Genomic DNA, 115,343 nt, shown 5'->3' on the forward strand with positions numbered 1-115,343 from the left:
TGGTACTGCCCTTACAGGTGGGAGAGTAGGTCGCTGCCGATCTTATTATAGGGATCCTTATCAAAGGGTCCCTTTTTTTATGCCCTTATTTTTTAAACATACCCTATCTCAACTCCATATCCCACTCACACTATATAAACCCGCTTATACTTCTTGTCAGGCTACTTAAAAGACTAGTGTAGTAAGCATAAATTATTTCGCTAGTTTGCGTTCACTACTAGTAATAGAAAAGTAGCATATGAATGCTCAGCTTATATTTTTGGCTCCAAATGTGTTGTTTGGGTTGTTTGCCATATTGATACCTGTCATAATTCACCTTTTTAATCTTAGGAGAACGAAGAGACAGTACTTTCCAAATGTTTCCTTTTTAAAGAAAGTGAAGGAGGAGAGTTCGGCTAAGAGAAAGCCGGTAGAGTTGCTGATATTGGTGTGTAGAATATTAGCTGTTTCACTATTAGTGCTTGCCTTTGCCAGGCCAACACTGAAGGATGGAGATGATGATTTGGCCCTTCAAGAGAGGGTTATACTATACTTAGATAATTCTTTGAGCCTGTCCGGTACGGATAGTGAATATGACTTTAACCGGCTGGTTAGGGAGGCATCGGATGTTATTTTGGCCTATCCGGATGGCACCTCCTTTCATCTCCTGGAAAATGGCTATGGAAACTCTCTGGGTCTAGAATATTCCAAGGAGTCTGTTTCTGAACAGCTGACTGAGTTGGAGCAGATTGAAGCCGATAGAACCTTGTCAGAAGTTGGGACACGAATTAGTGCAGCAGGGTTAAGAGGGGATATTTATCTCTTTTCTGATTTTCAGAATAAGTTTGATTTTGAAGCTATCCGTATGGACACAAGTAATAACTATTATATAGTGCCCATAATACCTGAAGAAGTCTCTAATGTATATATAGATACCGCTTATTTGGAGAACACCTTTCTTTCAGGTTCTTTTTCTAATTTGTTAAAACTTAAGGTTAGAAGAAACTACAGGGATGAGCAGGTAGTTAACCTGAAGCTAAATATTGATGGACAGCTTTTTGGGACTGCCGAAATAGATTTTGGTAATCAGTTAATTCAAGATCATGAGTTTCAGATTCCACAAGGAACGGCAGGTCTTGAGCGTGTTCTGGTAGAGATTGATGATTCAGGTCTACTCTTCGATAATTCTTTTTATCTATCGATTAATGCTCTAGATAAGATCAAAGTAATTGAGATTTTTGACTCATCTTCTCCTTCGTTTATACAGGCACTTTATAGCGAGAACGAAATGTTTGACTTTGTTAGAATGGACTCACGCTTTCTGGATAACGAAGTTTTATCTTCTGCTAACCTAATTGTTGTTAATCAGCTGACTGAATTTTCAAATCAGTTGGTGAACGCTCTAGAAAATCGATTGAATGAAGGGGGCAGCGTAATAGTTGTGCCTGATAGGAATACCAGGTCTAGTGATCTTTCACGCTTAGGAATACAAGTTGTTTCAGATATTGCCGAAAGAGTTGAACTGAATCAGCCGGATTTTGAGAACCCGATATTTGATGGAGTGTTCGAGGAGCCCGATGAGCGTATTGAGATGCCAGAAGCTTCTGTGTCATGGCGGTTACTTAATAGCGAGCTGGACTATCTAACGTTTAAGAACGGAAGAAGCTTTTTGGCCAAGGTGAGCCGAACGGGCAATTTGTTTTTCTATACTTCTCCTTTTAACGAAAGTTATACCTCTTATACTAACCATGCTCTTTTTGTACCGGTGATGTATAAGCTGGCACTTGGTAGCCAGGCCAGCCTGTCGAAGGTTTACTATTATTCCGACCAGGAGACCATCTTTTATCCAAACCAGGATGAGCTTATTGGCAAGGTGGTGACTTTTGAGGGGCAAGATGGTGCAATTACTCCTGACCAGAGGATGCTTGGTGGACAAATTATTTTTGAGATTCCGAAAGGTGTTGTTCGGTCGGGGCACTATTCGATTACGGTTGAAGGGGAATCTTATGGTACCATAGCCTTTAATGTGCCTAAATCGGAATCGAATATCTCTCCAATTGACAGACAAGTTTTGACTGAACTAAATCGTTACGACCATATAACGGTAATCGACCTCAATGAGGAGAACTCAGCCTCACGCTTTTTAGAGGCTGGAGTGGTGGGCAAGTCTTTATGGGCTCAACTCTTAATTGCCGCACTGTTTTTTCTTTTTGCAGAAATAATTTTAATCCGATATTTGTAGCATGGAGTTTCTAATCCGTTCCGCTCAAATAATCGACAAATCTTCTTCTTTTCACCTTCAGCATAAAGACCTTCTCATTAGCAATGGCATCATTAAAACAATTGCCGATAATATTGAGTATGAAGGCCAAATTATTGAAGCTGATGGTCTTTGTGTTTCTATTGGCTGGATGGACATGCGAGCGCACTATCAAGATCCGGGAAATGAACACAAAGAAGACCTGGAATCAGGAGCTGCGGTATCAGCTTCAGGAGGCTTTACTGACGTGCTTCTTTTGCCAAATACCTCACCTGTGATTAGCTCAAAAAATGCTGTTTCATATTATCATAAGTGGAATAAGAGTTCGGCTGTGCAACTGCACCCAATGGCCGCTCTTACATTGGGTTGTGAAGGCAAGGAATTGACTGAAATGATCGATTTGCACACTGCAGGAGCCCAAGCTTTTAGTGATGGGTTGCGTCCTGTATGGCATTCGGACATCATGCTCAAAGGCTTACAATATCTTCAGAAGTTTAACGGTTTGCTGATTAACAAAGCAGAAGATGAAATGCTTTCTTCCTTTGGACATATGAATGAAGGTAAAGTGAGCACATTGATGGGCCTTAAAGGTATACCTGTTCTTGCTGAAACGCTTATGATTCAAAGAGATTTGAATCTGTTGGAGTATACAGGGGGGAGACTACACATTAGTTTGGTTTCTTCGGGTGAAGGCCTGGAGTTGATTAGAGTGGCTAAGAAAAAAGGGTTGAACGTGACTTGTGATGTAGGGGTAAACTACCTGAAGTTTACGGATGAAGACTTGCAAGACTATGACACCTCTCTTAAAGTGAGCCCTCCATACAGGACAGAAACAGACCGTATGGCCTTGTTAGACGGAATATTGGATGGAACGGTAGACTGTTTGGTGTCTGACCACATTCCTCATGATGAGGAGAGTAAAAAACTGGAGTTTGACTTGGCCGATTTCGGATCGAGCAATCAACAAACCTTTTTTGGGGTTGTAAGTGAGGCTTTGGGAGATTCTTTATTTGACTCCATAGAACTCTTTACGTCAAAGCCTAGAAAGTTACTACAACTGAGAGTGCCCCAGATCAAAGAAGGGGAGAGTGCCTGTCTTACTCTTTTCAACAATGACGAATGGACAATGAATGACCATACAAATAAGTCAAAATCGGTTGCTTCACCTTTATTTGGCCAGACTATCAAAGGCAAAGTGCTCGGGATTATCAATAATGGTCAACTTGTTTTGAACGACATATGAAAGTAAGGCCCATTATTCCCAAGCTTGGTATTCGCTACGGTATTGCCGGAGGCTTGTTGGCGGTATTGTCTTTCGTAGTCTTCTATTACTTGGACCAACAGCCCTGGAGAAACCTTGTTTCGTTCTTATTGGATATAGTAATTGTTGGTTTTTTCTGTGTGCTTCCTATACGCGAGTTCAAGGTTCGTTACAATCGAGGAGAGCTTCGGTTTTATCATGGCATGTCCATTGGTTTTTTAAGTTATGTGTTTATAGGGATTATTTATTCCCTGTTTATTATGCTGTTTGTGTTGTGGATAGAGCCCGGCTACTTTGAACTTTACAAATCTGTGCAGTTGGAGGAGATTGAAGGAATGAAAGAACTAATAATGAGTCGTGTAAAGGAAAACCCGGAGCAGTTTTATCAACAACAATTAGATGGCATTAAGGAGATAACCAAAGGTTCGCTGATTTTCGATGCCTTCGTTAAAAAGGTGATCATTGGTTTATTTTTAACACCTATTTTTTCAATTGTACTTAGAACCCAACGGCCGAAATAATTCGCTAATCCGGTTTATCTGTCGCTCAAGTAAAAACCTATGCAGTTTTATCATTTGTAGGTAAACTTGAGATAAATAAGTATTTTTCTAGATATCAACCTTATAATCAAAAATTATGGAAGAGCAAATAACAACAGGTGCTGTTGGTCGTAAATACGGTCTCATATTTGGGCTAATTAGCGCTATGATTTTTATTGGTAGTGCGGCAGCCCGGTTAGATTTAGGCTTTGCCGGTATACCAATTAGCTGGGGTGTTGTAATTACAGCATTGGTATTGGCCTGTAAGAACTTTAAGGCCGAAAATGGAGGATTCATGTCTTTTGGGCAAGGATTTTCTGTTTCCATGTGGGTTACTTTTATTGGTGGAATTGTGAGATCCGTGCTTCAGTATGTATATGTAATGATCGACCCGGATTATATGGATTTCTTGAAAGAACAGAGAGCTAATCAGTCGTTTGGTCCAGCTCCTGATCCAAATCAACCGGTGCCCGATTGGGTTGAGTTCTTTAATACGGCTGAGTTTTTGGTAATAGCCAGCATAATTTCGGCTATCTTTGCAGGCCTAATCTTTGGGGCAATTGTTGCTGCAGTTACAAAGAATGAAGCCGAAGAATTCTAGCTTGATAGATATTTCGATAGTTATACCACTCTTTAATGAAGAGGAGTCAATTCCCGAATTGATTCAATGGATAAGCCGTGTGATGGACTCACATGGCTTTTCTTATGAGGTGATTTTGGTCGATGATGGTAGTCGTGATGGGTCGTGGAAGGTGATTGAAGAGTTGAAAGGTACATACCCTATCAAGGGCATTCGATTTAACCGAAACTATGGTAAATCGGCCGCCTTAAATACGGGGTTTAGATTTGTTTCGGGCGAGGTTGTAATTACCATGGATGCCGATTTGCAAGATAGTCCGGACGAGATTCCAGAACTTTATCGTATGATTAAGGATGGGAATCATTTGGTGTCGGGCTGGAAAAGGAAGCGTCATGACCCCATCAGCAAAACAGTGCCATCTAAGTTTTTCAACTGGGTTACTCGCATACTCTCAGGTATTCGTCTTCACGATTTTAACTGTGGGCTTAAGGCCTATGATTATCGATTGGTCAAAACACTGGAGATATACGGAGAAATGCACCGCTATATTCCGGTAATAGCCAAGCGTAATGGCTTTGAAAAGATAACCGAGAAAGAAGTAGTGCACAGAGCGCGTAAATATGGAAAGACCAAGTTTGGTTTGGAAAGGTTTATTTACGGGTTTCTCGATTTGCTCTCCATTTCATTTGTAAGCAAGTATAAGAAACGCCCAATGCATTTCTTTGGTACCCTTGGTACATTGTCTTTTCTAGCCGGTTTTTTCATGGTGCTATGGATTATATGGGAGAAGCTTAGGGCAATTTATATTATCCATACAACAGACTACAGAGATGTAGTTGAACAACCGTTGTTCTTTTTATCGCTGGCGGCCATTATAATTGGTGTACAGCTTTTTTTGGCCGGGTTTATTGGAGAAATGATGGTTATGAACAACCATCGTAAAAACGACTACATCATAGACCAAACCATAGGGGTTGAGTAATGCACTATTATTCTGTGATCGTTCCGGTATATAACCGTCCGGATGAGGTTAAAGAGCTTTTAGACTCGCTCGTTCAACAAACCTATAAGAACTTTGAAGTAATCCTTGTAGAAGACGGTTCAACTAAGACTTGTAAATCCGTGGCGGACTCTTTTTCGGATACGCTCAGGGTACGGTATTATTTTAAAGAGAACAGCGGGCAAGGCTTTAGTCGAAACTTTGGTTTTGATAAGGCTGTGGGCGATTACCTTATTGTTTTTGACTCTGACTGCATTGTGCCACCACACTATTTTGATGCGGTTAATCGCTTTTTAGAAAAACAGCCGGCAGATGCTTTTGGAGGACCGGATAAAACCCACACCTCGTTCAGTAGTTTACAGAAAGCAATTAGCTATTCCATGACCTCCGTTCTAACTACAGGAGGAATTCGAGGGAATAAGAAACATGTAGGAACATTTCATCCTCGCAGTTTCAACATGGGTATTTCCCGTAAGGTTTACGATACCACGGGTGGCTATAAAATAACCCGGATGGGCGAAGATATTGAGTTTAGTATAAGAATACTCCAGTCAGGCTTTAAGGCGTCACTTATTCCAGAGGCCTATGTATATCATAAAAGAAGAACAAGCCTAAGCCAATTTTACAAGCAGTTACATTTTTTTGGAAGAGCCAGAGTCAATGTAAACCGCTTTTGGCCCGGAGAAATGAAGTTAATTCACCTGTTGCCACTCTTTTTTGTGCTTATAATTTATGGATGGTTCTCCACGCTGTTCTACTCACAGAGCCTGTTTAAACTTGGGGCATTTGTTCTGATGTTTTACTATCTGGCCATATTCTTACATAGTGTTGTAAAGAACAAAAGTCTTAGAGTGGGGGTGCTTAGTATTGTTACCTCATTCATTCAGCTATATGCTTATGGAATGGGGATAGTTGCAGAAGTGATAAGGCCTAGAGGAAATCAGTTTTTTGCACAGAAATAAATAATCTCATTAGCTGGGAGCGCATAGCGCCTTACCATTTCATTTGGCAGTTCCATTACAAAACGATCTTCTTTTACCGTAAACCCTGCCTTTTGGAGGCGTTGGCCGTAGTCAAGGCCATAGAGTCTTACGTGGTCGGCCTGCCAATATACCTTTTCACGTTCTTTGGGGTCGGTAATGTTGGGATCTTCGAGCGTTGTAGAGCGGCTATAATCTTGTGGAGATTGAATGATGGCCCAGCCTCCCTTTTTTAATACACGATGAATCTCAGACATGGCCTTGATGTCATCTTCTACGTGTTCCATTACATGATTACAAAAAACCACATCGAAGGTATTGTCTTCAAAGGGAATATCATGAACGTCCATCTTTACATCGGCCAGTGGAGATTCCAGGTCGGCAGTGGTGTATTCCAGGTTCTCCATTGATTTAAAGCGATCTATAAAGCAAAGCTCCGGAGCTATATGAAGCAACTTATGAGGAGCGTTAAAAAAACTGGTTCTTTCTTTAAGATAGAGCCACATGAGTCTGTGCCGTTCCAGCGAAAGAGAGTCCGGGCACAAGGCATTGGGTCTTGGGTTTAGCCGGCCATAAGGAAGAAACTTTCGGTATTTTATTTCGCAAATAGGGCACTCCACATTATTGCCGCGCATAAAGAGACTCACAAATCGGAGAATATAATGGCTGAAGTATTGCAGATACCTGCGTGGTACAAACCTTAGGGTTAAACTTATGAGCTTCTTCATGGTCTAAGTTTCGTCAAAGATAGAAATCAATACTTTTTGGCCTAAGTCCATCCAAACATTGATGCTTCAAATAATGAGGCTTATTTACCGCTCCTATAAATGGGTAAATTTTTATTAAACCATTAAACCCTTTAAAACATCTAAAAATATGAGCCTTTGGCAATCTGTGGTGTTGAACAAATAAAAAAGGAGGCAGTTTACACCATAGCTTGTTAAAAGCTGTAAAAGGCGCACTTTCTAATTATTTTAGAGGTGCTAAAGTTTTTTAGGTGGATGAAAATCCAGCAAGAATAAACATAATTTCGCCAACATATTTTAAGTAGAGACAAAAGAGTCATGAAAAAGAAACTCACCATTTTCGCCTTAGTTGTAGTAACAGCCATTATTGTTGCTGCCACAGTGTTCAATCCCTCTTCGGCAGAAGAAGGTCCTGCGCTGTTCGCAACAGCAGAAAAAGGCTCCTTTACTGTAGAGGTTACGACAACCGGTGAATTATCCGCTGAAAGGTCGACCAAAATCATGGGACCAATAAATGCCAGAGAGTATGGTATTCGCCAAATTACAGTTCAGCGATTAGTAGAAGAAGGCACCCAGGTTCAAGAAGGCGACTTTGTGGCCCAATTAGACCCTAGTGAGCTATATGATAAAATCCAGCAAGAGAAAGAACAGCTGGATGCTCAAATTGCCGAGTTCGATAACGCCAAAATCGATACTGCACTAACTCTTAGAAGTGAGCGCGATAAACTTATTAATCTGGACTATCAGATTGAAGAGAAGCAATTGCAACTTGAGCAATCGCAGTATGAACCACCGGCCACCATCAAGAAATATGAGAATGAGTTAGAAAAGCTTAAGCGCGATAAAGACCGGGCGCTGGAAGAATATCAACTCAAAATTCAGCAGGCCAAAGCAAAGATGATTGAAGAGACGGCCGATTTGAGAAGACGTCAGTCGCGCTATGATAATATGCAAAAGGTATTGGAAGATTTCCGAATACTGGCTCCTCAGGCCGGAATGGTTATCTATACCAAAATGGGAAGCGAACGAATTGTTGAGGGCTCACAAATAAATGTTTGGAACCCAGAAGTAGCCGAGTTGCCCGACCTTTCCAGCATGATTTCTACAACATACATCAACGAGGTAGATATCAGAAAAGTAAAAGTGGGACAAGAAGTTCAAATTGGTTTGGACGCTTTTCCTGAAAAGAAATTAACCGGACGTGTAATCAGAGTTGCCCGAGTTGGACAACAAAATCCTAACTCTGACGCCAAGGTATTTGAAGTTGTGGTAAGGGTAAACGAAAGAGACAGCGACCTCAGACCAGCCATGACAACCAGCAATGTTATTATCACTCAGAAGCTCACAGATGTGGTATACGTACCATTGGAATGTCTTAATACCTACAATGACTCCATTAACTACGTGATCAAAAAGAATGGCACCTTGCAAGAAGTGCTAGTGGGGCTAACCAATAGCAACGAAGCTGTTATTGAGAAGGGTGTTGAGCCGGGCGAGGTATTATACCTAAGTCGTCCTGACAACATTGAGGGTAAAGAACCTAAGTTATTGCCTGAGTTGAATGGCAAGAGAAATCAGAAATACGAGACTACAGATCCTGAAAACTCTTTGGACGATGCCTCTAAATGGGTGTTGCCTAATGGAGAGCCAATGTCTCCCGAAATGATTCAACGATTGAAAGACCGGGGAATAACAGACCCATCTCAACTGCAAAACATGATGAGAGGTGGTCAGCGCCCTCAAGGCGGTTCTTCAGGTAGAGAAGGTGCCGCCCGATCAGGACAGCCTAACCGATAAGCCCCAAAACTCTAAATCGCATGAATAAAAAGAGTTTACTTTCCAATTTCTACATTGCCTTAGAAGCAGTGTTGGCCAATCAGGTGCGATCGCTTCTGACAGCGTTGGGTATCATTTTCGGGGTAGCAGCAGTTATTGCCATGCTAGCGATTGGAAATGGTGCGCAGAACGAAATCCTGGAGCAGATCGAATTGGTGGGAGTCAATAATATTATTGTACAACCCAACATAGAGCAGGTAGAACAAAAGTTGGGCGAGTCGGACGATGAAGACAAAAAGAAGTTTTCTCCCGGACTTAAATTACTCGATGTAGAGAGCATTGAAAATACCATTCCCGGTGTTAAGAAACTCAGCCCTGAGATTCTTTTAGAGACTTATATTATTAAAAACGGGATCAGAAGAAGCTCTAAGTTGGTAGGTGTTGAACCTGCTTATTTTGAGGTGGCCAATTTTGAGTTGCTCGATGGCGAAATGTTCAACGAGAAACAGCTTAGGCTCGGAATGCCTGTTTGCATTATTGGAAAAGGCATTGCTTCCAAGTTTTTTCCTCGCGAAAACCCCATCGGACAGCAAATCAAAGTGGGGAACCAATGGTTAAAAGTGATTGGTGTACTCAAGGAGCGTTTTATTTCTGAAAAGGCCATTAACAACCTCGGAATTCGAGATTATAACATGGATGTTTATACACCTATTCAAACGGTGCTCATTCGTTACATCAACCGCGACTTGGTAACCGGCTCCGGTTTAAAGAAAAGCTTTGGATCAAGCATTCAAATTTTTGGCGGCTTCCGAGGTATGATTTCTATTTCAGGTGGGGGAAACGATTCGTCTAATGACAAACCAAAGAATTATCATCAGATTGACCGTTTGGTAGTGCAGGTAGAAGAGTCTGCTAAACTCAACCCTACAGCCGATGTTCTGGCGCGTATGTTAGAGCGTAGGCACTATGGTGTGGTAGACTTTGAAATCACTATTCCGGAATTACTACTTAAGCAACAACAGCGAACTCAAAATATATTCAATATTGTATTGGCGGCTATTGCAGCTATATCATTGCTAGTTGGTGGTATCGGTATTATGAATATTATGTTAGCTTCTGTAATGGAACGTATAAAAGAGATTGGGCTAAGGCTTGCCATTGGTGCAAAGTCTTCAGACATTGTTATGCAGTTCTTGTTCGAAGCCGTTATGATTTCTATTACTGGTGGTATTGTTGGCGTTATTCTCGGAATAGGTTTGGCCTATGCTGTATCTAATTTGGCCGATTTCCCTACCGCTATAAGTTTTACTTCAATTGTGATTTCATTCGGTGTAGCAGCAACAGTTGGTCTAATCTTCGGAATTACTCCTGCGCGCAGAGCTGCAAGTCAAGATCCTATTACTTCGTTAAGACACGAATAACCACATTAACACTATGAAAAAGGTCATTTATTTACTTCTATCATTTTTTTGCCTGACGGGAATAGCATTATCTCAAGAGGTAAAAGTACTAACCCTTGAGGAAACGATTCGTTTGGCAAGGGAAAACTCAAGAAATGCCAAACAAGCAGAGACATCTAGAACTTTAGGGTACTGGAGTTATCAGGTTTATAAGTCTCAGCTTAGGCCACAGCTGCTACTTACAGGAAACTTGCCCAACTATGTAAATAGAGCCACACCTATTGTTCAAGAGGATGGTTCGGTGCAATACAGAACGGTTAACCAGAATACTTCCGATCTGTCGTTGGGTTTACAGCAGGTATTACCCTGGACCAATACCACGGTCTCGTTCGAAACCAATTTAGCTAGGTTTGATAATTATGCACTATTGGGCCCCAATGACCCGAAAACACTGTATCAAGGTGACCCAGTGGGCCTGACCATCAGACAACCGCTCTTTAATGTAAACCCATTCAAGTGGGACAGGTTGACTCAGCCTTTAGAGTACGAACAATCCAAGAAAAGCTATGTGCAGGACATGGAAGAGACTTCGAGAATTGCTGCACAATTCTTTTTTAGATTGCTGGTTGAGCAGAAAAACCTGGAAATTGCCATTCAGAATGAGCAATCGAACGACACTATTTATAGAATTGAACAAGGTAGATATAACATTGGTACATCTACGGAAGACCAACTGCTTCAAACAGAATTGAACCTGTTGACTGCTCAGGCTGAAGCTCAGCAGGCAAGGCTGGATGTTCAATCTTTTTCCTTGGAGTTAAGAAACTTTATAGGATTAAGAGATGATGTAAGACTAGAGCTGGTTCCTCCCTCAGATGTTCCGGAGTTTAGCATCGATTATGAAGAGGCACTGCAATATGCCAAAGACAATAGGGCTGAATGGATTGAGTTTCAATTGCAAAGACTGGAGGCCGAGCGGCAGGTGGCCGATGCCAGAGCCAGACGCTTTTCAGCCGATTTAATAGCGCAGTTTGGTTATAACAGTGCCCAGGTAAATTCATTGAGTGGTGTTTATGATGGTGCCAATGTGGCTACCGGTTCAAGGGTTTCTTTAACGTTCTCGCTGCCTATTTTAGATGGAGGTAGAAATAAGGCTAGAATGAATCAGGCTCGAGCCAGACAGGCAAATACTGAGTTTACCGTAGAGCAAAATGAGATTAACTTTGAGCAGGAGATTGCCAACGCGGTAAGAAACTTTGACCAAATTAGAAGTCAAATCGATATTGCAGAAAAAAGGCAAGAAATAGCTCTTAAAGGATTTGAAATTACTAATGGTCGTTACTTGGCCGGTAAAGTAGGCATTCTGGAACTCAACAATGCTCGTGAAACTAAAGACGCTGCCGTAAGAAATTACATTAGTGCCCTTCAGCAATATTGGGTAGCCTATTATGAATTGAGATCACTTACCCTATATGATTTCAGAAACAGGGAGATACTCTATAACCCACTTTTGGAGTATGATCCTAAAACGGATTCTGTGATTGAAATATCAAGAGACTAAAAAAATCGTGTACTAGGTTTTTGAACCCCGGAGCAATTGCTCCGGGGTTTCTTATTTTAAAGGCCCGTGTAGTTAAATGGGCTTATAGACAGGAGCTCTTGCTTAACTGCCTCATTAACCTCCAGCGTTCCTATAAACTCTTTGATTGTTACTTCAGTAATCTTAGAGTTAGTTCGTGTAAGGCCTTTCAGTGCCTCGTATGGTTTGGGGTAGCCCTCTCTTCTAAGAATGGTCTGAATGGCCTCAGCTACAACGGCCCAATTTTCTTCTAAATCGGCATCAATAGCAGCCTGATTCAGTTCTAGTTTATTAATTCCTTTTACCAGCGATTTAAGCCCTATGAGCATATGTCCTAAAGGCACACCAATATTCCTTAGTACCGTTGAGTCCGTCAGGTCTCTTTGCAGTCTTGATATAGGCAACTTGGCCGAAAGATGCTCGAACAAGGCATTGGCAATACCAAAATTACCTTCCGCATTCTCAAAGTCAATCGGGTTTACCTTATGAGGCATGGCCGAAGACCCCACCTCCCCTGCTTTTATTTTCTGCTTAAAGTAGTTCATTGAAACGTATTGCCACACATCCCTCGAAAAGTCTATCAGGATTGTGTTGATTCGCTTCAGGGCATCAAAGAGTGCAGCCAGGTGGTCGTAATGTTCAATTTGAGTGGTGGGATGGCTTCTTTGCAACCCCAGGTATTCCTTCACAAAATGGTCGCCAAATGCAATCCAGTCAGTTTGCGGATAAGCCACATGGTGTGCATTGAAGTTGCCTGTAGCCCCGCCAAACTTAGCTGCAAAAGGAATATCTCCCAAATACACCAGCTGCTCATCTACTCGAGTGGAGAATACCGCCATTTCTTTGCCCAAGCGTGTGGGTGATGCCGGCTGCCCATGAGTTTTGGCCAACATGGATACATGCTTCCATTGGTCGGCCATTTGTTTAATAAGCTCGTTTACCTCCACAATGGCTGGTTCAAGTACTTCATGTAGCCCTCTTTTCAAAGAAAGTGGAATGGAGGTGTTGTTAATGTCTTGAGAGGTAAGTCCAAAGTGAATGAACTCTTTCACATCGTTCAGCCCTAATTTGTCGAACTCTTCTTTCAGAAAGTACTCAACCGCTTTTACGTCATGGTTGGTCGTTTTCTCAATTTCTTTTATTCTACCCGCATCCTCCAAACTAAACGATCGGTAAATATCTCTGAGGTTTTCAAAAACAGACTCATCTACTGAACTTAGCTGAGGAAGAGGTATTTCGCAGAGCGCAATAAAGTACTCAACTTCAACCTCCACTCTGTATTTAATGAGCGCATACTCCGAATAATAGTTGGCAAACTCGCTGGTCACTCTTCGGTATCTACCGTCAACTGGTGCTATGGCCGTTAGGCTACTTAATTCCATGAAAGACTATGGTTTTTTTAGGAAAGCGCAAAGATACGAAATCCCATCACTGAGGCCTCAAAATTGAAGGGCAATGTCATCGATTTGCTTCATTTCTAGTTTATTAGTCAGTACTTTTGCCCAGAAAATTAAACCCTTACGCTTACTTTGGGTTTTTTAGTAAACTAAGCATCCTATAAGCGGAAATAAATTAACGATATGGCATTTGGCTTATTTAAGAAGACAAAAGAGAAAGTAGAAAAGCAAGACACCGGTATTATACAGTTAACGGTAAAAGAAGTGGTTAGAGAAACCAAAGAGGCTGTCTCTATTCACTTTGAGCATCCGGCTGGCGGACCTATTGAATATAAAGCAGGACAGTTCTTTACCATTATTGTAGAGGTAGATGGTAAGGAAGAGCGAAGGGCATATTCGGTTTGTTCGTCTCCATTTGTAGATGAATATCCCGCAGTGGCGGTAAAAAGGGTAGAAGGGGGTAAGGTATCGAATTATCTCAATGAGAAAGTCAAAGCGGGAGATACCCTTAAAGTGATGAAGCCACTAGGTAATTTCACCACAGATTTTTCTTCCACCAACCAGCGTAATATCGTACTCATAGGCGGTGGTAGTGGAATTACTCCGCTCATGTCTTTGGCTAAGTCTACTCTCAGCCAGGAGCCAGCTTCAAGGGTTACACTACTTTATGCCAATAGGGATGAAGAGAACATAATCTTTAAGAAAGAAATTGAAGAGCTGGCCAAAGAAGATCAGTTTGAGGTTGTACATGTACTTGAAAATAATGGTTCAGGCTATGGACAACATGAAGGTTACCTGAGTGAGCCTATCATAGAGCAGGTAAAAAATGAACTCAAAGATGAGAGTGCAGAGTACTTTATTTGCGGGCCAACACCCATGATGGATATAGCCGTATCGGCACTGAGCAACCTTGGGGTTCCGCAAGATTTGATAAGGAAAGAAAGTTTTACATCCGATAGTAAAAGTGAAGCCACAGAAAGCTCTTCCGATGAAGTAATAGCCAGAGAGGTAACCATTATTTACGATGGAGAGGAGTATAAGTACACTGTTCAGCCCAACGAAACAATTCTAGAAAAAGGGCTAGATGAAGATATAGATCTGCCATTTTCTTGTCAAAGTGGACTTTGTACTGCCTGTAGAGGAAAGTGTCTGTCTGGTAAAGTGAAGATGGATGAGGACGAAGGGCTTTCTCAGGCCGAGTTGGACGAAGGCTACGTGCTGCCATGTGTGAGTCATCCGCTTACAGACGGTGTAGTCATTGAAATTGGGTAGAAGTATGCTATAACTTGCCCATGAGCTTCTGTTAGAAAAAACCGATTGGAGTAGTACATTTCTTTGCTTCAATCGGTTTTTTTTGTCCTCCGGCCGGCCAAGTGGAAAACCTTAGTCGTTGCCTTTCTGTTCAATATTCAGTAACTCTGAATATGGATACGGTATTAACTCCCCCTACGCCTCAAACTCTAGCGAAACAATTTAAGGAGGTTCGCGACTTAAGCTTAGAAATTTGCGAACCATTGCAGCCGGAAGATTTTGTGGTTCAGCCTGTAGTCGATGTAAGTCCGCCTAAGTGGCATCTGGCTCATACTACCTGGTTTTTCGAGGTGTTTCTACTCAATAAGTTCCTGCCTGGCTATAAACTATTCAATAAAGACTACCCATTCCTTTTCAATAGCTATTATGAAAACGAGGGAGAGCGTTGGATTAGGTCTGAGCGAGGAGCACTATCGAGACCTGCTGTCAACGAAATTAAAGCCTACAGAGCCTATGTGGACGAGCACATGGAAAAGCTTCTTCAGGAACCACTTACGCCAGAACAAACACATATTTTTGAAATAGGGCTTAACCACGAACAACAGCATCAGGAACTTCTGGTGTATGACATTAAGCACATATTGGGCATAAATCCGCTATTTCCTGTATACAAGGAAAAAGTAAAGCCCCGCTATCAGCCTAATTTGAGTAGCAAATGGCTCACCGTGGAGGAAGGGGTTTATAAAATGGGTTATGCAGGCCAGCAGTTCCATTTCGACAACGAAGAGGGCGAGCATCAGGTCTTTCTTCATGCCTATGAAATACAAGACAGGCTCATAACCAACGGAGAGTTTATGGAATTCATAAATGCGGGGGCTTATCAGGACTTCAATCTTTGGCTCATGGAGGGGCACGAATGGGTGAAAAAGGAAAATATACGTGCGCCCTTTTACTGGATGAAGGAAGGCAAGGAGTGGTATCACTTTACTCTTTCTGGCAAAGAGCGGGTAAACCCTGAAGAACCCGTTACTCACATAAGTTTCTATGAAGCTGATGCATTTGCCAAGTGGAAAGGCATGCGATTGCCAACTGAGCAGGAGTGGGAAGTGGCTTGCAGAATGTATTCCCCCCAAATTCCGGAAGAGGCCAACCTTATGGATTGCCGCAACTTTAGAACTATGCCTCGAAAAGGGAATAATCCTCAATTTTATGGAGATGTCTGGGAATGGACCAATTCGTCATATTTGCCTTATCCATACTACAAAAAGGTAGAAGGAGCCCTGGGAGAGTATAATGGCAAGTTTATGGTCAATCAAATGGTGTTGAGAGGAGGTTCTTTTGCCACTATGAAGAACCACATTAGGCCATCATACCGAAACTTCTTTCACCCCAATTTACGTTGGCACTTCACAGGCTTTAGACTAGCACAACACATATAAAATGACACAAACCACCGAAGCACTACAAGGCTTTGCCAAAGATATTGTAACAGGCCTCCGACAGACACCCAAAAGGTTGCCCTCCAAGTATTTTTACAATGCGGAGGGAGATAGGCTTTTTCAGGAAATAATGAAACTGGATGAGTACTACTTAACTCGGTCGGAAGAGCAGATCATCGATACATTCAAAGACGAAATTCTAAAAGAATTTTTGGGTGAAGATGAGAGCTTTAGATTGGTTGAATTAGGGGCAGGCGATGGTTCTAAAACCAAAATACTGCTCGAGTACTTTTCTAACCAACAAGTAAGTTTTATTTATAGCCCCATCGACATCTCAGCCAATGTGCTGGTGCAATTGAAGGAATCTGTCAACCGCGAACTGCCCAAAGTGAATGTACAGCCTATAGAGGGCGATTATTTCGAAGCTCTGGCTGCGCTCAAGGAGAATCATCTGCAAAAAGAGGTGGTTATGTTTTTAGGGTCCACCATAGGCAATTTCAGTCGGTCGGCCGGAGAAGTATTTCTTAGCAAGTTGTCAGAGAACATGTCTTCCGGTGATTTACTCTTTATAGGGTTTGACCTCATGAAGGACCCCAGGAAAATACTCTCTGCCTATGACGACAGCCAGGGAGTAACCCGAGACTTTAACCTTAATCTGCTGCAGCGCATTAATGATGAGCTTGGAGCCGACTTCGACCTCTCTAAATTTGTGCATTACCCAACGTACGATCCTATAACAGGAGAGACCAAAAGCTTTTTGGTGAGTACAGAGGAGCAGGAAGTAAGGCTAGCCGATGTAGATATGGTTTTCCGCTTTAAGGCCTGGGAGCCAATTCACACCGAAATTTCTCAGAAATATTCGTGCGAAATGATTAGTGCTACGGCCAAAGCCACGGGCTTCAAGGTGGTGAGGCACTTCAATCATGCTGAAGGCCTTTTTGTAGATAGTTTGTGGGAAAAAGTATAGCCTTACAACGGTTTAAACTGCTCAAAGGCATTGAGGCAATTGTGGCAGTAGTGTATAGAGCGGCACAGTGTTGGGCCAAAAGGTGTTTTCATTTCGGTATTATCACTTCCACAGTTCGGACACTTAGCGTGTTCAATAATATCTATATCTACAATCAGGTTGTGCTTAGGGGGAGGAGCTAAACCAAACTCGGCCAGTGCTTTTCTACCCTTTTCACTGATCATATTGGAGTTCCACTGTGTGTCGAAAGAAACACGAACCTCATAGTTGGCAATGCCATTTTCTTGCAGTACCTGTTCAACATCCTGTTGCATAACATCCATGGCAGGGCAGCCGGCAAAAGTTGGGGTCATGTTCACCGTTACTTTGCCATCATTGCCTATGTCAATGCCCGTAATTACTCCAAGGTCATTCAGCGAAAGCACCGGGATTTCCGGATCTTTCACTGAATCGAGCCATTGTTTTATTTGTTCTGCTGAAATTTCTTTCTCCATGCCCATGCGTTTCATTCGTTCCTCTACACTTTTCCCCTCCAATCAATGGTCGGTTTTACCAGTCGGCTGTCGGATCAACTTTAAATACTTCCGACATTTCATCAAGCAGCGGCTGCAGGTGTTTTGTGTGAACCCCTTTTCGTCCGCCATAAACAGGCGCTATAGTAGACCAGTCAGGTAGTATCAGTTTGGTGTCAGAAATGATTTTTTCTACCTCCGCTTTCCAGGCTTCCATCAATACCTCTTCTCCCCCAAACAATCCCTCATCGATGATCTCCTTTTCATATGGCGATTTTTCAAACATGCCCAGTGCATAGGGTAGGGCTACATCCAACGACTGCTGCAGACGCTCAATACTTTCTGGTGTGGCCGAACCCAATTGCTTAATCCATATTTTGGCATGCATAGAATGATACTTTGCCTCACCTTTTACCTTTTTAGCCAGGTTGGCCAGATCAGTATAAGATGAATTGGCCAGCATCTGATATTTGAGCAGCTCGGCAGTATCGAAAAGAAAATGCCTGATGAGGCTGAAGTCGTACTCTCCGTTTGGTAGTTCGCAGAGCTGCGCATTATGAAACTGATCGGCATTGCGCATAAAAGCAACCGTATCCGGATCGTTTTCTCCCAGCGTATGCAGTATTTTATAGAGTTGCCAGCTCTGGCCAACTTTGTCTTGGGCCATAGAAGAAAAAGCAATGTCTTCTTCCAAAAGAGGTCCCATGCCTGTCCATTCCGAGTTTCGGTGCCCTAGAATTAACAGGTCATCGGCCATTTTATAGATCAACTCTTTAAGTGCTTCCGTATTCATTAGGCTTGTTCTTCTTTAAATGCTTTAATTTTATCCGATGCTTTGTAGTCAATGGCGTCCCTGTATTTTTTCTCCTTCAGGGTGTCCCATATATCCCTGTCTTCCTCGTCAGAAACATAGATGTCTTCCGATTTTACTATCCACACATTCATAATGGCCTTGTCTCGCGGAAAACTCTCTTTGGCGGCCAGTATTGCATCGTCATAATCTTTGGCAAGCACATTTCCTTCATATTTGTGTTGCTTGCCTCGCTTTGTGAGGTGAAACACCTCGAAAGATTCGCTGGTGCTACCCGAATATTTTCCTGAAAATGAATCGTAGATATCGATATCGTTTTCTGAATAAGGGCTCACTTTTATGTTTTCCGTTTTTACAACACACAACGAGTTGCAGAACATGCCTCTACGACTATACTGCTCTTTGGCAAAGAGAAAAGCCATTTCTTCATTGGGGGCATGTACAATACCCACATGTTCGAAAGGCTTGCCTTCTTTTACCTGCACAAAGGCCTCATAAGTTTCAAACTGGTCCAAGGCCTCTTTACTGGGCATTGGCGTGTCGAATTCATTGGGTAAGCCTAAACGGTTTACTCTGGGGTCTAATGATTGAAGCATGGTTTAAGCTAGTGGTGTTACATATTTTGCTTTGGGGGCCAGCAAAGCTTCTCGCACCCATTTACCGCGCTCTTCCGCTATTCTTCTTACCGCCAGCCGCTCTTTGTTGCAAGGGCCATCGCCATTGATCACACGTTTAAACTCGTCCCAATCAGGTTCGGTGTATTCCCATAGGCCGGTTTCGGTATTTTTACGCAGTTTATCATCCGGAATAGTTAATCCCAGTTCCCAAATTTTGGGCACATACATGTCTAAAAACTGCTGTCGGCATTCATCGTTCGAGGCCATTTTCACTTTCCACTTCATTAAGATTTCGGAGTGAACGGAAATCTTATCAGAAGGGCCAAAGAAGTGCATCATGGGAGCCCACCATCTGTTTACCGCAGCTTGCATCATTTCTCGCTGCTTTTTGGTGCCGGTAGCCAAGTGTATCACACAGTGGTGACCGTATTTTAGGTGGAATGATTCTTCTGCGCAGATACGCTCCAATGCGCGGCAGTAAGGACCATAACTTCCTTTGGAGTTTGCCAGTTGGTTCACAATAGCTCCTGCATCAACCAGCCAGCTGATGAAGCAAGAGTCGGCCCATGTAAAAGCCGGGTAATTGAATATGTTAGAGTATTTAGACTTACCTGAAATAAGGTCGTCTATCATTTGCTCTCTAGGCTTGCCAAGGGTTTCTGCCGCAGCATAAAGCAATTGGGCATGGCCCACCTCGTCCTGAACCTTGGCCATAAGGGCCAGCTTCCTTTTAAAGCCGGGAGCTCTGGTTATCCAGGTGCCTTCCGGCAAAGCACCAATAATTTCCGAATGAGCGTGTTGTTCAATCATTCGAATAAGCTGTTTTCTGTAGAGCTGAGGCATCCAGTCAGTCGGTTCAATTTTCTCACCTCTGTCTATTCGTGCTTCAAACTCTGCCAATTTTTTTGGATCTTCATCAGCCAGGGCAGTAGCCTTCATGGCCTCAAAAACGTTTCCACCTCCGTACATAGTTTTATTTCTTTAATCCGTTCAATATCAGGTTTGCGAGTTGTTTGCCAATTTCTTCCGGGCGCAAACTACCGGTAGGTTTGTACCAGTTGTACGTCCAGTTGAGCGATGAAAGTATGGTAAGCATCATAAACTTTTCATCTACCTTCTCAAACTCCCCATTTTCTATACCATTTCTTATAATGGTTTTAAAGCGGCCCTCGTAGTCTTCTCTCATCATCAGAAACTCAGAGAGGTGCGGCTCGCTCAAATGCCTCCATTCATGGAAGAATACAGCCGAGGCATCGGTGTCTTTCGTAATTACTTTTACATGGGCAATGGCCGCTTTTTCCATTTTTGCCGAAAAGCTGCCTTGCTCTTTTTCCACTTCCTTCCAGGCCGCAAAAAACTGGTCGGCCATGCGAAAACATATCTTTTGAAGAATTTCTTCTTTAGATTTGATGTGTGAATAAAGGCTGGCGGCCTCAATGCCCAGCACTTGAGCCAGGTCGCGCATAGAAGTGGCAGCATAACCTTTCTCCCTAAAAAGCTTGGTTGCTTTCTCTTCTATTTGTTGCTTGCGTGATTTCTTAACCAGTATTTCCATTCACTCAAAGATATACATACTAACGTTCGTTAGCAAATAATTGTTGAGAGCTAATTTCTTGATTTTATGAATTTAAGCGACCCTGAATTTGATAAGCAAGCCTACTTTAAACGGCTGGAATCACTGATTTACCTGCTTTTGATGTTGCCCTTGCTGGCCTTTGGGTGGGTTTTTCTAGAAAAGAACAAGGCAGGGGATTTGCGTTCGGTGTTTTTCGATAACCCCGATCTCATGTTTCATGGGGTAATGGGGATTGGTGTAGGGTACATTATTATGCGTACAACAGCGACATGGAACAGGGATATGCGCAAGGCTACGGAGCCATTTAAGGAGTTGGATGTAAAACTGAAGATGTTGCGCAAGCCGATATTGTATCGGAATGTGCTATGGGCTTTTGGTGCAGCCATAGGTGCTTATGGTCTTTATGAAAAAGGAGATATGGTTTACGCAATGGTATTTACCGTGTTTCTTGTTCTTATGACTGCCAACCGCCCAACAGGACGTTATTTTGCTAAGTTACTTAAGCTAAAGGGAGAAGAACGCCAGTGGATGGAGAGGTAGGAGCTGAATAAAAAACGGTCTCAAAAGTAGCTCAGTGGCCTAAAAGCCTGGCTCTCTTAAGACCGTTTTGTGCAGGGTCAGCCAAAGTTTTGGTTTGGCTGTCTGATTTTAGAAGGTAATGCCTATAGTGACGGGGTTTAACTGGGGCCCTTTGCCTTCTTCAAAAAGCTCGTTGAAGTCGTAGGTCATAAACATATCGAAGCCGTTAATTCCGATTTGAGCTCTTAGACCATAGCGGAAGTCGTTTACAAAGAACCCGCCTTTCTCTTTGTCTTTCTGACGTCCGTCATCGTTGCGGTAAATGTATTTGGCTTTGTTATTTAGTCGCAAGCCCACGTAGGGGCCAACTCCAAAACGGAAGCCTCTGCGTTCGCTAAACGCTACTCGTACGTCATCTTCCATAAACCTTCTAACTATTCTTTTGCCATGGCCAAGATCTATCATGGGAATGGCCTGAAAAGTGAGGTAGGTTACCTTGAGTTTGCTTTTAAGTGCACTGTTAATATTGTTGGCCTCAGTGAAATTGAGTTGCCCACCGTTAGGGTCGAGTCGCGTAGAAGCGTTCTCAAATTTGAAGTTGTACCAGCTAAATCCACCACCCCATTCAATAAAGAGGGGGCTGGAAATGTAGGAGGTGTGATTCCAGGTGAGCCCAGTATATATGGAACTGATGGGTTTGAGTTGATAAAGATCTGAAGAAGAGGGGAAATCTCCGTCAGAAAGATAATTGTTCAAACCAATGTCAAAATTCAGTCCGCGCAGTGTGCCATGATCATGTTGTTCGAAATACTCTATGGTAGAGGCATTGCTTCCTCTCCAGTCTCTGTAGTCCCACTCCCAGCGATCTTCCACTTCCAGTTCAAGTCCAAGAAAGCCAATGCGGAGGTAGAAATCATCGTCAGATATGTAGAGCTTGTTCTTTTCTGCCCGAGGAATACTTACTACCGTGTCGAGTCGTTCAAAGTCGCCATATTTTGCCCATCGTACCTGGGCATGTGCCTGAGAAGCTGACATGACCAGTGCCAGTCCAAGCAGTATGGGTAGTATTACTTTTTTCATGTTGTTTAACTTTTGAGTTGTTTAAAAGATTATACCAAAGGTTACCGGAGTTAAGCGCGGGGCGGTTTTGTCTTCATCGAAGAACTCCGTGAGATCGTAGTTGAAGAACAAGTCCATAAAGTCCCACCCTATCTGGCCTCTGAATCCATACTTGAATGGATTGATATGGAAGCTGTCAGACATTTTGTCTTTCTGCTTGTCGCCAGAGGCGTCATCGTACTTCATTTTTGTGTTGCTGCTAATGCGGTAGCCTCCATAAACCCCAAAGCCTACTCTGAAATCTCGGTATCGGCCAAAGGAAATGGTTGGTACAAAGTGCACATTCAGGTAGCCTACATTGATTTTACTTTTGCGGCCGGTGATGTCATTTCTTTCTGAAAACACTACGGCATCATCTACCTTGTCTACACTCACACGGGTGTTCTCGAAGGCGTAGTCGAGAAAACTGGCTCCAATTCCCCAGTCGAGATAGAGCGGACCGAGTAGGTGCGAAATGTTGTCGAAGTTGAGTCCTACATACCATGAGTTAATGGGTAGAAGGCTGTAGAGCTTATCGCTGTTGGGTAGGTCGCCATCTTCTAACCAGTTGTTGAGTCCCAGGTACACATTAAAGAAGTTTTCCGTGCCCCTGCGTGGATAATACTTGTCTACATCGAAGGGGCTTCTTCTCAGGCTGTTTGCTATGGAATGCGTGTTCACCTGACCCGGACTCTCTACTTTCAGGGTGTTTGTTGGTTCAAAATCGGTAAGGTTAGTGGAGGGAGAAAGTCCCTTTTTCCATACATTGGAGGTAACTGTCAGTCGATCGGAAAGATCGGTTTGTGCCTGGAGTGCCGGGCTCACCAAGGCCGTGATCAGCACAACTAGTGCTGCCATTCGTAAGGTAGTTTTCATCTGATATTTATTTTGAGTTGTTGACTATTGTTTCAATGGAGGGTGTTCGTCAATGTCTTCGTCTTCGCCTTCTGTTTTGAGGCCGTACTTGAGTTCATTGGAAACAAACTCGTTTTTGGATTTTCTTATTTCCGAAATGGCCTTCTTGCCATTGTTTACGCTGCGGGCTACGCTAACAATACTGTTTAAAAACCCGGGCTTTTTCTTGCTTTCGTTTTCAACAGCTTCCATTTCGGCAGGGCTAATGATTAGTTGCTCTAATAGAGCGTCTTCGTTTATGCTTAGGCTTCTTGCCCTACGGTTGCTAACAAAAAGCACCGGAGTTTGTAGTGTGGTAGGGCTTATGGGTTCTATAGAGAGTTCTGCCAGGTTTACATCGGCAAGGTTTACAGGCAGGGTTGCCTGAGTCTCGGCCAGGGCTGTTTGGTCGAGTTGTTTAGCATTTACCAATGTGGGTATTTTAACCGGAGGATTCGTTGCATCCGGCAGCTTATCTCTCTTGGCCAGGGTTTGTGGCTGTGTAGCCTGAGTTTTTGGTGGCATGTTATTGGCCGGGCCCGTTTGTTCTGTAGCTTGTTGAGCTAGCTCCTGGCCGGAAGGTTCTTTGCCGGTGTTGGTTAGGGCCAGCCAACCCATTGCGGCCAAAAGCATGGTGGAGGCTGCAATGCTCATCCAAAAGTATACTCCTCTCTTCTTTTTTTGAGGAAGCTGGTTTTCTAGTTTGGCCCAGATGTCTGCCGGAGGTGGCATTTTGTGCGATGCCAGTCCTTTAAGGAATAGTTCATCAATTGGGTTACCCTTCATGGCTCAATAATTTATCATTCAAATAATGCTCTGCTTCGACCAAAAGCTTTTGTAAATGGGCTCTTGCTCTACTCAACTGCGACTTCGAAGTGTTTTCACTTATGCCCAGTTGTTCGGCAATTTCCTTGTGCGAAAAGCCTTCGATGGCGTAGAGGTTGAAAACCGTTTTGTAGCCGGTAGGCAATCGGTTGATCATTTTCATTAGATCTTCCACTTCCAGGTGATCCTGGAGTTGATTGTAGTCTGGCTCGCGTTCGGCATTTTCAATCTCTACCTGCATGTACAGGCTCTTGTTTTTTCGAATATATGTTAGTGATTCGTTGACCATTATTCTTCGAATCCAGCCTTCAAAGCTTCCTTCACTCTTGAACTGGTCGATTTTACTGAACACTTTCATAAATCCGCATACCAAAACATCTTCAGCAGCTTCTTCTTCGCTGATGTACCGTCTGCACACAGAGAACATCAGGCCAGCGTACTTTTCGTACAACTCGCGCTGAGCTTTTCTGTCGCCTTTACGGCAAGCTTCTAAAAGCCTCTCTTCAGTTTTTGACCTTTTGATTTGAAGCATGTTTTGGTTGACTACACAAGGTAGATGTATGAATGATAAATTACGTTGCATCTCGTTTGCGAAAAAAAAATCGTTCGTTTAACGTGATGCTCTGTAAAGGTAATAAAGGTTCTCTTTATCAGTGAGTTATGTTCTGTTGTTTCTTTTGTTGTTTCTGTTCTTTTGAGAAATTGATTGGTTAGTATTGACTTACAATAGCCGAGTTGGCTTTGTCTTGAATGTCTAGTCGGGGGGAGCCCTTGTAGCGAATAGAAGAAAAACCTCCTGCTTCAACGGTAAGGTATTCTGTAACGGTTAGTCTGGCTCGTGCTTCACCATTGGTGCTTATGTCGCACTCTTCTATACGGCCGTCATAGGCATATAAGCGTGCGTTGTCCGACACCGCAATATTAGCTCGCTGAATTTTTGCCTGTGAGTCTACTCGTGCCTCGTCTTTAAGAATTAAGGAGAGGGTATTTAGCTCACCGGAAAGATTGAGTCGTGCTTGTTGGCTGAGCACAATGGCTAAATCTTCAAAATTTTGAAGTCCCAGATTCACATTAGCTTCTCCTGACAATGTCAGGTTGTTTATTTCCGGAGTCTGAATGATGAGTCGGGTAGTGCCCCAGTTTGAGGTGGTTCGGACTTCGCTCACCTCCAGACGGCTGCCATTGACACGAAGGGCTAACTGGTCGAAGTGCGCCTCGTTGCCTTCTATCCTTACTCCGTGTGTATTGCTATACTCCAGTGAAAGGGCAATACTGCTGGAAATGCTAATGTCTGAAAAAGAGCTAAGGTCGAAGTTTTTGGTGTCGTTGTAGCCTGCTCTTGAATTGACCTCTGTATTGTCTTCATTGCAGGTAACACACTGCAATGTGCCGTCTTCATCGAATATCCAGGTATTGCGGTATATCTCCCACCAGTTATAACGGAAGCTGAAATAGTGTAGGAGCTTGCTCATGCCCTGGTCTACTTTGAACGGCTGATTGGTTGGTATGTAGAGGGTAAGGTCAATGTCTTGAAACCTGAACTGGGCATTTTCGGGCAGACTCAGTTGGCTATCGAAGACTATGCGACCGTCTGTCAGAGAGTAATTGTAATTGATCTGTTCCGCATTTCTGTCGGCCTCTTCAGTATTTCTTCCGCGAGCGGTTGCTCTTTTTTCCAAACGCCAGGTATTGTCTCTGCTGGCGCGCAGGTCTAAATCAGTAAACTCTCCCTCCCAGGAATTATTTCGGTATTCTCGGTTACGCCTTCTTTCCATTCGTTCTACGGTTTTCAGGCTAAGGGTTATGGTGTCGCCTTTGACTTCCAGCACTTCGGTACTGTCGGCATAGCCTTCTTCTCTGAAGTCTTTTACAATCGTAGATACGGTAGCAAAAGCGGCTATTACGGAGATCATCCAGATACCTAATATGCTCCAGCCTACCGAGCTGCTCATTACCTTGCGTTTGGCAATAATGGTAATGCCGGCAATGAATACATAGAGGAATGGGATGAACACTGCTGCAAAAGTGAAGAGTATTCCGGCTTCTGAAACAGTATTGTTGAATAGATAAAAAGGAATGTCTGAGTCGGGCCAAAGGAACCAGTCGCCCTCGTGCAGGCCTAGTAATACTCCTGTTACCACGAGTATGGAAAACATTATGGCCAAACCGGTAAAAGAAATTATAGCACCTATGAAGATGCGGAAGGCTGCGGCAATAAAGAGCAGAAGTGGGGCCAATGCACTTCCTAATGCGCGAAATATTCGGCCGATGAGTCGGAAAGGGAAAAGGATTACCTTGGTAAACAGGCCCTCTCCTTTCGGGTTTAGATCTTCTTCCTTGTTTTTCTTTATGTTGTTGTCAATGTTGGAGAGAGTTACTTTTTCTCCCTTCATTTGCATTTTGTCTGTAAGCGATTTAGCCTGTGGAGCAATGATCCACAGGACTATGTAAGCTAACAGGCCGGTGCCGAAACCAAAGAACAGGACTATAAATATTATCCGGAATATGATGGTGTCGGTTTTGAAATAGTTGGCCAAACCGGCTGCCACACCTCCTAACACCCGATCGTCAGGGTCTCGATAAAACTTTTTGATGGAGTCATCATCTTTAAGTTCTGTACTACCGGGAATCACTATCCACATAATGATGTAAACTATGAGGCCAAAGCCTGCAAAGAAACTCAGCACAAAGGCGATGCGAATCCACAGGGGATCTATGTTAAAGTATTTGGCTACTCCGGATGATACTCCACCTACAATCTGATCGTTTAAGTCGCGATATAGCTTGCGGGCTTTATAGGTGTTTTCGTAAGTATAGCCGGTGGTTTTCTTTGGGTCTTCCGAGTTGTTGTCAGAGCTTCCGGCAGAAAAATCTGCTTCTTCTTCCATGGCCTCAAAATCAGAGACTTTTCCCATGGTGCTAATGAGTTGGTCAATGTCATCATTAGAGATAACCTGTTTGCCTTCTTCATCGAGTTTTTCCAGAAAGATTTCTGCAATCCGACTCTCTATGTCGGCAATAATCTCTTCGCTACCATCGTAGCTGCTAAAGTACTTGTTGATAGAATCGAGATAGTCTTTGAGTTTTTTATAGCCATCTTCTTCTATGTGGAATATGATACCACTAATATTTATACTGATATTCTTCTTCATGACCATTACTTAGATGTTTTTGTGATGATTTGTGTGGTTGAACCGACCAGTTCTTGCCAGGTATTGACAAGTTGATTCAAGAAATCCTGGCCTTTTGGAGTGATGGTGTAGTACTTTCGGGGTGGTCCCGAGTTAGATTCAACCCACTTGTACTCTACCAAACCTGCTTTGCGCAGGCGAGTGAGCAAGGGGTAGAGGGTGCCTTCAACTACCATTATTTTTGCTGAGGTAAGCTCCTCTAGCATGTCGGAGGCGTAGACTTCTCCCCTCGAGATTATGTGCAGAATGCAGAATTCGAGAATTCCCTTCCGCATTTGCACTTGTGTATTTTCCAAATTCATCTATTCAAGTTTTAGACCTCATGCAAATATACGAAAGAAGGTACTATGTGTTGCATAGTACTATATAAAAAATATTACCTTGTGGTGAAGGGGTAGCTAAAAATGGCTTTTTTAACCGGTGTCGGTGGTTTTTGGGTAATAAAAAATCTTTATTGCAGTTGAATGTTAAAAATGACGCAAATCCAGTAGGTATATTTAATTTTGGATTGTAGTAGTTACAAATGCGCGTGAAACAGTTAGCTGTTTTCTTACTGAAAGGGGTGCTTCTCATCCCTATATTTTTGTCCTCTCCTAAGGTCCTTGCTCAGAGTTCTCCAAAATACAGCAATGAGTTTTTGTCTATTGGGGTGGGGGCCAGGGCTTTGGCCATGTCTAATGCCATGACTTCTGTTTCGGACGATGTAACCGCGGTGTACTGGAACCCTGCTGCTCTAACAGATATTGAATATCGTTATCAGTTTTCTTTTCAGCATGCAGCCTATTTTGCAGGAGTGGCCAACTACGACTACCTGGGTGCAGCTATGGCCATTGATACCGACAGCCATATGGGTATGGCTATAATACGCCTTGGGATTGATGATATTCCTGATACCCGCTTGTTATTTGATGATCAGGGAAGAATTGATTACAGTCGAATTAATTTCTTTTCTGCAGCCGATCTGGCTTTTGTTTTTTCTTATGCCAGAGGGGTAAGCTTTATTTCCGGGGAAAACTTTGTGGAAGGCGGAGGACTCACGTTTGGTATTAATGCCAAGATTGTTCGAAGGAGAATCGGAGATTTTGCCACAGCCTGGGGTTTTGGTCTTGATGCATCGGCTAAATACAGGGTAGACGACTGGAACTTTGGTTTAATGCTGCGCGATATTTCTACTACATTCAATACCTGGACAATCAATAAAGAGGCCTTACGGCCGGTGTTCAACCAAACCAATAATGATATCCCAGGTAATTCAACAGAAATTACACTCCCTAAGGCGATTGTTGGAGCATCACGCTCGTTTAGAATCAACGACAAGATAGATGTGTTAACCTCTGCCGATATGGTTTTTACTTTTGATGGCCGCAGAAACGTGTTGGTCAAGTCTAGGTTGGCCTCTATTGACCCGCAGGTAGGGGCAGAGTTCGACTATGAGAACAAGTTCTTTTTGCGCATGGGTATTGGCAATTTTCAGCGTGTCAAAGATTTTAGCAGGGGAGACCAGCCCAGCGAGTCTACCTTTTGGTCTTTTCAGCCCAATATGGGTATAGGAGTGGTGTTGGAGGAATTTACTATAGATTACGCGTTAACGGATATTGGTAATGTAGCAGAGTCTCCATATTCTCATGTGTTTTCCATATTGTATTCGTTAGAAAAGCTGCCGGGGAGCTACTCAAGAAATAAGCGAAGAATAAGAAAGAAGGAGGGTAAGAGTGAAAAATAGTTGTTTGCTTCTTTTAATTCTGTTCTATGGCCCTTTGGCTTTTGGTCAGCAATTGGGCAATGAGTGGATTAACTATAGCCAGGAGTATTACAAAATAAAGACGGGTAAAGACGATGTTCACCGCATTACCTATGAGAAACTTGTGACTGCCGGGTTTGATCCTGCCGGTATAAGTCCAGACAATATTCAGTTGTATCATAGAGGGCAAGAGGTGGCCATACGTACCGTGGGAATGGAGGATGCTTCTTTTGATCCCGGAGATTATGTGGAGTTTTGGGGAAGAAGAAATGATGGTACTCAGGACACCGAGTTGTACTATAGGGCGCAAGATCAAATTCATACATTTTATAATCTTTTCTCTGATACCACGGCTTTCTTTTTAACCGTTGGAGAAAATGCAGGTAAGCGCATGACTGTACGGAATGTTTCGCCCACCGGATTGCCAGCCGTAACTTATCACAGAGAAGATGACTTGCAGGTTAGAACTGATGTTTTTGGCTTTGGTCAATACTACCCCATTGGCAACCCGGCCGGAGAAGTAAAACGTTCGCTCTACGATCGTGGCCAAATGTTTATGAGTAACGTAATCACTAAATCGAGTGCTACGGTAAGCAAGGGAACCAACTTCAGAGACTTTATATTTCAGGGTATTTCTGGTCAAATCCCAAGTATTTCAAAACTTGAGCTCACCTTTCAGCTCATAGGGTTCAATAACATTGCTTTACACCGAGCCAATGTTTATGTGGGGCCTGACAGAGACAATCTGCGCCCATTGGTACAAGACATCACACTCTCATTTAACAATTTTGGCACACGAACACTTCAAATCAACTGGGACGATATAAGTGCAGAGGGGCAACTTGTTTTCAGAGTTGAAGTAGTGGGGTATGATGAATACCCGGTAGATCAAATGTCGGTTGGTTATCTTAGAATCCGATATCCCAGAGAGCTTAATGCCTTTGGTTCTGATAAGTACTTGTTCATACCACCAGCTAATCAGGAGCGAGTGCTTACTGTAGCCAATCCTCCTGCCAATGCGGTCCTTTTCGATGTGACAGACTACCGAAATCCTGTGGTAATACAAGGTCAGGCAAGTGGTAGTTTTACGGCCGGGTTGCCCGCCACAACAGCCGAGCAAAAGCTGTACTTAAAAAATATGCAGCAGAGCATAGAACCCAAGGTAGAGAAAGTGAATTTCCACTACAACGACCTTTCGGCTTACAATTACCTGATGATTTCGCACCCCTACCTAAGTCAGCCGGTGGAAGGGGCTTATGATGATCCTGTACAGGCCTATGTAGACTACAGAAGTTCTGTGGAGGGAGGCAGTTGGCAGGTGCTGAATGCCAACGTGACGGAATTGTATGATGAGTTTGGCTATGGAGAATATACCCCATTAGCCATTAGGCGATTTGTGCGAAGTGCCTACCTGCAAGGTAATCCTCAATACCTCTTTCTAATTGGTAAATCAAGAAGGGTAGATATTCGAACCCAACGCTTGCCCGACCCTCTGATTATTTCTTCCCGGGAACTTGTGCCTACCATGGGCGCGCCCGGTTCGGACATCATGTATGTAGAGGCTTTGGATGGAAGAGCGCACTATCCAGCTTTTCCTGTGGGTAGACTCTCTGTAACTACACCACAAGGGGTGGCCAATTACCTGGACAAGGTAAAAGAAAAAGAGGCTGCTTTGAAAGATTCTCCATGGACCAAGAATTTTCTTCAGTTGAGTGGTGGGCTTACTACAGATGAGCTTTTTCGGTTCCGTGAGTTCATTGACGGTTTTAAGAATATTGTTTCACAAGATTACCTGGGTGCAGCGGTAACCAACATTTCTAAAACCAATAACAATGCGGTTCAGAACATCAACATTTCAGAAGAGATTAATAAAGGCACCGGCTTTGTGACTTTCTTTGGGCACTCCTCTACAACCTATACCGATATTGATGTGGGGTATGTAACTGACCCGGCCTACGGTTATAACAATCAGGGGCGTTATCCGGTCATGTTTGTCAATGGCTGCAGGGGTGGTGAAATATTTTACTATAACTCTTTTGGCGAAAACTGGATGGCCGCAAAAGACAAGGGGGCAATCAACTTTTTGGCTCATAGCGATGTGGGTATTCCCAATGTACTTAGAGAATATACAGAGCAGTACTACAGAATTATGTCTGATACTCTCTGGATGACCCGTTCCATTGGGCACATTCAACAAGAAGCCATCATTCGGCAATTGAATACATTTTCGCCCGATGAGATAGACTTTGCTGTAGTAGAGCAAACGGTATTGCAGGGAGACCCGGCCATTCCGGTGTTTGGTCACGATAAGGTAGATTACATCGTTCGTTCTGAAGATATTTTCCGGGAGTCTATCAATGGCTTACCAGTTACGGCTTCCACACCATTTTTTAACCTTGGCGTGGTGGTGAACAACGCGGGGCGAACCACCGATAAGCCGGTAAAAGTTTTTGTAAGGAGAACATTGCTCGATGGTACAGTAATAGAACTTCCAGAAATAGAAGTGCCCCCTGTGAGAAACAGAGATACTATATATTATGAGATTAGTAACCAGGGACTCGATGCTTTTGGAGAAAACAAATTTGAAGTACACCTCGACAGGAATAATGAAGTAGACGAAGGAAGTGAATTCAACAATATAGCCGAGACCTCTATTTTTTTAGGTGCTTCAGGCACGTTTAATACAGCACCCACCCACTTTGCAACTCTTTCGCAGTCCACCGTTAACCTGGTGGCTCAGTCGGCCAACCTGAAAGCCAACGATGAGAGTTTTGTAATTCAGATTGACACCACCATTAATTTTAACAGCCCGTGGAGAAAAACCAATACGCTCAGCGGAAAAGGATTGGTTAATTGGGAGGTAGAACTTCTGCCCTTTACCGTAAACGATACCATTCAGTATTATTGGAGGTCTATCTTTGAAGACGAACTTCTGGATAACCCTCAGCCCTGGGCCATCTCTTCCTTTACCAATATTGAAAATGGGGTAGAAGGTTGGGCTCAGACAGAATTCGATCAGTTTAGAGACCTTGGTCTAAGTTCTATTGCCAAAGAACCTAACACCAAAACCTGGATTTTTGAAGGCAACGAAACCACCATCAACGTGGTTACCTATGGCGAAAACCACCCTTTAGGGGGGCAGCCGCTTAAGATGACCATTGAGGTAGACGGGCGCTCTCTGTTCGGAGAAGGAGCCAATAGAAGCTGCCTGCCCGAATCGCTCAATGCCATAGCCTTCGACAAAGACAGTGGACGGCCCTATGTGATTCTAAAAACTCCCGGGGCAGAATTTGAAGATCAGGATCCACTCAACTGTGGTACTACACCGCAAGTAATTAACCGCTTTGCCGATGAAGACCTCAGAAACCAGATTGATAATAGTGCCTTAATTAGCCAGTATATGGACGGAGTGGGCAATGGAGATTTTGTGCTGATGTTTTCTATAGGCGAATTGCTTTATGAAAACTGGGCCGATATTACCCGCAGTTCGCTCGGCCGAATTGGAGTAGCTCCAACACAGCTTTCTAATTATACGAATGGAGAGCCCATTATAATCTATGGTAGAAAAGGGGCGCAGCAAGGTACGGCTACTTTAATTGAGGGAGTATCGTCCGGAGCTCAGCCAGACGATACCCGCACCGAGATTTCTTTTCAGACCTCCATTTTTGCCAGCACAGACTCAGGGAGTGTGTTTTCTCCTCTCATAGGTCCTGTGAGCTCCTGGGGCAGGCTCACCAAGCGAATAGATGAAGAGCCTTCTGAAGACGATGTGATTTTTGAAGTGAGAGGGCGTCAGAGTAACGGCACAGAAGTAGTCTTGGCTACCCTCAACGATATTGATGAGTTAGATATGAGCGCCATTGATGCAGAGCAATACCCCTTTGTTCGGTTGTTTGTGAGTGCCAGAGACCGCGTGTCGGCAACTCCCCCTCAATTTAAAAATTGGTTTGTTTCCTATCAGGGAGTTCCTGAAGGGGTACTTACCCTCCAAAACGATAAAAACGAGCGAATAGAGCTACAAGATGGGGAGCCCTTTGAGGCAGCTTTTCGTTTTAGCAATATTTCGTCTTACGACTTTAAAGGAGCACTGAATGTACGGTATAAGCTCACCAATCAAACCACAGGAGAAGAGTCTTTCGCCACCTCTCAAATTGCTGCAGTAGCAGCCGGTCAGTCGGTAGACTTTACGGTGCCTATAGAAACTCAGGGTAAATTGGGGTTGAATGATTTTGAAATATTCGTGAACCCGGGCGATGAAATTGAACAGTATTACAGCAACAACGTCATTCGTTTAGAGGACTTTATCAATGTGAAGCGCGATGAGGTAAATCCGGCTATGGATGTGACCTTCGATGGTATCTACATCGTAGATGGCGACATAGTGTCTCCTAAGCCTATGGTCGAAATAGAGTTACGCGATAACAATCCGTACCTTTTTAAGACCGATACAACAGGAGTTGAGATTTTTCTTGGTCAGATTTGCGAAGGTTGCGCGTTGAGGCGGATTAACTTTTCCGATCCCGAAGTTACCTATGTGCCGGCAGCCGAAGGTCAGAATTTTAAAGTACAGTTTCAGCCAGAGACCCTGCCCGATGGTGAATACATGTTGCAGGTCAACGCCTCCGATGCCTCTGGTAATTATGCCGGAGTAGGCCCCTACGAAATTACCTTCGAAGTGGTGAGCGAGTCTACTATCACTCATTTTTATCCATACCCCAATCCTTTCTCCACCAGCACACGTTTTGTGTTTACACTCACGGGAAGTGAGATACCCGATCAGATTAAAATTCAGATTTTTACTGTATCGGGCAAACTGGTGCGTGAGATTACGCAAGATGAAATTGGACCAATCCGTATTGGAAACAACATTACTGAGTATGCCTGGGATGGGCGCGATGAATTTGGCGATATTCTGGCCAATGGCACCTACATTTATCGGGTGCAGGTAAAGGCCAACGGGCAGGATCTTGGCCACCGGGGTACAGGTAAAGACAAGGCCTTCAACAAAGACTTTGGTAAAGTTGTGATTATTAGGTAGCAATCAATTTGTGACATTCCTAATCTACTGCTATCTCCGAGGAGGAAGCATTCAAATGAAATAATGCCAGTGTGCAAATAGGGTAGAGCGATCCTTCGCCAAGCTCAGGATATAAAAGAAAAAGCCCCGACAGAGTCGAGGCTTTTGTACCCTGTACCGGAGAATTGTCGAACCAGTTTATTGAAGATATAGAACTGTTTTACAGGCTCTGGTTACTGAAGAAAGCCTCTTAGTAGCACCACCCTCCCGGATACTCAAAAAGCCTGGCCATAAGCCGGGCTTTTTGTTTGGTAACAATCGCACGAGGGTGCGATTGCATCCTTATTGTCTGATCCGGACTTTCGATAATTGTATTTACGCTAGAGTGATTGGAGGACATACTTCAAAACCAGTCGGATTTTGCGTCCACTGTTTTCTCTTTACTCTTTCTTGGTTATTAATCTTAAATAATTCTGTAATTCTGTAATTGCTAAGGTAAACTGTTAAACCTCAGTTGGTTATATATTACAGTTTCAATATTTATTAATCTCATTATTACAGAATAAGTGTAATAAGTAATCTAGCTAGGTTGGGCTTCTGGCTTATTACAAACTGGTTGAAAGGGCTTTTTGAATGAGTAGAGAGTGTTTTCTCTACTGACTGTTAGGGAGTTATCTGCTCATTACACTATTACAGAAAAATTGTGTATTTCAGAGGTTTCCTGAATGAGTTGAGATTGGTACAATACCGGATAAAAATGCTTGAAATTTACTTCTTCGAGTACTGGAAAATGTACTATATTAAGATGTGGATTGGCAGATAAGTTACGACAAAGAGGTAGAAATCAAACTACTTCCTCACCTAAAAAAATTCATTCCGAAATTCTACAAACAATCGGAACCTATAAAGGTGGACTTTAACACCAGCTTAGGGACTGCTTTTCATAGTGTGCTCAGGAAGAAGTTCAATTACAAAAAGGACCGTGAACGATACACTTCGTCACTGAGGTTTCTACTAAACCAGGATCTGAGTAAACTTTCACTGGAGCATCAGTTTCTGGTTCAATTCAATGTTGAGTATGATAGAATATTCAAAGAGAATCTATATAGTTGGGTGCTCGGCCAATCTTATCTATGTACGAGCGACTCGCAGGCGGTAAGGAACTTTCTGAACTACTACAACATCACCGAAGATGACTTGAAATTTGAATCTGCCAGAACAATGTATCTCAGATATAAAACAGATTACTTCAAAAAAAATAGGTCAGTTCTGTAACAATTTAGGGTCAGTTTTGTACCAACCTCTTTTTTGGTGTTGTTTTGATCAAAAACCCACGTCCTAGATAGGCTCTGAAATGCTTTCTTACTTTGGGTATGAGTTACCTTAGTGAAATAGCCAGACTTACCTCTCAGAACATAGGTGGTGTTAATCCATCATTGAAACTTGTTAGATCTAATGATGTAGCTGTATATCCATCTATTATTGATGGAAAGGTTACCGATGAAATAGCGCTTAAACCTGGTGTTGGTTGGGTAGAGTGGTTCTGCACTTCCCAAACTGCAGGAATAAGGTCTAGACATGTCGATGGATCAGAAGGAAATGCCAGGGCTCTCGACCTTGGCTTTGTGATTAGTAAGGATACCGCTGTGAAAGCTAATCAATTAGAACGAGCTTCTGATGACTCCTTTATAGTGCTGTTTAGGGATGCTAATGGACAGTTAAAAGTATTCGGCACAAAGGAAAAGCCTGTTAGATTTAAGTTTGATCTAGCCACAGGTAATAACATTAGGGCGCTAAATGGCTTCTCTTGCTCCTTTTATTATAGTGGCCCCGACAATAGTGCTTTCTACTTGGCTGAAGATCCTGAGGTATTAGATCCGGATGTTCCTGCTCCGGTAATTATTCAATGGAATGACGGGGTAACTATTCAGACCATTGCTGTAGCCTCTCCAGGGGACGTGGTAAGAATTAACAGTGACTTCGATTATACTTCGTTCGACATTAACCCTGTGATAAATCCATGAGCACTGTAGCGGGACTAAGAGTTTTGATTGAAGCGCTGGAAAGCGGGAGGGTAACTAAAGCTCAATTACTGACTATTCTATACTATTTAGCTAACCTTATTGAGCAGAATGATATTTCATCGGTGATCAATGAATACGATGAAGCAGGAACTTACGATACTCCGGGTGCCGGGAATGGAAATCCGGCCTATGCCCTGCTGAATAACAGGCTTTGGAAATCTAAGGTCGATGCTAATACCGGCAATACTCCACCCACAGATACTGAGATTACTGAGAACGACTATTGGATAGAGGTATCTAAAGGAACGAGCAATCTTTTCCAGGAATGGCAACCAGGCGTATATGGTGAGGGATTGATTATTGTATTCTATAATGATGTGTTCTACAAACTCACGGTTGCAGAGCGCCCTTTTGAGAGTACTAATATTGAAACAGAGTACAACTCTGATCCAGAGCTTTCGAGTTGGAAAAAATTAGCAGGTGATGGTGTTGTAACCGGTGAGGAGTTTACCACTGCTTATAAAGCAATGCTAGATCTCATTACCATAACTCAAGAGGTTGACCTGGATCAGGTGGAGGTAGACGTTAATACCAATGCTACAGATATAGGATTGCTGGAAGCTAGGGCAGATAATATTGAAAATGAGTTACCTGGTAAAAAACCACTAGCCGATGAAGCTGCCAATTTAGACTTTGCTGCTGGTACCGCTTACAACTTTTCAGATAAACAGACAGCTTACTTTGATGCCGCGCCTATTGGCAATCTAACACCCGTATTTTCAGGGGTTGGGAATCTAAGGTCGGCTATTGGAGAAATATCTTTTTCTGGACTATTAACAACCAACTGTGAGATAACACTAAGTTCTTCTTGGTTTGCCGGCACGTTGCCAGATGAGGTAACATTCGAAAGCAATGTGCTCACTTTTACTGCACCTACCAGTACCTCTCTGTACGTGTGGTATATAATGAAAAAGGGCAGCGAGTATAAGTTCAACATTCAAAAGTTTAAAGACTGATGAGCCAGCAGGGGTTAATAGGAAGTAGTGTGGTGACAGGCCAAGTGAAGTATTTGAATGGCTTTTTAGGTGTAGAGCGGGCTTGGCACATTGGCTTTGTACGAAGATTCAAAGATTATGTAGGTATAGTGGCCACCCTTAGAAGGTACTCAGACGGCGCTACTCATAATCTTTATTATGACAACGGTGATTTTGTTAATTGGGCCAATACAGATTTATTGAATTTTGTCAACGGTCAAACGGTTGAGATATTGTTCTACAACCAAGTGCCAGAAGCAAATAGTGCATTCGACCAGGCCACTTCTGCCGCTGGTGAACGGCCAATTATATATACATCTAGTGCCTTTAATACAGCAACCGGCTATCCAGATTTTAAAGCATGGAAATTTAATGGCACCACCCAGTATCTGTTCGGGAACACGTTTAATTGGACGACATCTCAAGAGCCATTATACCAAATAGTTGCAGGTGAGCATATTAGTGGTACATACGCCCAGTCATTTGCTCATACCTCTGTATCAGCTTCTTGGCAAGCAGCTATATTAGGAGGGGCGAGTATTGGTGGCTCATTGCGTACGGGTACAGCAACAACAACTGTCACGACCCCCTTTACAGGCTCTAATCCTTCTATAATAGGATATCAAGAAAGATCCTCGTCACGTACATTTTCAATTAATGGAAATGAGGTACTGACAGAAAACACTTCTAATCCATTAAATGGCACAAACACATCTTCCGGTATATATTTCGGGAGATTGCGAGGTCGTGACTTGATTATGTGGGGTGGTAAGATGTTTGAGTCTCTTGGTTTTTTTTCAATCAAAGATACGCTAGTAAACTATGAAGGTGTTGAAATACCAGAAAGGTTGGCGATTGAGCGAGTGATGAACAAAACATATCAATTTTAAGTCCATGAAAAAACTATCAGACAACCAAATTAACATGCTTTTTGAAAGTCGAGAGCTTACAAAAATGGTTAAGGCGGCACTTGTTAAAATGCGACAAGATGTTAGGCATCGCTATAGCAAGGCATTTTATCTTATTCCCAAAATAGAAGGTAAGCCAGATGCTCAGCATGTAGATTACCCTGACCTACTAGCCTTGAGAAAAGAAAGAGATACTACCCTTCCTTTCTGTGATCACTATTACAAAGAGATCGAAAAGGACATAGCCAAGCATGAGCTTGCGATGAGCTTTGCTCAGTTTGAATATGAAGATGAGATTGAAGGGAAAACCAATTCTACCGAACTCCTGAATTTTGTATTGCAGGCAACATACCAGGGAGAGGGCATGGCTGAGCCGGAGAATATTTTTGCCCGCATTTTGAGGCAGGCATACTATGAATTCCAGATTAAAGAAATAAGTCTGCAACCAATAGCTGAAGCCCAACCCCAACCCCCTGAATAACAGCCCTATTCCCCACGTCCTAATTATGCCCATTACGATGCTCTAGTTTAGATATCGTAATGTTTGAACGATTACTTTCTATACGCCACTGGTACCTATCAGAAGCCTTTCTGGATAGAGTTGTACCTATCGTTATCAAGCGACTTGAGAACGGAAAAGATCTTAGCGTTGTAGAACAACCTCACACTTTTAATGTCCTTTCTGGCGGTGTTTATTCCGAATTTTCAAAGAAATATGGAATGCAAATTCTCTTCAATGAGAAGGGAGAAATGGCCGCGCACATTCCGTTGTGGGGCACCATGTTCAAGCATTCTGGAATGTGCAACATTGGTACGGCTGAACTAGCCAGCCAGATTCAAACTGCCAACCAGAATAAGGAGGTATTCAAGTCTATAGTAATAGATATTGATACACCGGGAGGAGCTGCTAATTCTGTGGAAGTACTCGATAGAGCCATCAGAACGAGTGGATTACCAGTTACCGGTTGGGTAGACACCATGGCTTGTAGTGCCGGCCAGTGGACAGCTTCATCTATTGCCGCCTCTGGAGGCAAGGTGATTGTTGACAGCCTGGTGAATAGCGAAATGGGAAGTATTGGCGCACTAATGCTTTACCAGAACATTGCTGCCAAACTGGAGAAGGAAGGTATTAAGGCAGAAATTATCCGTGCTCCTCAGTCGGTAGATAAAGCCAGGTTCAACAGTCTGGAAGAACTTACCAAAGAACAAAGGAATGAATTGCTTTCGGAGCTTAAAGACTTAACCGATTCATTCATTTCTGAAGTAAGCGGAAACTATGGAGGTACACTGAAAGAAGACACACCAAAGCTATGGACCGGTGGCACTTTTAACGGTGCCGAATGTCTGGAGATTGGGCTGGCCCACGAACAGGGAGATCTATCTCACGCCTTCAATCTTTCCATAGACATGGCCAACACACGCAAAAAGAAGACTATCAATTTTAATTCAAATATGAGTTTGTTTAAAAGGCTCGGCCTCTCTTTATCGTTGGCACAAAAGCTGACAGCCGAGGAACTAGAAAACGTAGGTAAAGCTGAAGAGAGGCTGGCCAACGCGGAATCTGAGAACACAAGACTCTCAGAAGAAAACGGTAATCTGACTACTCAGGTAGCAGATTTGACAGCACAGTTGGAAACTGCCAACAGCACTATTAGCACACACGTGGCAACCATAGCCGAGCGTGATGCAAGAATTGAGGAGCTTGAAGAGAAGCCTGCAGCAACTACTACTATAGTAGTGGCCGATGGTGACCCAGAAGCTGTAGCAAAGAACCAGGCTATCATTGATGCCCTACCACACAACATAGCTGCAGATGCTAACCCAATGTTTAACGGATCATCTAAACCAGAAGAAAAATAATGACCATTACCGACATTTTAGCAGAGTTCGGAGCCTATTATATTAATCAGGGTCAGAACATGGCGAGGCTCTACACATTGCTTCACGCAAAGAGCGCTACCGATGCTTTGTTGGCTACAACGCCAACTGATGACACTGTATGGAGAGCCGCAAAGGCATCTATTGGCAGTGTAATGCAACCTTTTCAGAAAGGTTGGACACCAAAGGGAGATCCTACAATGGAACCCCTGGCTATATCTCAATATAGAATGAAGGTTGATTGTGAACAATATCCCGATGAGCTGAAGGTTAGCTGGCTTGGTTTCCTTGCCGATGGTAACCTGGATAGAAAGACATGGCCTTTCATTCGCTGGTTCGTAGAGGTGCTTTTGTTACCTAAAGCGAAAGAAGAGTATGAGCTTGAGGCTGTTTGGGGAGGTAAGAGAAAAGAGCCTACTGCCGGAACTGCTGGGGAGGCTTATCAGGTGATGGATGGTCTTCATATTGCCAGAAACAGAGCTGTGCTCGATGGTAAAACCGACCCTATTTCTCTTGGTGCCTGGGATACAGACGACAAAGTTCTTGTTCAGCAGTTCGAAGAATTTGTTGATGGAATTCCTCACAAGTACAAAGGCGCTCAAATGCTCATTGGAGTGAATGAGACTATTCAAACAAGGTACTTGAGAGGTAAGCGCGCTTTGTATGGTAAAGACACTGATTTCGCAGGGTCAAATCTTAAAATAGATTATAGCAACCTGACCATCGTTGGCTTGCCATCTATGAAAGATTCTCCGGCAATCTGGGCAACTCCAATGGGTAATGCCAGAAAGCTCATGAAGGAAACTGCCAACATGAGCCAGATTAGAATAGAGAGTGTAGACCGTTTGGTGAAATTGTTCACTGATTGGTTCTCAGGTGTAGGTTTTGTTTTGGGTGAATACATTTTTACAAATGACCTTGACCTTGGTAAGCCGGTGATTGATTCTATTTCTCCTTTGGCTGCAGTTACAGCTGGAGGTACTGCCATTACCATTGAAGGGCGTGAGTTTACTGGAACCACCGCTGTAACACTTGGTGGTACTGCTTGTACTTCTGTAGTAGTAGTGAATGACAGAAAGATAACTTGCGTGACTCCTGCTAAGTCTGCAGGCGATTATACCATTAACATCGTTAACGGGTTCGGAAACACTACCAGCGTGGATGAAATCACTGTTTCATAAGTAAATCTGACTGAAAATGGATAGACCTAAAAAAGGAGCTTCTGCAAAGGAGCTCCAAAAATACATAGACCACGTTGAGGCGGAGAATCTCCGTTTGAAAAATGGTGGCGCCAACCAGGAGAAAATGAACCTGGGCAAGGTAATTACGGTGCAGGAAACTGACGAAAAAGGGAATATTCTCTTTGAAGTAGACTACCAGTTCACCCGGCCTAATTTTATCTGGCCTAAATTTGGTAAAGTAACGGCCGCCCAAGTTGTTGCGGATCAGGCAAGGTACGCAACATACATTCAGCGAATGATCCAATCTAAAAGTGATCTGATCACTGAAGTGGCGAGACGCAAGGTTGAAGAACAATCTGACGATGTTGATTATAGCATCTATGAAGGTGTTACTATTCCTAAGATGAAGGAAGCTTTGGATAAGGCCGGAGTTGAATACGATGGTACCCAGCGCGAGCGAATGGATTACCTTCCGCTTTACCATCAGGTAATTGAGAGCCAAAAAGAAGGAGGTGAATAATGGGAGCGTTTAACGACATTCTCGCTACTACAGGGCCTAATATGGGTGGTTTAAGTGACCACCTGTATATAGTGCCTATTGCAGATATTGATGTAACTGCTCTGGCGGCTCTTGATGATCCTACTGATGAAAAAACAGTTGCGCAAGCTATTCCATTGCTTACTGACAAGAAGTGGTTTAAATGGTATTTCACCAAAGGGCTGGATGCGAAGCTCTCTTATCCGTTGGTTGGTGAAAGAGACGGAAGAAGTCGAGATGTGATGGTTGATATGAAGCAACCTAGAATGATAGCCGCTAATGAGCGTGTATACGACATTGTGATGAACGTGCCTGTAGCTATAGCGGTGAAGGATGCTGAAGGTAGTATGAGGCTTTGCGGAATCAACCGTAGAGAAGATGGTACCCTGGCAGTTGATTTCCCTATGTATATGGAAACTGACGATGCCAATACTGGCGGTAACGCCACTGAGAAGAAAGGGCATACCATTCAGTTTAAAGGTGAGTGCCCTCACACGCCATTGTTCCACACTGCAGCACTAGACGTAACCGGAGCAGCCTAATGGAAAAGAAGCAATTGAAACTGGCTCCGGATCTGGCAGGTAAGTTCAAGATTGTTGGCAACCCTGTTGGGCAACGCTTTGAACACCCACGCTTTGGTAGAATTGATTTTGAGAAGCTCACCCTACAGCAAGCGGAAGCGCTGGCAAAGAGCAAACACTTCCCTTACCTGGAGAAGGTAGAGAGCACGGCTCCAGCCATCACTAAGAAAAGTTAGTAGTCTGATTATAGTTGAGGTTAATTGAGTAAATGCCCCGGCAGATTGTCGGGGTTTTTTCGTAACCATCGACCCCTCCGGATAGAACCACCCCTAGTCGCTCCTTTGAAATGAGGGGTGTTAACCACGTCTTAATTACTGCCAGATGATAGAAGTAGATTGAAACTCAATAGTAAACCAAGCTGAATTTTACAGTGAAGCTTCAATGTTTATGAGAAAACTATTTACCCTTTTGTCGTTGTTTTTGGTAGCCATTACAGCGACACCACAAGAACCGGTGGTAATCGATGATGTGGGCTATGATTATGTAGTCGATATTGGTTCAGGCTCTGTAGAGCATGCTGTCTATGTGATGGCTCCAGCAGTTGATTTTGAGTTTGTAGACATGGACAACCGAGTAGGTTCTGCCTTTGGTGGAAGCGAAAATGAATGGTTGGCGGTAGATTCTAGGCTGAAGATTGATTTGCATTGTAATAGTCCGGGAGGAGTAGAAGGTCCGGTACCCATCAACTTACAAACCTTTATTAATCGATCGGACATTAGCAGAGACAGATCTCACAGAGAACAGATATTTAGTGAACAGACGAAGGGAGATTATTCTCCGGACCATCTACCAGACTTAAAGGTTCCCTGGCAAAGCACTTCATATTCACTTAAAAGTTAATCGATTAAAAGCTCTCATACTGAGGGCTTTTTGTTTAAAGTGGATGTATGAAAAACTGGAGAGTTAGATTTTTGAATTGGCTGGCAAAGCTGTTGAAGGTTGATTTAACAGCTTATAATCCAAAAGATTTACTTCAGATCAATAATGCTGTTTACAGAGTAGAAACACTAGAGACGGATCCGTTGTTGGTAGACGAAAGGATTCGACAATCTTGGATACAGTATATGGCTGAAACAGGTAAAAGAGATCCGTTTATCGATTACTACAAAACGCAATATCTGAAATATGCTGCCCATGATATTGGAGAAAAAATTGTGAAACATAATGCTTATCAACTTTTTGGCTACCAGGAACCAAACCAAAGGGGTGAGACAATAAAAGCAAGGTTTAGAATGGTATTGCCTGTTAACTAATTTCCCAATCACCCAATTCCCTAGAAATCCCCACATCCTAATTATGGCGATCGCCATGGGATAATTTCGGTACATGCTAAGAATTCAGGTAAAGCATGTAGCCAAAGAGAAGAAGGAGGAGAAGATAAGGGTGGTAGTACCCCTCCGGTCTGCGACCACCTCCCCTAGATTAGGGGAGGAAAGTTCGAAGATATCTCCAGCTCCTGTACAAGCTTCACGTCATTCCCGCGAAGGCGGGAATCTCCCAACTGAGAGCACTCCAGATCAGGTGAATGCTGCTTCCCTAATTCAGCACTTTGAGAATAAGCAGGCTGACCTGAAGAAGCAAAGGTCCATTCTTAGCAGCTCAATCTTTGAGATGGTTTTCGGCCATCAGGAAGCACCAACCATAGACATCGGATCGGTGCTCAAGCAATTCGACAATACTTATGATGAAGACACTCAGGAGGTGTTCGAATATGAGATCATGTTTCTGGCCATGAACCAAAGCAGTGGCAATGCTTATGTGCGGGAAATGAGAGCTCGAAAGAATGTGAAGAGCCCCAAACGCCAAATGGTTGAAAAGAACAAGCGAGGCAAGCAGATGTATAACCTGAAATACCAGGGAACGATGCTACTCCACGATTGCCATTCAAAGGGAACAAGGTCAGTTAAAACCAGAATGATCTTCGCATTCCGCAAGCCAGGGGAAAAGCTGTGGTGTAGAGTGGCGGATAGATCAGGCGGATGGAACGGTAAGCCTGGTATGCTGAAGCAAGTGTACAAACAAGAGCAGCTCAATGATCTGTACCATAGAATTGATGCCTTTCAGCCAGAAATTCAGGGGGTGTTCAATAAGATCAGAAGCTTGGAGAATACTGGTAAGCTTCCGGAACAGAGAAGGGTTGGCACCGCAAGAGAACTCGATAGTCTGAAACTGGAGAAGAAAAGGCTCAATGATAAGATATGCAAAACCAAAAAGAAGCTACGACCCAGCGCCAAGCCCCCTAAGGCTGACAAGGTGATTCAATGGCAACTGGAACTGGCAGAAGCGGAAGCTAGACGAATAGAGATTGATGAGAAGATTAAAGAACTGATGCCATGAGTGAGTTAATGAGAAAGGCTGATCGTAGGGAGGATACCAACTTCGATAAGATATGGCGCTGGTATTATGAACCAGCAGAAATTGAATTGAATGGTGAACAAGAGAAGCTTCGACTTCGCTGGGATCATATATGGAAGTTGATGGGGAATTTTATTTCACCTACTCAGATCATAAAGAAGCAGGTGAAGGAATATCCGGACATCACCGAACGAACGGCATGGATGGATTTGAGAAATGCAAAAGCGCTGTTCGGAGATCCTACAAATCAAAACCGAATGGCTGAACGCCTTCGACTGAATGAATGGATAATCAAAGGGCTAGAGACTGCCTTCCTCGGTGGTGATCTGAAATCCTATGCCAGGTTAATTGACCAATACAGAAGAAACAATCTCCTGGATAAAGATGATTCAGACAGTCTAGCAGATCTGCTCAAGTATTTTCAGCCACATACCTTTGTGTTGTCAGATAAAGATCCTGAGGAACTTAAGAAGGAGGCGGACGAATTAATGAACGATGTGCCGGCAGTTGATGCGGACTTTACTTTGGTAAGTGACGATGAATCTGAAGCCGGTTAAAAAGAATTTCTATCTCAACCCCATAGCGAGAATGTACCTGGCAGCACTGCAGCTGGTAAAGGTGCTTATCGCAGGCAGGGGCTTTGGTAAATCATTCGTGAATGGTATTTCCATTCTCACCAAGGTTTGGCAGATGCCAAAGTCTAAAGGGCTTTTTCTTGGTGCTACTTATACCCAGATTTTTACTAACACACTACTACCGATAAAATCGGCATGGGCTTTCTTCGGGTATATTGAAGGAATTCATTACGTGGTGGGTATTCGCCCTCCAAAGCATTTTGATTCACCTTTCATGAAGCCTGGGAACTATCAGAATGTAATCACCTGGTGGAACGGAACCACTGTCGTTCTAGCCTCAATGGATAGACCCGCACTTAATAGAGGTGGAAATAATGATTGGGTAATTTCCGATGAGGCACTACTCATTAAAAAGGATGAGTATGACAGAAACATTGCTCCTTCTGTTCGTGGATCTCATACGAGTCTAAAAGGAAAGCCAGGGCACTTGTCTGAGGAGTTCACTAGCTCGATGCCGTTCGGATCCTTCGGTCAATGGCTGTTCGACAAAAAGACAGCTGCCAATAATCCGGAGAATGATACTTTCTACATCGAGGGAACCAGCTGGCATAATCGTAAGATTCTTGGTGATGAAGTGCTGAAGAAATGGCACCGAGAAATGAATCCGATGATCTACCTCATAGAGGTGATGAACTACCGGATCAGACAGTTTGGAGATGTTTTCTACCCGGCCCTGAAGGAAAAGCATTGGTACACTGATTCAGATAACTTCGATTATGTTGATACACTCGGAGCCAACCTCAATGAGTTCACACGCGACTGCAGATGGGATAAGGATTACAGCCGTAATATGCCGCTAACCATCAGTCATGACTGGGGTAAGTTCAATTGCATCACTATTGATCAGGACCACACCGATGAAATCCGCTTCATCAATGCCATGCATGTGCATGTAGAAGACTCAAAAATCATAGATGACCTGGCCAATGACTTCTGCGACTACTACCATTACCACCACGAGAATCACAAGTATGTCTATCAGTTTGGCGATAAGTCCGGGAACAATGCAGAGGGTAACGCCAAGCTGAACAACTTCGAGCAGTTCGCAACTGTTCTCCGGAAGCGTGGCTGGACAGTCACCAGAATGAAGACTGGAGATGTTAATCACCTGGACCGGCACACGTTCATCAGTAAGCTTCACAGAGAAGAAGATCCACGGCTTCCAAAGCTTAGGTACAATGCGCTCCAGTGTAAAGATCTCAGAATATCTCTAGAGTCTGCTCGTATGAAAGACACTCAAAAAGACAAGAGCAGTGAGAAACCAAAGTCGGGCGTTAAGCCAGAACACGCCACTCACTACTCAGATGCCCACGACTATAGGCTATGGCACGGTGTCCATGACAGGATTGAGGAGCCAGACTATACTGGGCACGTAGATTTCGGCTAAAATCCCACTGAAATATAAATTTCTGTTTCAAACTGATACAGAGTCATTCGGCTGGCTCATTTTGCTTTTAGACCTGCAGTTTCTCACGCCCGTCCCCCGTGCGCTATATCGGATTGGCGATCGCTTGGATTGAATATCTCTTGAAATATGAATGAGGCCTGCCCACGTCCTAATTAAGCTCTTGGTACTCGAATAGATTTGGTATCAAATGAGCGAGCTTAAGAAGATCGGAGAAGGTATTCACTACTCAGCTGCCAGCCAGTCGGTGCTAGAGGTAACCAGGACAAAGGTTGAACCGGATGCTATCAATAACTATGGCGGTGGTTCTAATGAGTGGGCTAATTGGGGTGCAGATAATGACTACCCGCAACAACTGGTTGACTTAGTAACCAAGGACCCTACCTCTATGGGTAACATGGAGTTTAAGATCAAAGCTCATTATGGTGGTGGCCCAATGCTTTATAAGGCAGTGCCTGATGGAAAGAACATGGTCATCGAGCCATTGCTTAGAGAGCAGTATACTGAGATCGATGACTTCTTTTGGGAGATTGATGTTGAGAACTTAATGCAGGGCACCATCACTGATTTTGAATGGTGGGGGCGCTGCCATGTTGAGTACATTCCTAATAAGGGAAGGAACGACATTGTCTCAATAGCCAGGCAGAAAACACTAGATATCCGTAAGGCTAAGCTTAACCCTAAGACTGGGCAATTGCCCGGTTACTATCTATCTGGTAATTGGCCACAACCAAAGTCACATGAGCGCGTGCTCATCCCTGCTTTTGATAGAAGGAACCCTTTCCAATATCAAAAGGCTATTTATGAGCACACTGTACCATCAGTAGATAAACTCTACTATACTACCCCTAGCTGGCATAGCAAAACGTCATGGCTAGAAGTAGCCATCAGAATTCCGAAGTGGATTCTGAGCAATATGGAAAATGCGGTAAACATTAAGTACCACATTGAAATTCCAGATAAGTACTTCAAAGATCTATACCCTAGAACTCGCTACAAAACAGATGAAGAGATGTATGCTGCCAGAGAAGCAGCTGAAGAAGAATTAAAGGGTAAAATAATCGATGCCCTCTCAGGTGTCGAGAATGTTTCAAAAACCTTCTTCACCAAATTTGCTACAGACGAAAATGGCAATGTTTTACCAGGCTGGAAAATCAATGTCATTGATAATAAACTCAATGACGAAGCCTGGTTAAAAGCTGACCAAATAGCCGCCTCCAGAGTAACCACTGCAGATGGTGTGCCTCCTTCATTGACTGGTTTGGTGATAGCAAACACAGCCTCAGGATCTGCATCAGATGTGCGCGAGCAATTCAACTACTATATGCAGTTGAAATCTGTGATTCCGCGCCAAACCACTTTAGAATGGTTCTACTTTATTAAGCGATTCAAAAAATGGCCGAAAGATATCCATCTAGGTCATAAGCAGATCATTCTCCAGACGCTCGATCAGAATAAATCCGGTACAACTTCTTCCGGAGATCCTACACCCACAACCGACAAAAAGCCTTAGACATGCTCTTTAAAACAACTGACGAAATCAAGGATTATATCTCTATCGATGTCAACACGGCTTTAGACTCTCTTTCACCATTCATCCGGGAGGCAGAAATATTGTTCATTCTGCCTTTGCTGGGTGATGCCATGTACACCACGCTCGATGAAGATTATAACGACTCGGAAAACCCTCTTTCCACAGAGGATAATGCCGCTCTGATGCCTTACGTTCAGAGGTGCTTGGCCTATTATGCCGGGTTCCTCAGCATCGATGAACTGGGTGTGAATATGGGCGATGCCGGTATTATGCAAACCCGTGCCGACAACTCAGAGCCTGCTCCCAAATGGAAAGTCGATAATCTCAAAGCCAACCGAATCAACCAAGCGGACATTCATGCTGAAAAGCTTCTGTCCTACCTGGAAAAAACTGCATCGGTAAGCGTTCTTAATGATTGGTACTCCAGCACCGCCAACACTATTGCTGAGGGACGAATTCTTAGAACTGCAGAACAAGCTTCTCAGTATATCGACATCAACAACAGCAGAAGGTTCTTCCTTCGCATGAAATCGCGAATCAAGGAGGTTGAAGAAAGCTTCATTATGCAGCTTATTGGCGAAGATCAGTACAGTGAGCTAGTCACTCAGATTAAGGCTGATTCACTCAAAAACGATGCTGAAAACAAAGCCCTGGTTAAGAAACTAGAGCCAATTGTGGCGAAAATGGCATTGTACGAAACTCTACCCTTCATCCGGGTGCAGATCACCGATCAGGGCATCACCATTATTACCACCAACGATAGCACCATCACCAAAATGGCGGCTTCAGATTCTCAGGTAGATAAACTGAGATGGCAATTGAAGCAATCTCCACTTTCAGGCTTTCAGGCTGATATTGATAAGCTCAAAAAGTTCATTGAAGACAATATCGATGACTACCCACTTATCGAGGCATCAACGGCCTATACATCCAAGCCAGATCCGGGACCAAACAGACCACCGGTGATAGATCCAACAAAAAAACATGTGAGCGTATGATTAGCCGGATTCTCAGTCGATTATTAGAACAGGTTGGCTTCGATAGTCTCACAGATCTATTGTACAGTGTTTTTGGAGTCAAACTCAAGCTTTATGGAATCTATTTGTATGGAATGACAGCCTCAGCTGTTGTTCTGGGGCTTGAAGAAATCACCGAAACATACATCTACGATCCGCCTCTTGGCATTCTCATTCTAGTGATTCTGACTTTCGGAGACATGGTGCTAGGTGTGAGCTTCGCTATTGAAAGCAAGAATGGAATTGAACCAAAGAAACTATCGAGGGCAATGATCAGGCTTCTCGTTCAGTGCTTTTTCATCAGCATGGGCTTTCAAATGACAAAGGCATTCCCTGAGTTCATTTACATCTACATGGTAACCATGCTCTTGTTAGTGTTCATCCTCACAGTTTTCATTTCAGGTTTTAAAAATGCCCGTGCGCTCAACCTGATCACTGCTGATCAATACGCTGTATTCGAGTCTGTTTTCAATCTCAAAAAGCTTATCGAAAAATTTAAAAGCAAGAACAATGAAAGTAATCATTGACAATGGTCACGGCATCAACACGTCTGGCAAAAGAAGCCCCGTCAGGAAAGATGGTTCTCAACTCTTCGAATATGAGTTCAATAGAAGTATTGCCGCAATGGTAATGATGGAATTGCAAAAGCAATGTATTCCATTTGTTCAGTTGGTGCCTGAAATTGAAGACATCTCTCTCCAGGAGCGATGTAATAGGGCAAACCAAATTCACAAATCAGACCCTGGCTCCTTTCTAGTTTCAATCCATGCCAATGCTGGAGGCGGTACAGGTTGGGAGGTTTTTACATATACAGGGCAATCTGAGAGCGATGTAATAGCTAACATTTTTGGAAATGAAGCCATCAAAGCTTTCCCTGAATTTAGAATGAGGTTCGATTACTCAGATGGTGACCTAGACAAAGAATCTCAATTCTACATTCTGAAACACACAGCCTGCCCTGCTATTCTCACCGAGAATTTCTTCATGGATACTGCAAAGGATCTCGATTTTATCTGTTCTTACGCAGGTAGAAGTCGAATTGCAGCGATGCATGTACGGGCTATCAAGACTTATTTAAAATCAAAGAATCAGCTATGAAAGCCAAAATCAACTTTATAATCATTGTGGTATTACTGGCAGTCTCAATTGTTTTTGGTAGAGCTACTTATCATTTAGGTAACCGGCTAGAAAGCCAAACCTCCATCATCTCCGAGAAAAATGCACAGATCGATTCCATCCAGCTCAAGAATGGAACACTGGCTTATGAGAAGCTCACTGCCGTTGCCGATCGCAAATCACTAGAAGAAGGCTACAGCTTTCTAAAGGACAGCCTCAAGCAGATGGGAGTCAAAATCAAAACCCTTCAAAACGCTGTTTTCCTAGCCAGACAAACTAGCAACTCAGGATCTGGCCAGATCGATACCGTTCGAATAGTCCAAACACTTCCAGAATCTGTAGATACCGTACTGATCAGCCGCCAACTCAACATCAATGAGCGCTTTTTCTCTTTTAGAGCTGACCTGTTCCCAGATGATTCATTCGACTATCGATATACCTTCACCGACAGCCTGAGTATTCTAAACACCGCCACCAGGAGAAACTGGTTTGCCCCAATGGAATATAAAGTGAGGGTAGTTAGCGCCAACCATAGAACCAATCTTACCGGTGCTACTTCGCTAACTGTTAGAGAAAAGGGTACTCGTTGGTCACTCGGGGCTTTTGGAGGTTACGGCTGGAACGGCCAGAAATTCACCTCTATAGTAGGTATAGGCATTACACGCGAAATCATTGCATTTTGACAAAGAAACAACTCATATACCGGGTATCAAAAAGCACCGGAATCACTTACAAAGACACGGAGCTCGTTATTGAGGCATTCCTGCAGGAACTGCTAGACCAATGGCGTGCCCGTGTCAGAGTTGCTATTCGAGGCTTCGGCACCTTCACCTGGAAGAAACAAGCCGCCAAAAAAGGCCGTGATATCAACAAGGGAAAAACCATCAACATTCCCGCGAGAATGAAACCAGTTTTCAAACCATCCAAACAGCTATTTTAATGAATATCGAAAAAGTCAATGTCGGTGAAGAAGTGTTCTATGCTGGTTCATTCTTCGAGGTTGCCGAAATCAAAGATTTTCCGCATGGTAAAATGATTGGTATTTACGATGAACCTGGTACCGGTCATATTGACTATCTGAATCCAGGAAGTGTAAGTGAAGTTGTTCCCTGTCATAACTGCCAGAATGGATGTACTACCTGTAATGGGTTTGGGAAACTAGTTCACTGATCAACTGATTCCCTAATTCCCAATTCCCCGCGCTTCGCGCTACCCACGTCCTATTTTCTCCCTCTCTATCAGTACATATTTGAACCATGTACACAATGGAAAATCTCTTCCACACCTCCTGGCAGGCACTCACACCAAAGCAGTGCTATCGCATTGTATTCGGTGCCAGAATGTACAAAGGCATCTATGCGCCCGGTCGCTTGCCAATGGATGCTGAAATGAAGGTCGCTTCCGATTATCTCTTAGATGTACTCCGTACTGCAGCACTTCCGGGTAAGTGGAAAATGATCTATACCCAAACCAGTGAAGAGCAGAAGATAGATCTATTTCACGATCTGCCACTGCTCAAGCCGGAAAACGCCTTCAGGCAATTCCCGGTAAAGGCAATCAAGTCTCTCCGGAGAAACCTGCATCTGGTAGCGCCAGACGAATCGATGGCCAATAGCACATTCGGGCAATTCAAGTTTGCGGATAATGAGTTCACGCGCCTGGCATACTTCCAACAAACAGGTGATGCCTACAAAGTCAATGAACAGCTCAACCGTTTAGTGGCCACACTCTATTTACCTAGTGGTGAGAATTTCGACAAAAGTATGGTAAGCGAATATGCCGATTTGGTTGAACAAATTGTCTTCATATGGCAAAAGGCCCTGATCTTGGAAGCCTATGCCAACACGCGAGAATTCGTGATCGGCCGTTGCCCAACCTTCTGGCCGAAACCAGAACATAAGGAAGGTGAAGCATCTCCTGCCGTTCCCACCGGGCCAATCTGGCACGAGCTCCATTACGACCTTGCCGAAAGCGAAGCATTCAAAGGCTTCGATACTGTCGAAAACGCCAACATGTACAACGTATTCGATTACCTAGAAAACCTCGCAAAACGTAAACCCAATGCCAATGCTTAAGAATCAATTTTTAAAGATGATTTGCTTTTTTAAAGGTCATGTACCTAAGGCAATATTGGTAGAGACAGACATTGCTATTTATACCAGGGGTTGTTCTCGATGCAAGGCTGGAATGGGGGTGCCTCATATTAAGAACATTCCGCCACCTCCTGGTTCTAGCGCTGAAGAAACCATCAGTTGGGAAATGTATAAGCAAAGAAAGATAGATGCCCTGCGAGCCCAATCAACCAATTCACTATGATAAGCTTCACCAACGAAACCACATACCGAGATTATTGGCAAACCGTTGCCGAAAGTATTGAGGCTATTACCTCCTTCAGATATGGCGACCAGGAGCAAAAGAACTTCGCAGCCAGAACAGCAATGGGCACCGGTATCATTCTCTGGGTAGATCCGCTACCGGTGATTTCCGGAGAAGGCGAAATGGATGGCTTATGCGGTAGGGCTGTAGTAAACTTTGCGGTAATGCAGGTTTCAGGCAAAAACGATACGCATCTCGAAAAGGAGTCTAAGCGAGCTGCCTGCAGCGGCTTGGTAATGGATGTGTTCAAAAAGCTTAAGGCCGATTTTCTTTCTGGCACCACTTACGGAAATCAACCAGATTTCAGTAAGCTAAAATTCGGTTCGGCCGATGACGAAATCATAGGTAGCACTCCTTTCGTTGGTAGTGCTGCAGAAATCCCTTTCATCTTACCCCTAGAATTATAAGCTATGGCCATCACACTTGTTAGCGGCAATCTCAATACCCTCGGAAACAACGGAAATTTCGAAACCGATCCATCAACCTGGGGGTTTACGCCATTCGATGGAAACGTTACCCGTTCCCTTACAGTGGCAAAAAAGAACCTCTACAGCTGCAAATTCGAGTGCCTTTCAGAAACTTTTTTTCCTCAGTTCTTTATTGCTCAGGGAAGAGCCACTGTTTCTGTGGGTAAAAAATACATTATCAAAGCATGGGTTTATGTGCCTACCGGAAACAAGCTGGCCGCATCAGATTCAGATGCGTTTATCATCTCCTCGCAGGCATTGGCCGGATCTACAACATATACAGTAATAAACTCAACCGCTAAAACACAAACGAATGCACTCAATACCTGGGCTGAGGTAACTCTCCAGGTGCAGATCACAGGTGGTTCCACTACATTCTACCCATACCTTACGCTCGACTTGGAAGATGAGGACCCAGTAAACCAAACAGGGTTATGTTATGTAGATAAGTTCGAAATCTTTGAGTATGAAGACGATGTGGAAGTCTGCACCGTGGCCATCAATGCAGGTGCCTCGGTCATCACTCATGAAACTGTAGAAGATGCCAATGACGGAACCATCACCGTTTCCGCTTCTGTGGCCTCCGGCACTTTGGAGTATTCAATCACATCAGGTAGCTCCTGGCAGCCTTCCAACTACTTCAGTGGCCTGGCGCCTGGTACCTATATTATTCTGGTTCGAGAAGCTGCTAAAACCGAGTGTACAGCCAACACTGCATTCACGATTCAGGAGGCAGCCGCGGCATTCACCGTTTCCGCATCGGCATCTAACGAAACAGTATTGGGCAATAACGATGGATCCATCACCATTACCCCTTCCGGTGGTACCGGGCCTTACCAATATTCTATTAATGGAGGCAGCAGCTTTCAGTCGGGTAATACTTTCACCGGTTTGGCTCCCGGCAATTACGCAATTGTGGTCACTGATTCCACGCCCAACACGGCCTATTCCAATGCACTCATTCTAGCCGGTAGTTCAGAAATAGCAGGTATAGCTTTCAGCAAAAATCCTATTCCTTTTAGTATTCCTAAAGGAGCCAATTTTGCTGAAGACAATTATAGACTGTATGCCGATGTATTGGTAGAAGATATTCCCGGTACCGGAACTTTCAACAAGAAACTGGCCATGGCACTTGAGCCAGAAAGCAATGGTATTGCCACTTTCTATTTGCAGGAAGCTTTCGCAGGCTTGTTCACAGCAACACCTCCGGCCAAAAATGCTACAACCATCAAAGAGGCCACCGGCAGGGCATTGCTCTATAAGGTAGGTAAGGGCGAATTGTTCGATGACCATACCACCCCACAGAACTATACACTGAGCAATATTTACCGTGCTGTTTTGGGTGGAATAAGCAAACGCCAATACCCTATCCTCAATTACCTGAATAGCTACCTTCCGGAACAAAAGAAATTTCTCAGCTGGAAACCGACTGAAAGGCTCATTGATGCCGCTCAGGAAGATTATCTCACCTTCTTCAACTATAGTGCTACTATCACCCAGATCAAGCTATTTGCTCAGGCATGGTATACCGATGGTACCGAAGGCGCTGAATTCGACACTGGTCTTTCCATTGCCACTACATACGGCAAACATTATGAAGTACCTGCAGGCGCTGCCTTCAACAATGTTGCCTTGGAAGAACCATCTAAAACATTGCTCAAGTATCAATTGTGGCTGGAAAACAACTCCGGTACCGAAGTCAGTGAGCGTATCACTTTCAACCTATCAAAATTCAGAAAGGAGAATACCAGGTATTTCATGTACCTCAATAGCCTTGGAGCCTTTGAAGTGGTAGCCCTTAGCGGTCTGGCTACTGAAGAAACTCAATTTGAGAAAGATACTATGCAAACCTATTTGGGGCATTCATATACCGGTCCCGAGTTGGAGAGCTTCAGAGGCTCTTTCCAGAACTCATGGAAAATGAGTACCGGCTATTATGAAGGTCCTCAGGGTTATGCTTATATCAAATCTTTGACAGATCTATTGCTAAGCACCAAGGTCTACGACATCACAGACGGAGCCAGGTTGCCACGCTTAGTGCTACCCGGCAGCGTACAAATGAAACAAGATAAAGACACTCGCTACTTCCTTCGCTTCACTTGTGCCGAACCGTTCATAGAACAAAACTTTACGCCAAATATTTAATTATGAAAACAGAAATATCGCTTGTTTGTAATAAGTGTAGAAACGCATCTTCTGCAGAGTTAGGAATCAATGAAATACCAGAAGGAGCTGCTCGATTAGTGACAAACTTTTGTCCTAGATGTTCTGAAGGTGACTTCGGTGAAGAATGGTTTGAAGATTCTAATGGTAATGAGATATCTTTTTCAGAAACATCTGTAAAGGCTTAGAGCCCAATACTCTCTACTCAATACTAAAAAATGATAGGCATCAAACTAACCACCGGCTTCCTCAAACTCTACCCATCAACTTCCATAGAGCTGATCAGGAATAATCCGCTTATGGCAGAAGACGGAAAGATCCCAGGCACCTACACCATCACCATCAAAGTACCTAACGATGCCGATGGCTACAATGCCCGTCTGTTGGGCGCTGTCAATATGGTAGAGAATTATGAGGCTGTCATCAACTCAGAGCAGGAAGCTACCCTCATGTTCAAAGGCGTGCCCATCGAGCGCGGACTCATCATCATCAAGCCTGGAGACGAGGACACCAACTTCAATATAGATTTCGTAGGAGGTCTCAGGGCAATCAGCCGCGACATCAAGGATAAGAAAATCAGCGAAATGAGTTGGTCCGATGTAGCTCTTCATGCTATTGGTTTCGGTACCGGTTCCTCTGCAGAGGTGGCCACTACTGAACTCATGCAAACCGCCCAGACTGCTGCGGTATCCGCTGTCAATGCTGCCAGGGCTGCAGGGCACTTCTACCTACATCGATATGAAAATAGGGGTTTTACCGAAGAGCCCGATTTCGAAGGTTTTGTGAACCATGTTAACCCAACGGGTCAGGGAGTTTTGCAGAATGGTTTTTTCATCAGCAAGCAGTTTAAATTCATCACCGGAGTAACCGAGAGCGCCAATGGTGGTTTGGAACTTCTTAGCTCCGGGCATATATCAATTACGGTCAATTCTACCACATACAGCTCCACAACTGCCAATACCAGCCTAATGGAGAAATATAAAGAGTTGGCCACTATAGTCAATGCTGCTGAATTGGCTACCGGCATAAAACTCACAGCCGTGGTAGATCGCGCCAACTACTATATAGACGGTGGTGGCAACCTGGCACAGAATGGAGAAAATGGCCATCTACTCATAGAGGTAAAGAATGGGATAGATGAAGATGTAGATCTTTCAGCGTTTACCACGGCAGAGTCAGACTCCAATTGGCAAGAGGTAGAAAACTCAGAAGTAACCAGGTATTCAAATCCATATCATTATTGCCCGAGCTTCAGGTTTAGCCAGGTGTTTAGCAAAATTGAGGAAGACTATAACGTAAAATTCACCGGTGCCATTTTTGACAATGCCGACCTGATCACCGCGGCCTTCCATACCAACACCTCTATGATGGTGCCGGTAAAAATTGGTGATAGCCCGGTTGATGGCGAATTCTACGCCTTCCGACAAACCTTCAATACCGGTGATTACCTGCCCAACTGGACTATCGGCCAGTGGATCCGAGAGGTAGCGCTCCTTTTCTGCTGTGGTGTTATCTACGATCAGTATTCCCGTGTAATCAAATTCACCTACCTGAGCGATGTCATCGAGAATACCAACTACTACGATGCAAAAGCTCAGGGCATCAAGTTTGCGAAGGGTGTGCCAGATCTCAGCGCCTATAGCGGCATCACCTTCAAATACAAAGGCACCAAAACCACCGTTCAAAATCAATGGACAACCAACATCATTACCATTGGCACTGGAGAAAAGGAATACCTCATTTCCTTTCAGGTGCTTAGCCCATACTTCAGCACCGATGAAGATGTGAAAGAAGAACCCGTAATCTTCTTCGATAGAGGTATCAATGGCAGTGGACAGTTCTTTGGGTGGCAAGAAACAGCCAGTTTTAATTATAATCTAGAAATAGGAGCATGGGGTGGAAATGGCATTTACGAGAAATTCCATAAAGCTTGGTTCCGCTTTCTCACTACCAGAAAAACCCTACCCGTAACCGCTCTGATGGAGCTCCGGCACATCAACCAACTCAACTTTACAGAAAAGCAGATGTACGATCGGGTGAAGTACCTGGTAGCCTCTGCCAAAATCCGCCTCACCATGCGCGGCATAGACCGCACAGATCTCACTCTTTACAGCACCCTGTAAGAGTAATCGTCATTCAGAGGGGGCACGACCTAAGAACCCCCAAAGTCTGCCATCTTATTCATCAAGTTCTCAGAAATCAGTAGTTTTGAGTATATTCAATCATGCAACAGCCAGAAACCCCTAGAACTTATGAATTTTTACTATTCATTCTTTTCACATGTTCATTCGCAATGGCTTTATCTCTTGCATTTGATCAGAGTTGGTACTACGGATTCATTTGGGCTGGCCTCATTTTACCAGGATTAATAACCAATGCCAGAAAGGTGCTTCCATTCTGTTTTTACACAATGACCAAAGTCATGATCAATTTCCTTGGCACAAACGCCTGATTTCCTAATTCCCCAATCACCTAATTCCCAGCGCTTCGCGCTACCCACGTCCTATTTTACCCTCCCGTTTCCACCCAATTTCATAGCATGGAAGCGGTTATTATACCCGAAATTCAGAATGAGCTCAATGCTTTGGCTCAACGCTATGCAGGTCAGTTTCAGCGAAAGGTCAAAGAAGTATTAGGGCAGAATAAATTCAAAGGCTCAGGAGAACTGCAGCAATCAGTTAAGGTGCGTGTTGTGCCGGCCACGCCTCAAACGGCTCCCAGAATAGAGGTAGACTATGCAGAACACGGTGAGCTCATTGGTAAGAGAAAACTGATCTACACCAAATTTGCCAATGTAGACGCCATGCTCAGGTTTGTTCAATCTGGAAAATTCAGGATGAAGTCCGTTCCTGGTTATGCGCCCGGAGTAGTACCGGCCATCAACGAAGAATCTAAACAAAGGAGAATAGCCTTTGCCATGGCCAAGAGCAGGTTCGGAGAACACCGCAACAAAGCCAAGCGATGGAAAAAGGAATCTCTTCCTGAACTGCTCAGGGAAATGAATAGAGAATTAGCAACCGTTTGGGCTAATAAAGCTGCTGAATTAGTCGCGCAAACGCTCACCACTAAACCATATAGTAATGGCTAAGGCAAATATTGAGATTGTTCTCTCTAATGGAGAAAAGGCTGGTAATTCAATCAACAAACTCAGACAGCAGGCTAATGCTCTTACCAAAGAGATCAATAAGTGGGATGTAGGAACCAAGGAGTTTGAGAAAGCTCAGGCAGATCTTCAAAAGGTTGCACCAAAACTCAAGGCGCTTAGGCAAGAGGCATATGGGTTAAGTCAGGCTAATCAATCAGTAGTATCAACATTCTCCCAATACATTCCCTTTGGTGGTTCCCTCCGGAGCATGGCGGCCGGAGCTCGTACCGGTGTAGTAGCCTTTAAGTCACTCAGAGCAGCTATTGCCGCTACTGGTATTGGTCTCTTAGTATTGGCTATTGCCAGTGTGGTTTCCTGGTTCAAGCGAACCGAACAAGGCGCGCAAACCCTTCGGGTGATCATGGCGGGGCTTGGTCAGTTTGTAGACTCATTTATGGATATTATCACCGGTTTGGGCGAAGCAATCTTCAAGGCCTTCAGCAATCCTAAAGAGGCGGTTATTGGTTTGTGGGAAATCATCAAAAGTCAGGTCATCAATAGGGTTACCGGTATTATCGATACCTTCAGATTTTTGGGTAAAACCATCGAGTCTGCCTTTAACCTCGATTGGGAAGGAGTAAAGAAAAACGCTGCTGCAGCAGGCGAAAGCATTGCTCAATCCATTACCGGGGTAGACGATGTGGGTAATAAGCTGGTAGCTACTTTCAACAAAGCCAAAGATGCCATTAGCGGCACCTTCTCAGAACTCAAAAACGATGCTCAGGCCGCAATGGCTCTGGCACGGGATGAGAATAACCTCCGGGTAAGGAATCGTGAATTTTTGGTAGAACAGGCTAAATACGAAGCTGAAATAGCCAAGTTGAGAGAATACGCCACAGACGTAACTCGTACCGATCAGGAAAGGCAACAGGCTTTGGCTGAATCTGCCAGGCTACTCAATGAACTTTCAGATAAAAAGATAGCCCTCAAGGCTGAAGAGCTCAGAATACTCCAAGAGCAACAAGCCATTTCCATTACCGATGAAGAAGGCTATGAAAAAGAAGCTCAATTGCAGGCAGAGCTTATTCGCTTGCAGGAGGAACGTGCCGCCACCATGAGGCGAATCACCTCTCAGGAATCTGCCCTTAGAGATAAGATAAACCGCGAGACTGAAGCCGAAGCCAAAAAGACTGCAGAAACCGAGCTCAAAATTGTCCAGGAGCTGGAAGATCTCAAGATTGAGGCCATGCAGGAAGGCGAAGAAAAAGCTATTGCCGAAAAGGAACTCCAGTTCCAGCGTAAAATCGAAAACCTCATTGGCACCGAAGAGCAGATCAAGGAACAGGAAAAACTACTGCTCGAAATCAAAGAGCAGGAGCTGCAGGAGATTCGAGATAAGTATGCAGGTGAACGTAAGAAGAAGGAAGATGAGGAAAGAGACGCCCGGTTAAAAAAGGAGCAGGAAGATGCTGAAAAGCGCAAGAAAATTCAGGAGATATACAATACTGCGCTTGAAGATATCGAAAATGCTAAGCGGGAAACCTTCCAAACCACCACAGCAGTTCTGGCCGATCTGCTTGAACAAGACGCCAAGAATGTAGAGATAGCCAAAGGCATTCGTAAAGCAGCTGCTTTAGTAGATATTGCCCTCAATCTGCAGAATCAAATTTCAAACATAAATCTTACGGCAACTCAAATTGCGGCTACGATCCCCCCCCCTTTCGGAGTAGCTATTTCAAAGGCTTACTCAATTGCCTCTAAGACAGCAGCCATTGCCGGAGCAATCAGCCAGGCCAATGAGGTGCGAAAAATGGAAGATGGTGGTTTACTCGTTGGTCCCCGCCATTATAATAGAGGTATTCCGGCCACCATCACATCAACCGGTGAACCAATAGAGCTGGAAGGTGGCGAATACGTTCTCAGAAGAACGGCAGTGCAAGCCTTAGGCACTCCATACCTCGATTTCCTGAACAGCCGTAAATACGAAGCCGGTGGGCCAATCAATCCTTTTAGTAGGTCATCGGTAACCACTACTGCAGCACCAACTCAGGGAGCCTCCAGTTCCTCCGGAGCAGATAGCCAAACAGCCGCTGCAGCAGACAACTCCATGGCCATGCTTCAGGAATTCCGCGCCTTCCGCCAGGAGGTAAGCACCTGGCAGCGCAATCTCAAGGTCAACAATAACCTGCAGGAGGTAAAGGGCGGACTTACCCAACTCAATAATCTTCAAGATCAGAGTGAGGTCTGACTCCTCCTGCTTCGCCACAATGCCTTTGCCGGTAGGCAGGCTTGCCCTCCTTTACGGGAGGTGTCCCGATAAATCGGGACGGAGGGGTACTGCCCCTGTTTGGTACGATTTTAGCACGTACTAAACCATAACCAATCAGTTAACTATCTTTAGATTCAAACATTTTAAACCTAAAGAACAGTTAACATGAAAAAGATTTTCAACCTTGTTTTGGTGGCCATGGTAATTGGCTGCATGTTTTTAGCCTGTGATGACTCAACCGACACTGATGCATTTATCGATATTCAGTCTATTACTGCAGATACCACTTCAGTTCAACTCAAAGATCTTCGTAATGATGGAGGTGAGCGGAAAGATTCTACCATTTGGGATTAAGCTTCAAGGTTTTACAGAAAGACAATTAAGGTGTGGCTATTGTGGCTTACACCTTTTTTTGTTTAATTACATCGCCCAATTCTACAATAAACCATCAGACGCATGAAAAAACTTCTCACCATTGTAGCCATTTCTCTTTTAATATTAAGCTGTTCAAAAACTTCTGAGAAAGACCTGGCCATAGATTTAAGGGTAAAGGAAATAGTTAAAGTCAGTGCCCGGCTAGATGCTGCCGGAAAATACGATTCTGCCCTAATTAATACAGTAGATGCTATTGCCCTGCTCAAAACCATGGATGCTCCCGACAACAGGAGAATCTATCGGTACTATCGCAATCAGGCTAAAATGGCGGAGATGATTAAAAAGCCACGGTTGGCTGTAATATGTGCCGACAGTGCTTTGGTATACCTAAACAAAACCAGAAAGAGCGAGATAGATGATTGGGAGTTGGAAGAGTTTGGTTTGTTAAAGTTCAAAGCAATGTATTTGAGGTTGGCCGGAGAGTACCAGAAAAGCACAGATATTACTCTGGAGCTTCTCAAAAAGGCAGAGAATGAAGAAAAGTTTGCCCAGTATAGAATTCAGTTGGTCAACCAATTAGGGCTGGCTTATTACGAATTGGGAGATCAGGATAAAGCCCAAACTTATTTTCTGGATTTACTGAAAAACCCTACCATACCAAACTTAGACATGGCCTTTTATTATAAAAACCTAGCTAGGTCATACGCAAGGCAGGGCAATGAGATTTCAGCCAGAGATATGCTCAACCACGCTATGGCCACCATGCCGAAAGATGAGAAAAATGCAATCTACTATTTCGATCTTCTGAATGAAGCTACCGCTATGTATGTGGCGTGGGAACTACCAGCTGAAGCATTGAGGGTGGCGAATGAAGCACTAGAGCATTATCAGCTCATTGAATCTTCCCCTCAGCTCTATTCACTATACCGGCACAAGGCCAATGCACATTTTGCATTAGGTCAACTTCAGGCCGGCAATGAGAGTAATCGTATTTTCGATAGTCTTGAGCAGCAGCATAAATTTAAAAGTGCCCTGGTAGATGAGAAGTTTGAACTCTCTATGCTGATGGCCAAAACCGAAAACTATAAGCTTCAGAAACAGATGACTAGCGTGGTAACAACCCGTAACTTCTGGTTTAAATGGGGTCTTATAGCCATAGTAGTTGTGCTCAGTGCCCTCCTGATTAGAGAAGTGGTGAGTAACTTCCGCGCATCTCAAATTCAACAGAAAGCCAGAATGTAAAATGAAAAAGCTATTATTAATACTATTGACATTGCCATTCACAGCGTTTGCGCAGGAGAGAATATCTAGAGATAAGCCTCAGGTGAGTTTCGAAAATATCGGAGAATTAAAGGAGGCCACTGGATGGATGCTTAATCCAGAAGGAGATTGGGTATCTCTGCAAAACACAATTCCTGTTTACCTATCAGGGGAATACAAGAGTTTACTCACTTACGAGCAATACGGTTTAGGCACTGATAATTTCATTAGCTACGAGCTGAGAGAAGGTTCTTTTGGAAATCAAGAATTCTATGTGCTATTGAAAAAATTTAGAAGTGGCTATTACAACTACCCTACAATAAAAGAAGAATGGAGATCTAATGAGAGTATTTATGCCTATGTCTTTGCTAAGTCTGAATTGAATAAAATCTCCACTGTTAAATTCGATCAGATAAACATGGTTGAGATTAATCTACTCGATATGGTTGAGCTCAGATATGTTAGTAGAGATGAAAACCCTATTGAGTTGATCGAATCTAAGATGGACATACCAGGTAATTCAAAGCTCATGGATAAGTTTAGCCTTGTGCTACATTTTGCACCATACCCTGACAAAGGTATTATTCAGTTTCAGATATATGCCAAATATGGGAAGTCAGGGAGTATTGTAAGTGGAATAGTCAGTGAGCACAAACCTGGAAACGCAAAAATCTATTTGAAAGAGAAGCTCTTTGAGCATTGCTACTACGAAACTGACTATGCTAATTTTCTGAATTTCCTTCCTTTGAACAAGCGTGATTAGAGAGTCCTCACCCTTACCAAGGGGAGGAGTGGCGAAGCCGGGGATCATTTCCCTTTAATCAACTCCTTCATGGTATCCAACCAACCGCGCTGGTTAATCTCCTGAATATCCATTAGGGCCTGTTCAGTTTCTGCCAGGCGCTCTAGCAAAAGTTCAATCTGCTCATCCTTATCTAGTGTGCTGGTTCGGCTCTTTATCTTTATTAACTCAGCTTTCTTCCAGGCTTTGGATTGATATACTGTTTCCGGATCCTGAATATTTCTTTCAGCCACTTTCAGCATTTCACCCTCTCCGGAAACAACCCAGTCCCAATTGATATGTGGGAATTTTTTTCGCAACTGTATTAGCTCAAGGTTATCGAGTTTGGGACCTCCTTCCTTCAAAACACTTCTAACGCGCTCATGCTTAACCTGCATGATGTGCATTAAATCCTTCTTGTACTTAAGTTCTCCGGATTCTTGAAGGTGTTCTACAGCTTCTTTAAATCGCTGATTCTCGGTCATTGACGGTGATTATTGTAAAAAGTGTAAAAATATTTCCCAATCATGGTTGATTTGTGGGAAATATTTTCCCACATTTGATACATCAATACAACAATACAATGATACAAAAAAGAGGCCAAAAGAGAGTAGTGTTAGAAAATGGCACTGAAATAAAAATTTGGGATACCGGCTTTTACATTCTGGGGCCAATGAACCTACCACCTTTTGAGGTGATGGTTGAAAACTTTATCAAGCACTTAGAGGCTTGCGATGCAGCAAAGGAGGGCTCAGACCATGCCGTGTAATTCGCTCAGTATATGCTTCTCAATCAACGGATATGCAGGGTCATTGTTAAATGCTGCCCAAAAGCCAAGTGGTTCGCTTGCATGCTTCTTATTGGTTATTGAAAGCATTAGCCGGCTGTGGGTGAGGTCTTCATTTACGATAGTCTTAAACAAACATATAACCTCACTATCCAGCACTGTGCAGAAAGCAAAAGGTTGGTTTGTTGTATGCCTCTCCAGGTATTGTGCCACGGTAAGGTTCTCCAATTGGGGCATTGGTGGCCAGTTGGCCATTTCTTCAAACACCTCCATTTCATCGAGGTACAATCGGGTGTGTCTAAACGCCTTCATCAGCAGAATCAGAAAATACAATAATACAATAATACAATGAGTGAAAACAGCAAAAGAAAACTCGGGGCGCCTCTGATGCTCCGCCCCTTTGAGGACCAGCGGGAGCGCTTCGAAGAATTTGCCACCAAAGAAAACAAGCGGCTGGTAAACGAGGGCAACAAGCCCAAAACCGATAGCGACCATGCCCGCTTCATCTTTGAGCAAGGCCTGGAACAATTAGGCTATGAACTTTCCTCCCCTTACCAAGGGGAGGTGGCGCAGCCGGTGGGGTCAGAAAGCGAGGTGTCCAATGGGTGATCAGTCTACTACTGTAGATGCCTTCTTAAAGTCAGGAGATCTTAAAGAAGCATTTAACAACTACCTGGAGAAAATGGGATTGGCCAAAGGCCAGTTAGACTCCATTCAATACAGAGAGTTGAAGAGAGCTTTTTACGGTGGCGTTTCATCGCTATTGCTAATCACTCTAAACCTTCCTGAAGGTGATGAAGAGTCTTTCAAGGTGATCGATAGTATTGAGACACAATGCCAAATCTTTTGGGAAAGCGAGGTGTCCAATGGCTAAGAAGATCCTGATCAAGCTAACGGGCACCAATCTGGAGCTACACAAAGAAGGGTTTCGTATTGGTGAAACCATTGAGGTATCCAGTATCGATGCCCAGGGGAAAGCCTGGACTGGTAGAGATGGCCACGATGTGGTCATTTATCCCGATGACTATGTACGAGTTTAGATAATTGACCATTGACCAATGACTAATGACCAATTACCCAATTCACCAATTCCCTAAAACCAGATGGCCATTCACAAAGCAGCTCTCTTCGAAACTCGCTCCAAAATGCCATCGGAGTGGCTCAAAGCCAACCCATGGCCGGCAGACCCGGAGAACATACTTGGGCTAAAGAAATACAAAGAGTTAGCCGACAAAAAGGAGGCCATGCTCAAAGCCAGAAATGCCGCAGGGCTACTCTGGATAATTAACCACCCATGGCCACAGCTACCGGGTGCGGCAGACGAAAACAGGTTCTACAAAAAACTACCGGCTTCGCTGGAAAAATATGCAGACAACTATGGAAGACAACAATCAAAAGAAACTATCTGAAGGCCTACAGCCAATTACTCAAAGTGTTCTCAACGAGCATGTAGGAGGTCATTTGAAAGCCTTCGTTTCTGTGAGCACTAATAATAATCTGATTGTAAGTGCTGGTTTGGCAGAATACTCAGGTTTAAAAAGTGGTGATAACGTGTTTATACAAACAGGAGATGGAATGTTGGTAATCAGCACGAAGAGAGAAACTTCAGATCAGGTGCCATTCAGACTTACCAATGTAAATGGAGATACAAGTGCCATACAGTTCAAGTCACTCCTATTGAAGAGGCACCTGGATAAGCTCAACAACATCGAGACTAAAAAGACCTACCGGTTCAATCTGAATAATTACTCCAGCCCTGTGGAGTGGCCTCTCATTCTAAAGTTAGAAGATTCAACTCATAAAGATTGACCAATGACTAAGTCCAAACCTATCAACGAAACTCACGAGCTGCTCAACATCATTCGCAGCATTAAGGGAGACATAACGCAGGGCAATGCTTCCAAAGGCCTATGGCCAACGGTGCTCAACCTGGAGGTAAATCTTAAGAACAAGGTTTTCAGCCCTAGAGATGTAAGGTATGTGGCCATTGCCAACCGTGCAGACAAGCTGCAGAGGCTTCTTCCAAAGTCGGTCGATGATTATACGCCAAAGCATCACCGCATTGTAGACATCATAACCCTTGTAAGCAACCCCATTCATGCCTAGTACCATAACACTATACGGCCCACCCAATGCAGCATTGGTGGCCAAATACAAGCGGTGGGGCTACACCCATGTAGAATTCAAACCCCGTCCGGAACATGACACCGGCCTTGGCCCATGTGGCAAGTTTCAATGCAGTTGCGAGTCTTCTTGCGAGGCTCAGGAAAAGAGTAAAATAGGAAATCGGTGATCAGTAAACACTGATAACTGATAACGAATAACAGATAACTAACCCCAAAATCATGTCAGACAAATTCACAACAGAAATTTTGGCCGAAGTAAAGATGATACAGCAGATGATCATCATCGGCCACTATACCCCCGGACCGTCATTGCGAGCGAACGAAGTGGAGCGCGGCAATCTCCCGGATGAAACTCCCCAGGTAGAGGAGCAACCGGCAAAAACACCGGCAAACCTCTACCTTCACCTAGCCATCTTCTGGCTCACTGGCTCACTCCCCTTAGAGTTGATAGAATGGTTGGGTGCCCTAAGAACAGAACGACAGCGCCTCACCCAACAACAATGGCAGCGCATTGCCCTGGCCTTTATTGCCCTGGAGATAGACCAGCGCAAGCACGAACCAGGAATGGGAATACTACTCATTCAGGCAGAGAGAAAAAGGCAGATTGTAAGAGGCTACACCACTGCCAGAGATCTATCGCTCTACCGTTTTAGAGATGACCTTTTACGCTTTGCCATCTACCGCCTCACAGACAACAAGCAGTTCTATCCATGGCAGCACAACCTAATGATTAACGAAAAACAAGGTCACGATCTGACCGAGCGCATCATCCAGTCCGGAGCCATTCTCCTGGCCCACGACACCATGAAACTCGCAGCCGGCCAACACAGTACCACGGCCTGTCATTCCCGAGAAGGCGGGATTCTCCAAGAACAAACTGAGGGGTCTACAGAAAAGGAGGTCTCATGCTAACCCCAATTACCGAACTCATGAAAACCCCTGAGCCCGTAGTAATGCCCCGTTTCCGGGTAGACTGGGTAAACCCTCATGCCAAGCTCTTGCAAGAAAACACGGGGCATGAAATACTAAGAGCCTGGGATAAGCCAATGGCCAGAAGTCTGTTTAACCAGATTTACCCAAGGCTGCTGGCTACAACCATCACAGAAATAGAAAGCGAGGTATTGAAATGAAAATTGGAACAAAATCAATCCTTATAGGTGCGCACTGCTTTTTTATACACCCTTGGTTTGTTGCCTATTCGTGGTATAAACTGTATGGTTTCCCTTTTGATCCACGTTTATGGCTGGCCTTCTTCGTTCATGACCTGGGTTACATTGGCAAGCCTAATATGGATGGTGAGGAAGGGGAGCTACACCCTTATTGGGGAGCTAACCTCATGGGTTTTCTGTTCGGCTTTAAATGGTTTGAGTTTACCCTTTATCACTCCCGATTTCTGGCGAAAAAGAATGGCGCTAGCTTCTCCAAACTTTGTGTAGCAGATAAACTCGCCATCGTATACACGCCCTCTTGGCTATACCTTCCAATGGTTAGAATGACTGGTGAAATTCATGAATATATGAAAGATTCCGAAAGAAATTCTAACGGAACTATTGAGGTTCAGTCTTCTCAAAAACTATGGTTCAAAATGGTAAAGGAATATGTCTGGAGGTGGGTTCAAGAGCATAAAGATCTTAGGGAAGACAGTTGGACACCAACTCAGCGTGAAGCAGTTAATCAAAACGGAGTATGGAAATGAATCTACTATCCGACACCAACAGCATCTACAGCAATGGCATCAATGCCACAGCTGAAGAAGTACAGCAAGCACTGCAGCAGGAAAAAGTTACCCTCAACCGACCTGAGGTGATAAGCAAACTCAACTTCCTGGCAGAGATGAAGGGTCTGGAATTACCCCTGAACAGACCCAAAACCATTAGACAATACGCCATCACGAAGATCCGTGAACGCGCCTACGATAATACAGCTCGGCAGACGGCCGTGGCTACCATTTAATATCTATTTAATAAATCAGGCCTCTTCCAGCCTCGACCGCTGGAAGGGGAACAAAGCAGCCCTCATACGGAGCGTTGCGCCAGGTGTTAGGAGCCGGGCACCCTGTCAACAGACAGGCTTTTTCATACAATAGTTTTTATCAATTCCCCGGACTCAGCGCGAAAAGATCCGGGGATGTTTTCTCACATCAACATTAAATAGTTCAGATATGAAACTTAAAACGTATTCCCCTCAAAACTTACCTGTAGTTATCACAGGTCAACCGTTAATCAGAATCAATGTAAAGTCTGGTTTAATCTCATTTAGTAAAATGGCTGTAAAGGAATTGGGCATTAGCAGCAGTCATGGGCTTCAATTTCATCAAGATGAAGATAGACCTCAAGACTGGTATGTAAGTATATCAGCTTATAGTGAACCAGATTGCTTTAGCATTCGGGTGAAGGATCACAGCCTATCATTTAACTGTCGTGCATTAGTTCAGCAAATTCAAGACAGCATTCCAAATACTAAAGGGATGAAATCATTCAGAATGAATTTATCTACAACTCCCATGGATGTAGACGGTATGACTCTATACTCAATAATTACTAAAAGTGCTGCAGCCTAAATAATGAACCACTCCACCAAACTCTGGAAGCTAGGCATTATGAAGCAGCGATTTACGGAGCTGCAGGAGGGGCTGCTTGGCCGGCCCTATGATAAGCGTCTGCAAAAAAAAATACACCAAATACGCAAGCAGATGATCAGGTTTATTAAAGCGCATCGGCTAGATCACTCCAGCGTGAGCTCATGCCTCAGTAGGGAGGAAAAGAAGAGCCTTGCGCTCAGTAGAAATAGAGATAGAAATCAGAAAACAGTAAATCAGTAATTATGGCATTATGTTTTGAATCAGTAAAAGTTGCTTACACTGTCTTTAATCAGGTTAAGAATAAGCACATACCAAATTTGTTAATACCCGCCTTTCCAGAGGATACTGCCGATTGGAGTCAAGAAGAAAAATCGAATCCTAGGAGGAATATGGTATGCGGCTATGACCAAAAGTACGACAACGGTTGGGAAAGCCTTTTCTTCTATGTAGAAGACCCAACGGAGGAACTGAAAGCAGACTTTCAGGAATGGGCAAAAGCAGTGCCTAATACTAGTATTTCAAGGTTAGACAAAGAGTCAGGTTACTGGAGGTTCGGTTGGTTTTAAAGAATAATAGCAATGAAATCAAAAACCCACCGACTTATAGATTCCCGGTGGATGGTGTTCCAAACCATCTACGCCACCAGACCAGCATTTGAAGTAGCGCTAACAGAGTACCTATTAGAGAAATGCAATGAGGATAATGAATTGAGCTTTCCGAAAATTGTATTCTTAGCCAAAGAGTTTGCCAGAAACTACAAGGGCATAAAATGTAAAATGATGCTCAAGGTTAAGCCAGCAGCCAACATCATTGGTAAGCCGGAAATCAAGCCTTATAAGCTAGAGATTAATGTGGTTCGCAGCACTGGCCGATTCCCCTTTCTCACATTCCACTTGTCTGGTGTCGATTACATAGGCAACCCATGTTCAGATAAAGAAGGTCATCAGACAGAAACAATACTACTCCATCTGGTAGAGACAGATAGTGAAACAGCAATTATAAAAACCCCAACACAACAACAGCTCCAATCACAGATTGACACTTTTAATCGGGCTTATAAAGTAGGGGAGAAGGTTGAGGTTTATAACTGTAATTCTCCGGAAACATTCCTAGATGAAATCAAGAGTGAGGCTACAATAATGGGAGGTCATACAGCCATCACCTGGTTAAAGGAAAAAGGTTGGTGGGATCTATCATTCGTAAAAGGGCCAGCACCGCCATTCTAACACACCTCCAAGTCCTAATAATCAAATTTCACAATCACAAAATTGAAAACTATGGAAAAGATATCTGTCAATGTCGAATTCCTTTTCGAATTAATAAGCAAAATCCATTGGGTTAATAGTGTGCCTGAATGTTTGCCTGATAAAATTAGAGGATCTGAGCAGTGGATTTGGGTTGATAAAAATGGCAACGTATTCGAACGTGGAGCCGATTTCGAGGCTGCTGTAAAAGCCGATTCATACCCTTGTAAGGTATATAGGGTCGTTCCAGTTTCCGATGCCTATACATAGTCTCAGTACTTAGCACTCAATACTCAATACCATTTACCCAAACCCCCAAATTCCCCAAATGCCATACTTCGAACACGATGAGATACTAAAACGGACCAATGGTGGTCTCGATATTATCATTCACCTCTGCCCTGCTGCTGCCAAATGCGTTGGCAACAACCGCCACTTTAAATTGAGAGAAGATGAGAATACCCCGAGCACCAGTATAAAGCAAATGCCAGATGGCAACTGGATTGCTACCGACTGGGGTGGTTCGGGCAAAAGTGCTGATTCGGAAAAACGAAACGCCATCCAGCTCTGGCAACACGTGAAAGGAGTAGACTACAAAACTGCCCTGGAGCAGATTGCCATTCAGTGGGGCATAATGCCGGAGGAGCAACTCAAACAAGTTCGCAAACCGGATTTCAATTCTAGAGATGCAAAACCAGATGAAAAAGAAGGTACCTATACTTTCGATTTTTACAAGCTGGAAGAGATGCCTAAAGAGTGGCTTTCAGTATTGGGGCCTTATGCCAAAATAGAGAAAATGGCCTATTACCATTGGCATGCAGTAAAGAGCTATTCCATGGTAAAGAACGGAAAGGTAATGACCTGGAACAGCCGCGAGAATTATCCTATCCTGGTTATTCATGAAGAAGGCTTTAAGAAGATCTACCAACCACTGGCATTCGAGAAAAAAGACCGTTTCCGTTATGCCGTAGATAGTGAGAAGGACACCAACTTCATTCACGGTCTGGCTCAGGCAAAGAAATGGTACCTAGATAACAATAAGTGGGAGGCTCCTGACTATAAAGAAACTGAAGAAGATGCTGAAAGCAAGGAAGACAGAAAGGAAACCAAAATTCCTGAGCTCATCATCTGTAGTGGTGACCGTGATGCACTGAACGTTGCCGGCATGGGCTACTTTGTGGTTTGGAAGAACTCAGAGAGTGCCAAGATCACCGGCAAGCAGATGATGGACATGCAGAAGTATGCCGAGAAGATCTACAACCTGCCAGACATAGATAACACCGGTATTATCCAGGGCCATAAGCTGGCCATGATCTACATGGATATTCACACCATTTGGTTGCCGGCAGAACTGAGAAATGCCAAAGACTGGAGGGGCAACCCGCGTAAAGATCTGCTAGACTTCTGCGAGTGGAAGCGAGACAGAGCAAGCAGTGAGTTTAAGCAGTTGCTTCGCATAAGCTACCCAATGAAGTTTTGGGATAGCTACGTGAACAAGAATGGAAAGATCACTTATGAGGTACGTGACACCTATATGTTCAACTTCCTTTCCAGGAATGGATATTACATCTACAGAAAGGAGGGAGTAAAGGAAGACTTCATTTTCATTCATGTTGATGGAAATATAGTGGCAGAAGTGAATGCTATAGACGTAAAGAAGTTCGTAATCCGCTTTCTGTTCGAAAGGAGAGAAGACATCAAGCTTCGCGATTTCTTCCTGAGAACACCAAGGCTCAACCCTTCAGCCCTTACAGATCTGCACGAGACTGAGTTAGACTTTCGCAGCTACTTTAAAGATGGCCGCATCTACTTCTTCAGTAATGGCGCTTTTATGGTGTCGGCCGATGGTATTGAGAAACTGAAACCAGGTACCATAGATAAGTATGTATGGGAAGAAAAGGTGTTGAAGAATGGACTGAAGAAAGGCTTCCAGATTGAAAAGCCATTCTTCAAAGTCACCCACTTTTTAGATGAAGATGGTAAGCAGGTAATTGAAGATTTGGAGATACTGAATGATGATTGCGAGTTCTTCCGCTACCTCATTCAGACATCGAGAGTACACTGGCAAGCGGAACTGGAAGATCGGTTAGATAACCTTCCACCCAAAGAGAGAAGGGCATACCTGGAGAAATACAAATTCAGCATAGAAGGGCCTAATCTGGAAGCTGAAGAGATCCGCGAGCAGAAGCTGCAGCTGCTCAATAAAATGTATGTGATAGGCTACGTAATGCACCGCAACAGAAAGCGTAGCCGCCCATGGGTGCCACTGGCCATGGACTACCGCCTGAGCGATGCCAATAAATCTTTCGGTGGATCCGGAAAGTCTATGATCTTCGAAACGGGCCTTTTTGCCATGAGCCGAATGGTGAAGATAAACGGTAAGGACAAAAAGCTCTGGACTCAAGAGCACCTATTTACCGAGGTAACCAAAGACACCGACTTTATCCTGTTCGATGATTTGGATGAATACTTCGATTTTCGAATGTTGTTCACTTATACGTCAGGATCGTTTTCTGTTAACCCAAAGTTCGGCAAACGCTTCACTATGAGTAATGATGAAGCCCCATTGATTGTAGGCACTACAAACTATGGATTAAGAGATACCACCCCCTCCATTCGCAGGCGCTTGTTCCCTATGCTTTTTAGTGATTACTATCACCTGGCAGGCGATGGCTACAGAGAACACCGGGAAATCAATGCAGAATTTGGCCATGATATTCTCGATGAAGACACCACTCCTGAAGAGTGGAACCGCTTCTACAATTTTATGATGCAGTGCCTGCAGTTGTATCTGCAGTTGCCTAAACCGGTGTATCCGCCAATGAGCCAGATGGAGCTTAGGAACCTTCGTAGCAAAATGGGCGACACTTTCTTCTATTGGGCTGAGGTCTTCTTTAGCCCTGCAGGTGATAACCTGAACAAAGAATTGGTGAAAGCTGAAGTGATGGAAGAATACCAGAAGGAAGTAGGAGGTAAATTCAAACTCAGCTCTCAAGGCTTTAAAGATAAGCTAGAGGCTTATTGTATGTATTCAAACCTCACCTACAACCCTCTCCCAACAGATGAGAGGAACAACAGAATCATTCGCTTGCACAACGGCAAAACCACGGAAATGATTTTCGTGGCCACAGAAGACTGGATGGCCAATGAAGACAAGCGTCAGGCAGATCAGGAAATAGATAACAACTTAAAACAGATATCAGATGAGTTCTAAACCGGCAACAATCGAAGATCTCTGCAAAGAGAACTATCCCATCTTCCTGAAGCACCCTCAGGAGTACCTACTCATTAAGATCACTGAGATGACAATTTTCACCGTACGCGTGGTGCTGCTCGATGAGGGCTACTCATTCGAACACAAGCGAAAGAAGAAGACCTATAAGTGTGAGAATGACTTTGGAGAAGCCCTGGATAAACTGGTTGGCTTTAACCTCATCACGGAATATGACTACATGGTGGCTTTGCGCGACTACTTCCACAAAGAGCACGAAGCAAGAGAACGGTTCCGTCCGGTATATGAACAGTTTTTAACCCAATACAGAATGAATAACTAAACAATTAGGAGCATGGATATCAAAGAAATAGACAAGCAGTTTTTTAAGCATATACGGCCTAAAAAAGGTGCACCAAAAAACCTGCTAGACTTGGATCTGAACGATGTAACAGTTGCCTTCCTAGAAGCCAGCTGTATTTATGATTTCAATAAATGGAATGACTGTGAGTATTATGAGGCCATGAATGAAGAGGAGAAAGATGGAATAGGTATTAATCACATCTATGTTGCTTTTAATGATGAAAAGCAAGCCGAAATCTTCGTTGTTACTGATTTGAATTTTTGGTTCAATGTTGAGAATAAGGAAGTTTATTTTCAGTTCGATAAACCAGAGGGTGAATACGAAGGTGAAAGACTTTCTCCTTATATAGGAGTTGAACTCCCTGATACTGTAAGAGAGCTATGCGCTCTTTACTGCAAGTTCAAATTTCATCTCTTATCAATAATTGTGGCAAAGCGAAGGGAAATAGAGAGTTGGATTGATGAAATGCATAACCCTAAGCCAATAGTTTTTGATCCTGATGAACTGGTTGAGTGTACTAGTTGTGGATTTGTTCACAAAGGAGCAGATAGGATTAAGAACAATAAAGAGGGTGTTCCAAACACCTTTTGTCCCAGATGTGGACACGACTGCTTTTATCCGGAAGACCGTGAAGACCTACCCTTTTAGCCATGGAAATTCTATCAATCATCTGGTCACTGGTTAAGGTGTTATGCTTTGGGTATGTGGCATTCATCTATTTAAGAAAGATATTTCTACCTAAAGAGCGCAGATACAAGCGCCATGCTTGGCGTGTACGGGTAAATGGTCTGGTAAATTTCGTACAGCGCAATCTCAGACGCCTCAACCCCAATTATGACCCAAGAATGGAAGACTTTTTTAGAAAGCTGGAGAAGCGAAAGTCTACCAATGACTAATTCACCAATTAACTATTGACCAATTGACCCCCGAAGAGGCACAGAAGATATTGAACAGTAACTCCTCCGGTAGATCTTATACCAGAGAAGAAGCTGCTGCATGCCTCTTAAGGCTTCAACGGTTGGCCAAAGCCAGAATTAACGAGCGTCCGCCTGCTATAATGAAGGTTAATCGTTAATTTGTACAACACTCAATTCAACATCATGGAAAATACTAACCAGGTAATCATCTATGCCCGCGTGAGCTCCGATGATCAGAATAAAAATTTCTCAATTCCGGATCAGATAGATTTCATGAAAGAGGCAGTTGCCAGAAGAAACGAAGTGCTGGCCGGTGAATATATAGATGATGGCTATAGTGCTAAGAGCTTCGACCGCCCAGACTGGAGGCAGCTGAAGAGAGATATATCCCGGTTAAATGTGAGCAAAGTTTATGTGCTCAAATGGGACCGTTTCGCCCGGCATGTAGAATTTGCTCTCACTGAGATTCGCATTCTAAAGGGCAAGGGAATTGAAGTGAATGCTATTCTCGAACCCATCGATTTCAATATTCCCCAATCGAAATATCAGCTCAATACTTATCTCACTTCCGGAGAGGTGGAGCGTGAGCAGATTGCCCTTCGTACTTCCATGGGTATTAACAGATCCCTGAGAGAAGGTTACTGGCCAAACATGGCCCCTATTGGTTATGACAATCACAAGATCAACGGGCGCGGTAGCCTTATTCCTAATAGTGATGCCAAGATTATCCGCTACATATTCGAAGAGTTCTCCAGACAGGTGCTCACACAGGCGGAGCTCAGAATTCAGGTAAGAAGGGTGTATGGTAAAGACATTAAGGAAAGCACTATGAGCGATCTACTCCGGAGAATTGTATATGCCGGAAGGGTGCATGTGCCGGCTTTTGCTGGAAGGCCAGAGCTGATCAGGGAGGCCATTCACGAACCTATTATTTCTTTCGAGCTATTCGAGAAGGTGCAGCGCATCCTCAAAGGAGGCAATAAGGCTAACAGAATGCCTAAAGTATCTCAGGAGCAACTCCCGCTGAGGGGCTATCTTGAGTGCCCCAGCTGTGGATCCAAACTTACTGGATCGGCCAGCAAAAGCAGAAACGGATCCTACCACCATTACTACCACTGCAGAAAGCCCTGCAAGACCAGATTCAATGTTGGTCAGGTGCATGAATCATTCTACTCATTTCTTAGTGATATCCGTCCACCGGAAGAAGAGCTGAGGTTGTACGAGCTCGTTCTGCAGGAAGAACTCAACGATCATAAGAAGCATATCAGATCGGCCATGGCCACTGCAGAGAGAAAACTAACCAAGCTGGAGGAGCAAATCAGCCAGGCACAACGAAGGGTTTTCCTGAATGAATTGCCGGTGAGCATTTTCGAGGCTGAAAAGGCCCGGATAGATGTGGAGATTGCCAACCTGAAAGAGTCTATTACCGCCAACAAGCGCCAAAGCACACTGAACCAGGAATGGATTGCAGGCAGCGTTGAAGCGCTGGCCAATCTACCTAAATGGTTCCGTGATGGTGACCTCGATCTCCAACGTGAGATACTTGGTTCGACATTCCCCGAAAAGCTGATTTATGACGGAAAAGAATGTCGAACCACAAAACTCAACGGGCTAATATCCTTCCTACGCAATGAAAACGAAGATTTTGGCTGGTCAGAGACAAAAAAAGAGCCTTCTCAGAAAGAAGGCTCCGTGGCAGTACCTAGGGCCGGAGTCGAACCGGCACGCCCGAAGGCATTGGTGTTTGAGACCAACGCGTCTACCAATTCCGCCACCTAGGCATCTATGAAATTGGGTGTGCAAAAATGAGTAAAGATTTTTTATTAAACAACCTTGAGGTTGAGGAAAATTGATGAATCTGTCATTCCGGAATTTTTCGTCTCAAATTCAAAAAGAGAAGAAAAATATCCGGAATCTCTTTTTAAAATATCGCTCATGAGATACCGGATAAAATAGCCCCTGCTTGAATGTATGGACTATTTTTTCCGGTCTGACGTTCTTATTTCACCTCAATCACTTTTTTGGAAGAGAATGCCACTGGTTTATCGGCAAACTTACTTTTGGTGGCTTTCCAAACTTCTGCAAACAAAGCGGAGTGTCTGTAGCGATTGAGGTGTTCTTCAGATTCCCAGTAACTGTAAGTAACAAAAATGTGAGGAGTGTTAAAGTCTTGAAGCAGTTCCAGGTGTTTGCATCCTTCGAAGTGGCGAATCTTCTCTTTGGTGGCATGAAACAAATCCAGAAAAGCCTCAACTTCTTCCGGTCTAAAGGTCATTCGAACAACTCGTATCAGCATCGGAGGTAAAAGTTATAGACCAAAGTTCGATTCTTTTTGCGAACACACAAACAGGAGTGGCAGGCATTAATCTTCGAACTGAATGGTAACGGGGCTATCATATTCCAGCCCCAATAATTGACTGCCATTGCCCTGGTTAATGCCCAGCATCATTTTTTCACCGTCAGTAAAGACTACGAACACATCGCCAGGGTCAACTTCATTTATGCTTTTTTGAACCGTATGGGCTTGTTCGCGACCAAAATAAATGACATACTTTCTTTCCCGGCTAAGTATGTCAAAGTCTACTTTTTCTATGTTGGTGATTAGGTTACCGTAGCGGTCTACATGAATCACATGGCCGGAAATTTCTTTCTTAGTAGCCCTTGATTTTCGTTTCACATACTGTTTGAACGACTCGGTTACTTCTCCCAGACTCTCAGGAGAAGCGCCTTTGGCCAGTTTGCCCACCAGTGCCGGTACTTCCCGATAGGCATTTTTCTTTATGCTGAGTTTTATGGCATGGCCGGGAATTCTTTCCGAAATAAGGCTGAGAATACCACTATCAGGCACCACAAAAAAGTGCTTCTCTACTTCGGCCAGCAGGTAGTCTTGTGAAGAGGCTGCTGAGGCTTCGCCTCCAATCAGGTGGATGGTTCCTTCGGGAAAATCCTGAAAAACAGAGCCAACTGTATGCGCCAAATGAGCCAAATCGAATGGTCTGATTTGATGCGAAATATCAATGATGTGAGCTTCCGGATGTTCGGCTAATATTCGGGCCTTGCATTGCGCCACATAATGGTCACTCAGTCCAAAATCTGATGTGAAAGTGATAAGGGTCATAAGTGACTTTGGCGTTTATTCTATAATTTAGTGAAAGCAAAATTATTGAAAATTTAAGCATAGACAATCATTCATAAGCGTCTGAAAATTTGGTAGAAAAACTCATTACACTCGATAATATTACTATGGTCGACTTCCTTGGTGTAGGGAATGAAAACATCAAAGAAGTGGCCTCGGCTTTTCCCAAGAGTAAAATTGTTTCTCGTGGCAATGAATTGCTCATTAAGGGTAGTGCTTCTGAGATTATTCAGATCAATGATATTGTTCAGTCGTTGGTTAAGCATTACCATAAATACGGCAAAATAACCCACGAGAGTGTACAGTCTTACGTGCGCAGAGAGGTTCATCACCTCGATAAAGAAGGGCAAGACGATATTTTGGTGTACGGCAATCGGGGCAATGTTATTAAACCCAAAACCCGCAATCAGAAAGCCCTTGTAGAGGCTGTTAATAAAAACGATTTGGTTTTTGCCATTGGTCCGGCCGGCTCGGGCAAAACCTTTATTTCTGTAGCCATGGCTGTGAGAGCACTCAAAAATAAAGAGGTACAGAAAATAATCATTACCCGGCCCGCTGTGGAGGCCGGTGAAAACTTAGGGTTCTTACCCGGAGACCTCAAAGAGAAGATCGATCCGTATTTGAGGCCAATTTATGATGCGCTTGGCGACATGATTCCGGCCGAAAAGCTGAAGTTCTATCAGGAGAATAATATTATAGAAATAGCCCCTTTGGCCTATATGCGTGGCCGTACATTGAACAATGCTTTTGTTTTACTCGATGAAGCTCAGAACACTACATCCATGCAAATGAAAATGTTTCTGACGCGCATGGGCCCCAACTCCAAGGTTATTGTAACTGGCGATAAGTCGCAGGTAGACTTACCCAGGCATCAACATTCGGGCCTGGCAGAAGCAGTAAGGCTTTTGAGTAACGTAAAGGGCATTGTTACCGTAGAGTTGGATACTAAAGACGTGGTACGCCACAAATTGGTGAAGGAAATTATTAATGCCTACGACAAACCAAACAACAGCAGTGATAAGAGTAAAGAAAATAGAGAGTCAACAGGAGCTTGATCAGGCCTTCGATATTAGAAGAGAGGTGTTTATTGTAGGTCAGAATTGTCCTGAAAAAGACGAATTCGATGAGTTTGATGAGAATGCCACGCACTTCATTGCTTTTGTGAAGGGTGAGCCGGCAGGAACATGCCGCTACCGGGAAACCAACAAGGGTTTGAAGCTGGAGCGTTTTGCTGTGCTGGAAGCCTACAGAGGGCAAGGGGTTGGAAAACGCCTGGTACAAACGGTGTTGGGTTATATTGAAAAAGAAAACCTTGCTCCGGGTACATTGCTTTATTTACACGCTCAGGTAGATGCTATGGGCCTGTATTCTCGTTTTGGTTTCGAAAAAGTAGGTGAGCGCTTTTTTGAAGTAGGTATAGAGCACTTTGAGATGCAAAAGACCATTGAAGGCTAAAGCGATTAACCTTTACTAAGCAACCATTCAATGGCTAGCTCATATGCTTAGGCCATTGCACTTAAAAGAGTGTAAATTGGCTTGGTTGTTATAACCCATCAATTCCTTAAACTTTTTTGCAACAGGTAAATTCAATAACTTCATAGGGTTATCGGTCGGCTATTGTCTTTGATCTAAGCATAATCCGAGATAACAACCATCACTTGCTTAGGGTGAACACATAATAAACACCACCATGAAGTTTCAGCGATTTCCATTTGTTCGCTTTGCGTTTTTCTTTGCCTTGGGTGTGGTGTGCCGCCACTACCTGGGAGAGTCAGTTTTACTTCCGGTAGCGATTCTTCCTTTACTTTTGGTGGTCTATATATGGTTGCTATGGCAGTCTTCTCATAGCAATCGGCATGTTTTGGCCATTCTGAGTTTCTTATTGCTCTTTAATCTGGGAGGTTACCGTTTGAGTATGTTTTTAATGGCCCCGGAAGAATTTCCTCACCAAACAGAAGGATACATTGGTCAGCTTATTCAGGAGCCCCAGGTAAAAGACAATACTGTGAGGGTAGTTATTGAACTTTCAGAGCTAAAAACAGATGTGGGGTGGAGATCTGCCAAGGGTAGGGGTAGGGTGAATGCTTATTTTTCGAAAGAAGCAGGCCAGGCTTTATCCTATGGAGATGTGGTTTGGATAGAGGGTAAGCCAGCTCATACCACGGCTCCGGCCAATCCGGGTGAGTTCGACTATCGTAATTACCTGGCCTATCAGAATATTCATTACCAGCAGTTTGTGGGGCATAATTTCAGCCTGCTAAGGTCTGGAACTCCCAATTGGTTTGTGGCCAAATCATTGTTCGTTAGAGATTTCTGTGTGGGGCAGGTTGGTAAATACATAGCCAATCCCAAATCCAGAGCCGTAGTTTTGGCACTAGTGCTTGGTGTAAAAGATGAACTGGATAATGAGCTTATTGCTTCTTTTTCGGCTACGGGAGCTATGCATGTGCTGGCCGTTTCCGGTTTGCACGTGGGCATAATCTATCTTATTTTCTTTGGGCTTGTAAAACAAGTTCGTCTCAATAGGAAAAAGTACAGATGGTGGATGGCTATTGCCAGCCTAATGGTGCTTTGGAGCTATGCCCTTTTAACCGGGCTTTCTCCCTCAGTACTTCGGGCAGTTACCATGTTCTCTTTTGTGGCTCTGGGCAAAGCCCTTTTCAGAGGAGGAAATATTTACAATACCCTGTCGCTGTCGGCATTGGTTCTGCTTCTTTACAATCCCTATCTCATTATGAGTGTTGGGTTTCAATTGTCTTTTCTGGCCGTTTTTGGAATAGTTTATTTACATCCCAAACTATATGGATTGTGGCAGCCCCGACATTGGCTGGCCGATAAGGTATGGTCAATAACTTGCGTGTCGGTTGCCGCTCAGCTGGCTACCGGGCCACTAAGTATGTTGTATTTCCATCAGTTTCCGACTTACTTTTTAGTTTCCAACCTGTTTATTATTCCGGCCGCAACGCTTATTCTGGTTGGTGGATTGGGCTTGTTAGCACTCTCATTCTGGTCGGCTGTGGCTACATTGTTGGGGGTAATGCTAAACGGCACAGTGGTAGCGGTAAATTGGCTGGTGACACAGGTGAGTCACTTTCCGGGGAGCACCATTGATGGCGTTTACCTTTCCATATTAGATGCCTGGTTGCTCTATGCCGTGCTTATTGGTGTGATTCTTTTTTGGGAGCTTCACAGAAAGAGCTATCTGCAATTTGCCCTGGCCATGGCTCTGGCTTTTGTTTTAAGTCAGACCTATCACTTTGCTCCATATCAGCGCTCTTATGAGTTTTCGGTAATCGATGCCTCTCGGCAGTCTGTCATGGATTTTAGGCACGGGTTTCAGTCTAAAGCTCTGGCCGATGAGGTTTTTTTGGCCGATCCGGAAAGTCAGCAGTTCAGCCTACATGGTAAGCGACTCATTTCAGGAGCTAAACAAGGAGTAGCAGACGATGAGTTAACACTCGCCAGTGCTTCGTTTCCGGGAGGAAGCCTTACGGTTTTTGAGGGGAAGACCATTCTTTGGTTAAACGAGTTAGTAGACATTCATTGGTGGAGCAAAGTTCAAATACCCGTAGACTACCTTGTGCTTTCGGGCAATGCCATAAGCCGGACGGAACAACTGGAGCATTTTAGTCATGTCCAATACATTGTGTTAGATAAATCGAACAGCCGATGGGTGAGCCGTTACCTGACTCTTGCGGCAAAGGAAATGGGTATTCCTGTGCATCAAGTCGCTACCAATGGTTATTTTAGCAGTCTATGGAAAAGATGAATTTTGTAGAATATACGGTCAAAGACAGAGTGGCGACCATTATGCTCAACAGGCCCGATAAACGCAATGCCCTCAATGAGCAAGTGGTGAGCGAGCTAAAGCAGGCATTCCAGAAGGCAGCAACTGATAGTGATGCCAAGGTGGTGGTGCTGGCGGCTCGAGGAGCAGCTTTCTGTGCCGGAGCAGATTTGGCCTATTTACAGCAATTACAGAAAAATACCTTTGAAGAAAACCTGGCCGATTCTAATCATTTAAAAGAGCTTTTTTACCAAATATATACGCACCCGAAAGTGGTAATTGCCAAAATTCAAGGACACGCTATTGCCGGAGGTTGCGGTTTAGCCACGGTGTGCGACTTTTCTTTTGCAGTAGAGCAAGCGCAGTTTGGTTATACCGAGGTGCGGATTGGGTTTATTCCGGCCATTGTTAAAGTCTTTCTTTTGAGAAAGCTTGGGGAAGGTAAAGCCAAAGAACTGCTGCTCTCCGGAGACCTGATCAGCGCTCAGGATGCCAGAGAAATGGGCCTAATCAATTGGGTGGTCAAAGAAGATGAGCTCGATAGTTCTGTAGCTGAATTTGCGAGAAAGCTGGTGCGTAAAAATTCAGGACAATCCATGCAGTTTACCAAACAGATGATCGCTCGGGTACAATCCATGTCATTAGAAGAAGGCTTGGCCCATGCAGCCGAACAGAATGCGAAAGGAAGAGCTTCAGACGATTGCCAGAAGGGGATATCGGCCTTCCTGAACAAGGAGAAACCCAGTTGGTAGAATTCTGTTCATTAAGACAGGTAATAGGGCAGCCCTACAACCGAACCTTAGAAGAAATTATAACCTGATTTCCATTTTCTGATCGCTATATTCAAGCAATGATCCAGCCAATAGACATCCTGAAAAAGTATTGGGGCTATTCTGCCTTCAGGCCTTTGCAGGAAGATATTGTAAAAGCTGTGTTGGAACAGAAAGATGTGCTGGCACTGCTACCCACCGGTGGAGGCAAAAGCATTTGCTTTCAGGTGCCGGCTATGGCCATGGATGGGCTTTGCCTGGTCATTTCTCCCCTCATTGCCCTAATGAAAGACCAGGTAAATCAATTGCAGAAAAGAGGCATTGCAGCCGAAGCCCTGCACGCAGGGCAGGGTAAGCGTGAAATTGATTATTTGCTGGACAATGCGGCCAACTCCGACCTCAAATTTCTCTACTGTTCGCCCGAGCGGCTTAAGACCGAACTGTTCATTGAGCGTATAAAAAAAGTAGTTGCAAAGCGTGGAGTATGCTTGATTGCGGTAGATGAAGCCCACTGTATTTCGCAATGGGGTTACGATTTTCGACCGGCTTATTTGGAAATTGCGGATCTTCGCGACCTGTTACCACAGCCCCCCATCATTGCACTTACAGCCACGGCCACCCCATTGGTAAGGGAAGATATTGAAGTCAGGCTTAAGTTGCGTAACCCTCAGTGCTTTGTAAAGAGTTTTTCCAGGCCTAATTTATCTTACTCTGTTCGGTTCGAAGAACATAAGGAACGCAAGCTACTGGAAGTATTGCAAAGAGTGTCGGGAAGTGCAGTGGTTTATGTGAGCACACGAAAACATGCTCGCGAAGTGGCACAATGGCTTAGTCAACATCATATTTCGGCCGATTATTACCATGCAGGACTTACTTTTCAGGAGCGCAGCGCCAAACAGGAAGATTGGGTGCATAACCGCACACGGGTGATTGTTTCCACCAATGCTTTTGGTATGGGCATAGACAAGCCCGATGTTCGGGTGGTTGTACATATGGATCTGCCCGATAATCTCGAAGCTTACTATCAGGAGGCAGGAAGAGCGGGCAGAGATGAGAAAAAAGCTTTTGCCCTTATCATCTGCAATCAGGCCGATATTGAGCACTTGCGCAGAAAAACCGAGCAGGCTCTTCCTGAACTGGATACCCTAAAAGAAGTGTACCAAATGTTGGGTAATTTCTTTCAATTGGCTGTGGGTAGCTGGCCCGATGAAAGCTTCGATTTTGATTTTGACCTGTTTTCTAAACGCTTTCAACGCCATCCTTTGGAGGTATATCATGCCCTTAAGGTTCTTGGCGAGCATGGTGTAATCCATTTGTCAGAGTCTTTTTTCAGTCCAGGTAAAGTGCGTTTCGCCATCGATCAGCGAAAAATGTATGAGTTTCAGATTGCCAATGCCCAGTTCGATGCCCTTATTAAGGCATTGCTAAGGCTACATGGTGGAGAGTTGTATCAGAACTTTGTTACCCTGCAAGAAAACAATCTTTCGGCCCTCTTGGGACAGTCTGTGGCCGACATTAGAAAAAGCCTTAGTCATTTGCAGCAGCGCGGTGTGGTTGAATATTCCGAACAAAAAGAACGACCGCAGCTTGCCTTTTTAATGCCCCGTCAGCCAACGGATAAGTTGCCCATAGATCAAAAGGCACTGAAGGCTAAGCGTAAACTAAAAATGGGTAAAATGGAGTCGGTTGTGGCCTATGTTCACAACCGGGAAGAGTGCCGCACCCGGCAACTACTGGTTTATTTTGGTGAAACGGACTACGGCCGTTGTGAGGTGTGCGACAATTGTATTGACAGACACAAGCATGAACAAGACCACAAAGAAAAGGCGACCTACCGAAAAGCTATTGACGAATTACTGGCTGCTTCAACAGGTTATAGTGAGGAGCAATTGATTAAAAAAATAAAACCACGCAACAAAGAGCTGCTGCTAGAGTTACTGGCTGAACTTATAGACCATGGTGACTTGCATTATGATTCGTACGGCTACATAAAACCCTCTAGAAGCCATTGAATTTGACTCTTATTAAACATTCAATTCCGATGAATACACACACAACAACTCCCTTTTTTGAGAAAATAAATTTTATAGAACGGTACAGGGCCTTATGCCATAAGTTCAATAGTTACGATACCAGTATGGATAGCTATGAAATAGCTACCTACAAAGAAGTATTAGATGAGTTTGGCTTGTCTTATGAGCACAATAAGAAGGAAAAATTTTTAAGCACTACCTATAGTTTAGCCTCCGGTCACGAATTTACCCTGACCTTCGGGCTTTGGAGAGGAAAGGTAGAGACTATTTTAGTCATTAGGCATGAAGGGCAGTATATAGATCCTGCGGGTCGATTCGATTTTATCCCTGAGAAAATGGGTTATGAATTTGACCGCAAGAAGTACAATCTTCCCAAATTCTCTTCAGTAGAAGATTTAAGGGAGATACTGTATACCCTGATGGGTATAATTAAAGATTTGGAACAGGCTATTGTGCAAGGTGTTTAGAAAACGAGCCGATCGAATTGTTCATCAACTAATCGAAGATATGAGTTACAATATATGCGGGTTTATAACCAACCAGAAGCTTTCAGACAAGCTTGAGGAGCTGAGTGAGGCCCTCTCTGTACACATACAAAGCAGCGAAGAATCTACTCTGGAGGAGGCTCTTGAAGACAAAGACGAATATGCGGATATAGATGTTTATGAAGAAGGCGAAGCCTCGCTGGTGTTCTGCTCCAACGCACTTTTGGAAGAAGACTCCAAACTTGGGCAATTAACCTCCCGTGGCAAGCACCTGACGGAGTTTATGCTAAGTGAAACCTCAATGGTTTTTGCCTTTCGTTTTTATGAGCAAGGCGAGAAAGTTGCAGAAGACTTTTATGTGTTTGAGCCCGGGTTTACTTGCTATGGGGCCAACAAACTGCAGTTGACAGAAGCTAGCGATATTTTAGAGGAGGGGCTTTCGGCCATACTACAACCTCTAATGGGTAAGCCTTTTGAGGATTTAGATCTATCCGCCTCTGTGCTCAGGCTAAAGCTTTAGGCTTGTGGGTGGCTTTAAGCTTCCGCAGATTTTGCAATTTAGAAAACCGCACGACCCTTTTGACAGTTGTAGATTCATTACCTTTGAGTTATGGGTTTTTTCGAAGATGTAGTGGGCAAAATTTTTGGTAAGCAGCCACCCAAAGCAGCTTTTGTACATGAGATGCTTCGCAGAAGCACTAAGGAGCTGGCCTCTTACCAGAGCTGGTTAGGAGGAGAAGGTCAAAAGCAGTTGGTTCACGATATTCAGCATGCCTATTACATGAAAAAGCAAGGCATACTTTCTTCTATCGATGTGCACATTCTGGACACTCAATACTCCAATGGTTTTGCGGTAAGTTTCAATCCCTCCATTGGTCACGAAAACTTTAGAAATCTTTTCGATTTCTTTAAAGAAAAAGTTTTGGACAGCGGTTATAAATTATCTCAGGGCGACCGCAGGGTGCTGGACAAAGAAACCCATGAAGAAACCATAGAAAAATGGTATTTAAAGCCAGTTACTGAAGAATTGGGGCAGCCAATTATTAATCAGCGTTATGGCAACGTGCTCATAGAAAAGGTTGATGTGAACCGAAAGCCGAGTTTTATTAAATTCATGGCCAACATTTATCAAGATCGACAGTATACAAAAGCCGAACCTTTTCAAGATTTGTTCGATAAAGTCTTTGAATCATAATTAAACCCAAATGAAGAAATTTTTATTCGTATTGCTGTTCGGCCTGGTGGGCTTTGGACTGGAGCAAAAAGCAGAAGCACAAATTTTTACGACCAAACTTAAAATCACAGTGGTAGATGAGTTGGGCAATGTGGTACCCGATGCTAAGGTAACCCTCTATGCCAACGCCAATGATTACAAAGCCGAGAAAAACCCTGTTCAGGAGTTTCAGCTTACCAATAAGAAAGGCATAGTTACCTTTAAGGGCCTCAACCAAAAACAATATTATGTGAAGGTAGAAAAGGGCGATAAGACCAATGCCGGTGGTGGCGAAATTATCTCCGATTTGGAACCTAAAAAACTAAACAAGGCCAATGTGGTTATCTCAGAGCTCTGACAAAGAGCTGCTAAAGAAAAAATTGCTGGGCTATTCGCCAGAAAACCCAGCGGAAAAAGCATTCAGAGAACGAATGCTTTTTTTGCTTGAAAGCTACCCTAACTGTTTTGAAAGAAGTCTGGAGCATGCCCATTTCACCGCTTCGGCCTGGGTGGTAAACGAGGAGCGAACCCACTGCTTGCTTACCCACCATGCCAAACTAAACCGGTGGCTCCAATTGGGAGGGCATGCCGATGGCGAAGCAGCTCTGTGGAAGGTGGCTCTCAAAGAAGTGAGTGAAGAATCAGGTTTAAAAAACCTTCAATTGATTGATGAAGAAATTTTCGATATTGATATTCATTTAATCCCTGAGTATAAGGGTATTCCGGCTCACGATCATTATGATGTTAGGTTCCTTGTTTTGGCATCTATGAATGAACCGCTTCAATTCAACCATGAAGCAAAAGACATGGCCTGGCTACCGCTGGAAAAAGTGAAGCAGCAAGTAAAGCAAAACGATTCCATTGTAAGAATGCTGAACAAAACCGTTCAATTGAAAATTAATAAAGGAGATTAATGTTCCTCCTTATTCACAGCGTTATATTTAACCTATGATAAACTCCAAAAAGCAGGCTGTACTCCCTGTTCTGGTTCTGGTCTATGTGCTGGTGTGCAGTATTCTGGTTTTTACATACCAAGACGAAAAAAAATCACCGCCCGAAATAGAGACTCCCCGGTCTTCTTTTTATCAAAAAGAAAATGTTCAGTCGCGGCAGGAGTATGAACAAGAAATGCTGGTGAACCCGGCAACGGGTAAAGTACCTGCAAATATTCGTAAACAAGAATTGGAGTTTGCGCGTGAAGTAAACCTTCAAAATACCCTGAACAAAACACCTCGCTCGGCATCTTCAGGAAATGGCACCAAAAACCATCAGCTATTATGGCTCCCTGTTGGGCCGGAAAATATTGCGGGAAGAACCCGGGCCATAGCTTTAGACATTCGCAATGAGCAAATTATACTGGCCGGAGGAGTTTCCGGAGGAGTGTGGAAGTCGGAAAATCTTGGGCAGAATTGGTTCAAAACCACAGCCTCTGACCAGCTGCAGAGCGTAACCACCATAACGCAAGATATACGCACCGGTAAAGAAGACATTTGGTACTACGGAACCGGGGAGCTGGTGGGTAACTCCAGTCGGGCACCGGGAGCACCCTTTAGAGGCGATGGTATCTTTAAATCGACCAACGGAGGCGACAGCTGGGAGCCCTTGCCTTCAACACAGTCCAACTCGCCCGGTATATTTAACTCACCCTTTCAATACGTATGGGATATAACCACAAATCCCAACAACCTGGCCGAAGATGAAGTGTTGGCAGCCATCTATGGAGCCATTGTACGATCTACCGATGGTGGCCAAACCTGGACAACCGTGTTGGGGACAGATTTAATCAATAATCCACCTACCTTCGATTTAAACAACATTCCGGCAGAATTTTTTACCGATATACATCGCACCGAGAGTGGGGTGTTTTATGCCACACTAAGTTCGGCCACCAATATGGCAGGCGGAGAAAGTCGCAACGGAGGTATCTATCGTTCGGAGGATGGTCAAAACTGGCAGCGTATACTCTCGCTGTTTCGTCCGGGCGAAGAGAGCTTTAGAAGAATTGAGATTGCCTCATCCAGATCAAACCCCGGGTTGCTCTACTTTTTAGCGGAAAGCAGCAAAGGCTATCGTTTGTGGAAATATGTGGAGGGAGAAGGCTTTACAGACTACTCGGCCAACGTGCCCATAGAAACGGAAGAGTTAGAAGCATTCGACTCACAAGGTTCGTATAATCTCACCGTGGCCATTCACCCCACAAACCCAAACGTGGTATTTATAGGAGGAACTAACCTTTACCGGTCTACCGATGGGTTCGCCACTGCCGATAATATTTCCTGGATTGGTGGTTATGATCCCGAGTCGGAAAACATAAGCACTTACCCCAACCATCACCCCGATCAGCATGCTATTCATTTCATCCATGCTTTTCCGGACGCTCTTATTTCTACTAACGATGGTGGAGTGTTTATAACCAGCGATTCAAGGGCAGAAAAAGTTACTTATATACCGTTAAACAACACCTTTGTGACCACCCAGTTTTATACGGCTTCCTATAGCCGGTATCCATTGGAAGAAGTGGTGCTTGGTGGTACACAAGACAATGGCTCTATATTAACGCTCGATAAGTTGGTGAACCAAGGCCCTAACGGCATCAGGATTTTGGGCGGAGACGGTGGCTTTACAGCCTCAACCCCTTATGGCTATTACTACTACCTGTCTTTCCAGAACTCGCGAATTTTCAGGCTCACGCTAAATCGCAATGCGGAGATAACCTCCTTCGCAAGAGTAGATCCGGTTGGAGGCGGTACAGATCCCAGCCAATCGTACCTGTTTGTGAACCCCTACGTGCTCGATCCTAACAATGCCAATCGAATGTACCTGGCCGGTGGCGATTTTGTATGGTACAACCAAAATCTGTCGCAAATTCCGGCCGGAAGTCAAAGCCCGGCACGAGTTAACTGGAAAAGGCTCACAAGAACAGAGGTGCAGGCAGGAGTAATTAGCGCCATTCAGGTATCTACCAACCCTAAAGACATTGTTTACTATGGTACCGGAAACGGTCAGTTATTTAGAATAGACAATGCCCATTCCGATATTTATTCGGTAAAAGAAATTACGGGCCAAGAATTTCCGGTGGGTGGTTACATTCGCTGCATAGCCATAGACCCAACCGATGCCAACCACATATTGGTGGCTTTTTCTAACTATGGTGTAAAGAGCCTTTTCCGAAGTACCGATGGTGGAACCACATTTACTCACGTGTCTGGCAATCTGGAAGAGTTTGAAGACGGAACAGGCAATGGGCCTTCTTTCCGCTGGGCCGCCATTGTGCCTAAAACTGACGGAACCAAGCTGTATTATGCAGCTACCAGCACCGGCCTGTACTCCACTACTTCGCTAGAAGGAAATGTGGTGTGGGAACAAGAGTCTCCCGAAGGCATTGGCAATATGGTGGTGAACATGATAGATTTTAGGCAGAGCGATGGAAAAATGGTAGCCGCAACACATGGCAATGGCTTGTATACAGCCCAGGCAGATGGCGTGGTGCCCAACGAAAACCTGGTGGTTGAAGAAGATTTTGAAATTGCCAATGTATACCCCAATCCTTTTGCCGATGAGGTAACTATTGAGGTCAATGCGCCTCGCACCCGTTTGCTCATCATCCGGGTCTACGACTCAAGGGGCAATGAGGTAAAAAGAGTCACCAGCAACCTGGCCTTTGTAGGTCAGAACGACTTCTTCTGGGACGGCACCAACTCATTGGGGCAGCCGGTAGGCAATGGGGTCTATTTAATTCGGGTTACATACGAACAAAAAAGCTACAGTCGTAAGGTAGTATTACAGAGAGAATAGATTTTTTCTACTGTAAGACTACTGCTATCTTTACCGCCTCAAAACAAAGCTATGAGGGGCAAACTAACCATTTTCGCAGTCGTTACACTTTTAATGTTCTCGTGCTCACCGTCAGAAGAAGAGTTGGTGCAGCAAGGCAGAGAACTAATGGGGCAGGAAAACTACGCTGAAGCTTTAAAAAAGCTGAATAAAGCCCTCGAGAAGAACCCACAAAACTATGTGGCTCTCAATGCCAAAGGAGTGGCCCTCTTGCGTATTGGCCAACTCGATGAGTCCATTGAGGTGTTTACCCAAGCCATCAATACCGATACCACCCAGTATCAGGCATTTTTTAATAGGGGTAATGCGTTCAGGCTTTTAGGCCGAGACAATGAGGCTATGCAGGACTATGACTATGTAACGGAGATAAAGCCTGATGTGGTAGATGCTTACCTGAACAGAGGGGCTATTCTTTTTAAGTATAATGAGTTTGACAGAGCCTTGTTCGATTTTGAGTTTGCCTTGCGCATGGATCCTAACAATGCTTTGATCTATCTGAACAAAGGGAAAGCCGAACTGCGCATCAATAATTTTGAAGATGCCACCTACGACCTCAAAAAAGCTATTGAGATAAAACCGGACTATGGAGAGGCCTATTACTGGCTGGGGTTGGCCGAGTTGACCCGAGACAATAAACCTCAGGGCTGCGAATACCTGAACAGTGCAGCAAGCCTTGGTTTTGAAGGCGCCATGGAGGCTATTTCACAAAACTGTATGCAGTAGTGGCACAAATTGGTGTAGATATTGGCCGTGCAGAAGAAATTCTGAGGCAGGGAGGGCTGGTGGCGATTCCTACCGAAACCGTATACGGGCTTGCCGGTAATGCGCTGAAGGAAAGTAGTGTTAGCAAGATATTTAAGGCTAAGAACAGACCCTCATTCGACCCTCTGATTGTGCATACCAACTCTCTTCACAAGGTAGAGTCGTTTGTTCGATACATACCTGATCAGGCCATTCAACTAGCGAAGCAGTTTTGGCCGGGACCACTCACATTGCTTCTACAAAAAAAGAGCATTGTGCCCGACCTGGTAACCTCAGGGTTGGACTCGGTGGCCGTTCGAATTCCCAACCACGAATTAACACTCAGCCTGCTGGCTCAACTGGAGTTTCCTCTGGCCGCTCCAAGTGCCAACCCGTTTGGCTATGTGAGCCCCACCACCGCAGAACATGTGGAAGCCCAACTGGGACATACTGTGGATTACATTTTAGATGGAGGGGCTTGCCGGGTGGGTGTAGAGTCTACCATAGTGAGTTTTTTGGAAGAAAAACCTAAGGTGCTCCGTTTGGGAGGGCTTGCTGTAGAGCAAATAGAAGAGGTAATTGGCTCCGTACGTGTGAACAAACACTCCAGCTCCAGTCCGCAGGCTCCCGGTATGCTCAAGAGCCATTATGCACCCGGTAAATCGATTGTATGGATTGATGGCTTCAATTGGAAAGCGGCCAATGATTTTTCGCAAATTGGAGCCATAGTATTTCAACATCCTTTGGAAGAATTGCCTTTAGAGAATCAGTTTGTGTTATCTGCCAAAGGCGATTTGGAAGAGGCGGCAAGAAACCTGTTTACGGCTCTCAGGACTATGGACAAAAACAACCACATAGCACTTATACTTACGCAAAGAGTTCCTGATGTGGGGCTGGGTAGAGCCATTAATGATAGACTAAAAAGAGCAACTGCAAAATAACAACCTATGAAAACCATTAACGATTTCAATTTTTCGGGTCAGAGAGCCCTCATAAGAGTAGACTTTAATGTGCCGCTCAATGGAGATTATCAGATTACGGACGACACCCGAATAAAGGCTGCTATACCCACCATTCAGAAAGTTCTTGACGATGGTGGAGCAGTTGTATTGATGTCTCACCTTGGTCGCCCTAAAGATCAGCCCGAAGAAAAGTATTCCCTCAAACATCTCGTTGGCCATTTGTCAGAAGTGTTTTCTACGGAAGTAAAGTTTGCAGACGATTGTATCGGAGATAAAGCAAAGTCGCTTTCAGCAAACCTAAAGGCCGGAGAAATACTTTTGTTGGAAAACCTGAGGTTTCATAAAGGAGAGACAGCAGGCGATGAAGCCTTTGCTAAATCATTGGCAGAACATGGAGATATTTACATCAACGATGCCTTTGGCACGGCTCACAGAGCCCACGCATCTACCTCTATAATTGCTCGCTTCTTTAGCCAGAAAGCATGTGGTTTTGTAATGCAGGCCGAGCTCGAGAATGCCCAGAAAGTACTCGAGAATGCCCAAAAGCCCTATACGGCCATTATGGGTGGGGCTAAGATTTCCGATAAAATACTCATTATTGAAAGATTGCTCGAAAAGGTGGATAACCTGGTGATTGGTGGAGGTATGGCTTATACCTTCTTTAAAGCATTGGGTGGTTCTATCGGAAGTTCGTTGCTGGAAGAAGATAAGCTGGACCTTGCGCAAGAACTCATCAAAAAAGCCAAATCCTTAGGGGTAAATCTTATGCTTCCTATGGATTCTGTAATTGCGGATGCTTTCAGCAATGAAGCCAAAACGCAGGTATGTATAAACACTTCTATTCCGGAAGGTTGGATGGGCCTGGATATAGGGCCTGAAGCTGCTGAGGTATTTTCGCAAACCATTAAAGAGTCTAAAACCATTCTATGGAATGGGCCAATGGGTGTGTTTGAAATGGACAAATTCTCAGCCGGAACAAAATCTGTTGCCGAGGCCATCGTAGAAGCAACTAAGAAAGGAGCCTTCTCTCTGATTGGTGGGGGAGATTCTGCTGCTGCTGTCAATACCCTCGGCTATGGAGAAGAGGTATCATACGTTTCTACCGGAGGTGGAGCTTTACTAGAGTACATGGAAGGTAAAGAACTGCCGGGTGTAGCAGCTTTAGAAGATTAATCTTCTGACCCGACTTCTACCCATTCGATTTTTAAAGTGTAAAAATAGAAAGACTGTCTCACAAGCCTGTAATGTTTGATACGGGGGAGTGAGACAGTCTCTTTTTTAAGCCGCATGCATGATTGTAAGGATACATGCTCCCTATTCTTGCGGCTAGTGGTGTTTGTGGAGTACCTTATTACCTCAATAGTAAGCGTTCTATTTTAACGAACTACAGTTACTGCTCCTTTCTGTTCAAACTGACCTCTTTCCGGCTCAAAGCGCGAGGTAAACCGGATTACATAGGGATACGTACCAAGAGGAACCAATTCACCGTTAAAGGTGCCATCCCATTTAAAATCTACTGAGTTGCTTTGGTAAATAAGCTCACCCCAGCGGGTGTAAATGAAAATCTGGAAGTTATCGACAAAGTCATTCGGGAACACAGAGAAGGTATTGTTTGGCGCAGGGCTGCTTGGTGCAAAAGCATTGGGAGCAATAACCTCCGGATCGCAACTTTCAATAATGGTTACCGAATCGGTGCGAACACAACCAATGGCGGTAGTCATAGTTACGACATACTCTCCCGGGCCTTCCACCGCAAGTGTTCTTCCTCCCTGGGGGTAGGGCTGACCGTTGCGGGTCCATTCGTAAGTTTCAAAGCCTCTTCCGGCCAAAAGCACAGGATTGGATGTTCGGGTGGAGCAATAGTACTCCACCTCAGGCAGTAGGCCTTCCGGCACAGCTTGTCTGCGCACAGTAATGCTTCGCTCAATAAAGCAGGTTCCGTTAGAAATGTTCACGGTGTAAACACCTTCGTCTGTTACACTCACAGAAGAACCGGAAAGCCCTGTAGCCTGACCGTCTCGTGTCCAGGTGTAATTGTTGGGGTTGCCGGAAGTTACGTTTACCGTAAGCGTAATGGGTGAGCCGTCATCACAGGCCGGAGACGATGTAAGGCTCGCTTCCAGTGCTTCAGGAATGGTGACGTTGGTTGAAGTACTGCCCGAGCAATTCAGGTTATCAGAGTGCCTGACCGTTACCGAGTAGGTGTTTGTACTATTCACCGTTATTCTTCTGGTTGTGGCTCCGTTAGACCAGTTATAAGTATAATTCGCTCCCGGCTGTGGATTGCTCACCTCAGCTTCAAGTGTAATCTCACCTTCACATACATCGCCAATTTCGTTGATCTGAACCACTGGTTGAATGGTAAGGTCGACCACTACATTTTCAGAAACTTCACAGCTTCCCGGTGCAGTGGCGGTTACGGTATAGGTGCCGCTCTCGGTCACAGTTACATTAGAGCCACTGGCTGTGTAACCGTTAGGGCCTGTCCAGCTAAACGATGCGTTGGCTGTAGAAGAGGAGGCTGTGAGCTGTGCGTTTGGGCCACATTCTTCCACAAAGGGCTCGGTGGTTAAGTCAACTGGTTGAGGTTCATTAATGACTATACCTGTTTGACTTTGCACGCAGTTTCCATTCGATGTAACCTCAAGATCATACGTTCCTCCACTTAAGCCGCTTACCTCAAAGTCGTATGTAGTGGCGGCAATTGCTGAATTTATGGTATCGGAAGTCGTATTTCCGTTATCGTTGTTGGTGAGTACATAGCTAATCGGGAAAACATCCGTGTCAAGCGTAACCCGAATAGAGCCGGTGGGATTGCTACAGTCCGCATCGGTAGCTGTTACATTGGAGATGGTAAAGTCAGGCGGATCATTTTGCACCTGTATGTTGTCCAGAGTTTGAACACAACCACTGCTGTTATCGGTAATAGTTACGGTATAAGTATCGGCTGCCAGGTTGCTTACCGGTTCAACAGCCGGACCCGCAATTGAGTTTTGTGCCACTTGCCCGGTAGAGTTGCCGGTAACGGTATATGAGTAACTTCCTGTTGTGGAAATGTTTAGCTCAAAGCTACCATTGCTGGCCCCGCAGGCAGGGTTTACAATATTGGTTGCAGTAGCTTGCGCTAAGGGGTTAATGGTTACCCGAGTAGTGTCGTTCACAAAACAGCCGGCATTGATGGGGTCTTCAATAGATACCACGTACAAGTATTCTCCCGGATTGCTGCTGTCAACCGTTGCTCTTCTCTGATTAGGCAGAGTTGTGGTAGAGTTGTCGGGGTTTCGTACGGTCCAGATGTAATTGTTGGCTGTAACCTCCGGGTCTAGTGTCAGGGCTCCATTCTGACAAATGGTGCTGGCTTCCGGCAGGTTAATTTCGAAAGGAGGTCCAACAAACGTTTCGCCCGAACTATAACAACCCAGTGCATTACTGATGGTAACGGTATAGATTTCTTCTTGAGTAACTGTAAAGGTTCTGCTGGTCGATACTACTGTGCCTTGGCTATCGGTCCACTCAAATGTAAGTCCCGGATCGTCCGGATTTCCCTGCCCTAGAGCATCCAGGGTATAAGTGTCTCCTTCGCAAAGTGAAATAGCTTGCGGAATCATTGGAGGATCAGGTGTTGCAAAAACTTCTATTTGCTGTACCAGGGTAGTATCAAGGCCACAGCGGTTTACGATGTTGAGCGAAATGTTGAAAAGCCCTGTTTGATCTTCGGTAAACACGTAGGCTGTGTCTTGCCCTTGAGCACTGAACACCGTGTTGTTGTCGCTCTGCCTGGTAATGCTCCAATAGAACTCATCAATATCGGAGGTGCCCGTTCCGCTCATAGCAATGCGCTCTTCCACACAGGTTTCGTCTGGGGCACTCATGCCCGGCAGTTGTTGCGGGTTGGCATTGTTTTGCACAAAATTGGGTAGGCCAAGCCTTGAATGCCCAACTGTAAGCACTACAGCCTGAGGGGTGAATCCTGAGTTGGCTGTGGTGTCTTCATTGGCGTTGATGGAGGCTACAAAAGCGGAACCTCCCGGATTACCCGGAGTTTCTACAGCTACGTAGATGGCTCCGTTAGGACCGGTTTGTATTTGTCCATAATTCACATTCTGATTTTGGCCGCTGGTTATATCGGCTCTGGAGGCTAGCCTGGAAGCCTCAGTAGAGAAGGAGTCTACCCGGTACTCCAATATTCTTCCACCCGGGCTGCTTCCCGATCGGTTGTTCATGGTGGCAAACAGCTTAATTCCTCCTGTTGAAAAATGTACGTCATAAACCTCATCATTGGCACTGCCTCCTTCGTTGAGGTCTATTCGGTACTCAAACTCTACAATTTCACCGGTTTGAGGATCGAAATCGAAAAGCTCTACATAATCCTCGGTACCTTCAATTAGAGCTACGGCCACACGCTGACCATCGCTCGAGAATTTCATACCGGTTTGTGCACTGGCGGCATCGTTGAACGAATGGACCGATCCGGCCGAAGACAGCACGGGGGCTCCAATACCATCGGCAGTTATCGGATACGACCTAAAGGTGTTGTTTCCGAACTCATGGGCCAGTAACCAAAAGCCTCCACCAACTTCGTAGGCAGCCAGCCTTTCTGTATTATTGGTGTATAGGATAATATCTTTCAGCACAACGTCTCCCCGGCCATTATCGGCTTTCATATCTACCACAGAATATTTCAGCGCATAAATGTTAGAACCGTATACTTCCTGGGTGGTGAAGAGGTAGTACAGGGTTTCATCTTCGGGAAATGGCACAATAATTACTGCCTGAACAGCCACACTATCTCCTCCTATGTTGGTGCCATTGGGCATTACACCATTTTCTCTGTTCCAAACGGTTTTTCCATTGCTATAGAATAGTACATCGCCATTGGCATCGGAAATGGTAGAGGTACCGGCCGGTGCGTTCATGGCGTGGGGGTCGGTTATGCTGCGCGGAGGAGGGTCAAGCCCTTCTTCTTCATTAAAATCTATACCCGCACCATTGCCAAAATACCAGATGTTGGCGGTTTGGCCTTCATCGCCATATACGGTAACTCTGGCTGTGCCATACACCGGACATCCGCCTCCCGTTGGTGTAACCACCACCCAGTAATCTCCCGATTCGGTCACATCGATGGTCTGGGTAGTTTCTCCCGTGCTCCAGAGGTAATCATATGAGCCGGTGCCACCGCCACCGCCTCCTCCTCCGCCTCCGGAGCTCTGAGGTTGTGCATCCAGTGTCAAAGTTTCGCCAGGGCAAATTGTGGTATCGGGCAAAGACAACTGAAGGTCGTTTTGCTCCACCTGAGTATTGAGTATGCCGGAATAGGTCAGTCCGTTAACTTCCATAGAAACAGTAGCCAGCAAGGGGCCTGCCTGGTCTAGCGTAACCAATGGAGCTTGCATATTGGACTGTAAATTTATGGGTTGAAAGTCCCAGTTAATGCTGCCCGGTATTATAGTGCTAGGCTCGAATGATACATAAAACTGTATGGGAGTATTCATGCACAAGGTGCCGTCCTGAACGCCCACCTCAATAAACGGCTGCGTATTTTTAAGTGGGCTGAACTGACTGAAATAGTTGGATTGTGGGTTGACATCGCTGAAAAGGTTAGCTTCATACTGAATGCGCGCTACAACGCTATCGGGCTGATTAATTCGGTTGAGATGGGTGGTGGCACCACCAATGTCTTGCGTAATGTGGTAAATGGTGCTGTCGGGAGCCAGTTGAAGGCTTCTGCTCTGTAAAGAGCCATACGTTTGTACTGTCTCTATCGATGCATCGGGACGCGAATCGAACATGTTGAATCGATACAAGCCCCCTTCGGTGGCTCTGTTTCGGCTAAAGTAGAGGTAGTTACCTGATAGTGACCATCCGGCCGAACCTCCAAAGGTCTGACCTGCCGCGAAAGAATTGAGAATGGTTCTCACGGTGTTGAGCTGTGGTCCGGGGCCACCGGTTTCTTCGAACTGAATAACTTCTATGTTGGTATTGTTGGCCGGGATTATGGCTATTTGTCCGGTAGCCGCATGAAGGGCAAAATGCTGAGCCCGTATGGGTGATGTAAGGTTTAGGTTAGCAACCAGATCGAACGTTCCTCCGGGTTCAGGAATGCTATGCAATTCAATGATTCCCGTGGTGGCGTTCTGGCTTAGCAACCAGAATTCTTCTAAATCGCGTGAACCGATGACTATCATACCATCACCTCTGTCGGTAATGCCGGTAGGCATATTTTTTTGCGCCAGCACTACTCCGGCCGGAGGACCATCGGTGCGGTTACCGGCCAGACCGGTGTTGACAGCAGTCCATAAAATTTCTCCGGCTGCATTTCTGTGCAGAAGATATTGAATAAGTTCATTGCCCACGCCTGGGGCCGGGCTTGTACTCATTGCCTGTATGGCATTGGGGTCGGTAAGTATGCCCGTTCCATTTTGCATAACCTGGTTGGTGCCATCATAAATATTTATACCATCGGAATAGAAGTATAAGTCGCCAGAAAGTGGAGAAGTGGCCGTTACCTTCTCTCCAATATTGTTTTGAGGAATTTTACCCGGATGAAGAATGGGAGGGGCTTCGGGCGATTTGCCAAAGATCAATGCCTGATTGTTCCCCATGAAATACCAATTGTGCTGGGTATAATTCTGCGCTGTTAATGTGAAAGTGGTTAACAGAAACACAGTTAAGAACTGAGCAATCTTCTTTGCGGACACGTTTATCTTTTATCTTATGGACAATTGGCTGAAATCATACCCATAATACGCAGTTATAAAGGTTTTTATTATATTCAGCCCTTCGTTATGATGCCCTAAGATAACGGAATTCTTCTATGTGGAAACGAGCTCTTCTCGTAGAAAAATTAAAAATTGGCAAACTATAGTATAATAGTGACAGGGTTTCTTTCCGTTTAATTGTTAAAACTTACATGCGAAGAGCAGGCATAGTACTTATTTCCTTAATCAGTTTATTCACTTTGAGCGATTTAAAGGCGCAAGACCCTCAGTTCTCGCAATTTTATGCCGCCCCGCTTTATATAAACCCGGCCTTTACCGGAGCCTCTGAATATACCCGAATGGGGGTGAACTATCGAAACCAGTGGCCCAATCTGCAATCTTCTTTTGTAACCTTTTCTTTTTATGCCGACCACTTTATGTATAAGTACAATAGTGGTATAGGTATGATTATTACTACTGACAGAGAAGGCCATGCCGGACTGCAGTCTACTAATATAGGGCTTAGTTATGCCTATCAGCTAAAGATCAATGATAACCTGGTGTTCAGACCGGGGATTCAATACAACTATTTCAATCGGAATGCAGGCTTTCAGAGTTTAGTATTTGCCAACCAAATAGACCCAATTACAGGAGCTATAGATAGAACCATCACAGATCCATCAGTGGCCAACCGTGATTTAAGGGTTAGCTTTGGCGACTTAAGTGTGGGAGGGGTGCTTTATTCCAGAAGGCTCTTTTTAGGGGCTGCCGTACAACACCTCACAGAGCCCAATCAGTCCATTATTGGAGGAGACAGCCCCTTGCCGCAGCGCATTACTCTGCATGGGGGAATTAAGTTTAAGATAGGAAGAGGACCTTTACGTAAAGACCTGACTTACACCTATGCTGAACGCTCCATTACCCCTGTGTTTCAGTACAAGCAACAAGGTAAGTTTTCTCAGTTAGACGTGGGTGCCTTTGTACACCTTGAGCCTATTAACCTGGGTGTACAGTACAGGGGAGTACCTTTTAATCAGTTTGAGAACTTCCCCAATAATGAGGCTATTATATTTTCGCTGGGGGTTACCACCAACAATTTCAATATTGGCTATAGTTTCGATTATACCATTTCCGATTTGGGTATTGAGGCGGGGGGAGCTCATGAATTTTCCATGGCCTATTTCCTCAATTTCAACAAGCCCGTGAAGGTGCCAAGGGATAGATGGAGAATACCTTGCCCGAAGAATTAAAGTATGTTGTATGACTCCAGAAGAGTGGCTTTACCTGATTGTTGGTATTGTATTGGTCGATTATGTGGTTGACCAGGGATTAGACTACCTCAACCTGCGCCACTCAAAAACTAAATTGCCCGAAAAGCTCGAAGGCTTGTATGAGGCTGACGAATATGCCAGATCGCAGCAATACCAGAAGGCCAAGGCAAAGTTTGGTTTTGTTACCTCGGCTTTTAGTACATTACTTACCCTTTTGGTTTTATCACTTGGCCTTTTTGGTTGGCTGGACGCCTGGCTGAGAGACTCCATAGACGACCCTATACTGCTCTCGCTGTCCTTTTTTGGTGTGCTCTTTCTGTTGTCTGACTGGGTAAATATTCCCTTTGCTTACTATGCCACCTTTGTGCTGGAAGAGCAATTCGGTTTTAACAAAACAACCTTAAAAACATTTATTACCGACAAGCTGAAGGGCTATTTGCTAATAGCGCTTATTGGTGGTGGGCTTGGGTATGCGCTGCTGTGGATTATACAGGAACTTGGAGCTCAGTTTTGGCTGTATGGCCTGGGGCTTGTATCGCTGTTTATGCTGGTAATGAATCTCTTTTATACTTCACTCATCTTGCCTCTTTTCAATAAGCTTAAGCCTCTTGAAGACGGGGAGCTGAAGGAGCGAATTGTAGCCTATAGCAACAGTGTAGGGTTTCCGCTTAAAAATATCTTTGTAATTGATGGCTCCAAGAGGTCTACAAAAGCCAACGCTTTCTTTTCCGGCCTTGGTAAGCAAAAAAAGATTGTGCTCTACGATACCCTCATTGAAAAGCACACTACCGAAGAATTAGTGGCTGTGCTGGCTCATGAGGTAGGACATTATAAAAAGAAACACATTGTGATGAGCCTGTTGATTAGTGTGGTACAGCTGGCGATTACTTTCTATGTGCTTTCTCTGTTTATGTTCAATGAGAATTTGTCTTTGGCTCTTGGAGGAAATCAATTGGCTATTCACCTCAATTTTATAGCCTTTGGCCTGTTGTATACGCCAATTTCCAGACTCACAGGCTTGTTGATGAACGCATTGAGCCGAAAGAATGAGTATGAAGCCGATGCTTTTGCGGCAAGCACCTATGCTGCCCAACCTTTAATGACTGCACTCAAAAAGCTTTCAGCCTCAAGTCTTAGCAATCTTAGCCCGCATCCTGCTTATGTCTTTGTTCATTACTCACATCCTCCACTATTGCAACGGCTTGAAGCGATGGAAAAGTTGGCTAAAGAAAGTTGATATCAATATTCCCCTGATAGCGCATCAGATAGTTTACACCCTGTTCGGCTGTCATTTCTCCTTCAAGAATTTTAAACAGGGTCTCTGTTATTAGTGGTTTTAGTCCCTGGCTATCGGCCAGTTGTTTAATAATGCGTATGGTGTTTACACCTTCGGCAGTTTCTTCCATTTCGCCAAGAGCTTCTTGCAATGAGGCTCCTTTGCCAATTTTATGGCCAAGCGTATAGTTTCTACTGCTGGTACTGGTGGTAGTGGCCACCAGGTCGCCAATGCCGGCCAGACCTACGAAAGAAGATATTTCGCCTCCGAGTGCCTTGCCCAGGTAGATCATTTCTACCAAGCCACGGCTCACTAAAAGACCGCGGGAGTTTTCGCCAAGCCCCAGGCCGGAGAGAATTCCGGAGCCAATGGCAATAATGTTCTTAAGAATACCGCACAGCTCTACTCCCCGAAGGTCGGCATTGCCATACACCTGGAAGTTTTCTGAGCGGAGCAGACTTTTGCCTTTGCTAATTACCTCATTGAAGGGCGAGGCTATAACGGTAGCTGCCGGGTGTCCCATAGAAAGCTCAGAGGCCAGATTGGGACCGGCCATACAGCCAACCCGAACAACCACGGTTTCTTTGCGAATTAACTCGCTCATGGTGTAGAGGTTGCTTTTGTTGAGCACGAAATCCGGGGCCTTTTTTTCCGGCAGCTCCAGATGGAGCCCCTTGGTGCCATGAATCATCATATGGTAGGGCCGCAGGTGAGGTGCCAGATTCAGAACCATTTCCCGGAACGATGCTGAGGGAACCATGGGGAAAAGGACATTGCAGTTTTGGGGCAAATCCGATAGGTTGTTGGTGACCTCTACCCGATCGGAAAGCTTTTGCCCTGCACAGGTGCGGGTTTTCTTAATTTCAGCAATGGTTTCTGTGTTTCGTGCATAAAGTAGCACGTTCACGTTTTTGGCCAGTATGTTGGAAACGGCTGTTCCGAAGCTTCCTGCTCCGATTACACCCACCAATTGCTCAGACATATTTTTCGAGATTGTAGCCTACTAGTCGGTTATGATAATAGTACAACAGGTTTAGATCTTGCGTAGTAATATCACCCTTCTTGTTCTTAATCAATGGTCGTTTGGAGTGGTACATGCCCACATTTTTTAAACCATGATCTATGATCTTATCGACTTCTCCGGTCAGGTAAGGAGAGACGCCTATCTCACCGGCATTGTGCATGCGGTGAACCTTGGTTAGCACGCTTTCGAAAGAGGTCTTGAACTCCTCATAGGGAATTACAAGGTCTTCTTCAGGAAGACGCAATATGTTATATAAGTCTAGTTTCTTGAATTTCTTTTGAAGTATAACAAAGGCTGTAAATGCTGCCAGGTGGCTGGCAAATACTTTGTTAATGCGATGGTACTCTTCTACTATTCGTTCACTCAGCATGCGCGTATACTCATCTTCGCGTTGCTGATTTTGCGAAATTATACGCCCGTCTTGAGTGAAGTATTCTTGTGTATCTATAATGCGTCCGTGCTTGTCGAAGCTTTCGCCCTGATCATTAACATAGTTGCCCAACACATCCATAGCTTTACCGATAGAAACCGATATATCAGAGCCCTTAGTAAAGAATTTCAGCAAAAAGGTAGAGATCTTATATGATGTAGAGTATTCGTCATTTTCTACATAGTATCGTTCCTGCCCCTGAAGCTTAAGGTACTGACGGATAAGGCTAGGAGCTTCGAGTACAAAATGATAGTTGAGGGTGACGGGAACTACAAATATTTTTTCCAGGGCATCGCGTTTTCCTTTCTGATAGTTTACCCGCTGGGCTTCAATAGCCGTGCTTAAAAGTCCCAGTTTCAGCCGTTTTTCGATTTGCCCGGAGCGAGACCGGGTACCTCCCGGAAAGAAGAGGCTATGGCAGCCCCGTTGAATTGCCAAACTGGAGTAGGCCTTAAGTGTTTCCAGATACAGCATATTCTTTTTGCGCCTGTCTACCTTATAAGCCCCCAGGCTGTTCATAAAGTAGGCAAACATGCGAATGTTAAAAAGGTTGAGTCCTGCACCATAAATAAATGCTGGCAGCCCCAGTGTGCTAATTACCCAGCCAATTAGTATAGAGTCCAGGTTGCTGAAATGAGTAGGAACCATAATAATGGTGCCCTTCTTGGCCAGTGTGCGCAATTGTTCAACCTCGCCTGTAATATGAATTTTGTCTTGCAGGGTGTATTGTGTACTGAAAATAGACCAAAACCCTCTGGCCCGTGAGGCATTGAGCAATCGGGCAAAACCAAAAGTGACTATGGAGCGGGCCATCCGGTAGCGTGATTTTTTAAAGTTACCCGCTATTTCATTGGAGTACCGGCCAATGATGTCGTAAAGAATGGCGTCCAGTTGCTCGTCTTTGGCTTTGTCGTCTTCAGTTTGTGCAATGTCCAGCAACCGTTCCTTAATTGAGTTAAGAAAGGCGGCTTCATCGGGCGGGTCTACTGCCCATGGGTTTCTTTTAATCCGTAGTTTTTCTCTAAAGAGGGTTGTCTCAATTTCTTCTATGAGTGCCTCACGCGATTTATTGTTGGCTTTTATTCTGCGTATGCTCTCCTCAGTTACTTCTTTAATAAATTCCGCTCTGTTGCGGCTAAGAGCCACTACTGGCCATTCATTTATTCCACCCGGCAATACCTGATCGTACTTCTTCTTGGTGTAATCTTTAGAGTTGGATTGCATTCAGTATTAAATATGTTCAAAAGCCGACCATTACGAGTCGCTTCTCTTAGTCAGTCTTTTCAGTTGCCCACAAAGTAATACAATTTCTTCTTCAGTATTAAAGCTGTGCAGGCAAATCCGAAGGCGTTCGGTGCCTTCTTTTACTGTCGGACTTAAAATGGGCCGTACATCCAGCCCTAGTTGCAGTAACTCTGAGGCTACCGATTTGGTTTTATCATTTCCGCCAACCACTACAGCCTTGATGGCCGAAGGGGAGGCGTTTTCGGGTAATAACGAGTTGAATAGTTGACTGTTGGCTTGTAGCTTTAACTGTCGCCATGGGGCAGAACTAAGCTGCCCGAAAGCTTCCTGAATAGAAATAAGCTCGAAATCGGAGGGTGCCGTGGTATAGATAAAGGGGCGGGAAAAGTTAATGAGATAGTCTTTTGCTGTGGCATTGGTGGCTATGGCCGCACCATGAATACCCATGCCCTTACCAAAGGTGTATACTACAGCAAAAACCTGTTCACCAAGCCCAAGCTCATTTACCATTCCGCTACCATTCTTTCCGAAAACACCTGTGCTATGCGCTTCATCTATAATGAGATGGGCCTTGTGTTTTTGTGTTAGTGTCACCAATTCTTGGAGCGGAGCGGCATCTCCATCCATCGAATAGACTGACTCTACTGCCACATATACCTGGCCTTCCGATTGTTCCAGCTTTCGGGAAAGATCATCTAGCGCATTGTGTTTGAAAGGCATCTTGCGAGCCAGACTCAATCGCGCACCGTCTTTAATGCAGGCATGAGAGAGCTCATCGTACAGTATGGTGTCGCCTCGTTGCGGAATGGCTGAGAACAAGGCCAGATTGGCCATGTATCCGGAATTGAAGACCAGGGTGCTTTCAGACTGAAAAACATCGGCCAACAACGACTCCGTAGCTTCAGTGAGTTGAGAGTTGCCGGTGATCAATCGTGAGCCTGTAGAGCCGTTGAGGCTGTGCATAGAGCTGTATCGCTCCATAATAGTCTCCTTTAATTCTTTCGATTGGGCCAGACCCAGGTAATCGTTCGATGAAAAATCGATCAATCCCTTGGTTGGAGTGCGCAACTCCCTGAAAGAGTTGGTGCTTTTACGCTTATTTAGTTGGTTTAGCAGTCTTTCCATTTCGGCTAAAAGTGTGGTGTAAGCGAAAATTAATTCACACTTTTGCGCTCAATCTACGAATACATGAGGTTTCTCAGGCCAATTGTCTTTGCATCTTTATTAATTTCTTTTGGGCTACAGGCTCAAACCGAGTTTAGAAACCGCGAGTTTTCTATTGTCAATGAAAATGACGTGTACCTGTTTCTCGGCATTGATCGGTACTACTCCAATGGAATGTTCTTTAACTACCGCTTCTTGCCCAAAAACAAAAAATCTTCCAAAAAAGTAATTTATGAAGTGGGGCTGGCTCAGCGTTTTTGGACTCCCCAAGACCTGCGAATAATAAACCCCGAGGCCTATTACAGGCCTTATGCCGGACTGCTCAATGGTAATTTTCAAGTGGCCGAATTCCCTGAAACCTATAAACGCATTAGCTACGGCATAGAGCTGGGAGTGATAGGCAAGGCATCCGGAGCGCAGGCATTTCAGGAATGGTACCATAAGCAGTTTGGCTTTCCACAACCGCAGGGGTGGAAAAACCAAATACCCAATGGATTTGTGTTTAATTTTTCGCTAGAGTATAACCGGCAGTTTGTGCTGGTGCCAAGCCGGTTCGATCTAATAACCACATCGGCCATGCAGTTGGGCAACGCCTTTGTGAATGCCAGGCAGCGAATAGACCTGAGGTTTGGACATTTGAGGAGTCTTAGTAAGAGTGCTTTTGTGAATGCCCTGATTGGCGAAGGTAGCCGCAGCATGGAAACCCACAACTACTTCTTTTTAGGCTATGGTTTGGAAGGTGTGGTACACAACGCTACCATACAGGGGCATGCCTTTAACGCCAATGCCCCACACACTGAAGAAATAATGCCTTGGGTGAGGCACATGCGCCTGGGGTGGGCTACCAGCTCAGAAAACTCTACTCTTAAAGTAACCTATAACTGGCTGAGTAAAGAGGTGCGTGGCCGTGCAGGAAGGCACGCCTACATAGGTCTTGAACTGCAGCTAAGATTTGTGCCCAAGCGTCAGTAGGGGGTGTCAGTCACTAAAGAAGGTTAAGGTCTTTTCCAAAGCCAATTCAAGGTCTTGAGGAAGACTTTTATCCATATGCGGATGCCGAGCTCCAAAAGTATGGTTGGCCTTGTTCAGGATAAAAAGCTTGCTCTCCGGTTTCCATTGATGCAGTTGAAAAGCTGCATTTATATTGACAGTTTCATCGTTTGTGCCATGTATAATAAGCATTGGTTGCCATACTTTCTCCATAGCCCTGGCTATAAGGAATCGGTCTCCGTTTCTGGAGAAATCTTCGGCAAACTGATAGTACATGGGGTAATCTTCTCCGGTTCGGGAGTTTTTTACATACACCACCCCATGAGTTTTCCAGTAAGTGAGTTCAGCTTCGGTAAAACGAGAAGCAAAGTCGTGGACAGAAGCCCATGTGGCCAGCTTTTTTATTCGAGCATCTTCTGCCGCTTTAATAATAGATATACCCCCTCCGCGGCTGTGCCCGATCAGGTATATGCGGTTTAGGTCTAAGTTTTGTATTTCCTTGCTCAGGGTTAGTTCCAGATAGGTAAGGAGCCTGTCTATATCTTCAATTTCCCGGCTAAAATTGTTGTAGCCAAAAGCCTCCTTGTCTGTAATCTCATTTAGATTTTCAGGAGTTACGCCATTGTAAGAAAAGTTGAACTTGAGAAAGCAGAAGCCCTCCAGAGCTGCTTTTTCCGAAAGAAGAGACCAGGGCCCCCAATCTTTAAATCCCTTAAAGCCATGGGCAAAGAGAATGATGGGCTTGGCAATACCATTGTTTAGATAGGTAATGTCGGCAGTTATTGGTTTTTGATTTAAGCTTCCTTCAATTAAAAGTTCTTTTTTCGTCAGTTCCTGCACCTCCATCCTTCGAATTTATGTTTATGTTTTTGCCGTTGCTAGTTTACCTATTAATATTGTAGCACTCAAGTCTAATGGCTCTTCAACTCAAAGAAATACAGGCGCCCATAGCCTCGGAAATGATAGATTTCGAGGAGAAATTCCGTTCCTTCATGAAGAGCAAAGTCTTCTTGCTCGATAAAATCATGAGTTACATAGTGAAGCGCAAAGGAAAACAAATGCGCCCTATGTTTGTATTTCTTACAGCAGGAGCCTGTGGGCAAATTACCGATAGAACCTACAGAGGAGCTTCTTTAATAGAATTACTGCACACTGCCACCTTGGTGCACGATGATGTGGTAGACGATTCGAACTTCAGAAGAGGGTTTTTCTCTATCAATGCACTTTGGAAAAATAAGATTGCCGTATTGGTGGGCGATTACCTGTTATCACGCGGGTTGTTGCTCTCGGTAGATCATGAAGATTTCGACCTGCTAAAGATAGTCTCAGAGGCTGTTCGCGAGATGTCTGAAGGAGAGTTGCTTCAAATGGCCAAGGCCCGCAACCTGGATATTACGGAAGAAATCTACTATGATGTGATCAGGCAGAAAACCGCCTCGCTCATTGCTTCATGCTGTGCGGTAGGGGCGGCTTCATCGGGGGCGTCTTTGCAAACCATTCAAAAAATGAAAGAGTTTGGTCTTAACGTAGGTATGGCTTTCCAGATAAAAGACGATCTCTTTGATTATGGCACCAGTGAAATTGGCAAACCATTGGGGATAGATATTAAGGAAAAGAAAATGACCCTTCCGCTTATTTATGCTCTTTCCAAGGCCAGTAATGGAGATAGACGAAGAATCAAGAGTATTGTAAAGAGCAACAGGCAAACCAATAAAAAAGTACAAGAGGTAATAGACTATGTGAAGCAGTCCGGGGGTATTGAGTACGCTAAGGAGGTAATGCAAGGGTATTATCAGAAATCGCGAGAGGTGCTTTTAGATTTGCCTGAAACGGCCTACCGCCAGAGTTTGCTCGATCTTGTGCAGTTTACCATTGAACGTTCAAAATAGTAACACCCGATGAAGGTCTTCAACGGGTGCTATTCAGTTAGTAGTTTAAGTATTTACTTGTAGTCCGACAAGGGTTCTGAGCCTCGTCTCCCTAACAACAATTCTATTTGATTATAACCTTATTGTCCGCCTCAAACTTTGGTTAGAACGGCTCAATTGTAGTGGTCAAACGTCATGCGTCAGACGGTGATTTTGTTGAGCTTAATAAGGGGTTGAGTACCAATTTTGGGTCTTAAATTTGGCTCAGGTCGTCTGGTTTTTGAAAATCTTGGGGAAATCTCCCACCGCATACCACTTTTCTTCACAGTTCATGTTTTTTCGACATAATAGTTCGAAATTTGACATTATTTATCTGATTTACAGGTATTTACGATTTTATTGCGTGAGGTGGATTAATGAAAAGAAATGAGCTCAGGTAGCGCAAAATCGAATGATTTTCTTAAATTTTCAGTCAAAGTGGGAAAAAAAGGAAAAAAGTGGGGTGAAGTGGAATGTTTTTCTATCTTTGTATTAGTTCAGGTGTGTAATGACTTTTTTTACTGGTGAATATGATTGTAAGCTAGACGCTAAAGGAAGGCTTGCTTTACCGGCCAAGGTAAAGTCTGCTTTGCCTGATGTGGCTACTCAGGAGCTGGTGCTTAGGCGCGGCTTTGAGTCTTGTCTGGTTTTGTATCCTATGATCGAGTATAAAAAGATTATCAACCGTGTTCGGTCTTTGAGTGAATTCAACGAGGAGTATAGGAGGTTTCAAAGGAGTTTCTTTCGGGGAAATCTGGAGATAGAAATGGATGGTTCTGGTAGAATCAACATTCCGGCCCGAATGATGAGTTATGCTTCGTTGGAGAAGGAGGTGGTTTTAGTGGGGTTGGGCAACCGGGTTGAGATCTGGAATCCTGATCTGTATGAGGAGAACCTCATTAATGACACTTCGGAGTATTCAAAGCTTGCCGAAAAGTACTTGGCTGAAGAATAACAAGTAATGGCTGAATATCATGTGCCTGTAATGCTTCAGGAATGCATTCATGGGCTCAACATCAAACCTGACGGAATTTACGTGGATGTGACCTTCGGTGGAGGAGGGCATTCAAAAGAAATACTTAAGCATTTATCTGGGGCTGGCAGGCTTTTCGGGTTCGACCAGGATGAGGATGCCAGGTTAAATGCAGAAGAAATAGATAATCGTTCTTTCACATTCGTACAAGCCAATTTCAGGTACCTCAGGCGGTTTTTAAAGTTGCATGGGGTGTCTAGGGTTGATGGTATTTTGGCAGACTTAGGTATTTCATCGCATCAAATCGATGAGGCTTCTCGAGGGTTTTCTACCCGGGGTAACGCTGAGTTGGATATGCGCATGGATCGGTCGGCTCAAAAGACGGCAAAAACCGTAGTCAATGAATACGAAGAAAAAGACCTGCATAAGGTTTTGGGTATTTATGGCGAGGTGAAAAATGCCCGATCGTTGGCGGCTGCCATTGTGTCGAGTCGTTTTTCGCGGCCTTTCGAGACTACCTTCGATTTAATCGAGCTGTTGAAGAAGTTTGCTCCGCGAGGTAAGGAGAATAAGTACTTCGCTCAGGTGTTTCAGGCCATTCGCATTGAGGTAAATGACGAGATGGGTGCACTAGAGGAGTTTTTGCAGCAGTCAGCAGAAGTGCTCAATCCGGGAGGAAGGCTGGTGGTCATGAGTTATCACTCGCTGGAAGATCGGATGGTCAAAAACTACATCAACAAAGGCAAGGTGTTTGGCGAGGTGGAGAAAGATTTTTTTGGAAATGAATTAAAGCCCTTTAGGGCAGTGAATAGAAAGCCGGTAACGGCAAACCAACAAGAACTAACAAAAAACAGCCGATCGAGAAGTGCAAAGCTTCGCGTAGCTGAGCGTATTGAAAATGGCAGAAAACAGGTTTAAAGTTAAATCGGAAAAGCAGGGCTCGGGGAAGGGATTCTTCGGGTTTTTGGCGTCCGGTTTAAAGTTAGGTTCTGCCTGGGAGTCCGGTTTTCCGGTCAAGTATCTCCCAAAAGTAGTCTTCGCGGTCTTGTTGGGTATCATCTATGTTTGGAATAACCACTATGCCGAAAGAGCAACTCGCGAGCTGGATAGGCTCGAAGAGGAAGTGGAAGATTTGCGAGCTGACGTAACTACTCTTGAAGCAGAGTATATGTTCAGCAGTAAGCAGTCTGAAGTAGCCAAGAAGGTAAAAGAGCTTGGTTTGGAAGAAAGCAAAGAACCGCCAATCAAAATTGTTGTAGACGAAGATGAATATTAAGCACTCCATACTGTTAAGGGTAAGGATAGCCTTTTTGGTGGCAGTGTTATTTGTTTTCGCTGTCATTTATAGGCTGGTCGATATCCAGATGGTTGAAGGTGATCACTGGAGGCAATTGGCAGAAGAAAGTAGCCTGGATTATAGAACCATTAAGGCTACCCGTGGAAGCATTTATGCTTCAGGAAACGATCTGCTGGCAACTTCGCTGCCATTTTACAGGTTGGCCTTCGATCCGTCTTTGGTCGATAATAAAACATTTACGTCTAATATAGACTCCCTTTCACATCTACTGTCGAAATATTTCCGGGATCATTCTTCAGACTACTATAAGAAGAAGATCTCGGAAGCTCGGCAAATGAAAAGCAGATACCTCATTCTCAACCGAGAGTTGGTCAATTACCAGGGGCGCCAGGAAATGCTCACCTGGCCAATATTTCGTTTAGGGCAAATGCGCGGTGGTGTGATTTTCGAAAAGATTGATGATCGACATCGCCCATTTAAAAAGCTGGCTCAGCGAACCATTGGCAGAGTTAATGGAGATGGAAAAGGCGTAGTAGGTATTGAAGCTAGTTTTAATGATTACCTCTCCGGTAAAAATGGTGAGGGTCTTTTTCAGCGAGTGGCCGGTGGAAACTGGAAGCCCGTATATGCCTCAACCGATGTGCGTCCGGTAGATGGTTATGATATTCATACTACTATAGATATTAACCTGCAAGATGTAGCACAAAATGCCTTGCTAAGAGCTCTTTCAACCTATCAGGCCAACTATGGAGCTGTGGTTTTAATGGAGGTAAAAACGGGAGAAATTAAGGCTATTTCTAATCTGGAAAAACTTGAGTCCGGCAACTATGCCGAGACATACAACTTTGCCATAGGTACTACAAACGATCCAGGGTCTACTTTTAAGTTAGCTACCATGTTGGCTTTGCTGGAATCAGGCAAGGTGGAGTTGACCGACAGTGTGGATACCGGTGATGGTACCATTGAGTTTTTTGATGGTAAGCTCAAGCTTACTGATGTGAAACGTGGAGGATATGGGAAGATAACCGTTCAGGATGTATTCGAAAAATCCTCTAACGTGGGTATAGCTAAACTGGTGACTGAGCATTTTGGAGATAACCCAAAGGAGTTTGTCGATCTCATCAAAGAAACTGGCTTAGGTCAGCCCCTTGGCTTTCAATTATTGGGCGAAGGTGAACCCTATATTAAAGATCCGAGCGATCCGTCCTGGTCCGGATCCAGCTTGCCGTGGATGTCTGTAGGTTACGAGACCGGCCTGACTCCTCTGCAAACATTGGCTTTTTATAATGCTGTTGCCAACGATGGTAAAATGATTCAACCCATCATTGTAAAAAGCATCAACAGAGCCAATAAGCCGGTTGAGGTATTTAAGCCCAAAGTGCTGAATAAAAAGATTGCTTCTGACGAAACATTGCAGAAGCTGCGTCTTATGCTTGAAGGGGTGGTAGAACGTGGTACGGCCCAAAACATTAAGAACGAGCATTATAAGATTGCCGGGAAAACCGGTACCGCCCAGCGTTTAGTTAATGGGCGCTATATGACACAGAGCTACTATGCCTCTTTTGCTGGCTACTTTCCGGCAGAAGATCCACTCTATTCGTGCATAGTTATTATCGATAACCCAAGAGGTTGGAATCGTTATGGTGGAGATGTTTCTGCACCGGTTTTCAAAGAAATAGCCGATATGATTTATGCTCAAAACCTCGATATACATGACTCCTTCGCACCTCAGTATACTGCTGCCAACAATGGTACATTTCCTGTAATACGAGCCGGAAGGCTAGAGGAGCTCAATGAGCTATGTAATCAATTGGGCATATCTAACTATGCTGATGAGCAGGCTAGCGATTGGGTAAGGAGTTCGGTGAATAATAACGTAGTCATTTGGAAGAAAAATCATGACAATACAGGATTGGTGCCCAATGTGGAAGGAATGACCTTGCGCGATGCGGTATACATCCTTGAAAATATAGGGTTAAAAGTTTTGGCTTCAGGCAGCGGCCGCGTGAAAAGACAGTCGGTTGGAGCTGGTGTTCGGGCAACAAAAGGAGCAACAATAGAATTAGAATTAGGCTAATGGCTGTATTGAAAGACATATTATATAAAGTCTCGTTGCAGTCGGTTTCAGGCAATATGGAAACCGAAGTAAAAGCCATTGCCTTTGACTCCAGAAAAGTGGAGGCCGGAACCGCTTTTGTAGCAGTTCGTGGTACTCAGGCCGATGGCCACGAGTATATAGAAATGGCTATAGAAAAGGGTGCCGTAGCAGTAGTTTGCGAAGAGCTACCAGAGTCTTTGGTCAATAATGTTGCTTTTGTGCAGGTGAAGGATTCTTCCAAAGCCCTCGGCTTTATGGCCGCCAATTACTATGGCAATCCTTCAGAGAAGCTTAAGCTGGTGGGAGTAACCGGCACCAACGGAAAAACCACTTGTGTTACGCTATTGCACCAGCTGTTTCGGTTGCTTGGTTACAATGCCGGTTTGCTTTCTACTGTAGTAAACAAAATTAATGAAGAGGAGCTTCCGGCTACACACACTACTCCGGATGCTATCACTTTAAATAAAACTTTGGCACAGATGGTGGCCAAAGGCTGTACTCATTGTTTTATGGAATCGAGTTCCCATGCTATCGTGCAAAACAGAATTGCAGGACTTAAGTATGAAGGAGCTGTCTTTACAAACCTTTCACATGAACACCTGGACTATCATAAAACTTTCGATGAGTACATCAAAGCGAAGAAGTTGCTGTTCGATGGGCTACCATCGACAGCCTTCGCTTTGGTTAATGCCGATGACAAAAGGGGGGCAGTAATGCTCCAGAATACCAAGGCAGCCAAGCATAAATATGCACTAAAATCTATGGCAGCCTTTAAAGCCAAAATTCTTTCCAATACACTACAGGGTTTAGAACTGGATATTGACGGAAAGAGTGTTTGGTTTAAGCTTATAGGTGATTTCAATGCCTATAATCTGTTGGCGGTGTATGGTGCGGCTGTACTGTTGGGAGAAGACGAAAGCATGGTGCTGGAGCAGTTGTCTAGTTTGAATCCAGCCCCCGGAAGATTCGAGCAGGTCAATTCAAATACAGGCATTACGGCACTGGTCGATTACGCTCATACGCCCGATGCCTTGGAGAACGTACTCTCAACCATTAAGGAGTTTAGAACCGGTAACGAAAAGGTGATTACGGTAGTGGGCTGCGGGGGTAACAGAGACAAAGAGAAGAGGCCTGTTATGGCCAAGATAGCCTGTGACTTGAGCGATAAGGTAATACTGACTTCAGACAATCCCCGATTCGAAGAGCCGGGAGATATTTTGAAAGACATGCAGGCAGGGGTTTCCCCCTCCAATTTTAGGAAGACATTGGTTATTGAAGACCGCAGGGAAGCCATAAAAGCAGCTTGTGCTATGGCCGAACCCAACGATATAATACTGGTGGCCGGAAAAGGGCACGAGACTTATCAGGAAATCAAAGGAGTGCGAAGCGACTTTGACGACCGAAAGGTGTTGAGTGAAATGCTAAATCTAATGCACCAGAAATGATGTACGATATGCAGATTACGATTTACGATTTGGGCTATACGAACAATGCCTCATGCGAATCCGGTATAGGTTCGAAATACAGTGTAGATCAAAAATCTGATATCGGAAATGGCTTGAAACTTAAAACGAGAAACAGAAAACTGTAAATGCTATACTATTTATTCGACTTCTTAGATAGAGAATATGACCTGATAGGGGCTGGAGTTTTTCAGTATATCTCCTTTAGGGCAGGTATGGCTGTGCTGGTTTCATTGCTCATCACCATCACATTTGGTAAGTCGCTTATTACCATGCTTAGAAAAAAGCAGGTAGGAGAAACCATACGTGACTTAGGGCTGGAAGGCCAGATGCAGAAAAAAGGAACTCCAACAATGGGCGGGCTCATTATTATTGCCGCCATTGTTATTCCAACCCTGTTATTTGCCAAGCTTGAGAATATATATGTCATTCTCTTGTTGGTAACCACTTTGGTCTTAGGTGGAATTGGCTTCCTGGATGACTACATCAAAGTATTCAAGAAGAATAAAGAAGGCCTTGCCGGCAAATTCAAAGTGGTAGGGCAGGTAAGTGTAGGTTTAATAGTGGGAGCAACCCTGTTCTTTAGTGACGATGTTGTGGTGAGAGAATTCAATAAAACCCCAGTAGAAATTCAGCAAGAGGGTGAAGAACAAATAGTAAGCTATACCGATTCAAAGTCTACCACTACTACCATTCCTTTTGTAAAAAACAATGAATTGGATTATAGCAAGCTGAATCCGACCGAGAATGAACTGATTACAGCAGGTATATACATCTTAATTGTCATTTTCTTTGTTACGGCCATCTCCAATGGGGCAAACATTACCGATGGAATCGATGGACTGGCAGCCGGTACTTCAGCAATTATAGGCCTCACACTGGCCATATTGGCCTATATCTCAGGTAATGCCATCTTCTCCGATTACCTCAATGTAATGTTCATTCCAAGATCCGGAGAGCTGGTAATCTTCTGTACGGCTTTTGTGGGTGCTTGTGTAGGCTTTCTTTGGTACAACTCATACCCTGCCCAGGTATTTATGGGCGATACCGGGAGTCTTTCCCTCGGAGGAATTATTGCTGTATTGGCCCTGGTACTTCGAAAAGAACTTCTGATTCCGGTGTTGTGCGGAATCTTCGTGATAGAAAACCTCTCTGTGATTATACAGGTGAGCTATTTCAAATACACTAAAAAGAAATACGGTGAAGGTAGAAGAATCTTTAAGATGTCTCCGCTTCACCACCACTACCAGAAAATGGAAATCCCGGAACCTAAAATCGTTACGCGATTCTGGATTGTGGGAATCCTGCTGGCAATTATTGCTTTGGCAACATTGAAACTGAGATAGGCTTGAAAAGAAAGTTGGTCATACTAGGTGCTGGAGAAAGCGGAATCGGAGCAGCCTTGCTTGGAAAAGCAAAGGGCTATGAGGTTTTCGTATCTGACGCTGGGTCGATCAAAGAGCAATATCTCAAAGAGCTTCAGGATAATGGAATTGAGTTTGAGTCTGGGAAGCATACAACGGAAAAAGTACTACAGGCTGATCTTGTTGTAAAGAGTCCAGGTATATCGGAAAAGGCTGAGTTGATACAAAAACTGAGAGCTAATGGAAATCTGATCATATCGGAGATCGAGTTCGCAGCGCAATTCACCAATGCAAAACTCATAGGAATTACCGGAACAAACGGTAAAACCACAACTGCAATGCTCACTTATCACATCCTGAAAACGGGTGGATTCAATGTAGGGCTAGCGGGCAATGTAGGAACCAGTTTCGCACGTCAGGTGCTCACGGAAAACTTCGATTGGTATGTGCTCGAACTGAGCAGTTTCCAGTTGGATGATTCCTACGAATTGAAATTAGAAATAGGGGTCTTGTTGAATATCACACCGGATCATCTGGATAGATACGACTACGACTTCCAAAAATATATCGCATCCAAGATGCGCATATTTCACCTTGTACACCTGGGACGTCATGCTGTCTATTGGCAGGATGACCCCCAAATCGGGGAAGGCATTGCTAAAGCCACTCGTGGCCTCAATGTACATCCCTTTTCGCTCAGCGGAGACGCTGCTGAGATAACTTATATACAAAATGATAGGTTGTTTTATGTCCCTAATGGTATTGAGGTATCTGCCCCCAGAGCAGATATCTCAATCAAGGGACTACATAATGCGTTGAATGCAGCCGCTGCCGGAAATGCTGCCCTTGTGGCTGGTGTTTCACCGGAAGCATTGCTTGAGGCACTCAAGACTTTCAAGGGAGCTGAACACAGGCTGGAACCTGTCCGCGAACTCAATGGAGTAGAGTACATCAACGATTCCAAAGCAACCAATCTTGATTCCGTAAAATATGCCCTCGATGCCTTCGAAAACCCA

Annotated in this window: 116 protein-coding genes, 1 tRNA gene and 1 pseudogene (1 of these 118 running past the window's edge); 94 read left to right on the forward strand and 24 right to left on the reverse strand. The window is 44.3% G+C overall.

All coding sequences use genetic code 11. The annotated features are described in order from the left end of the window. Nucleotides 1–238: 238 nt before the first annotated feature. From IE164_RS09855 to IE164_RS09880, 6 genes are all read left to right on the forward strand, one after another. Nucleotides 239–2,221, forward strand: coding sequence for a BatA domain-containing protein (locus IE164_RS09855; RefSeq protein ID WP_189630074.1), 1,983 nt, complete (start codon nt 239–241; stop codon nt 2,219–2,221). A gap of 1 nt (nt 2,222) precedes the next feature. Further along, nucleotides 2,223–3,482: a dihydroorotase gene (locus IE164_RS09860; protein WP_189630075.1), complete on the forward strand. Its 1,260-nt coding sequence runs from the start codon at nt 2,223–2,225 to the stop codon at nt 3,480–3,482. After that, nucleotides 3,479–4,021: a DUF4199 domain-containing protein gene (locus tag IE164_RS09865; protein WP_189630076.1), complete on the forward strand. Its 543-nt coding sequence runs from the start codon at nt 3,479–3,481 to the stop codon at nt 4,019–4,021. The genes IE164_RS09860 and IE164_RS09865 overlap by 4 nt, the downstream gene beginning before the upstream one ends. A gap of 115 nt (nt 4,022–4,136) precedes the next feature. After that, the gene (locus IE164_RS09870) at nt 4,137–4,640 is read left to right on the forward strand and encodes a DUF4199 domain-containing protein (RefSeq protein WP_189630077.1); all 504 of its coding nucleotides are present in this window, start codon (nt 4,137–4,139) and stop codon (nt 4,638–4,640) included. After that, the gene (locus tag IE164_RS09875; RefSeq protein WP_229838625.1) at nt 4,621–5,601 is read left to right on the forward strand and encodes a glycosyltransferase family 2 protein; all 981 of its coding nucleotides are present in this window, start codon (nt 4,621–4,623) and stop codon (nt 5,599–5,601) included. The genes IE164_RS09870 and IE164_RS09875 overlap by 20 nt, the downstream gene beginning before the upstream one ends. Then, the gene (locus IE164_RS09880) at nt 5,601–6,581 is read left to right on the forward strand and encodes a glycosyltransferase family 2 protein (protein WP_189630078.1); all 981 of its coding nucleotides are present in this window, start codon (nt 5,601–5,603) and stop codon (nt 6,579–6,581) included. Before IE164_RS09875 ends, IE164_RS09880 begins: the two co-directional genes overlap by 1 nt. Here IE164_RS09880 and IE164_RS09885 read toward each other — a convergent pair. Next, nucleotides 6,560–7,327, reverse strand: coding sequence for a class I SAM-dependent methyltransferase (locus IE164_RS09885; protein ID WP_189630079.1), 768 nt, complete (start codon nt 7,325–7,327; stop codon nt 6,560–6,562). The two genes, IE164_RS09880 and IE164_RS09885, sit on opposite strands and share 22 nt — an antisense overlap. Nucleotides 7,328–7,663: 336 nt before the next feature. Between IE164_RS09885 and IE164_RS09890 the strand changes: the two genes are divergently transcribed. The 3 genes from IE164_RS09890 to IE164_RS09900 are packed head-to-tail and all read left to right on the forward strand — an operon-like array spanning nt 7,664 to nt 12,082. Continuing rightward, nucleotides 7,664–9,142, forward strand: a complete 1,479-nt coding sequence (locus IE164_RS09890; RefSeq protein WP_189630080.1) for an efflux RND transporter periplasmic adaptor subunit — start codon at nt 7,664–7,666, stop codon at nt 9,140–9,142. A 20-nt stretch (nt 9,143–9,162) separates the two neighbouring features. Next, entirely contained in the window at nt 9,163–10,542 is a 1,380-nt protein-coding gene (locus IE164_RS09895) for an ABC transporter permease (RefSeq protein ID WP_189630081.1), read from the forward strand. 13 nt (nt 10,543–10,555) lie between these two features. Beyond that, a complete protein-coding gene (locus IE164_RS09900) occupies nt 10,556–12,082 on the forward strand; it encodes a TolC family protein (protein WP_189630082.1) in 1,527 nt (508 codons plus the stop codon). A 56-nt stretch (nt 12,083–12,138) separates the two neighbouring features. On the opposite strand, the gene purB is transcribed toward IE164_RS09900, so the two are convergent. Then, nucleotides 12,139–13,482 carry an adenylosuccinate lyase gene (gene purB / locus IE164_RS09905; RefSeq protein WP_189630083.1) on the reverse strand — a complete coding sequence of 448 codons (1,344 nt, stop codon included), beginning with the start codon at nt 13,480–13,482 and terminating at the stop codon, nt 12,139–12,141. A 198-nt stretch (nt 13,483–13,680) separates the two neighbouring features. Between purB and IE164_RS09910 the strand changes: the two genes are divergently transcribed. From IE164_RS09910 to egtD, 3 genes are all read left to right on the forward strand, one after another. Then, the gene (locus IE164_RS09910) at nt 13,681–14,769 is read left to right on the forward strand and encodes a ferredoxin--NADP reductase (RefSeq protein ID WP_189630084.1); all 1,089 of its coding nucleotides are present in this window, start codon (nt 13,681–13,683) and stop codon (nt 14,767–14,769) included. Between the two features lie 152 nt (nt 14,770–14,921). Next, a complete protein-coding gene (gene egtB, locus IE164_RS09915; RefSeq protein WP_189630085.1) occupies nt 14,922–16,187 on the forward strand; it encodes an ergothioneine biosynthesis protein EgtB in 1,266 nt (421 codons plus the stop codon). A gap of 1 nt (nt 16,188) precedes the next feature. Next, nucleotides 16,189–17,154, forward strand: a complete 966-nt coding sequence (gene egtD / locus IE164_RS09920; RefSeq protein ID WP_189630086.1) for an L-histidine N(alpha)-methyltransferase — start codon at nt 16,189–16,191, stop codon at nt 17,152–17,154. Between the two features lie 2 nt (nt 17,155–17,156). On the opposite strand, the gene paaD is transcribed toward egtD, so the two are convergent. The 5 genes from paaD to IE164_RS09945 are packed head-to-tail and all read right to left on the reverse strand — an operon-like array spanning nt 17,157 to nt 20,649. Beyond that, nucleotides 17,157–17,690, reverse strand: a complete 534-nt coding sequence (gene paaD, locus IE164_RS09925) for a 1,2-phenylacetyl-CoA epoxidase subunit PaaD (RefSeq protein ID WP_308440967.1) — start codon at nt 17,688–17,690, stop codon at nt 17,157–17,159. A 13-nt stretch (nt 17,691–17,703) separates the two neighbouring features. Further along, nucleotides 17,704–18,459, reverse strand: a complete 756-nt coding sequence (gene paaC, locus IE164_RS09930; protein ID WP_189630087.1) for a 1,2-phenylacetyl-CoA epoxidase subunit PaaC — start codon at nt 18,457–18,459, stop codon at nt 17,704–17,706. Then, a complete protein-coding gene (locus tag IE164_RS09935; RefSeq protein WP_189630088.1) occupies nt 18,459–19,073 on the reverse strand; it encodes a phenylacetic acid degradation b in 615 nt (204 codons plus the stop codon). Before IE164_RS09935 ends, paaC begins: the two co-directional genes overlap by 1 nt. Nucleotides 19,074–19,076: 3 nt before the next feature. After that, entirely contained in the window at nt 19,077–20,063 is a 987-nt protein-coding gene (paaA, locus tag IE164_RS09940; protein ID WP_189630089.1) for a 1,2-phenylacetyl-CoA epoxidase subunit PaaA, read from the reverse strand. 4 nt (nt 20,064–20,067) lie between these two features. After that, nucleotides 20,068–20,649 (reverse strand): TetR/AcrR family transcriptional regulator, encoded by a 582-nt coding sequence (locus IE164_RS09945; RefSeq protein WP_189630090.1) that lies wholly within the window; start codon nt 20,647–20,649, stop codon nt 20,068–20,070. A gap of 66 nt (nt 20,650–20,715) precedes the next feature. Between IE164_RS09945 and IE164_RS09950 the strand changes: the two genes are divergently transcribed. Beyond that, nucleotides 20,716–21,210: a hypothetical protein gene (locus IE164_RS09950; protein ID WP_189630091.1), complete on the forward strand. Its 495-nt coding sequence runs from the start codon at nt 20,716–20,718 to the stop codon at nt 21,208–21,210. A 108-nt stretch (nt 21,211–21,318) separates the two neighbouring features. On the opposite strand, the gene IE164_RS09955 is transcribed toward IE164_RS09950, so the two are convergent. The 6 genes from IE164_RS09955 to IE164_RS09980 form a co-directional block, all read right to left on the reverse strand. Further along, a complete protein-coding gene (locus IE164_RS09955; protein ID WP_189630092.1) occupies nt 21,319–22,269 on the reverse strand; it encodes a hypothetical protein in 951 nt (316 codons plus the stop codon). Nucleotides 22,270–22,290: 21 nt separating this feature from the next. Continuing rightward, the gene (locus tag IE164_RS09960) at nt 22,291–23,163 is read right to left on the reverse strand and encodes an outer membrane beta-barrel protein (protein WP_229838627.1); all 873 of its coding nucleotides are present in this window, start codon (nt 23,161–23,163) and stop codon (nt 22,291–22,293) included. 24 nt (nt 23,164–23,187) lie between these two features. After that, complete coding sequence (locus IE164_RS09965) at nt 23,188–23,967, reverse strand: hypothetical protein (RefSeq protein ID WP_189630094.1); 780 nt, start codon at nt 23,965–23,967, stop codon at nt 23,188–23,190. After that, nucleotides 23,957–24,538: an RNA polymerase sigma factor gene (locus IE164_RS09970; protein WP_189630095.1), complete on the reverse strand. Its 582-nt coding sequence runs from the start codon at nt 24,536–24,538 to the stop codon at nt 23,957–23,959. The genes IE164_RS09965 and IE164_RS09970 overlap by 11 nt, the downstream gene beginning before the upstream one ends. 178 nt (nt 24,539–24,716) lie before the next feature. After that, the gene (locus IE164_RS09975; protein WP_189630096.1) at nt 24,717–27,158 is read right to left on the reverse strand and encodes a PspC domain-containing protein; all 2,442 of its coding nucleotides are present in this window, start codon (nt 27,156–27,158) and stop codon (nt 24,717–24,719) included. 5 nt (nt 27,159–27,163) lie between these two features. Next, nucleotides 27,164–27,499, reverse strand: coding sequence for a PadR family transcriptional regulator (locus IE164_RS09980; protein ID WP_189630097.1), 336 nt, complete (start codon nt 27,497–27,499; stop codon nt 27,164–27,166). A 221-nt stretch (nt 27,500–27,720) separates the two neighbouring features. On the opposite strand from IE164_RS09980, the gene IE164_RS09985 reads away from it, so the two are divergent. The 34 genes from IE164_RS09985 (at nt 27,721) to IE164_RS10150 (ending at nt 62,918) form a co-directional block, all read left to right on the forward strand. Beyond that, the gene (locus IE164_RS09985) at nt 27,721–28,920 is read left to right on the forward strand and encodes a putative type IX sorting system protein PorV2 (RefSeq protein ID WP_229838629.1); all 1,200 of its coding nucleotides are present in this window, start codon (nt 27,721–27,723) and stop codon (nt 28,918–28,920) included. Between the two features lie 4 nt (nt 28,921–28,924). Beyond that, nucleotides 28,925–33,976, forward strand: a complete 5,052-nt coding sequence (gene porU2, locus IE164_RS09990; protein ID WP_189630099.1) for a putative type IX secretion system sortase PorU2 — start codon at nt 28,925–28,927, stop codon at nt 33,974–33,976. Between the two features lie 786 nt (nt 33,977–34,762). Then, nucleotides 34,763–35,230, forward strand: a complete 468-nt coding sequence (locus IE164_RS09995) for a hypothetical protein (protein WP_189630100.1) — start codon at nt 34,763–34,765, stop codon at nt 35,228–35,230. Nucleotides 35,231–35,328: 98 nt separating this feature from the next. Then, a complete protein-coding gene (locus tag IE164_RS10000; protein WP_189630101.1) occupies nt 35,329–35,979 on the forward strand; it encodes a hypothetical protein in 651 nt (216 codons plus the stop codon). After that, a complete protein-coding gene (locus tag IE164_RS10005) occupies nt 35,976–36,995 on the forward strand; it encodes a hypothetical protein (protein ID WP_189630102.1) in 1,020 nt (339 codons plus the stop codon). Before IE164_RS10000 ends, IE164_RS10005 begins: the two co-directional genes overlap by 4 nt. Beyond that, nucleotides 36,995–37,903, forward strand: a complete 909-nt coding sequence (locus tag IE164_RS10010) for a hypothetical protein (protein WP_189630103.1) — start codon at nt 36,995–36,997, stop codon at nt 37,901–37,903. The genes IE164_RS10005 and IE164_RS10010 overlap by 1 nt, the downstream gene beginning before the upstream one ends. Before the next feature lie 4 nt (nt 37,904–37,907). Then, on the forward strand, nt 37,908–38,402 hold the full coding sequence (locus IE164_RS10015; protein ID WP_189630104.1) for a hypothetical protein: 495 nt from the start codon (nt 37,908–37,910) through the stop codon (nt 38,400–38,402). Between the two features lie 59 nt (nt 38,403–38,461). Then, the gene (locus IE164_RS10020) at nt 38,462–39,781 is read left to right on the forward strand and encodes a S49 family peptidase (RefSeq protein WP_189630105.1); all 1,320 of its coding nucleotides are present in this window, start codon (nt 38,462–38,464) and stop codon (nt 39,779–39,781) included. After that, nucleotides 39,781–40,980 (forward strand): IPT/TIG domain-containing protein, encoded by a 1,200-nt coding sequence (locus IE164_RS10025; protein WP_189630106.1) that lies wholly within the window; start codon nt 39,781–39,783, stop codon nt 40,978–40,980. The genes IE164_RS10020 and IE164_RS10025 overlap by 1 nt, the downstream gene beginning before the upstream one ends. Nucleotides 40,981–40,996: 16 nt before the next feature. After that, on the forward strand, nt 40,997–41,500 hold the full coding sequence (locus IE164_RS10030) for a hypothetical protein (protein ID WP_189630107.1): 504 nt from the start codon (nt 40,997–40,999) through the stop codon (nt 41,498–41,500). After that, the gene (locus IE164_RS10035; protein WP_189630108.1) at nt 41,500–42,060 is read left to right on the forward strand and encodes a hypothetical protein; all 561 of its coding nucleotides are present in this window, start codon (nt 41,500–41,502) and stop codon (nt 42,058–42,060) included. Before IE164_RS10030 ends, IE164_RS10035 begins: the two co-directional genes overlap by 1 nt. Next, a complete protein-coding gene (locus IE164_RS10040) occupies nt 42,060–42,275 on the forward strand; it encodes a hypothetical protein (RefSeq protein WP_189630109.1) in 216 nt (71 codons plus the stop codon). The genes IE164_RS10035 and IE164_RS10040 overlap by 1 nt, the downstream gene beginning before the upstream one ends. 211 nt (nt 42,276–42,486) lie before the next feature. Next, complete coding sequence (locus tag IE164_RS10045) at nt 42,487–42,939, forward strand: hypothetical protein (RefSeq protein ID WP_189630110.1); 453 nt, start codon at nt 42,487–42,489, stop codon at nt 42,937–42,939. A gap of 47 nt (nt 42,940–42,986) precedes the next feature. Further along, nucleotides 42,987–43,352, forward strand: coding sequence for a hypothetical protein (locus IE164_RS10050; RefSeq protein WP_189630111.1), 366 nt, complete (start codon nt 42,987–42,989; stop codon nt 43,350–43,352). A 73-nt stretch (nt 43,353–43,425) separates the two neighbouring features. Next, on the forward strand, nt 43,426–44,436 hold the full coding sequence (locus IE164_RS10055) for a hypothetical protein (protein WP_189630112.1): 1,011 nt from the start codon (nt 43,426–43,428) through the stop codon (nt 44,434–44,436). Next, a complete protein-coding gene (locus tag IE164_RS10060; protein ID WP_189630113.1) occupies nt 44,433–45,011 on the forward strand; it encodes a hypothetical protein in 579 nt (192 codons plus the stop codon). Before IE164_RS10055 ends, IE164_RS10060 begins: the two co-directional genes overlap by 4 nt. Beyond that, the gene (locus IE164_RS10065) at nt 44,992–46,476 is read left to right on the forward strand and encodes a terminase large subunit domain-containing protein (protein ID WP_189630114.1); all 1,485 of its coding nucleotides are present in this window, start codon (nt 44,992–44,994) and stop codon (nt 46,474–46,476) included. The genes IE164_RS10060 and IE164_RS10065 overlap by 20 nt, the downstream gene beginning before the upstream one ends. Before the next feature lie 208 nt (nt 46,477–46,684). Then, the gene (locus IE164_RS10070) at nt 46,685–48,007 is read left to right on the forward strand and encodes a hypothetical protein (protein ID WP_189630115.1); all 1,323 of its coding nucleotides are present in this window, start codon (nt 46,685–46,687) and stop codon (nt 48,005–48,007) included. A 2-nt stretch (nt 48,008–48,009) separates the two neighbouring features. Beyond that, complete coding sequence (locus tag IE164_RS10075; protein ID WP_189630116.1) at nt 48,010–49,026, forward strand: DUF6712 family protein; 1,017 nt, start codon at nt 48,010–48,012, stop codon at nt 49,024–49,026. Continuing rightward, nucleotides 49,023–49,571 carry a phage holin family protein gene (locus IE164_RS10080; protein WP_189630117.1) on the forward strand — a complete coding sequence of 183 codons (549 nt, stop codon included), beginning with the start codon at nt 49,023–49,025 and terminating at the stop codon, nt 49,569–49,571. The genes IE164_RS10075 and IE164_RS10080 overlap by 4 nt, the downstream gene beginning before the upstream one ends. Further along, on the forward strand, nt 49,555–50,142 hold the full coding sequence (locus IE164_RS10085; RefSeq protein ID WP_189630118.1) for an N-acetylmuramoyl-L-alanine amidase: 588 nt from the start codon (nt 49,555–49,557) through the stop codon (nt 50,140–50,142). The genes IE164_RS10080 and IE164_RS10085 overlap by 17 nt, the downstream gene beginning before the upstream one ends. Beyond that, nucleotides 50,139–50,843 carry a DUF6808 domain-containing protein gene (locus IE164_RS10090; RefSeq protein WP_189630119.1) on the forward strand — a complete coding sequence of 235 codons (705 nt, stop codon included), beginning with the start codon at nt 50,139–50,141 and terminating at the stop codon, nt 50,841–50,843. The genes IE164_RS10085 and IE164_RS10090 overlap by 4 nt, the downstream gene beginning before the upstream one ends. Continuing rightward, on the forward strand, nt 50,840–51,100 hold the full coding sequence (locus IE164_RS10095) for an HU family DNA-binding protein (protein WP_189630120.1): 261 nt from the start codon (nt 50,840–50,842) through the stop codon (nt 51,098–51,100). Before IE164_RS10090 ends, IE164_RS10095 begins: the two co-directional genes overlap by 4 nt. Continuing rightward, entirely contained in the window at nt 51,100–51,330 is a 231-nt protein-coding gene (locus IE164_RS10100) for a hypothetical protein (protein WP_189630121.1), read from the forward strand. The genes IE164_RS10095 and IE164_RS10100 overlap by 1 nt, the downstream gene beginning before the upstream one ends. A 95-nt stretch (nt 51,331–51,425) precedes the next feature. Then, a complete protein-coding gene (locus IE164_RS10105; RefSeq protein ID WP_189630122.1) occupies nt 51,426–52,235 on the forward strand; it encodes a hypothetical protein in 810 nt (269 codons plus the stop codon). A 237-nt stretch (nt 52,236–52,472) separates the two neighbouring features. Further along, the gene (locus tag IE164_RS10110) at nt 52,473–52,943 is read left to right on the forward strand and encodes a hypothetical protein (RefSeq protein ID WP_189630123.1); all 471 of its coding nucleotides are present in this window, start codon (nt 52,473–52,475) and stop codon (nt 52,941–52,943) included. Nucleotides 52,944–52,946: 3 nt separating this feature from the next. Continuing rightward, nucleotides 52,947–55,148: a SprB repeat-containing protein gene (locus IE164_RS10115; protein ID WP_189630124.1), complete on the forward strand. Its 2,202-nt coding sequence runs from the start codon at nt 52,947–52,949 to the stop codon at nt 55,146–55,148. Nucleotides 55,149–55,150: 2 nt separating this feature from the next. After that, nucleotides 55,151–55,354 (forward strand): hypothetical protein, encoded by a 204-nt coding sequence (locus tag IE164_RS10120; RefSeq protein WP_189630125.1) that lies wholly within the window; start codon nt 55,151–55,153, stop codon nt 55,352–55,354. 30 nt (nt 55,355–55,384) lie between these two features. After that, the gene (locus IE164_RS10125; protein ID WP_189630126.1) at nt 55,385–57,289 is read left to right on the forward strand and encodes a hypothetical protein; all 1,905 of its coding nucleotides are present in this window, start codon (nt 55,385–55,387) and stop codon (nt 57,287–57,289) included. A gap of 416 nt (nt 57,290–57,705) precedes the next feature. Next, nucleotides 57,706–58,254, forward strand: a complete 549-nt coding sequence (locus IE164_RS10130; RefSeq protein ID WP_189630127.1) for a hypothetical protein — start codon at nt 57,706–57,708, stop codon at nt 58,252–58,254. Beyond that, nucleotides 58,247–60,499: a hypothetical protein gene (locus tag IE164_RS10135; protein WP_189630128.1), complete on the forward strand. Its 2,253-nt coding sequence runs from the start codon at nt 58,247–58,249 to the stop codon at nt 60,497–60,499. Before IE164_RS10130 ends, IE164_RS10135 begins: the two co-directional genes overlap by 8 nt. Before the next feature lie 186 nt (nt 60,500–60,685). After that, nucleotides 60,686–60,874: a hypothetical protein gene (locus IE164_RS10140; RefSeq protein ID WP_189630129.1), complete on the forward strand. Its 189-nt coding sequence runs from the start codon at nt 60,686–60,688 to the stop codon at nt 60,872–60,874. 102 nt (nt 60,875–60,976) lie between these two features. After that, entirely contained in the window at nt 60,977–62,137 is a 1,161-nt protein-coding gene (locus tag IE164_RS10145; protein ID WP_189630130.1) for a tetratricopeptide repeat protein, read from the forward strand. Nucleotide 62,138: 1 nt separating this feature from the next. Then, nucleotides 62,139–62,918 carry a hypothetical protein gene (locus tag IE164_RS10150; RefSeq protein ID WP_189630131.1) on the forward strand — a complete coding sequence of 260 codons (780 nt, stop codon included), beginning with the start codon at nt 62,139–62,141 and terminating at the stop codon, nt 62,916–62,918. 44 nt (nt 62,919–62,962) lie between these two features. On the opposite strand, the gene IE164_RS10155 is transcribed toward IE164_RS10150, so the two are convergent. Beyond that, nucleotides 62,963–63,421, reverse strand: a complete 459-nt coding sequence (locus tag IE164_RS10155; protein ID WP_189630132.1) for a hypothetical protein — start codon at nt 63,419–63,421, stop codon at nt 62,963–62,965. A 98-nt stretch (nt 63,422–63,519) separates the two neighbouring features. Here IE164_RS10155 and IE164_RS10160 point away from each other — a divergent pair, with 98 nt between their 5' ends. Next, a complete protein-coding gene (locus IE164_RS10160; RefSeq protein ID WP_189630133.1) occupies nt 63,520–63,705 on the forward strand; it encodes a hypothetical protein in 186 nt (61 codons plus the stop codon). On the opposite strand, the gene IE164_RS10165 is transcribed toward IE164_RS10160, so the two are convergent. Further along, nucleotides 63,688–64,035: a hypothetical protein gene (locus IE164_RS10165; RefSeq protein ID WP_189630134.1), complete on the reverse strand. Its 348-nt coding sequence runs from the start codon at nt 64,033–64,035 to the stop codon at nt 63,688–63,690. The two genes, IE164_RS10160 and IE164_RS10165, sit on opposite strands and share 18 nt — an antisense overlap. 75 nt (nt 64,036–64,110) lie before the next feature. Between IE164_RS10165 and IE164_RS10170 the strand changes: the two genes are divergently transcribed. The 21 genes and pseudogenes from IE164_RS10170 to IE164_RS18640 all read left to right on the forward strand — a co-directional run. Beyond that, nucleotides 64,111–64,332, forward strand: a complete 222-nt coding sequence (locus tag IE164_RS10170) for a hypothetical protein (RefSeq protein WP_189630135.1) — start codon at nt 64,111–64,113, stop codon at nt 64,330–64,332. Next, nucleotides 64,325–64,597 carry a hypothetical protein gene (locus IE164_RS10175; RefSeq protein WP_189630136.1) on the forward strand — a complete coding sequence of 91 codons (273 nt, stop codon included), beginning with the start codon at nt 64,325–64,327 and terminating at the stop codon, nt 64,595–64,597. Before IE164_RS10170 ends, IE164_RS10175 begins: the two co-directional genes overlap by 8 nt. Then, entirely contained in the window at nt 64,590–64,763 is a 174-nt protein-coding gene (locus IE164_RS10180; RefSeq protein ID WP_189630137.1) for a hypothetical protein, read from the forward strand. The genes IE164_RS10175 and IE164_RS10180 overlap by 8 nt, the downstream gene beginning before the upstream one ends. Before the next feature lie 63 nt (nt 64,764–64,826). Beyond that, complete coding sequence (locus IE164_RS10185) at nt 64,827–65,132, forward strand: hypothetical protein (RefSeq protein ID WP_189630138.1); 306 nt, start codon at nt 64,827–64,829, stop codon at nt 65,130–65,132. Continuing rightward, entirely contained in the window at nt 65,101–65,532 is a 432-nt protein-coding gene (locus IE164_RS10190; RefSeq protein ID WP_229838631.1) for a hypothetical protein, read from the forward strand. Before IE164_RS10185 ends, IE164_RS10190 begins: the two co-directional genes overlap by 32 nt. A 3-nt stretch (nt 65,533–65,535) precedes the next feature. Next, on the forward strand, nt 65,536–65,829 hold the full coding sequence (locus IE164_RS10195) for a hypothetical protein (protein WP_189630140.1): 294 nt from the start codon (nt 65,536–65,538) through the stop codon (nt 65,827–65,829). Continuing rightward, entirely contained in the window at nt 65,822–66,016 is a 195-nt protein-coding gene (locus tag IE164_RS10200) for a hypothetical protein (RefSeq protein WP_189630141.1), read from the forward strand. Before IE164_RS10195 ends, IE164_RS10200 begins: the two co-directional genes overlap by 8 nt. Nucleotides 66,017–66,068: 52 nt before the next feature. After that, nucleotides 66,069–66,761, forward strand: a complete 693-nt coding sequence (locus IE164_RS10205) for a hypothetical protein (RefSeq protein ID WP_189630142.1) — start codon at nt 66,069–66,071, stop codon at nt 66,759–66,761. A gap of 17 nt (nt 66,762–66,778) precedes the next feature. Next, the gene (locus IE164_RS10210) at nt 66,779–66,979 is read left to right on the forward strand and encodes a hypothetical protein (protein ID WP_189630143.1); all 201 of its coding nucleotides are present in this window, start codon (nt 66,779–66,781) and stop codon (nt 66,977–66,979) included. Continuing rightward, on the forward strand, nt 66,976–67,545 hold the full coding sequence (locus IE164_RS10215) for a hypothetical protein (protein ID WP_189630144.1): 570 nt from the start codon (nt 66,976–66,978) through the stop codon (nt 67,543–67,545). The genes IE164_RS10210 and IE164_RS10215 overlap by 4 nt, the downstream gene beginning before the upstream one ends. Beyond that, on the forward strand, nt 67,542–67,802 hold the full coding sequence (locus tag IE164_RS10220; RefSeq protein WP_189630145.1) for a hypothetical protein: 261 nt from the start codon (nt 67,542–67,544) through the stop codon (nt 67,800–67,802). The genes IE164_RS10215 and IE164_RS10220 overlap by 4 nt, the downstream gene beginning before the upstream one ends. 208 nt (nt 67,803–68,010) lie before the next feature. Further along, entirely contained in the window at nt 68,011–68,409 is a 399-nt protein-coding gene (locus IE164_RS10225; protein WP_189630146.1) for a hypothetical protein, read from the forward strand. Between the two features lie 3 nt (nt 68,410–68,412). Further along, nucleotides 68,413–68,670: a hypothetical protein gene (locus IE164_RS10230; protein WP_189630147.1), complete on the forward strand. Its 258-nt coding sequence runs from the start codon at nt 68,413–68,415 to the stop codon at nt 68,668–68,670. Nucleotides 68,671–68,672: 2 nt separating this feature from the next. Beyond that, complete coding sequence (locus IE164_RS10235) at nt 68,673–68,996, forward strand: hypothetical protein (RefSeq protein ID WP_189630148.1); 324 nt, start codon at nt 68,673–68,675, stop codon at nt 68,994–68,996. A gap of 12 nt (nt 68,997–69,008) precedes the next feature. Continuing rightward, the gene (locus tag IE164_RS10240; RefSeq protein ID WP_189630149.1) at nt 69,009–69,656 is read left to right on the forward strand and encodes a hypothetical protein; all 648 of its coding nucleotides are present in this window, start codon (nt 69,009–69,011) and stop codon (nt 69,654–69,656) included. 51 nt (nt 69,657–69,707) lie between these two features. Continuing rightward, nucleotides 69,708–69,944, forward strand: coding sequence for a hypothetical protein (locus tag IE164_RS10245; protein WP_189630150.1), 237 nt, complete (start codon nt 69,708–69,710; stop codon nt 69,942–69,944). 58 nt (nt 69,945–70,002) lie between these two features. Further along, nucleotides 70,003–72,888, forward strand: coding sequence for a hypothetical protein (locus tag IE164_RS10250; protein ID WP_189630151.1), 2,886 nt, complete (start codon nt 70,003–70,005; stop codon nt 72,886–72,888). Beyond that, nucleotides 72,878–73,228, forward strand: a complete 351-nt coding sequence (locus IE164_RS10255; protein ID WP_189630152.1) for a hypothetical protein — start codon at nt 72,878–72,880, stop codon at nt 73,226–73,228. The genes IE164_RS10250 and IE164_RS10255 overlap by 11 nt, the downstream gene beginning before the upstream one ends. Before the next feature lie 12 nt (nt 73,229–73,240). Then, nucleotides 73,241–73,897 (forward strand): hypothetical protein, encoded by a 657-nt coding sequence (locus IE164_RS10260; protein ID WP_189630153.1) that lies wholly within the window; start codon nt 73,241–73,243, stop codon nt 73,895–73,897. A 2-nt stretch (nt 73,898–73,899) separates the two neighbouring features. Beyond that, nucleotides 73,900–74,145 carry a hypothetical protein gene (locus IE164_RS10265; RefSeq protein WP_189630154.1) on the forward strand — a complete coding sequence of 82 codons (246 nt, stop codon included), beginning with the start codon at nt 73,900–73,902 and terminating at the stop codon, nt 74,143–74,145. 204 nt (nt 74,146–74,349) lie between these two features. Continuing rightward, a pseudogene (locus tag IE164_RS18640) lies at nt 74,350–75,078 on the forward strand (recombinase family protein); the annotation flags it as partial. 30 nt (nt 75,079–75,108) lie between these two features. Here the strand turns inward: IE164_RS18640 and IE164_RS10275 are convergent. The 4 genes from IE164_RS10275 to IE164_RS10290 all read right to left on the reverse strand — a co-directional run bounded on the left by IE164_RS10275 (nt 75,109) and on the right by IE164_RS10290 (nt 77,284). Next, nucleotides 75,109–75,327 (reverse strand): hypothetical protein, encoded by a 219-nt coding sequence (locus IE164_RS10275; protein WP_189630155.1) that lies wholly within the window; start codon nt 75,325–75,327, stop codon nt 75,109–75,111. A gap of 538 nt (nt 75,328–75,865) precedes the next feature. Then, nucleotides 75,866–75,947: transfer RNA gene (locus IE164_RS10280), tRNA-Leu, on the reverse strand. Nucleotides 75,948–76,165: 218 nt separating this feature from the next. After that, nucleotides 76,166–76,462, reverse strand: a complete 297-nt coding sequence (locus IE164_RS10285; RefSeq protein ID WP_189630156.1) for a putative quinol monooxygenase — start codon at nt 76,460–76,462, stop codon at nt 76,166–76,168. Nucleotides 76,463–76,528: 66 nt separating this feature from the next. Next, on the reverse strand, nt 76,529–77,284 hold the full coding sequence (locus IE164_RS10290) for an SAM hydrolase/SAM-dependent halogenase family protein (RefSeq protein WP_189630157.1): 756 nt from the start codon (nt 77,282–77,284) through the stop codon (nt 76,529–76,531). 89 nt (nt 77,285–77,373) lie between these two features. Here IE164_RS10290 and IE164_RS10295 point away from each other — a divergent pair, with 89 nt between their 5' ends. The 14 genes from IE164_RS10295 (at nt 77,374) to IE164_RS10360 (ending at nt 92,300) form a co-directional block, all read left to right on the forward strand. Next, nucleotides 77,374–78,357: a PhoH family protein gene (locus tag IE164_RS10295; RefSeq protein WP_189630158.1), complete on the forward strand. Its 984-nt coding sequence runs from the start codon at nt 77,374–77,376 to the stop codon at nt 78,355–78,357. After that, nucleotides 78,317–78,757, forward strand: coding sequence for a GNAT family N-acetyltransferase (locus IE164_RS10300; protein WP_229838633.1), 441 nt, complete (start codon nt 78,317–78,319; stop codon nt 78,755–78,757). The genes IE164_RS10295 and IE164_RS10300 overlap by 41 nt, the downstream gene beginning before the upstream one ends. A gap of 235 nt (nt 78,758–78,992) precedes the next feature. Further along, on the forward strand, nt 78,993–81,071 hold the full coding sequence (locus IE164_RS10305; protein WP_189630160.1) for a ComEC/Rec2 family competence protein: 2,079 nt from the start codon (nt 78,993–78,995) through the stop codon (nt 81,069–81,071). Then, a complete protein-coding gene (locus IE164_RS10310; RefSeq protein WP_189630799.1) occupies nt 81,068–81,841 on the forward strand; it encodes an enoyl-CoA hydratase/isomerase family protein in 774 nt (257 codons plus the stop codon). The genes IE164_RS10305 and IE164_RS10310 overlap by 4 nt, the downstream gene beginning before the upstream one ends. Nucleotides 81,842–81,939: 98 nt before the next feature. Continuing rightward, on the forward strand, nt 81,940–83,871 hold the full coding sequence (locus tag IE164_RS10315; RefSeq protein ID WP_189630161.1) for a RecQ family ATP-dependent DNA helicase: 1,932 nt from the start codon (nt 81,940–81,942) through the stop codon (nt 83,869–83,871). A gap of 29 nt (nt 83,872–83,900) precedes the next feature. Continuing rightward, the gene (locus tag IE164_RS10320; protein WP_189630162.1) at nt 83,901–84,359 is read left to right on the forward strand and encodes a hypothetical protein; all 459 of its coding nucleotides are present in this window, start codon (nt 83,901–83,903) and stop codon (nt 84,357–84,359) included. A 40-nt stretch (nt 84,360–84,399) separates the two neighbouring features. Further along, a complete protein-coding gene (locus tag IE164_RS10325; protein ID WP_189630163.1) occupies nt 84,400–84,897 on the forward strand; it encodes a hypothetical protein in 498 nt (165 codons plus the stop codon). A gap of 90 nt (nt 84,898–84,987) precedes the next feature. Then, nucleotides 84,988–85,572: a hypothetical protein gene (locus IE164_RS10330; protein ID WP_189630164.1), complete on the forward strand. Its 585-nt coding sequence runs from the start codon at nt 84,988–84,990 to the stop codon at nt 85,570–85,572. 10 nt (nt 85,573–85,582) lie between these two features. Then, nucleotides 85,583–85,948, forward strand: coding sequence for a carboxypeptidase-like regulatory domain-containing protein (locus IE164_RS10335; RefSeq protein WP_189630165.1), 366 nt, complete (start codon nt 85,583–85,585; stop codon nt 85,946–85,948). Then, nucleotides 85,926–86,504 carry an NUDIX hydrolase gene (locus IE164_RS10340; RefSeq protein ID WP_229838634.1) on the forward strand — a complete coding sequence of 193 codons (579 nt, stop codon included), beginning with the start codon at nt 85,926–85,928 and terminating at the stop codon, nt 86,502–86,504. The genes IE164_RS10335 and IE164_RS10340 overlap by 23 nt, the downstream gene beginning before the upstream one ends. A gap of 34 nt (nt 86,505–86,538) precedes the next feature. After that, on the forward strand, nt 86,539–89,385 hold the full coding sequence (locus IE164_RS10345) for a T9SS type A sorting domain-containing protein (protein ID WP_189630166.1): 2,847 nt from the start codon (nt 86,539–86,541) through the stop codon (nt 89,383–89,385). A 51-nt stretch (nt 89,386–89,436) separates the two neighbouring features. Then, nucleotides 89,437–90,147 (forward strand): tetratricopeptide repeat protein, encoded by a 711-nt coding sequence (locus IE164_RS10350; RefSeq protein ID WP_189630167.1) that lies wholly within the window; start codon nt 89,437–89,439, stop codon nt 90,145–90,147. After that, complete coding sequence (locus tag IE164_RS10355; protein ID WP_189630168.1) at nt 90,147–91,106, forward strand: L-threonylcarbamoyladenylate synthase; 960 nt, start codon at nt 90,147–90,149, stop codon at nt 91,104–91,106. Before IE164_RS10350 ends, IE164_RS10355 begins: the two co-directional genes overlap by 1 nt. 6 nt (nt 91,107–91,112) lie before the next feature. Then, nucleotides 91,113–92,300 (forward strand): phosphoglycerate kinase, encoded by a 1,188-nt coding sequence (locus tag IE164_RS10360; protein ID WP_189630169.1) that lies wholly within the window; start codon nt 91,113–91,115, stop codon nt 92,298–92,300. Between the two features lie 203 nt (nt 92,301–92,503). Here the strand turns inward: IE164_RS10360 and IE164_RS10365 are convergent, their stop codons facing one another. Beyond that, nucleotides 92,504–97,729 (reverse strand): T9SS type B sorting domain-containing protein, encoded by a 5,226-nt coding sequence (locus IE164_RS10365; protein ID WP_189630170.1) that lies wholly within the window; start codon nt 97,727–97,729, stop codon nt 92,504–92,506. 308 nt (nt 97,730–98,037) lie between these two features. Between IE164_RS10365 and IE164_RS10370 the strand changes: the two genes are divergently transcribed. Together IE164_RS10370 and IE164_RS10375 are read left to right on the forward strand one after the other, a co-directional pair. Further along, nucleotides 98,038–99,075, forward strand: coding sequence for a PorP/SprF family type IX secretion system membrane protein (locus tag IE164_RS10370; RefSeq protein ID WP_189630171.1), 1,038 nt, complete (start codon nt 98,038–98,040; stop codon nt 99,073–99,075). Between the two features lie 10 nt (nt 99,076–99,085). Then, nucleotides 99,086–100,333, forward strand: coding sequence for a M48 family metallopeptidase (locus tag IE164_RS10375; protein WP_189630172.1), 1,248 nt, complete (start codon nt 99,086–99,088; stop codon nt 100,331–100,333). Here IE164_RS10375 and IE164_RS10380 read toward each other — a convergent pair. The 3 genes from IE164_RS10380 to IE164_RS10390 are packed head-to-tail and all read right to left on the reverse strand — an operon-like array spanning nt 100,320 to nt 104,196. Next, entirely contained in the window at nt 100,320–101,354 is a 1,035-nt protein-coding gene (locus tag IE164_RS10380; protein ID WP_189630173.1) for an NAD(P)H-dependent glycerol-3-phosphate dehydrogenase, read from the reverse strand. The genes IE164_RS10375 and IE164_RS10380 overlap by 14 nt on opposite strands. After that, nucleotides 101,347–103,050 (reverse strand): 1-acyl-sn-glycerol-3-phosphate acyltransferase, encoded by a 1,704-nt coding sequence (locus IE164_RS10385; RefSeq protein ID WP_189630174.1) that lies wholly within the window; start codon nt 103,048–103,050, stop codon nt 101,347–101,349. The genes IE164_RS10380 and IE164_RS10385 overlap by 8 nt, the downstream gene beginning before the upstream one ends. Before the next feature lie 30 nt (nt 103,051–103,080). Beyond that, complete coding sequence (locus IE164_RS10390) at nt 103,081–104,196, reverse strand: aminotransferase class I/II-fold pyridoxal phosphate-dependent enzyme (protein WP_189630175.1); 1,116 nt, start codon at nt 104,194–104,196, stop codon at nt 103,081–103,083. A gap of 42 nt (nt 104,197–104,238) precedes the next feature. On the opposite strand from IE164_RS10390, the gene IE164_RS10395 reads away from it, so the two are divergent. Then, nucleotides 104,239–105,207, forward strand: coding sequence for a lipid A deacylase LpxR family protein (locus IE164_RS10395; RefSeq protein ID WP_189630176.1), 969 nt, complete (start codon nt 104,239–104,241; stop codon nt 105,205–105,207). A 6-nt stretch (nt 105,208–105,213) separates the two neighbouring features. Here the strand turns inward: IE164_RS10395 and IE164_RS10400 are convergent, their stop codons facing one another. Further along, nucleotides 105,214–106,071, reverse strand: coding sequence for an alpha/beta hydrolase family protein (locus IE164_RS10400; protein ID WP_189630177.1), 858 nt, complete (start codon nt 106,069–106,071; stop codon nt 105,214–105,216). A 68-nt stretch (nt 106,072–106,139) separates the two neighbouring features. Here IE164_RS10400 and IE164_RS10405 point away from each other — a divergent pair, with 68 nt between their 5' ends. From IE164_RS10405 to murD, 8 genes are all read left to right on the forward strand, one after another. Next, nucleotides 106,140–107,114, forward strand: coding sequence for a polyprenyl synthetase family protein (locus IE164_RS10405; RefSeq protein WP_189630178.1), 975 nt, complete (start codon nt 106,140–106,142; stop codon nt 107,112–107,114). A 526-nt stretch (nt 107,115–107,640) separates the two neighbouring features. Beyond that, nucleotides 107,641–108,087 (forward strand): division/cell wall cluster transcriptional repressor MraZ, encoded by a 447-nt coding sequence (mraZ, locus tag IE164_RS10410; RefSeq protein WP_189630179.1) that lies wholly within the window; start codon nt 107,641–107,643, stop codon nt 108,085–108,087. A gap of 6 nt (nt 108,088–108,093) precedes the next feature. Beyond that, nucleotides 108,094–109,023 carry a 16S rRNA (cytosine(1402)-N(4))-methyltransferase RsmH gene (gene rsmH, locus IE164_RS10415; protein ID WP_189630180.1) on the forward strand — a complete coding sequence of 310 codons (930 nt, stop codon included), beginning with the start codon at nt 108,094–108,096 and terminating at the stop codon, nt 109,021–109,023. Beyond that, nucleotides 109,004–109,381, forward strand: coding sequence for an FtsL-like putative cell division protein (locus tag IE164_RS10420; protein WP_189630181.1), 378 nt, complete (start codon nt 109,004–109,006; stop codon nt 109,379–109,381). The genes rsmH and IE164_RS10420 overlap by 20 nt, the downstream gene beginning before the upstream one ends. Continuing rightward, nucleotides 109,371–111,479, forward strand: coding sequence for a PASTA domain-containing penicillin-binding protein (locus IE164_RS10425; RefSeq protein ID WP_189630182.1), 2,109 nt, complete (start codon nt 109,371–109,373; stop codon nt 111,477–111,479). Before IE164_RS10420 ends, IE164_RS10425 begins: the two co-directional genes overlap by 11 nt. Then, entirely contained in the window at nt 111,479–112,945 is a 1,467-nt protein-coding gene (locus IE164_RS10430) for a UDP-N-acetylmuramoyl-L-alanyl-D-glutamate--2,6-diaminopimelate ligase (RefSeq protein ID WP_189630183.1), read from the forward strand. Before IE164_RS10425 ends, IE164_RS10430 begins: the two co-directional genes overlap by 1 nt. 146 nt (nt 112,946–113,091) lie before the next feature. Next, entirely contained in the window at nt 113,092–114,309 is a 1,218-nt protein-coding gene (mraY, locus tag IE164_RS10435) for a phospho-N-acetylmuramoyl-pentapeptide-transferase (RefSeq protein WP_189630184.1), read from the forward strand. A 2-nt stretch (nt 114,310–114,311) separates the two neighbouring features. Then, a protein-coding gene (gene murD / locus IE164_RS10440) for a UDP-N-acetylmuramoyl-L-alanine--D-glutamate ligase (RefSeq protein ID WP_189630185.1) crosses the window boundary here: on the forward strand, nt 114,312–115,343 show its 5' portion. It continues 306 nt past the right edge of the window; only the first 1,032 of its 1,338 coding nucleotides appear in the window; it begins with the start codon at nt 114,312–114,314; its stop codon lies off the right edge, out of view.

Source organism: Roseivirga thermotolerans (genome assembly GCF_014653175.1).
GTDB classification, from domain to species: Bacteria; Bacteroidota; Bacteroidia; order Cytophagales; family Cyclobacteriaceae; genus Roseivirga; species Roseivirga thermotolerans.

Excerpts from the sequence above, each read along its gene's own strand:
- IE164_RS09855 (WP_189630074.1), top strand. The coding sequence starts at position 239 with ATGAATGCTCAGCTTATATTTTTGGCTCCAAATGTGTTGTTTGGGTTG.
- IE164_RS09860 (WP_189630075.1), top strand. The coding sequence starts at position 2,223 with ATGGAGTTTCTAATCCGTTCCGCTCAAATAATCGACAAATCTTCTTCT.
- IE164_RS09865 (WP_189630076.1), top strand. The coding sequence starts at position 3,479 with ATGAAAGTAAGGCCCATTATTCCCAAGCTTGGTATTCGCTACGGTATT.
- IE164_RS09870 (WP_189630077.1), top strand. The coding sequence starts at position 4,137 with ATGGAAGAGCAAATAACAACAGGTGCTGTTGGTCGTAAATACGGTCTC.
- IE164_RS09875 (WP_229838625.1), top strand. The coding sequence starts at position 4,621 with ATGAAGCCGAAGAATTCTAGCTTGATAGATATTTCGATAGTTATACCA.
- IE164_RS09880 (WP_189630078.1), top strand. The coding sequence starts at position 5,601 with ATGCACTATTATTCTGTGATCGTTCCGGTATATAACCGTCCGGATGAG.
- IE164_RS09885 (WP_189630079.1), bottom strand. The coding sequence starts at position 7,327 with ATGAAGAAGCTCATAAGTTTAACCCTAAGGTTTGTACCACGCAGGTAT.
- IE164_RS09890 (WP_189630080.1), top strand. The coding sequence starts at position 7,664 with ATGAAAAAGAAACTCACCATTTTCGCCTTAGTTGTAGTAACAGCCATT.
- IE164_RS09895 (WP_189630081.1), top strand. The coding sequence starts at position 9,163 with ATGAATAAAAAGAGTTTACTTTCCAATTTCTACATTGCCTTAGAAGCA.
- IE164_RS09900 (WP_189630082.1), top strand. The coding sequence starts at position 10,556 with ATGAAAAAGGTCATTTATTTACTTCTATCATTTTTTTGCCTGACGGGA.
- purB (WP_189630083.1), bottom strand. The coding sequence starts at position 13,482 with ATGGAATTAAGTAGCCTAACGGCCATAGCACCAGTTGACGGTAGATAC.
- IE164_RS09910 (WP_189630084.1), top strand. The coding sequence starts at position 13,681 with ATGGCATTTGGCTTATTTAAGAAGACAAAAGAGAAAGTAGAAAAGCAA.
- egtB (WP_189630085.1), top strand. The coding sequence starts at position 14,922 with ATGGATACGGTATTAACTCCCCCTACGCCTCAAACTCTAGCGAAACAA.
- egtD (WP_189630086.1), top strand. The coding sequence starts at position 16,189 with ATGACACAAACCACCGAAGCACTACAAGGCTTTGCCAAAGATATTGTA.
- paaC (WP_189630087.1), bottom strand. The coding sequence starts at position 18,459 with ATGAATACGGAAGCACTTAAAGAGTTGATCTATAAAATGGCCGATGAC.
- IE164_RS09935 (WP_189630088.1), bottom strand. The coding sequence starts at position 19,073 with ATGCTTCAATCATTAGACCCCAGAGTAAACCGTTTAGGCTTACCCAAT.
- paaA (WP_189630089.1), bottom strand. The coding sequence starts at position 20,063 with ATGTACGGAGGTGGAAACGTTTTTGAGGCCATGAAGGCTACTGCCCTG.
- IE164_RS09945 (WP_189630090.1), bottom strand. The coding sequence starts at position 20,649 with ATGGAAATACTGGTTAAGAAATCACGCAAGCAACAAATAGAAGAGAAA.
- IE164_RS09950 (WP_189630091.1), top strand. The coding sequence starts at position 20,716 with ATGAATTTAAGCGACCCTGAATTTGATAAGCAAGCCTACTTTAAACGG.
- IE164_RS09955 (WP_189630092.1), bottom strand. The coding sequence starts at position 22,269 with ATGAAAAAAGTAATACTACCCATACTGCTTGGACTGGCACTGGTCATG.
- IE164_RS09960 (WP_229838627.1), bottom strand. The coding sequence starts at position 23,163 with ATGAAAACTACCTTACGAATGGCAGCACTAGTTGTGCTGATCACGGCC.
- IE164_RS09965 (WP_189630094.1), bottom strand. The coding sequence starts at position 23,967 with ATGAAGGGTAACCCAATTGATGAACTATTCCTTAAAGGACTGGCATCG.
- IE164_RS09970 (WP_189630095.1), bottom strand. The coding sequence starts at position 24,538 with ATGCTTCAAATCAAAAGGTCAAAAACTGAAGAGAGGCTTTTAGAAGCT.
- IE164_RS09975 (WP_189630096.1), bottom strand. The coding sequence starts at position 27,158 with ATGAAGAAGAATATCAGTATAAATATTAGTGGTATCATATTCCACATA.
- IE164_RS09980 (WP_189630097.1), bottom strand. The coding sequence starts at position 27,499 with ATGAATTTGGAAAATACACAAGTGCAAATGCGGAAGGGAATTCTCGAA.
- IE164_RS09985 (WP_229838629.1), top strand. The coding sequence starts at position 27,721 with ATGCGCGTGAAACAGTTAGCTGTTTTCTTACTGAAAGGGGTGCTTCTC.
- IE164_RS10000 (WP_189630101.1), top strand. The coding sequence starts at position 35,329 with ATGAGTTACCTTAGTGAAATAGCCAGACTTACCTCTCAGAACATAGGT.
- IE164_RS10005 (WP_189630102.1), top strand. The coding sequence starts at position 35,976 with ATGAGCACTGTAGCGGGACTAAGAGTTTTGATTGAAGCGCTGGAAAGC.
- IE164_RS10010 (WP_189630103.1), top strand. The coding sequence starts at position 36,995 with ATGAGCCAGCAGGGGTTAATAGGAAGTAGTGTGGTGACAGGCCAAGTG.
- IE164_RS10015 (WP_189630104.1), top strand. The coding sequence starts at position 37,908 with ATGAAAAAACTATCAGACAACCAAATTAACATGCTTTTTGAAAGTCGA.
- IE164_RS10020 (WP_189630105.1), top strand. The coding sequence starts at position 38,462 with ATGTTTGAACGATTACTTTCTATACGCCACTGGTACCTATCAGAAGCC.
- IE164_RS10025 (WP_189630106.1), top strand. The coding sequence starts at position 39,781 with ATGACCATTACCGACATTTTAGCAGAGTTCGGAGCCTATTATATTAAT.
- IE164_RS10030 (WP_189630107.1), top strand. The coding sequence starts at position 40,997 with ATGGATAGACCTAAAAAAGGAGCTTCTGCAAAGGAGCTCCAAAAATAC.
- IE164_RS10035 (WP_189630108.1), top strand. The coding sequence starts at position 41,500 with ATGGGAGCGTTTAACGACATTCTCGCTACTACAGGGCCTAATATGGGT.
- IE164_RS10040 (WP_189630109.1), top strand. The coding sequence starts at position 42,060 with ATGGAAAAGAAGCAATTGAAACTGGCTCCGGATCTGGCAGGTAAGTTC.
- IE164_RS10045 (WP_189630110.1), top strand. The coding sequence starts at position 42,487 with ATGAGAAAACTATTTACCCTTTTGTCGTTGTTTTTGGTAGCCATTACA.
- IE164_RS10050 (WP_189630111.1), top strand. The coding sequence starts at position 42,987 with ATGAAAAACTGGAGAGTTAGATTTTTGAATTGGCTGGCAAAGCTGTTG.
- IE164_RS10055 (WP_189630112.1), top strand. The coding sequence starts at position 43,426 with ATGCTAAGAATTCAGGTAAAGCATGTAGCCAAAGAGAAGAAGGAGGAG.
- IE164_RS10060 (WP_189630113.1), top strand. The coding sequence starts at position 44,433 with ATGAGTGAGTTAATGAGAAAGGCTGATCGTAGGGAGGATACCAACTTC.
- IE164_RS10065 (WP_189630114.1), top strand. The coding sequence starts at position 44,992 with ATGAATCTGAAGCCGGTTAAAAAGAATTTCTATCTCAACCCCATAGCG.
- IE164_RS10070 (WP_189630115.1), top strand. The coding sequence starts at position 46,685 with ATGAGCGAGCTTAAGAAGATCGGAGAAGGTATTCACTACTCAGCTGCC.
- IE164_RS10075 (WP_189630116.1), top strand. The coding sequence starts at position 48,010 with ATGCTCTTTAAAACAACTGACGAAATCAAGGATTATATCTCTATCGAT.
- IE164_RS10080 (WP_189630117.1), top strand. The coding sequence starts at position 49,023 with ATGATTAGCCGGATTCTCAGTCGATTATTAGAACAGGTTGGCTTCGAT.
- IE164_RS10085 (WP_189630118.1), top strand. The coding sequence starts at position 49,555 with ATGAAAGTAATCATTGACAATGGTCACGGCATCAACACGTCTGGCAAA.
- IE164_RS10090 (WP_189630119.1), top strand. The coding sequence starts at position 50,139 with ATGAAAGCCAAAATCAACTTTATAATCATTGTGGTATTACTGGCAGTC.
- IE164_RS10100 (WP_189630121.1), top strand. The coding sequence starts at position 51,100 with ATGAATATCGAAAAAGTCAATGTCGGTGAAGAAGTGTTCTATGCTGGT.
- IE164_RS10105 (WP_189630122.1), top strand. The coding sequence starts at position 51,426 with ATGGAAAATCTCTTCCACACCTCCTGGCAGGCACTCACACCAAAGCAG.
- IE164_RS10110 (WP_189630123.1), top strand. The coding sequence starts at position 52,473 with ATGATAAGCTTCACCAACGAAACCACATACCGAGATTATTGGCAAACC.
- IE164_RS10115 (WP_189630124.1), top strand. The coding sequence starts at position 52,947 with ATGGCCATCACACTTGTTAGCGGCAATCTCAATACCCTCGGAAACAAC.
- IE164_RS10120 (WP_189630125.1), top strand. The coding sequence starts at position 55,151 with ATGAAAACAGAAATATCGCTTGTTTGTAATAAGTGTAGAAACGCATCT.
- IE164_RS10125 (WP_189630126.1), top strand. The coding sequence starts at position 55,385 with ATGATAGGCATCAAACTAACCACCGGCTTCCTCAAACTCTACCCATCA.
- IE164_RS10130 (WP_189630127.1), top strand. The coding sequence starts at position 57,706 with ATGGAAGCGGTTATTATACCCGAAATTCAGAATGAGCTCAATGCTTTG.
- IE164_RS10135 (WP_189630128.1), top strand. The coding sequence starts at position 58,247 with ATGGCTAAGGCAAATATTGAGATTGTTCTCTCTAATGGAGAAAAGGCT.
- IE164_RS10140 (WP_189630129.1), top strand. The coding sequence starts at position 60,686 with ATGAAAAAGATTTTCAACCTTGTTTTGGTGGCCATGGTAATTGGCTGC.
- IE164_RS10145 (WP_189630130.1), top strand. The coding sequence starts at position 60,977 with ATGAAAAAACTTCTCACCATTGTAGCCATTTCTCTTTTAATATTAAGC.
- IE164_RS10150 (WP_189630131.1), top strand. The coding sequence starts at position 62,139 with ATGAAAAAGCTATTATTAATACTATTGACATTGCCATTCACAGCGTTT.
- IE164_RS10155 (WP_189630132.1), bottom strand. The coding sequence starts at position 63,421 with ATGACCGAGAATCAGCGATTTAAAGAAGCTGTAGAACACCTTCAAGAA.
- IE164_RS10160 (WP_189630133.1), top strand. The coding sequence starts at position 63,520 with ATGATACAAAAAAGAGGCCAAAAGAGAGTAGTGTTAGAAAATGGCACT.
- IE164_RS10165 (WP_189630134.1), bottom strand. The coding sequence starts at position 64,035 with ATGAAGGCGTTTAGACACACCCGATTGTACCTCGATGAAATGGAGGTG.
- IE164_RS10170 (WP_189630135.1), top strand. The coding sequence starts at position 64,111 with ATGCTCCGCCCCTTTGAGGACCAGCGGGAGCGCTTCGAAGAATTTGCC.
- IE164_RS10175 (WP_189630136.1), top strand. The coding sequence starts at position 64,325 with ATGGGTGATCAGTCTACTACTGTAGATGCCTTCTTAAAGTCAGGAGAT.
- IE164_RS10180 (WP_189630137.1), top strand. The coding sequence starts at position 64,590 with ATGGCTAAGAAGATCCTGATCAAGCTAACGGGCACCAATCTGGAGCTA.
- IE164_RS10185 (WP_189630138.1), top strand. The coding sequence starts at position 64,827 with ATGGCCATTCACAAAGCAGCTCTCTTCGAAACTCGCTCCAAAATGCCA.
- IE164_RS10190 (WP_229838631.1), top strand. The coding sequence starts at position 65,101 with ATGGAAGACAACAATCAAAAGAAACTATCTGAAGGCCTACAGCCAATT.
- IE164_RS10195 (WP_189630140.1), top strand. The coding sequence starts at position 65,536 with ATGACTAAGTCCAAACCTATCAACGAAACTCACGAGCTGCTCAACATC.
- IE164_RS10200 (WP_189630141.1), top strand. The coding sequence starts at position 65,822 with ATGCCTAGTACCATAACACTATACGGCCCACCCAATGCAGCATTGGTG.
- IE164_RS10205 (WP_189630142.1), top strand. The coding sequence starts at position 66,069 with ATGTCAGACAAATTCACAACAGAAATTTTGGCCGAAGTAAAGATGATA.
- IE164_RS10210 (WP_189630143.1), top strand. The coding sequence starts at position 66,779 with ATGAAAACCCCTGAGCCCGTAGTAATGCCCCGTTTCCGGGTAGACTGG.
- IE164_RS10215 (WP_189630144.1), top strand. The coding sequence starts at position 66,976 with ATGAAAATTGGAACAAAATCAATCCTTATAGGTGCGCACTGCTTTTTT.
- IE164_RS10220 (WP_189630145.1), top strand. The coding sequence starts at position 67,542 with ATGAATCTACTATCCGACACCAACAGCATCTACAGCAATGGCATCAAT.
- IE164_RS10225 (WP_189630146.1), top strand. The coding sequence starts at position 68,011 with ATGAAACTTAAAACGTATTCCCCTCAAAACTTACCTGTAGTTATCACA.
- IE164_RS10230 (WP_189630147.1), top strand. The coding sequence starts at position 68,413 with ATGAACCACTCCACCAAACTCTGGAAGCTAGGCATTATGAAGCAGCGA.
- IE164_RS10235 (WP_189630148.1), top strand. The coding sequence starts at position 68,673 with ATGGCATTATGTTTTGAATCAGTAAAAGTTGCTTACACTGTCTTTAAT.
- IE164_RS10240 (WP_189630149.1), top strand. The coding sequence starts at position 69,009 with ATGAAATCAAAAACCCACCGACTTATAGATTCCCGGTGGATGGTGTTC.
- IE164_RS10245 (WP_189630150.1), top strand. The coding sequence starts at position 69,708 with ATGGAAAAGATATCTGTCAATGTCGAATTCCTTTTCGAATTAATAAGC.
- IE164_RS10250 (WP_189630151.1), top strand. The coding sequence starts at position 70,003 with ATGCCATACTTCGAACACGATGAGATACTAAAACGGACCAATGGTGGT.
- IE164_RS10255 (WP_189630152.1), top strand. The coding sequence starts at position 72,878 with ATGAGTTCTAAACCGGCAACAATCGAAGATCTCTGCAAAGAGAACTAT.
- IE164_RS10260 (WP_189630153.1), top strand. The coding sequence starts at position 73,241 with ATGGATATCAAAGAAATAGACAAGCAGTTTTTTAAGCATATACGGCCT.
- IE164_RS10265 (WP_189630154.1), top strand. The coding sequence starts at position 73,900 with ATGGAAATTCTATCAATCATCTGGTCACTGGTTAAGGTGTTATGCTTT.
- IE164_RS10275 (WP_189630155.1), bottom strand. The coding sequence starts at position 75,327 with ATGCACCTGACCAACATTGAATCTGGTCTTGCAGGGCTTTCTGCAGTG.
- IE164_RS10285 (WP_189630156.1), bottom strand. The coding sequence starts at position 76,462 with ATGCTGATACGAGTTGTTCGAATGACCTTTAGACCGGAAGAAGTTGAG.
- IE164_RS10290 (WP_189630157.1), bottom strand. The coding sequence starts at position 77,284 with ATGACCCTTATCACTTTCACATCAGATTTTGGACTGAGTGACCATTAT.
- IE164_RS10305 (WP_189630160.1), top strand. The coding sequence starts at position 78,993 with ATGAAGTTTCAGCGATTTCCATTTGTTCGCTTTGCGTTTTTCTTTGCC.
- IE164_RS10310 (WP_189630799.1), top strand. The coding sequence starts at position 81,068 with ATGAATTTTGTAGAATATACGGTCAAAGACAGAGTGGCGACCATTATG.
- IE164_RS10315 (WP_189630161.1), top strand. The coding sequence starts at position 81,940 with ATGATCCAGCCAATAGACATCCTGAAAAAGTATTGGGGCTATTCTGCC.
- IE164_RS10320 (WP_189630162.1), top strand. The coding sequence starts at position 83,901 with ATGAATACACACACAACAACTCCCTTTTTTGAGAAAATAAATTTTATA.
- IE164_RS10325 (WP_189630163.1), top strand. The coding sequence starts at position 84,400 with ATGAGTTACAATATATGCGGGTTTATAACCAACCAGAAGCTTTCAGAC.
- IE164_RS10330 (WP_189630164.1), top strand. The coding sequence starts at position 84,988 with ATGGGTTTTTTCGAAGATGTAGTGGGCAAAATTTTTGGTAAGCAGCCA.
- IE164_RS10335 (WP_189630165.1), top strand. The coding sequence starts at position 85,583 with ATGAAGAAATTTTTATTCGTATTGCTGTTCGGCCTGGTGGGCTTTGGA.
- IE164_RS10340 (WP_229838634.1), top strand. The coding sequence starts at position 85,926 with ATGTGGTTATCTCAGAGCTCTGACAAAGAGCTGCTAAAGAAAAAATTG.
- IE164_RS10345 (WP_189630166.1), top strand. The coding sequence starts at position 86,539 with ATGATAAACTCCAAAAAGCAGGCTGTACTCCCTGTTCTGGTTCTGGTC.
- IE164_RS10350 (WP_189630167.1), top strand. The coding sequence starts at position 89,437 with ATGAGGGGCAAACTAACCATTTTCGCAGTCGTTACACTTTTAATGTTC.
- IE164_RS10360 (WP_189630169.1), top strand. The coding sequence starts at position 91,113 with ATGAAAACCATTAACGATTTCAATTTTTCGGGTCAGAGAGCCCTCATA.
- IE164_RS10365 (WP_189630170.1), bottom strand. The coding sequence starts at position 97,729 with ATGGGGAACAATCAGGCATTGATCTTTGGCAAATCGCCCGAAGCCCCT.
- IE164_RS10370 (WP_189630171.1), top strand. The coding sequence starts at position 98,038 with ATGCGAAGAGCAGGCATAGTACTTATTTCCTTAATCAGTTTATTCACT.
- IE164_RS10375 (WP_189630172.1), top strand. The coding sequence starts at position 99,086 with ATGACTCCAGAAGAGTGGCTTTACCTGATTGTTGGTATTGTATTGGTC.
- IE164_RS10380 (WP_189630173.1), bottom strand. The coding sequence starts at position 101,354 with ATGTCTGAGCAATTGGTGGGTGTAATCGGAGCAGGAAGCTTCGGAACA.
- IE164_RS10385 (WP_189630174.1), bottom strand. The coding sequence starts at position 103,050 with ATGCAATCCAACTCTAAAGATTACACCAAGAAGAAGTACGATCAGGTA.
- IE164_RS10390 (WP_189630175.1), bottom strand. The coding sequence starts at position 104,196 with ATGGAAAGACTGCTAAACCAACTAAATAAGCGTAAAAGCACCAACTCT.
- IE164_RS10400 (WP_189630177.1), bottom strand. The coding sequence starts at position 106,071 with ATGGAGGTGCAGGAACTGACGAAAAAAGAACTTTTAATTGAAGGAAGC.
- IE164_RS10405 (WP_189630178.1), top strand. The coding sequence starts at position 106,140 with ATGGCTCTTCAACTCAAAGAAATACAGGCGCCCATAGCCTCGGAAATG.
- mraZ (WP_189630179.1), top strand. The coding sequence starts at position 107,641 with ATGACTTTTTTTACTGGTGAATATGATTGTAAGCTAGACGCTAAAGGA.
- rsmH (WP_189630180.1), top strand. The coding sequence starts at position 108,094 with ATGGCTGAATATCATGTGCCTGTAATGCTTCAGGAATGCATTCATGGG.
- IE164_RS10420 (WP_189630181.1), top strand. The coding sequence starts at position 109,004 with ATGGCAGAAAACAGGTTTAAAGTTAAATCGGAAAAGCAGGGCTCGGGG.
- IE164_RS10425 (WP_189630182.1), top strand. The coding sequence starts at position 109,371 with ATGAATATTAAGCACTCCATACTGTTAAGGGTAAGGATAGCCTTTTTG.
- IE164_RS10430 (WP_189630183.1), top strand. The coding sequence starts at position 111,479 with ATGGCTGTATTGAAAGACATATTATATAAAGTCTCGTTGCAGTCGGTT.
- mraY (WP_189630184.1), top strand. The coding sequence starts at position 113,092 with ATGCTATACTATTTATTCGACTTCTTAGATAGAGAATATGACCTGATA.